The 83,678-nt window shown below is 71.8% G+C and carries 80 protein-coding genes and 1 tRNA gene (1 of these 81 only partly in view); 48 read left to right on the forward strand and 33 right to left on the reverse strand.

Going from position 1 to position 83,678, the window contains the following annotated elements; genetic code table 11:
* Positions 1-740: the 3' portion of a class II fructose-bisphosphate aldolase gene (locus ACFVR6_RS02950; RefSeq protein ID WP_386958655.1), read on the forward strand. 109 nt of this gene lie to the left of the window's left edge; the window shows 740 of its 849 coding nt (coding positions 110-849); its start codon lies off the left edge, out of view; the stop codon is at positions 738-740.
* Positions 737-1,528 carry a DeoR/GlpR family DNA-binding transcription regulator gene (locus tag ACFVR6_RS02955; RefSeq protein ID WP_386958657.1) on the forward strand — a complete coding sequence of 264 codons (792 nt, stop codon included), beginning with the start codon at positions 737-739 and terminating at the stop codon, positions 1,526-1,528. The genes ACFVR6_RS02950 and ACFVR6_RS02955 overlap by 4 nt, the downstream gene beginning before the upstream one ends.
* Here the strand turns inward: ACFVR6_RS02955 and ACFVR6_RS02960 are convergent.
* Complete coding sequence (locus ACFVR6_RS02960; protein ID WP_386958834.1) at positions 1,501-2,325, reverse strand: IclR family transcriptional regulator; 825 nt, start codon at positions 2,323-2,325, stop codon at positions 1,501-1,503. The two genes, ACFVR6_RS02955 and ACFVR6_RS02960, sit on opposite strands and share 28 nt — an antisense overlap.
* Positions 2,326-2,403: 78 nt before the next feature.
* On the opposite strand from ACFVR6_RS02960, the gene hutH reads away from it, so the two are divergent.
* From hutH to hutI, 5 genes are read left to right on the forward strand one after another with little or no spacing between them, the layout of a single operon-like run.
* Entirely contained in the window at positions 2,404-3,963 is a 1,560-nt protein-coding gene (gene hutH / locus ACFVR6_RS02965) for a histidine ammonia-lyase (protein ID WP_386958659.1), read from the forward strand.
* A gap of 29 nt (positions 3,964-3,992) precedes the next feature.
* Positions 3,993-5,654 carry a urocanate hydratase gene (gene hutU / locus ACFVR6_RS02970; RefSeq protein WP_386958661.1) on the forward strand — a complete coding sequence of 554 codons (1,662 nt, stop codon included), beginning with the start codon at positions 3,993-3,995 and terminating at the stop codon, positions 5,652-5,654.
* A complete protein-coding gene (locus ACFVR6_RS02975) occupies positions 5,654-6,877 on the forward strand; it encodes an allantoate amidohydrolase (protein ID WP_386958663.1) in 1,224 nt (407 codons plus the stop codon). The genes hutU and ACFVR6_RS02975 overlap by 1 nt, the downstream gene beginning before the upstream one ends.
* Positions 6,874-8,211 carry a formimidoylglutamate deiminase gene (locus ACFVR6_RS02980; RefSeq protein WP_386958665.1) on the forward strand — a complete coding sequence of 446 codons (1,338 nt, stop codon included), beginning with the start codon at positions 6,874-6,876 and terminating at the stop codon, positions 8,209-8,211. The genes ACFVR6_RS02975 and ACFVR6_RS02980 overlap by 4 nt, the downstream gene beginning before the upstream one ends.
* A 1-nt stretch (position 8,212) precedes the next feature.
* Positions 8,213-9,388, forward strand: a complete 1,176-nt coding sequence (hutI, locus tag ACFVR6_RS02985) for an imidazolonepropionase (protein WP_386958666.1) — start codon at positions 8,213-8,215, stop codon at positions 9,386-9,388.
* A gap of 6 nt (positions 9,389-9,394) precedes the next feature.
* Here hutI and ACFVR6_RS02990 read toward each other — a convergent pair whose 3' ends face one another.
* A complete protein-coding gene (locus ACFVR6_RS02990; protein WP_386958668.1) occupies positions 9,395-9,754 on the reverse strand; it encodes a DUF7882 family protein in 360 nt (119 codons plus the stop codon).
* Positions 9,755-9,918: 164 nt separating this feature from the next.
* Here ACFVR6_RS02990 and ACFVR6_RS02995 point away from each other — a divergent pair, with 164 nt between their 5' ends.
* Positions 9,919-10,146 (forward strand): hypothetical protein, encoded by a 228-nt coding sequence (locus tag ACFVR6_RS02995; protein WP_386958670.1) that lies wholly within the window; start codon positions 9,919-9,921, stop codon positions 10,144-10,146.
* A gap of 18 nt (positions 10,147-10,164) precedes the next feature.
* On the forward strand, positions 10,165-10,689 hold the full coding sequence (locus ACFVR6_RS03000; RefSeq protein ID WP_386958672.1) for a MarR family winged helix-turn-helix transcriptional regulator: 525 nt from the start codon (positions 10,165-10,167) through the stop codon (positions 10,687-10,689).
* A gap of 4 nt (positions 10,690-10,693) precedes the next feature.
* Here the strand turns inward: ACFVR6_RS03000 and surE are convergent, their stop codons facing one another.
* From surE to ACFVR6_RS03030, 6 genes are all read right to left on the reverse strand, one after another.
* Entirely contained in the window at positions 10,694-11,434 is a 741-nt protein-coding gene (gene surE / locus ACFVR6_RS03005) for a 5'/3'-nucleotidase SurE (protein ID WP_386958673.1), read from the reverse strand.
* Positions 11,431-12,441, reverse strand: a complete 1,011-nt coding sequence (locus ACFVR6_RS03010; protein WP_386958675.1) for a PfkB family carbohydrate kinase — start codon at positions 12,439-12,441, stop codon at positions 11,431-11,433. The genes surE and ACFVR6_RS03010 overlap by 4 nt, the downstream gene beginning before the upstream one ends.
* A gap of 79 nt (positions 12,442-12,520) precedes the next feature.
* Complete coding sequence (locus ACFVR6_RS03015) at positions 12,521-13,666, reverse strand: fatty acid desaturase family protein (protein WP_386958836.1); 1,146 nt, start codon at positions 13,664-13,666, stop codon at positions 12,521-12,523.
* Positions 13,667-13,801: 135 nt separating this feature from the next.
* Positions 13,802-14,005 carry a cold-shock protein gene (locus ACFVR6_RS03020; RefSeq protein ID WP_191718937.1) on the reverse strand — a complete coding sequence of 68 codons (204 nt, stop codon included), beginning with the start codon at positions 14,003-14,005 and terminating at the stop codon, positions 13,802-13,804.
* 482 nt (positions 14,006-14,487) lie between these two features.
* Positions 14,488-14,952, reverse strand: a complete 465-nt coding sequence (locus ACFVR6_RS03025; protein ID WP_386958677.1) for a CinA family protein — start codon at positions 14,950-14,952, stop codon at positions 14,488-14,490.
* Positions 14,949-15,143 (reverse strand): hypothetical protein, encoded by a 195-nt coding sequence (locus tag ACFVR6_RS03030; protein ID WP_386958678.1) that lies wholly within the window; start codon positions 15,141-15,143, stop codon positions 14,949-14,951. The genes ACFVR6_RS03025 and ACFVR6_RS03030 overlap by 4 nt, the downstream gene beginning before the upstream one ends.
* A gap of 150 nt (positions 15,144-15,293) precedes the next feature.
* Here ACFVR6_RS03030 and ACFVR6_RS03035 point away from each other — a divergent pair, with 150 nt between their 5' ends.
* Positions 15,294-15,740: a MarR family winged helix-turn-helix transcriptional regulator gene (locus ACFVR6_RS03035; RefSeq protein ID WP_386958680.1), complete on the forward strand. Its 447-nt coding sequence runs from the start codon at positions 15,294-15,296 to the stop codon at positions 15,738-15,740.
* On the opposite strand, the gene ACFVR6_RS03040 is transcribed toward ACFVR6_RS03035, so the two are convergent.
* The 5 genes from ACFVR6_RS03040 to ACFVR6_RS03060 form a co-directional block, all read right to left on the reverse strand.
* Entirely contained in the window at positions 15,741-16,061 is a 321-nt protein-coding gene (locus ACFVR6_RS03040; protein ID WP_386958682.1) for a DUF7882 family protein, read from the reverse strand.
* Positions 16,062-16,126: 65 nt separating this feature from the next.
* Positions 16,127-16,432: a hypothetical protein gene (locus ACFVR6_RS03045; protein ID WP_386958684.1), complete on the reverse strand. Its 306-nt coding sequence runs from the start codon at positions 16,430-16,432 to the stop codon at positions 16,127-16,129.
* A 233-nt stretch (positions 16,433-16,665) separates the two neighbouring features.
* Positions 16,666-17,391: an L-ribulose-5-phosphate 4-epimerase gene (locus ACFVR6_RS03050; RefSeq protein ID WP_386958686.1), complete on the reverse strand. Its 726-nt coding sequence runs from the start codon at positions 17,389-17,391 to the stop codon at positions 16,666-16,668.
* Between the two features lie 56 nt (positions 17,392-17,447).
* Positions 17,448-18,914 carry an HNH endonuclease signature motif containing protein gene (locus ACFVR6_RS03055; protein ID WP_386958688.1) on the reverse strand — a complete coding sequence of 489 codons (1,467 nt, stop codon included), beginning with the start codon at positions 18,912-18,914 and terminating at the stop codon, positions 17,448-17,450.
* Positions 18,915-19,111: 197 nt separating this feature from the next.
* Positions 19,112-20,104 (reverse strand): squalene cyclase, encoded by a 993-nt coding sequence (locus tag ACFVR6_RS03060; RefSeq protein ID WP_386958689.1) that lies wholly within the window; start codon positions 20,102-20,104, stop codon positions 19,112-19,114.
* A gap of 79 nt (positions 20,105-20,183) precedes the next feature.
* On the opposite strand from ACFVR6_RS03060, the gene ACFVR6_RS03065 reads away from it, so the two are divergent.
* From ACFVR6_RS03065 to ACFVR6_RS03105, 9 genes are all read left to right on the forward strand, one after another.
* Positions 20,184-21,242 carry an FUSC family protein gene (locus ACFVR6_RS03065; protein WP_386958691.1) on the forward strand — a complete coding sequence of 353 codons (1,059 nt, stop codon included), beginning with the start codon at positions 20,184-20,186 and terminating at the stop codon, positions 21,240-21,242.
* A gap of 186 nt (positions 21,243-21,428) precedes the next feature.
* Positions 21,429-22,850, forward strand: coding sequence for an NtaA/DmoA family FMN-dependent monooxygenase (locus tag ACFVR6_RS03070; RefSeq protein ID WP_386958693.1), 1,422 nt, complete (start codon positions 21,429-21,431; stop codon positions 22,848-22,850).
* Between the two features lie 37 nt (positions 22,851-22,887).
* Positions 22,888-24,552, forward strand: a complete 1,665-nt coding sequence (locus tag ACFVR6_RS03075) for a TIGR04028 family ABC transporter substrate-binding protein (RefSeq protein WP_386958694.1) — start codon at positions 22,888-22,890, stop codon at positions 24,550-24,552.
* Between the two features lie 21 nt (positions 24,553-24,573).
* Entirely contained in the window at positions 24,574-25,521 is a 948-nt protein-coding gene (locus tag ACFVR6_RS03080; protein ID WP_386958696.1) for an ABC transporter permease, read from the forward strand.
* Positions 25,518-26,450: an ABC transporter permease gene (locus tag ACFVR6_RS03085; protein WP_386958698.1), complete on the forward strand. Its 933-nt coding sequence runs from the start codon at positions 25,518-25,520 to the stop codon at positions 26,448-26,450. Before ACFVR6_RS03080 ends, ACFVR6_RS03085 begins: the two co-directional genes overlap by 4 nt.
* Positions 26,450-28,138, forward strand: coding sequence for a dipeptide ABC transporter ATP-binding protein (locus tag ACFVR6_RS03090; protein ID WP_386958699.1), 1,689 nt, complete (start codon positions 26,450-26,452; stop codon positions 28,136-28,138). Before ACFVR6_RS03085 ends, ACFVR6_RS03090 begins: the two co-directional genes overlap by 1 nt.
* The gene (locus ACFVR6_RS03095) at positions 28,135-29,169 is read left to right on the forward strand and encodes a putative FMN-dependent luciferase-like monooxygenase (RefSeq protein WP_386958700.1); all 1,035 of its coding nucleotides are present in this window, start codon (positions 28,135-28,137) and stop codon (positions 29,167-29,169) included. The genes ACFVR6_RS03090 and ACFVR6_RS03095 overlap by 4 nt, the downstream gene beginning before the upstream one ends.
* A complete protein-coding gene (locus tag ACFVR6_RS03100; RefSeq protein WP_386958701.1) occupies positions 29,166-29,777 on the forward strand; it encodes a CMD domain protein in 612 nt (203 codons plus the stop codon). Before ACFVR6_RS03095 ends, ACFVR6_RS03100 begins: the two co-directional genes overlap by 4 nt.
* The gene (locus ACFVR6_RS03105; RefSeq protein ID WP_386958703.1) at positions 29,774-30,370 is read left to right on the forward strand and encodes an alkylhydroperoxidase domain protein; all 597 of its coding nucleotides are present in this window, start codon (positions 29,774-29,776) and stop codon (positions 30,368-30,370) included. Before ACFVR6_RS03100 ends, ACFVR6_RS03105 begins: the two co-directional genes overlap by 4 nt.
* A gap of 404 nt (positions 30,371-30,774) precedes the next feature.
* On the opposite strand, the gene ACFVR6_RS03110 is transcribed toward ACFVR6_RS03105, so the two are convergent.
* The gene (locus ACFVR6_RS03110; RefSeq protein WP_386958705.1) at positions 30,775-32,976 is read right to left on the reverse strand and encodes an LLM class flavin-dependent oxidoreductase; all 2,202 of its coding nucleotides are present in this window, start codon (positions 32,974-32,976) and stop codon (positions 30,775-30,777) included.
* A gap of 177 nt (positions 32,977-33,153) precedes the next feature.
* On the opposite strand from ACFVR6_RS03110, the gene ACFVR6_RS03115 reads away from it, so the two are divergent.
* The 3 genes from ACFVR6_RS03115 to msuE are packed head-to-tail and all read left to right on the forward strand — an operon-like array spanning position 33,154 to position 35,587.
* Positions 33,154-34,002 carry a sulfurtransferase gene (locus ACFVR6_RS03115; RefSeq protein ID WP_386958707.1) on the forward strand — a complete coding sequence of 283 codons (849 nt, stop codon included), beginning with the start codon at positions 33,154-33,156 and terminating at the stop codon, positions 34,000-34,002.
* Complete coding sequence (locus ACFVR6_RS03120) at positions 33,999-35,003, forward strand: ketopantoate reductase family protein (RefSeq protein ID WP_386958709.1); 1,005 nt, start codon at positions 33,999-34,001, stop codon at positions 35,001-35,003. The genes ACFVR6_RS03115 and ACFVR6_RS03120 overlap by 4 nt, the downstream gene beginning before the upstream one ends.
* Positions 35,000-35,587 (forward strand): FMN reductase, encoded by a 588-nt coding sequence (msuE, locus tag ACFVR6_RS03125; protein ID WP_386958711.1) that lies wholly within the window; start codon positions 35,000-35,002, stop codon positions 35,585-35,587. The genes ACFVR6_RS03120 and msuE overlap by 4 nt, the downstream gene beginning before the upstream one ends.
* 31 nt (positions 35,588-35,618) lie before the next feature.
* Here msuE and ACFVR6_RS03130 read toward each other — a convergent pair whose 3' ends face one another.
* Positions 35,619-36,152 (reverse strand): ribonuclease H family protein, encoded by a 534-nt coding sequence (locus ACFVR6_RS03130; protein ID WP_386958713.1) that lies wholly within the window; start codon positions 36,150-36,152, stop codon positions 35,619-35,621.
* A gap of 168 nt (positions 36,153-36,320) precedes the next feature.
* The gene (locus tag ACFVR6_RS03135) at positions 36,321-36,947 is read right to left on the reverse strand and encodes a DnaJ family domain-containing protein (protein ID WP_386958714.1); all 627 of its coding nucleotides are present in this window, start codon (positions 36,945-36,947) and stop codon (positions 36,321-36,323) included.
* A gap of 109 nt (positions 36,948-37,056) precedes the next feature.
* Here ACFVR6_RS03135 and ACFVR6_RS03140 point away from each other — a divergent pair, with 109 nt between their 5' ends.
* Positions 37,057-37,671 carry a PadR family transcriptional regulator gene (locus ACFVR6_RS03140; RefSeq protein ID WP_386958716.1) on the forward strand — a complete coding sequence of 205 codons (615 nt, stop codon included), beginning with the start codon at positions 37,057-37,059 and terminating at the stop codon, positions 37,669-37,671.
* Here the strand turns inward: ACFVR6_RS03140 and ACFVR6_RS03145 are convergent.
* From ACFVR6_RS03145 to ACFVR6_RS03175, 7 genes are all read right to left on the reverse strand, one after another.
* Entirely contained in the window at positions 37,668-38,684 is a 1,017-nt protein-coding gene (locus ACFVR6_RS03145; RefSeq protein ID WP_386958718.1) for a LacI family DNA-binding transcriptional regulator, read from the reverse strand. The two genes, ACFVR6_RS03140 and ACFVR6_RS03145, sit on opposite strands and share 4 nt — an antisense overlap.
* Positions 38,681-40,216 (reverse strand): sugar ABC transporter ATP-binding protein, encoded by a 1,536-nt coding sequence (locus ACFVR6_RS03150; RefSeq protein ID WP_386958720.1) that lies wholly within the window; start codon positions 40,214-40,216, stop codon positions 38,681-38,683. Before ACFVR6_RS03150 ends, ACFVR6_RS03145 begins: the two co-directional genes overlap by 4 nt.
* 49 nt (positions 40,217-40,265) lie before the next feature.
* Positions 40,266-41,297, reverse strand: coding sequence for an ABC transporter permease subunit (locus ACFVR6_RS03155; RefSeq protein WP_386958722.1), 1,032 nt, complete (start codon positions 41,295-41,297; stop codon positions 40,266-40,268).
* Positions 41,294-42,325: an ABC transporter permease gene (locus ACFVR6_RS03160; RefSeq protein WP_386958724.1), complete on the reverse strand. Its 1,032-nt coding sequence runs from the start codon at positions 42,323-42,325 to the stop codon at positions 41,294-41,296. The genes ACFVR6_RS03155 and ACFVR6_RS03160 overlap by 4 nt, the downstream gene beginning before the upstream one ends.
* On the reverse strand, positions 42,322-43,884 hold the full coding sequence (locus ACFVR6_RS03165) for a sugar ABC transporter ATP-binding protein (RefSeq protein ID WP_386958726.1): 1,563 nt from the start codon (positions 43,882-43,884) through the stop codon (positions 42,322-42,324). Before ACFVR6_RS03165 ends, ACFVR6_RS03160 begins: the two co-directional genes overlap by 4 nt.
* Before the next feature lie 64 nt (positions 43,885-43,948).
* A complete protein-coding gene (locus ACFVR6_RS03170; RefSeq protein ID WP_386958728.1) occupies positions 43,949-44,935 on the reverse strand; it encodes an ABC transporter substrate-binding protein in 987 nt (328 codons plus the stop codon).
* A 336-nt stretch (positions 44,936-45,271) separates the two neighbouring features.
* A complete protein-coding gene (locus ACFVR6_RS03175; protein ID WP_386958729.1) occupies positions 45,272-45,859 on the reverse strand; it encodes a helix-turn-helix domain-containing protein in 588 nt (195 codons plus the stop codon).
* Positions 45,860-46,045: 186 nt separating this feature from the next.
* Here ACFVR6_RS03175 and ACFVR6_RS03180 point away from each other — a divergent pair, with 186 nt between their 5' ends.
* From ACFVR6_RS03180 to ACFVR6_RS03230, 11 genes are all read left to right on the forward strand, one after another.
* Positions 46,046-46,954, forward strand: coding sequence for an ABC transporter substrate-binding protein (locus ACFVR6_RS03180; RefSeq protein WP_386958731.1), 909 nt, complete (start codon positions 46,046-46,048; stop codon positions 46,952-46,954).
* Positions 46,955-46,962: 8 nt separating this feature from the next.
* The gene (locus ACFVR6_RS03185; protein ID WP_386958733.1) at positions 46,963-47,925 is read left to right on the forward strand and encodes an amino acid ABC transporter permease; all 963 of its coding nucleotides are present in this window, start codon (positions 46,963-46,965) and stop codon (positions 47,923-47,925) included.
* On the forward strand, positions 47,922-48,701 hold the full coding sequence (locus ACFVR6_RS03190) for an amino acid ABC transporter ATP-binding protein (protein WP_386958735.1): 780 nt from the start codon (positions 47,922-47,924) through the stop codon (positions 48,699-48,701). Before ACFVR6_RS03185 ends, ACFVR6_RS03190 begins: the two co-directional genes overlap by 4 nt.
* A 27-nt stretch (positions 48,702-48,728) precedes the next feature.
* Positions 48,729-50,312, forward strand: coding sequence for a thiamine pyrophosphate-binding protein (locus ACFVR6_RS03195; RefSeq protein ID WP_386958737.1), 1,584 nt, complete (start codon positions 48,729-48,731; stop codon positions 50,310-50,312).
* 39 nt (positions 50,313-50,351) lie between these two features.
* Positions 50,352-51,353, forward strand: coding sequence for a dimethylarginine dimethylaminohydrolase family protein (locus tag ACFVR6_RS03200; protein ID WP_386958739.1), 1,002 nt, complete (start codon positions 50,352-50,354; stop codon positions 51,351-51,353).
* Positions 51,350-52,603, forward strand: coding sequence for a M20 family metallo-hydrolase (locus ACFVR6_RS03205; protein WP_386958741.1), 1,254 nt, complete (start codon positions 51,350-51,352; stop codon positions 52,601-52,603). The genes ACFVR6_RS03200 and ACFVR6_RS03205 overlap by 4 nt, the downstream gene beginning before the upstream one ends.
* A complete protein-coding gene (locus tag ACFVR6_RS03210; RefSeq protein ID WP_386958742.1) occupies positions 52,600-53,529 on the forward strand; it encodes a C-terminal binding protein in 930 nt (309 codons plus the stop codon). Before ACFVR6_RS03205 ends, ACFVR6_RS03210 begins: the two co-directional genes overlap by 4 nt.
* 160 nt (positions 53,530-53,689) lie before the next feature.
* Entirely contained in the window at positions 53,690-54,694 is a 1,005-nt protein-coding gene (locus tag ACFVR6_RS03215; protein WP_386958744.1) for a LacI family DNA-binding transcriptional regulator, read from the forward strand.
* 100 nt (positions 54,695-54,794) lie between these two features.
* Positions 54,795-56,405: a xylulokinase gene (locus ACFVR6_RS03220; protein ID WP_386958746.1), complete on the forward strand. Its 1,611-nt coding sequence runs from the start codon at positions 54,795-54,797 to the stop codon at positions 56,403-56,405.
* Positions 56,406-56,436: 31 nt separating this feature from the next.
* Positions 56,437-57,939: an L-arabinose isomerase gene (gene araA / locus ACFVR6_RS03225; RefSeq protein ID WP_386958748.1), complete on the forward strand. Its 1,503-nt coding sequence runs from the start codon at positions 56,437-56,439 to the stop codon at positions 57,937-57,939.
* A 2-nt stretch (positions 57,940-57,941) separates the two neighbouring features.
* On the forward strand, positions 57,942-58,880 hold the full coding sequence (locus ACFVR6_RS03230; RefSeq protein ID WP_386958750.1) for an aldose 1-epimerase family protein: 939 nt from the start codon (positions 57,942-57,944) through the stop codon (positions 58,878-58,880).
* A 22-nt stretch (positions 58,881-58,902) separates the two neighbouring features.
* Here ACFVR6_RS03230 and ACFVR6_RS03235 read toward each other — a convergent pair whose 3' ends face one another.
* Positions 58,903-59,793: a LysR family transcriptional regulator gene (locus ACFVR6_RS03235; protein ID WP_386958839.1), complete on the reverse strand. Its 891-nt coding sequence runs from the start codon at positions 59,791-59,793 to the stop codon at positions 58,903-58,905.
* A 132-nt stretch (positions 59,794-59,925) separates the two neighbouring features.
* Here ACFVR6_RS03235 and ACFVR6_RS03240 point away from each other — a divergent pair, with 132 nt between their 5' ends.
* Genes ACFVR6_RS03240 through ACFVR6_RS03250 form a run of 3 tightly spaced genes read left to right on the forward strand, consistent with a single transcriptional unit; the run spans position 59,926 to position 65,524 of the window.
* Positions 59,926-63,420, forward strand: coding sequence for a bifunctional proline dehydrogenase/L-glutamate gamma-semialdehyde dehydrogenase (locus tag ACFVR6_RS03240; RefSeq protein ID WP_386958752.1), 3,495 nt, complete (start codon positions 59,926-59,928; stop codon positions 63,418-63,420).
* The gene (locus tag ACFVR6_RS03245) at positions 63,417-64,049 is read left to right on the forward strand and encodes an FMN-binding negative transcriptional regulator (protein ID WP_386958754.1); all 633 of its coding nucleotides are present in this window, start codon (positions 63,417-63,419) and stop codon (positions 64,047-64,049) included. The genes ACFVR6_RS03240 and ACFVR6_RS03245 overlap by 4 nt, the downstream gene beginning before the upstream one ends.
* Positions 64,050-64,054: 5 nt before the next feature.
* The gene (locus tag ACFVR6_RS03250; protein WP_386958756.1) at positions 64,055-65,524 is read left to right on the forward strand and encodes an amidohydrolase; all 1,470 of its coding nucleotides are present in this window, start codon (positions 64,055-64,057) and stop codon (positions 65,522-65,524) included.
* A 75-nt stretch (positions 65,525-65,599) separates the two neighbouring features.
* Here the strand turns inward: ACFVR6_RS03250 and ACFVR6_RS03255 are convergent, their stop codons facing one another.
* From ACFVR6_RS03255 to ACFVR6_RS03275, 5 genes are all read right to left on the reverse strand, one after another.
* A complete protein-coding gene (locus ACFVR6_RS03255) occupies positions 65,600-65,797 on the reverse strand; it encodes a hypothetical protein (RefSeq protein WP_386958757.1) in 198 nt (65 codons plus the stop codon).
* Positions 65,798-65,914: 117 nt separating this feature from the next.
* Positions 65,915-67,669, reverse strand: coding sequence for a carbohydrate-binding domain-containing protein (locus tag ACFVR6_RS03260; RefSeq protein ID WP_386958759.1), 1,755 nt, complete (start codon positions 67,667-67,669; stop codon positions 65,915-65,917).
* Positions 67,666-68,478: a polyphosphate polymerase domain-containing protein gene (locus ACFVR6_RS03265; protein WP_386958761.1), complete on the reverse strand. Its 813-nt coding sequence runs from the start codon at positions 68,476-68,478 to the stop codon at positions 67,666-67,668. The genes ACFVR6_RS03260 and ACFVR6_RS03265 overlap by 4 nt, the downstream gene beginning before the upstream one ends.
* Positions 68,475-69,083, reverse strand: a complete 609-nt coding sequence (locus ACFVR6_RS03270) for a DUF4956 domain-containing protein (RefSeq protein WP_386958763.1) — start codon at positions 69,081-69,083, stop codon at positions 68,475-68,477. The genes ACFVR6_RS03265 and ACFVR6_RS03270 overlap by 4 nt, the downstream gene beginning before the upstream one ends.
* A 66-nt stretch (positions 69,084-69,149) precedes the next feature.
* On the reverse strand, positions 69,150-70,010 hold the full coding sequence (locus ACFVR6_RS03275) for an SDR family NAD(P)-dependent oxidoreductase (RefSeq protein ID WP_386958764.1): 861 nt from the start codon (positions 70,008-70,010) through the stop codon (positions 69,150-69,152).
* Between the two features lie 73 nt (positions 70,011-70,083).
* On the opposite strand from ACFVR6_RS03275, the gene ACFVR6_RS03280 reads away from it, so the two are divergent.
* Together ACFVR6_RS03280 and ACFVR6_RS03285 are read left to right on the forward strand one after the other, a co-directional pair.
* Positions 70,084-70,674 (forward strand): asparagine synthase, encoded by a 591-nt coding sequence (locus ACFVR6_RS03280; protein WP_386958766.1) that lies wholly within the window; start codon positions 70,084-70,086, stop codon positions 70,672-70,674.
* An 82-nt stretch (positions 70,675-70,756) separates the two neighbouring features.
* Positions 70,757-70,829, forward strand: a tRNA-Arg gene (locus tag ACFVR6_RS03285).
* Between the two features lie 72 nt (positions 70,830-70,901).
* On the opposite strand, the gene ACFVR6_RS03290 is transcribed toward ACFVR6_RS03285, so the two are convergent.
* The gene (locus tag ACFVR6_RS03290) at positions 70,902-71,174 is read right to left on the reverse strand and encodes a DUF1905 domain-containing protein (RefSeq protein ID WP_386958768.1); all 273 of its coding nucleotides are present in this window, start codon (positions 71,172-71,174) and stop codon (positions 70,902-70,904) included.
* A 172-nt stretch (positions 71,175-71,346) separates the two neighbouring features.
* On the opposite strand from ACFVR6_RS03290, the gene ACFVR6_RS03295 reads away from it, so the two are divergent.
* The 7 genes from ACFVR6_RS03295 to ACFVR6_RS03325 all read left to right on the forward strand — a co-directional run bounded on the left by ACFVR6_RS03295 (position 71,347) and on the right by ACFVR6_RS03325 (position 79,035).
* On the forward strand, positions 71,347-71,787 hold the full coding sequence (locus ACFVR6_RS03295; protein ID WP_386958770.1) for an Hsp20/alpha crystallin family protein: 441 nt from the start codon (positions 71,347-71,349) through the stop codon (positions 71,785-71,787).
* Between the two features lie 65 nt (positions 71,788-71,852).
* The gene (locus ACFVR6_RS03300) at positions 71,853-73,343 is read left to right on the forward strand and encodes an L-serine ammonia-lyase, iron-sulfur-dependent, subunit alpha (protein ID WP_386958772.1); all 1,491 of its coding nucleotides are present in this window, start codon (positions 71,853-71,855) and stop codon (positions 73,341-73,343) included.
* A gap of 67 nt (positions 73,344-73,410) precedes the next feature.
* Positions 73,411-74,724, forward strand: coding sequence for an MFS transporter (locus ACFVR6_RS03305; RefSeq protein ID WP_386958774.1), 1,314 nt, complete (start codon positions 73,411-73,413; stop codon positions 74,722-74,724).
* Positions 74,721-76,544: a glycoside hydrolase family 2 protein gene (locus tag ACFVR6_RS03310; protein ID WP_386958776.1), complete on the forward strand. Its 1,824-nt coding sequence runs from the start codon at positions 74,721-74,723 to the stop codon at positions 76,542-76,544. The genes ACFVR6_RS03305 and ACFVR6_RS03310 overlap by 4 nt, the downstream gene beginning before the upstream one ends.
* The gene (locus ACFVR6_RS03315) at positions 76,541-77,542 is read left to right on the forward strand and encodes a DUF2804 domain-containing protein (protein WP_386958778.1); all 1,002 of its coding nucleotides are present in this window, start codon (positions 76,541-76,543) and stop codon (positions 77,540-77,542) included. The genes ACFVR6_RS03310 and ACFVR6_RS03315 overlap by 4 nt, the downstream gene beginning before the upstream one ends.
* Before the next feature lie 45 nt (positions 77,543-77,587).
* Positions 77,588-78,304: an ABC transporter ATP-binding protein gene (locus tag ACFVR6_RS03320; protein WP_386958780.1), complete on the forward strand. Its 717-nt coding sequence runs from the start codon at positions 77,588-77,590 to the stop codon at positions 78,302-78,304.
* Entirely contained in the window at positions 78,301-79,035 is a 735-nt protein-coding gene (locus ACFVR6_RS03325; RefSeq protein WP_386958782.1) for an ABC transporter permease, read from the forward strand. The genes ACFVR6_RS03320 and ACFVR6_RS03325 overlap by 4 nt, the downstream gene beginning before the upstream one ends.
* A 12-nt stretch (positions 79,036-79,047) precedes the next feature.
* Here the strand turns inward: ACFVR6_RS03325 and ACFVR6_RS03330 are convergent, their stop codons facing one another.
* Positions 79,048-79,476, reverse strand: coding sequence for a MarR family winged helix-turn-helix transcriptional regulator (locus tag ACFVR6_RS03330; protein ID WP_386958784.1), 429 nt, complete (start codon positions 79,474-79,476; stop codon positions 79,048-79,050).
* 34 nt (positions 79,477-79,510) lie between these two features.
* Here ACFVR6_RS03330 and ACFVR6_RS03335 point away from each other — a divergent pair, with 34 nt between their 5' ends.
* Positions 79,511-81,301 carry a DUF2207 domain-containing protein gene (locus ACFVR6_RS03335; protein WP_386958785.1) on the forward strand — a complete coding sequence of 597 codons (1,791 nt, stop codon included), beginning with the start codon at positions 79,511-79,513 and terminating at the stop codon, positions 81,299-81,301.
* 11 nt (positions 81,302-81,312) lie between these two features.
* Here the strand turns inward: ACFVR6_RS03335 and ACFVR6_RS03340 are convergent, their stop codons facing one another.
* The gene (locus tag ACFVR6_RS03340; protein WP_386958786.1) at positions 81,313-82,053 is read right to left on the reverse strand and encodes an alpha/beta fold hydrolase; all 741 of its coding nucleotides are present in this window, start codon (positions 82,051-82,053) and stop codon (positions 81,313-81,315) included.
* 73 nt (positions 82,054-82,126) lie between these two features.
* Here ACFVR6_RS03340 and ACFVR6_RS03345 point away from each other — a divergent pair, with 73 nt between their 5' ends.
* Positions 82,127-82,825, forward strand: coding sequence for a helix-turn-helix transcriptional regulator (locus ACFVR6_RS03345; protein ID WP_386958788.1), 699 nt, complete (start codon positions 82,127-82,129; stop codon positions 82,823-82,825).
* Between the two features lie 106 nt (positions 82,826-82,931).
* Here the strand turns inward: ACFVR6_RS03345 and ACFVR6_RS03350 are convergent.
* Positions 82,932-83,678, reverse strand: a 747-nt coding sequence (locus tag ACFVR6_RS03350; RefSeq protein WP_386958790.1) for an HNH endonuclease signature motif containing protein, incomplete at its 5' end; no start/stop codon positions are given.

Raw genomic sequence — 83,678 nt, forward strand, 5'->3', positions numbered from 1 at the left:
CCGCCGAGGACACCGGCCTCGCCGTCATCCTGCAGCTGTCCGAGAACTGCCTGCGCTACCACGGCGCGCTCGAGCCGCTCGCCCGCGCGACCCTCGCGATGGCCGAGGCTTCCAGCGCCCGCGTCGCCGTGCACCTCGACCACGCCGAAGACGCCGACCTGGCCCTCCGCGCCATCGACCTCGGCTTCAGCTCCGTCATGTACGACGGCGCCAAACTCGACTTCGCCGACAACGTCGCCACCACGAAGCGGGTCGTCGCCGCGGGTGATGCCGCCGGCGTGCTCGTGGAGGCGGAGCTGGGCGAGATCGGCGGCAAGGACGGCGCACACGCGCCGGGCGTGCGCACCGATCCGGCCGAGGCGGCGCAGTTCGTCGCCGAAACCGGCGTCGGGGCACTCGCGGTGGCGGTCGGCTCATCGCACGCCATGGCCGAGCGCACCGCCGTGCTCGACCTCGACCTCATCGCGCGGCTGCGCGACGCCGTGCCGGTGCCGCTCGTGCTGCACGGCTCGTCGGGTGTGCCGGACGACACGATCGTCGCCGGCATCGACGCGGGCCTGGTGAAGATCAACGTCTCCACCCATCTCAACGCCTTCTTCACCCGCGCGGTGCGCGCGCACCTGGACGACCACCCCGCGGTCGTAGACTCGCGCAAGTACATCGACGCAGGGAGGTCAGCCGTGGTGGAGGAAGCCGCCCGCCTGCTGCAGCTGTTCGCGTCGCCGCGGAGGGTCGGATGAACCGAGCCGAGCGGCTCAGCGCCGTCCTCGACCTCCTCGCCGAGACCGGGCGGGTGCAGGTCGAAGAGGTCGTCGAGCGGCTCGGCGTGTCGCCGGCCACCGCCCGGCGCGACCTCGACGCCCTCGCCGAGCAGCAGCTGCTGGCGCGCACGCGCGGCGGCGCGGTGTCGCACTCGGTCGCCTACGACCTGCCGGTGCGCTACAAGAACCAGCAGCACCGCGACGCGAAGCAGGCCATCGCCCGCGCGGCCAGTGCCCTGGTGCCGCGGGGGGCGATCGTAGGGCTCTCCGGCGGGACGACGGCCACCGCCATCGCCGACGAGCTGATGGCGCGCCCCGACGTCTCCGAACCCGCCGACGACCCCGGGCTCACGGTCGTCACCAACGCCGTGAACATCGCGATGCAGCTCGCGGTGCGCCCGCAGATCAAGACCGTCGTGGTGGGAGGGGTCCTGCACCCCCGCTCGTACGAGCTGGTCGGCCCGCACGCGGAGGAGACCCTCAGCCGCATCAACCTCGACATCGCCTTCATCGGCGCCAACGCGCTGCACCCCGACCACGGCGCCACGACCCATGACGAGCGCGAGGCCGCCGTCAATGCGGCGATGGCCCGGCGGGCTGCGACGGCCGTGCTCGTGGTGGATGCCGGCAAGCTCGACAAGCGGGTGTTCGCCGTCGTGGGGCCCGAGCGGTTGTTCCACACCGTCATCACCGATGCGGCCATCACGGCCGATCAGCGGGCGCGGCTGGCCGACCGCGGCTACGACGTCATCGTCGCCGACGACTGAGCGACGGGGCGCGCACGGGTCGCGCTCGGCGGGCGGCCGTGCAGCCGCCGCGCCAGGTCCGCGGCGCTCGCGGTCACCTGCGCCGCGATCGCGGCGACCGCGTCTGCCGGCAGCGCCGCGTCGAACGTCACCGCGATGCTCGCCGCCGGCCACCCGGTGTGATCGCGCACGGCGACGGCCACCGAGGCGAGCCCCGGGGTGATGTCTCCGTTCTCGGTGGCGTACCCCTGGGCCCGCACCTCGGTCATGAGCCGGCGGAGGTCGCCGTATCCGGACACCTCCCGATCGGTGCGCTGCGCGAACGCGGTGCGGTCGGGGAAGAGCGCCCGCAGCTGTGACTTCGGCAGTGTCGACAGCAGGGCGCGCCCGCTCGCGGTGAGGTGGCTCGGCAGTCGCACTCCCACGTCGGAGACGAGCGAGGGTCGGCGGGGGGCCCGCTCCTCGATGAGGTAGATCACGTCGCGCCCGTGCAGCACGGCGAGGTGGCCGCTCTCGCCCACGCGGTCCACGAGCGCGGCGAGCACGGGTCCGCCCAGGCGGGTCAGCGGCTCCTGGCGCGAGAACCCCGAGCTGATCTCGAACGCCGCGATGCCGATGCCGTATCGGCGCTCCTCGGGGAAGTGCAGCACGAAGCCGTACTCCTCCAGCACCCCCAGCAGCCGGTACACCGTCGACCGCGGCAGCGACAGCGCCGCGGCGATGCTCGCCGCCGTCACCGGTCCGCGCTGCGCCGCCAGGTGCCGCAGCATCGCGAGGGTGTGTCGGGCTGCGGGCGCCGCGGACGCGTCGTTCGCCATGCCCCACTGTCTCACGGGCGGGACGGTATTCGCTCGGGTGCCGATGACGGCGGCATCCGGATGCCGTGTGATGAGACCATGCCTGCCGTCACCTCCGCATCCGCGCCCGTCGTCATCGGCGTCGGCGCGGTGAGCCTCGCCGACGTCGTGGCCGTCGCGCGCCACGACGCCTCCGTCGCCATCGCAGGCGACGCCCGCGCAGCCGTCGCCGCCAGCCGGCGCACGATCGATCAGCTCGCCGACGACCCGGCGCCGCACTACGGCATCTCCACCGGCTTCGGCGCCCTCGCCACCACGTTCATCGCGGCGGACCGTCGCACGCAGCTGCAGCAGAGCCTGGTGCGCTCTCACGCCGCCGGCTCCGGGCCGGAGATCGAGCGTGAGGTGATCCGCGCGCTCATGCTGCTGCGCCTGTCGACCCTGCTCACCGGCCGCACCGGTGTGCGCCTGGTCACCGCCGAGACCTACGCCGCCGTGCTCAACGCCGGCATCACCCCGGTCGTGCGCGAGTACGGGTCGCTCGGATGCTCGGGCGACCTCGCGCCGCTGGCGCACTGCGCCCTGGCGCTCATGGGCGAGGGCACCGTGCGCGACGCGCAGGGCGCCCTGGTGCCCGCCGCCGACGCGCTCGCCGCGGCCGGCATCACGCCGGTCGTGCTGGCCGAGAAGGAGGGGCTCGCCCTCATCAACGGCACCGACGGCATGCTCGGGATGCTGGCGCTGGCCATCGACGATCTGCGCATGCTGCTGACCACCGCCGACATCACCGCCGCGATGAGCGTGGAAGCGCTGCTGGGCACCGACGCCGCCTTCGCCGACGACCTCGCGGTGCTGCGCCCGCAGCACGGCCAGCGCGCCGCGGCGGCAAACATGCGCCGCATGCTCGAGGGCTCGCCCATCGTCGCCAGCCACCGCGGACCCGAGTGCACCCGCGTGCAGGACGCCTACTCGCTGCGCTGCGCGCCGCAGGTGCACGGCGCCGCCCGCGACACCGTGGACCACGCGACGCTCGTCGCCGAGCGGGAGCTCGCCGCGGCGGTGGACAACCCCGTGGTCACCGTCGACGGCCGCGTCGAGTCCAACGGCAACTTCCACGGCGCCCCGGTCGGATACGTGCTCGACTTCCTCGCGATCGTCGTGGCCGACGTCGCGAGCATGGCCGAGCGGCGCACCGATCGCATGCTCGACCCGGCGCGCAGCCAGGGGCTGCCGGCGTTCCTCGCGCACGATGCCGGCGTCGATTCCGGACTCATGATCGCCCAGTACACCTCGGCGGGCATCGTGTCCGAGCTCAAGCGCCTCGCCGTGCCCGCGTCGGTCGACTCGATCCCCTCGTCCGCCATGCAGGAGGACCACGTCTCGATGGGCTGGGCCGCCGCGCGCAAGCTCCGCACCGCGATCGACGGCCTCACCCGGGTGCTCGCGATCGAGGCGATGACCGCAGCGCGGGCTCTGGACCTGCGCGCCCCACTCGCCCCGGCGGCCGCCACCGGTGCGGTGCTGGCGCGCCTGCGCGAGGACGTCGCCGGCCCCGGCAGCGACCGCCACCTTTCCCCCGAGATCGAGCTCGCAGTGGGGGCCGTGCGCTCCGGCGCGCTGCGCCGTGCCGCCGGTGCCGTCGCGAGCGAGCTGCAGTGACCCGCATCCCCTCTCCGGAAGGAACCGCCGTGACCGACCACCAGCCCCGCCCCGTCCGCGCCGCCCGCGGCAGCACCCTCACGGCCAAGGGGTGGCAGACCGAGGCGCCGCTGCGCATGCTCATGAACAACCTCGACCCCGAGGTCGCCGAGCGCCCCGACGACCTCGTCGTCTACGGCGGCACCGGCCGGGCCGTGCGCAGCTGGGCGGCGTTCGATGCGATCGTGCAGACGCTGGAGAACCTCGAGCTCGACGAGACCCTGCTCGTGCAGTCGGGAAAGCCCGTCGGAGTCTTCCGCACCCACGAGTGGGCGCCCCGGGTGCTCATCGCCAACTCCCACCTCGTCGGCGACTGGGCGACGTGGCCGGAGTTCCGCCGGCTCGAGGCTGCGGGCCTCACGATGTACGGCCAGATGACGGCGGGTTCCTGGATCTACATCGGCACGCAGGGCATCCTGCAGGGCACCTACGAGACCTTCGCCGCCGTCGCCGACAAGCGCTTCGGCGGCACGCTCGCCGGCACCCTCACCCTCACCGGCGGCGCGGGCGGCATGGGCGGTGCGCAGCCGCTGGCGGTCACGATGAACGACGGCGTCGTGCTGATCGTCGACGTGGACCCGGCCCGGCTGCAGCGCCGCGTCGACCACGGCTACCTCGACGAGACGACCGACGACCTCGACGAGGCCCTGCGTCGCGTGCTCGCCGCCAAGGCCGAGCGCCGCGCGCTGTCGGTGGGGCTGGTCGGCAACGCCGCGACGGTCTTCGCCGAGCTCGCCGCGCGCGCAGTGCCGGTGGACATCGTCACCGACCAGACATCCGCGCACGATCCGCTCAGCTACCTTCCCGAAGGGGTGTCGCTGGCGGAATGGCACGAGCGGGCCGCGGCCGATCCCGAGGGTTTCACCGCGGCATCCCGGGCCTCGATGGCAGCGCAGGTGCGCGCCATGGTCGCGTTCCAGGATGCCGGTGCCGAGGTGTTCGACTACGGCAACTCCATCCGAGCCGAGGCGGAGCTCGGCGGCTACGACCGGGCGTTCGCGTTCCCCGGCTTCGTGCCGGCCTACATCCGTCCGCTGTTCGCCGAGGGCAAGGGCCCGTTCCGCTGGGTCGCGCTGTCGGGAGACCCCGCCGACATCGCCGCGACCGACCGGGCGATCCTCGAGCTGTTCCCGCACGACGACAAGCTCCATCGCTGGATCACCGGTGCCGCCGAGAAGGTGCAGTTCGAGGGCCTGCCCGCCCGCATCTGCTGGCTGGGCTACAAGCAGCGCCACCTCGCGGGGCTGCGGTTCAACGAGATGGTCGCCTCGGGCGAGCTGAGCGCGCCCATCGTCATCGGCCGTGACCACCTCGACGCAGGCTCGGTCGCCTCGCCGTACCGCGAGACGGAGGCGATGAAGGACGGGTCGGATGCCATCGCCGACTGGCCGCTGCTGAACGCGTTGCTGAACACCGCCTCGGGGGCCACCTGGGTGTCGCTGCACCATGGCGGCGGGGTCGGCATCGGCCGCTCGATCCACGCGGGTCAGGTGCTGGTGGCCGACGGCACTGCACTGGCAGCCGAGAAGATCGAACGCGTGCTGATCAACGACCCCGGCACGGGCGTCATGCGTCACGTCGACGCCGGGTACGAGCGGGCCATCGAGGTCGCGCAGGAGCGAGGGCTGCGCGTCCCGATGGCGGAGCTGTGATGCCTGCCGTCGCGGTAACCCGGGGTCGGCTGACCGGGCTCCACGAGATCGTCGACGTCGGTCGCGACCGCGCCCGCGGCGGCTACTCGCGCCACGTCTGGCAGCCGGCCGAGATCGAGCTGCGCGCGTGGTTCGTCGAGCGTGCCGAGCGCCTGGGACTCGGTGTCGAGCACGACCGCAACGGCAACATCTGGGCGTGGTGGGGTGCGCCCGGCGACGACGCCGTGGTGGTGGGAAGCCACCTCGACTCCGTTCCCGGCGGAGGCGAGTACGACGGTCCGCTGGGGGTGGTCAGTGCCCTGGATGCCATCGCGCTGCTGCAGTCGACCGGCTTCACCCCCGGCCGCCCGTGCGCCGTGGTCGTCTTCGCCGAAGAGGAGGGTTCGCGGTTCGGGGTGGCCTGCCTCGGCTCACGGCTGATGACCGGGGCGATCGATCCGGAACGGGCGGGTGCGCTCGCCGACGCCGACGCCGACGGCGTGCGCTTCGCCGAGGCCGCCGAGGCGAACGGCATCGCCGCACGCCACCTCGGCCGCGACGATGCGGCGCTCGGACGCATCGGGCTGTTCCTCGAGCTGCACGTCGAGCAGGGCCGCGGTCTCATCGGGCTCGACAGCCCGGTGGCGGTGGCCTCCAGCATCCTCGCCCACGGCCGCTGGCGCATCGACATCGCCGGCGAAGCAAACCACGCCGGCGCGACCCGCATGGGCGACCGCCGGGACCCGATGGTCGCCGCGGCCCGCGGCATCGTCGCGGTGCGCGATGCCGCTGCCGCCCGCGGCGACGACCGGGCCACCGTCGGACGCATCCACGCGCTGCCCGGCGGTACGAACGTGATCCCCTCGGCCGTGACGACCTGGCTCGACGCCCGCAGCGCGCGGGACGACGACACCCGGGACCTCGTCGCGGAGATCACCGCACGCGTGGGCGCGGCAGCGGCCGCCGAAGGGTGCTCGGTCACGGTCGTCGAAGAGTCGTGGAGCGGCGCAGTGCACTTCGACCCGGTGCTGCGCGACGGGCTGGCCGCTCGTCTCGGCGGCATCCCGGCCCTGCCCACGGGAGCCGGGCACGACGCCGGCATCCTCGCCGCGCACGTGCCGACGGCGATGCTCTTCGTGCGCAACCCGAGCGGGGTCTCCCACTCGCCTGAAGAACATGCCACCCTCGACGACGCCGTCGCCGGCGTCGTCGCCCTCGAGCACGTGCTGCGAGGGCTGCTGTGATCGTCCACGCCGCCACCGCCCTCATCGACGGCGCCGCGGTGCGCGACGTGCGCATCCATTCCGACGGCACGGGGCGCATCGCACGGGTCGAGCCGGGCGCGGCTCCGCAACCCGGAGACCTGCGACTGGGCTTCGTGCTGCCCGGCGCTGCCGACGCCCACTCCCATGCCTTCCACCGCGTGCTGCGCGGTCGCACCCATGCCGGTGGGGGCGACTTCTGGCGTTGGCGGGAACGCATGTACGCCGCCGCCGCGCGGCTCGACCCCGACACCTACCGGGCCCTGGCGCGCGGTGTCTTCGCCGAGATGCTCGCCGCCGGCTACACGGCGGTCGCGGAGTTCCACTACGTGCACCACCGTCCCGACGGCACGCCGTACCTCCCCGCCCACGCCATGGAGTCGGCGCTGGCGGATGCCGCGGCCGACGCCGGCATCCGGTTGACGCTGCTGGACACGTGCTACCTCGCCGGGGGCATCGGCGCGCCGCTCAGCGCCGCGCAGCGCCGCTTCGGTGACGGCACCGCGAGGGCATGGCTCGATCGCTGGCATGCCCTGCGCGACGCCCTTCCGCCCGAGGTCGTCGTGGGGGCGGCGGTGCACTCGGTGCGTGCCGTCGCGCCCGCAGACATCGCCGCCATCGTGGCGGGGCTGCCCGCCGACGTGCCGCTGCACGTGCACCTGTCCGAGCAGCCGCAGGAGAACAGCGACTGCCTCGCCGCCTACGGCGTGACGCCCACCGGAGTGCTGGAGGGGGCCGGCGCGCTCGGCCCGCGGCTCAGCGTCGTGCACGCGACGCACCTCACCGACGACGACATCCGCCTGCTCGGCGACAGCGGGGTCACCGTCGTCATGTGCCCCACGACCGAGGCGGACCTCGGCGACGGCATCGGCCCGGCGCGGCGGCTGGCCGGCGCGGGCGCGCGGATCGCGCTGGGATCCGACCAGAACGCCGTGGTCGACCCGTTCCTCGAGGCCCGCGCGCTGGAGGCAGGCGAACGTCTCGCCTCCGGCCGCCGTGGCAGGTTCAGCCCGCGCGAGCTCGTCGCGGCGATGACCGTGCACGGCTACGACGCGCTCGGGCGCACCGGCGGCATCCGGGTGGGTGCCCACTGCGACCTCATCGAGATCGACGACGCGTCGGTGCGTACCGTCGGCGCGGAACCCGAGCAGCTCGTGCTGGCGGCGACCGCAACGGATGTGAGCCACGTCGTCGTCGGCGGGATGCTGACGACGCGCGCCGGTACGCTGTGCGGGCCGACCGGTGCACCGGGGGTGCGACCAGCCCGGCTGCTGGCTGCGGCTCTGGCGAAGTTCGACGGATCGGGGGAGGGCTGACATGGGGGCGGAGCTCATCACCGACATCGGCGAGCTGACGACGAATCTGCCCGATCGACCGCGGCTGAACCAGGCGGCGCTCATCGTCGAATCGGGGCGAATCGCCTGGCTGGGGGCGGCATCCGACGCCCCCGCCGCCGACACGGTCACCTCGGTCGGCGGCCGCGCGGTGCTGCCGGGCTGGGTGGACTCGCACACGCACATGGTGTTCGCGGGTGACCGCTCGGCGGAGTTCGAGGCGCGCATGGCGGGGCAGAAGTACGCCGCCGGCGGCATCGCCACGACCGTCGGTGCGACGCGCGCGGCATCCGACGCCGAACTCGCCGCCACCATCGCCCGGCTGCGCGACGAAGCCCGCCGCCAGGGCACCACGTTCCTGGAGACTAAGACCGGGTACGGCCTCGACGTCGCCTCCGAAGAGCGCAGCGCCCGCATCGCGGCCGCACAGGCCGACGTCGTCACGTTCCTCGGCGCTCACATCGTGCCCGCCGACCTCGACGCGCGCGCCTACCTCGACCTGGTCACCGGTCCCATGCTCCGCGCGGTGGCGCCCTGGGTGCAGTTCATCGACGTGTTCTGCGAGCGCGGCGCCTTCGATGTCGAGCAGTCGCGCGAGGTGCTCGAGGCCGGACGCAGCGCCGGGCTCGGACTGCGAGTGCACGGCAACCAGCTCGGTCACAGCGGCGGGGTCGCCCTCGCCGTCGAGCTCGGCGCTGCGAGCGTCGACCACTGCAATGCGCTGACCGACGCCGACGTCGACGCGCTCGCCGATTCGGGCACGGTCGCCACGGTGCTCCCCGCGTGCGACCTCTCCACGCGCGAGCCGCTCGCCCCGGCGCGGCGGCTGTGGGATGCCGGGGCCACTGTCGCCATCGCGACGAACTGCAACCCGGGCACGTCGTACACGACCTCGATGTCTTACTGCGTGGCCACGGCCGTGCTGCAGATGCGCCTGACGATCGAGGAGGCGATCTGGGCCGCCACCCGCGGCGGCGCGATCGCACTCGGCATGGCCGAGAGCCCTGACGCGGTCGGCCTGCTCACCGTCGGCGGTCGGGCGGATCTGCAGGTGCTCGACGCTCCCGCCGCCGCCCACCTCGCCTACCGGCCGGGGGTGCCCCTCACCGCGGCCGTCTGGGTCGGGGGAGAGCGGGTCGCCCTCACCCCGTCGTGGTGATCCGCGCTACGCCGCGACGAGGTGACGCTGCGTGGGTGTGGGGGCAGGTGCGGGCGCTGACGCCTCGCCGTCGTGCTCCCAGTCGAGCGACATGCCGCCTGCGGAGTTCGCGGCGGCGGCGAGTTCCCTGAGCAGATCGGGGTCGAGCGTCTCGGGCTCGGGATTCTCGAACACGAAGCGCAGCGGAATCGCCGGCTGCATCCACAGGGTCGTGCGGCCGAGGTCATCGCCCTCGGGGTGGCGCCACGAGATCGTGAAGCTCTCGTTGCGCCGGAGCTTGGTGGCGGTGACGACCTTGACGTGCGCCAGCAGTCGGTCGGGGATCTCGGCGGGGTTCTTGTCGGCCCCGTAGTAGAGAAGTCCCATCACTGGTTCCTTTCGCTCGGCGGCGACCCTCTTCTGCCGCGACAGGTGTGACGTTGCCTACTTCTATAGCGAATAATCACAGCGGATGTCAATCACATGAAGTATGTAATACAGCTAGTGTGTAATCACGTGGACGGAATCCCGTGCACGAAGGAGAAGACGACATGTCCGTGATGATCGACACCGCACCGTCGACCGAGGTCAGGTCCGCCGCGGCCTGGTTCGAGGTGGAGCAGGGGTTCTGGGTCGCCAACACGGGGGGTCAGTACCTCGGAGCTGTCGAGCGCGAGCGATGGGGCGGCTTCTGCGCCCTGGATGAGACCGGGGCGCGGATCGGGTGGTTCCCGTCCCTCGCCGCGGCGCGCGACGCCGTGGTTTCCGAGGACCGGTAGAACGAACGGGGGAGGCGCATGCCTCAGAACGTGGTGCTCCACGAAGGAGAGCATCTGTACGCCGAGCAGCCGGCGACGCCGTCGGGACGCGAGCTGAGCGAGGCCATCCTCCGATGGCGTCGCGCGGAACGGATCCAGGCGCAGCGCGCCCAGGAGCGGTCGGGGCTGTCGAGCCTGGACCTCACGGCGCTGCGGCTGCTCGTGCAGGGATACCGCGATGAGCGCGACCTCAGCCCGAAGGATCTGCTCGTCATGCTCACCACCTCCAGTGCCACGGTGACCAACGTGGTGGAGCGGCTCGTGAGCCGCGGACTCCTCCAGCGCGTGCAGCATCCGCGTGACCGCCGCGCCCACTACCTCGTGCCGACGCCCGAGGCTCTCACCCTCGTCGACCAGGCGCACGGCGCGCACCACGCCGCCGTGGTCGAGGTCATCGACGATTTGACGCCTGAGCAGGCCGCTGCCGCCACCGAGGTGATCGCGCGGATCACCGAACGGCTGGACGCCCTCGACCGCGCTGCGGGGGGTTCCGGGGCGCGCTGAGCGATCAGCCGACCCCGAGCGCGACGTCGGAGACGGAGTCGAGCCCGGTCACGGTGACCCAGCCCTCCGCCAGATGGGCGGCATCCGTCCCCGGCTCCGGCGTGTTCGGCAGATCCTCCACCGCGAGGCGGATGTGGTGCTCGTCGCGTTCGCTCAGCGTCGTCTGCACGATGCCGAACGGCGCCAGCGTCGACTCCCGGATGCCGCGGTGGGTGGCCGTGTTCGGTGCGTTGACGTTGATCACCGTGCCGGCGGGGCGGGCGAGGAGCTGGGGAACGAGCGCCACCGCGGCCGTGGCCGCGGCATCCCAGTGGAACTGCGTCGGCCGCATGCCGACGTCGAGGGAGATCGCCAGCGCGTGCGCGCCGTTGAGTCCCCCGGTAAGCGCGGCGCCCACCGTGCCGGAGTGGAGGATCGCCCGGCCCACGTTCGCACCGTGGTTGACGCCCGACAACACCAGCTCCGGCGGGTCGCCGAAGGCGCCGTGCGCGGCGATGAGCGCGATGAGGCCGGGCCCGCCGTGCACGGCGAACGCCGGAATCCCCTCGAGCCCGGCCAGGGTGCGCCGCTCCACGTCGATGCGCCCGTCGTGGTCCTCCGCCATGATGGAGGCGCTCGCGCCGCTGGACTGCACGGCGGGGGCCGCGATGGTCACGTCCAATCCCGCGGCCTGCGCCGCACGGGCGAGGGCGTGGAGGCCGGGCGCGGCGATGCCGTCGTCGTTGGTGATGAGCGCGCGGGTCACCGGGCCTCCTCCTCCGGCTCTGCGAGTGCGGCAAGGCCGTCGGGGCTCACTCTCCCGGTCACCGGCTGCTCCGGCAGGGCGTCGTCGGTGCCGTTGGCATCGTGCACCGCCACCGATTCCCGCAGGGCCGCGATCGCGGCGGGATCTCCGGTGCCGAGGCCGTGTCGGGTGACGTTGAGCGCTCCGGCTGCGGCCCCGAGCGTCACGGCTTCGCGGATGGATTCACCGGCGGCCAGCCCCGCCGCCACGCCGGCCGTCAGTGAGTCGCCGGCGCCGCGGGTGTCGGCGACCTGCAGGTGGGGCGTGCTGACCTCGACGAAGCCGCGCTCGTCCAGCAGGAGCAGCGGTTCGACCGCGCGCGAGACGATCACGGTGCGCGCGCCCTCCTCCTGGAGGGAGCGCATCGCCTCGCGGATCGCCCCGATCGATCGATCGCGGATCCGGCCGTCGGCGAGCAGCTCGTCATCGCTCACCTTGAGCACGTCCGCCCCTCCGGCCACGGCAGCCGCCAGGCGTGGGCCGGCCAGATCGACCAGCACCGTCGCGCCGCCCTCCCGCAGGTCGGCAGCGAGGCGCCGGTAGGTGTCCGGCGGCAGCGCGTTGTCGCCGGCCGGTCCGCTCAGGATCACGAGCTTGGACTCCAGCCCTTCCGCCAGCGTCGCGCCGTACAGCTCATCGAGCTCGTGGCGCCCGATCGGGTCGCCCTCCTCCTCGGCGATCGCGATGCGCTGTCCGCCGCGCCGGTCGTGCACGTATGCCGAGCCGTGGCCCTCGCGTTCGACGGCGACGATCGAGATGCCCTCGTCCTGGAGGAGGTGACGTAGCACCCGGCCGATCTCGCCGGTGAGCGCCGAGCACATGGTCACGCTCGTGCCGAGGCGCAGCAGCATCCGTGCCTGCCAGACCCCCTGGCCGCCGGCGTGCACGTGGATCTCGTTGCCGTCGGGATGTTCCTCGACGGTCACGGTGAGGGTGGGCGAGGGGGCGAAGATCGTGACGTCGCTCATGCCCCGACGCTACGGGGCGCAAAAGACGACGGCACCCCCTTGCGAACCGGAGGTGCCGTCGATAAGTCGGAGGTGGCTGTCACACCCGGCGGTACGTCGCCGCCATCGGGCAGTCGAACGGGTCGCGGGCGGCCAGGCCCACGCGGTTCAGGTATTCGATGACGATGCCGTACGAACGGATGAGGCTCGTCTCGGTGTAGGGCACATCGAGCGTGCGGCATGCCTCGATGACGATCTCGCGCGCCTTGGACAGGTGCGGGCGGGGCATGTTCGGGAACAGGTGGTGCTCGATCTGGTAGTTGAGCCCACCCATGAGCCAGGTCGCCCACCAACCGCCGCGGATGTTGCGCGAGGTGCGCACCTGCTTGCTGAAGAAGTCGAGCTTGGCGTCTTTCGCGATGACCGGCATGCCCTTGTGGTTCGGGGCGAACGAGGCGCCCATGTACACGCCGAAGACGGCGACCAGCACGCCGGAGAACGCGAAGGCCATGCCCAGCGGCAGGAACAGGAAGATCGGGGTGAACACGACGGCGTGACGCACGGCCAGCATCGCCAGTTCGATCCAGCGGCCCTTGACGGGCTCGCGGCTGAACAGGTGCCGCAGCGAGATGAAGTAGAGGTTCAGGCCTTCGAAAGTCAGCAAGGGGAAGAACAACCAGCCCTGACGCTTCGTGATGAACCGGCGGATGCCACGTGCCGAGGCCGCGTCCTCATCGAGGAACGAGATCGTGTCGATGTCGATGTCGGGGTCTTTGCCGACCCGGTTCGGGTTGGCGTGGTGGCGGGTGTGCTTGGTGGCCCACCACGAGTAGCTCATCCCCACGACGGCATTGCCGAGGATGCGGGCCAGCCGATCGTTGGCTGGTCCCGATGCGAGGATCTGGCGGTGTGCTGCCTCGTGGGAGAGGAAGGCGACCTGCGTGAACAGGATGCCCAGGGCCGCGGCGATCAGCAGCTGGAACCAGCTGTCGCCCAGAAGGACGAAGCCGGTGATCGCACCGGCGAAGCCGAGGAGGACGGCCGCGCCGACCAGGGCGTAGAAGCCACGGGCACGGTTGAGGAGTCCGGTTTCCTTCACCACGTGGGAGACGTCGGTGTACGCCCTGGTGATCGGAGGGAAGTCTTTGGTGGTTGCGTATGTCTGACGGATCGGACCGAGCGTGGACTCGACGGTGGTAGCGGAGATGGTGCACCCCTTTTCGATCGGGACCGTGTTGGCCTTCATTGGAGCCAACGGCGGCTGCCGATCGCTGAGGCTCACACTACGCGCACCCCTATTCCGCGAAGGGAATGCACTGAGGACTCTCGGAATGAACGACGAAGGCCGGCACGCGTGATGCGTGCCGGCCTTCGCGGAAACTCAGAGTGCGCGGATGTTCGCAGCCTGCATGCCCTTGGGGCCCTGCTCGGCGTCGTATTCGACCTTCTGCGTCTCGCGCAGTTCCTTGAAGCCGTTGCCGGCGATCGCGCTGTAGTGCGCGAACAGGTCGGCGGACCCATCGTCAGGGGCGATGAAGCCGTAGCCCTTCTCGGAGTTGAACCATTTCACGGTGCCAGTGGCCATCGTGTCTTTCCTTCTACTTTTCGGGCCGCTCGTGCGACCGATGGTGCCGAGCCGACGAATGCGGCGCGGACGGGTGAGCCGCGGGTGTTCCGCGGAAGCCGTGGTGTTGTCTTCCCGAAGCTCGGTGAGTGCGTGTTGAGCGCTCTCCACGGAAGCATACAGGCCGAGGGCCTGTCCAAGCGGGCCATGTGCTGTGAAGCCGGATTCGGCACGCGCGATGAAGCCGGCGTATTCGCCGGCGGCGGTGGCCACGAACACATCGTGATCGGCCTGACGCCAATCCAGCGGGCGCTGCGCGACGGCGTCGCAGCAGAAAACAGAAGACAAGAGAAGAACTTTCATGTGTGGCGTCACGCACAGAGGGCGGATGACGGAGCACGGGGTAACTGGCCGCTCATGCGACGGGGATCCTGTCGGTGGTGCTCTCCGGCACTGGAGTGTGTCGACGCGAAGGATCTTCCCCGAACCGGGGAGTCTCCACTCTAACACGCGAATTCATCGATCCGTTCCCGCAGCAGTGAGACGGCGGCCTCGACGGTTGCCGTCAGCACCTCGTCGGGCTCACCCGACAGGCTCAGCGCCACGTGGCCGGTGTCCTCGCGGGTGGCCCAGCCGAGGAAGACCGTGCCCGGGGGGTGGCCATCCTGCGGGTCGGGTCCGCCGACCCCTGTCGTGGACACGGCGATGTCGGCATCCATGAGGCCCCGCACGCCCACGGCGAGCTGCTCGGCGCACTCCGGCGAGCAGGGGTCGATCCCCCGCGTCACGCCCAACACGCGCTCCTTCACCTCGGTGCGGTACGCCACGACGCCGCCGGCGAACCAGTCACCCGCCGCAGACCCTTCGCCGACGCGACCGGCCAGCAGTCCGCTGGTGAGGGACTCGGCGGTGGCGATGCTCAGGCCGCACTCCTGGGCGAGGCGCGCCAGTTGCTGCACATCGCTCATCCGTCGGTGTCGTCCTCGTCCAGCACCGGGCCGCCGGGACGGACGGCCGCGTCATCGCGCACGTCGATGCGCGTGACGCCGTCGCGGTGGGTCACATCGATCCTCGGGTCGGCGTCGGACTCCACCGCGTCGGGTGCGGCGAGCAGCTGATCGCGACGTTTCTGCTCATCGGTCATGTCGTCGGCATCCATGTCCCATACGGTAGATAAGGCAGCCGCATCCCGCTCAGGGCTTTACAACTCTGCCCGGCTGCACTATCCGCATCGCCGGCCGAGTGATGCGAGCACAGACGATGGGTCGCGCGCTTCGCCGCGGCGTACCCACCCGATGGAGGGGACCGGATGCCAGAGGAATCGAACACCGACCGCGCCGCCCGCAGCGTCGAGCTGCTGCGACTGTCCGAGGCGCGGCTTTCCCGGCGGCGCCAGGCGGAGTGCGGGCCCAGCGAGAGCGCGCGGGCCGCGATGCGCTACATCCTCGAGCGCGACGATGCCGGCGCGCAGGTGACCCCCACCGAGATCGCGGAGCACCTCGGCGTCTCGACGGCGTCGGTCACCGGCATGCTCACCCGGCTGCGCAGCGGTGGACTGGTCAACTTCACGCGCAATCCCGACGACGGGCGCAGCAAGTTCGTGGTCCCGGTCGACCGCAACGCCGACCTGGACGACATCGACCCGCTGACGGCGCACGTGCGCAGGCTCGCCACGCGTCTCAGCGACACCGAGGCGAAGCACATCGCCGAGTTCCTCGACCTCGTGCGCGACGCGGTCGATCGCGAGTGCGTCTGATCAGCCGACGGCGTCGGCGAGGGCGACCGAACCCGGGGCAGGCTCGGGCACGAGGCGCAGGCCGTTGGGGCTGCTCGCCTCCTGCATGAGGGCTTCGACCCATTCGCGGTTCAGGGTGGGCTGGCGGCTGCCGTGGAACTGGAACACCAGCGGTACTGCGGGGTGGGTCCACACGGTGCAGGTCACGTGAGGCTCGGTGTGGTGGAACATGAACGGCTCGCCACGGCGGAGCTTGTTCATGAACACCACGCGCAGGTGCGCCAGAGCCCGATCTTCGATGTCGAACGATCGGTTACCACTGCCATAAACAAGTTTGCCCATTAGGTCAAGGTATCGGGTGGCGCATGCTTAACCAATCCGGCAAGGTTGCCTAACTATCCCGCGGCTCAACTCGGCGCGAAAGGGGAGCGATGCGCGATCGGGATCGGCTTGGTGCTGCGGGACTCGGCCGGAGGAGTGAGCAGTTCCAGCGCCGTCCGCACCACCTCGTCGAGCGTGGAGTGCCGGCTCGTGCCGGTGCGCACGGAGACCCAGACCGCTTCGTATGCGCCGCCCTCGACGAACTCGACGTACGCCAGCAGCGCCAGGCCGGGGTCTTTCTCGGTGCGGTCCGACAGGCGCCACGCAACGCGGCCCAGCGGCTCGACGCGAATGCGCGCGAGCGTCGTCATCTCGCCCACGATGTCACTCATGGCGTGCAGCGGGGCGGATGCCGTCGCGCGCGACCGCGGTGCTGAGCATGCGGCGCGACGTCATGCCGGGGGGAGCGTCGGGGACTCGGGACGTACGATCTCGGTCGTGTCCGTAGGGCCGACGCGGGGGACTGAGGGGTAGTGAGGGGGTGTGCATGGCGATGTTCCTCCACCTCGACAGTGACCCCGTGATGTCGAAGGAGGCAGGGGATTGACAGCGCGCCCGGCGTGGGTTAGCGGCGGTCGTCGGTGGTCTGTCCGTACACGTTCTGGTACCGGTCGTAGAGCCGGTCGATCGCGTCCTGCGGGATCGGGAGGACCTCGCCGCCCTGCCGTGCCAGGTGCACGGTGCGGGCCACGTCCTCCACCATCACCGCCGCCTTCACGGCATCCTTCGCGCTGGCCCCGATCGTGAACGGGCCATGGTTCTGCATCAACACCGCCCGCGACCGGTGCCCCGTCAACGTCTCCACGATGCCGCGGCCGATCGAATCGTCCCCGATGATCGCGAACGGACCCACCGGCACCTCCCCGCCGAACTCATCCGCCATCGCCGTGATCACACACGGAATCGCCTCACCCCGCGCCGCCCACGCCGTCGCATACGGCGAATGCGTGTGCACCACCCCACCCACCTCCGGCATGTTCCGGTACACGTACGCGTGCGCCGCGGTATCACTCGACGGCGACCGGTCACTGCCGGGCGTCCCCGCCACCACGACGCCGTCCAGGTCGCACACGATCATGTTCTCCGGACCCAGATCGTCGTACGACACCCCCGAGGGCTTGATCACGAACAGATCCGCCCCCGGCACCCGCCCCGACACGTTCCCACCGGTCCACACCACCAGGCCGTACCGCACCAGCTCCGCGTGCAACCCCGCGACCTCCGCGCGCACCCGCGCCACGGCGACCTCGACATCGGTGGGCAGGGGGCGGGGAGCATCGGCGGTGGTCATGCCGCGATGTTACCGGTAACAGTCAGCTGATGTGGTCGCCGCCGGCGCCTGTCGAGTCAGAAGGGCGCAGGTTCGTCGATGGCGGCGAGGGCCATGAATTCCAGCACCCGGCGGGGGACGTCGGTGTAGACCCGCCCGGTGGGGCTGGTCCACTCCAGGATGCCGTCGGCCTTCTGCGCCACGCTCCACGCGGTGCCGTGCTTGACCGGGTGATGTCGCCCGGGGCACAGGTTGGCGAGGTTGGCCAGGCAGGTCGGCCCACCTAGGGCGGCCTCATGGGTGTGGTCGAGGTCGCACTGCCGGGCCGGTCTTCGACACCCCGGGAACCGGCAGTGCTCATCGCGGGCGTTCAGATGCCGGCGCATCTCCAGGGTCGGGCGGTAGGTGAGGACCTGCTGCACCGCGCCCGTGCTGGGTGAGGCGAACAGGCGCTCCCACACCTCCGCGGTCGCCGCGAGCCGTCGCGCGGTATCCGCGCTGATGGGCCCGTACCCGACGAGCTCGGCCGGCCCCTCATCGACGCCGATGAGCGTGTGGGCGGGAATGAGGATCTGCACCTGCGCGACGATCGGCGCCCACTCCGGGATCGCCCCGGCGGCCTCGGCTGCGGTGGCGTGCCCGGTGAGCAGCAGATCGGTGAGCACGTCGGCGCGGATCTGGTCCATCGTGCGCCGGTCCGTCGCTAGGACGTCGCCGGTCGCTGCGGTCGCATCGGTTGCGTCGATCTCATCGGTTGGGCGGTCCGTGTCGGCACCGCCCTCGGGTTCGCTGGCGGCCGTGGCGGCCGTGGTGGCATCTGCTGCTGCTGCTGCTGCTGCTGCTGCTGCTGCGTCAGCGGCGGCTTTCGCCTCGGCGGCGGCGGCACGGTGCGCGTCGGTGATCGCGCGGGCGTGCCGGTTCAGCCGGTCTTTGATCGCGTACGCCAGCTCTGCGGGCAGCAGGGCGGTGATCTCCGCCATCCCATCATCCAGGTCCCGCACCCACACCCGCCGCGCGGCGGCGGCCTGCCGGTGTCGTTCTTCCAACGGGACCGGGTTCAGTCGCTGCGCGAGCATCAGGATGGTCGGCTTCGCCCGCCCGGGGGTCTCCTGCTCCGCCACCACGAGGGCGGCGCACTCGAACCGGGCCCGCGCGTCAGGGTCGGTGATGCGGGCGCCGGCGTCCTGGATGAGACGGGCGTGGACGCGGTCGATCCGATCCGCCCGCAACGCCTCGAAAGTCGCAGCGAAGTCGTCCACCAGCACGGTGGCGTCATGCATCCGGTCTCGCATGCCCTGATCGGAGCGCCGCAGCACCGCCGCGATCTCCGCGGCCATTCCCCGCAACGGCAGCTCCCGCTCCCGCCCCTCGGCGGACGGGATACGCGCGGTCTCCTCCGCGGCGATCGCGTCACCCTGCGAGATGAACCATGCCTCGTCGGCATCCACCTCCGCCCGACGTCGACGCACCCCCTCCAGCCCCGACACCACCTGTTCACGTGACAGCACCGGGGTTCGTGCGGGGGTGGTCGGGGAGGTGTTCATGCCCCCAATCCTGCCGATCCCCACCGACATTGATGGCCGCAGAAATCAGTCTTGGCCTGGGGTTGTGGATAACTCATCACATCTGCACCCTGGGGAGGGCTCGGCGCCGATCCTCGACCTGCTCACCGGGGCCATAACCCAGGAAGAACCGGCCACCGTCACCGTCTTGTCCCCACCCCAACCCAGTTCTTCCTGGGTTATGCGCCGCCGCCGCGGCCGGGCCCGTGTCGCGCCCGCGTCCCTCGGCCGTCCCACCAGTCGAGCACCCGGGTGCCGATCAGCGTCAGCCACTTCGACGGCTCGCCAGGCTCCACATCCACGTGGAACCACACCCGACCGGGATCCCGACCCTCCTGCAGCCACCTGCCGTCGGGCTGCCGTGCCGCACTCACGACCTCGACCGCGTCAGCGAGCCGCGGGTCCGGCGGCGCTGCGTCGAACTGCGCGGCCTGGCGGAAGTGATCCAGCGCGTTGAGGGCGTTGAACCGCCACCGGAACGGGTAGGCCAGGGTCGTCGCCCACGGCGCGACCTGCTCGCCGTCCGACAGCCGCCGCAGCAGTCGCCGCTGGAGCAGGTACTCCTGCCCGACATGGCGCACCGCCCGCAGCTCGTCGTCGCCGCCGACGGCGCGTTCGTACCAGAGCAGCCCCTTGAGCGTGTTCAGTGTCGAGTGGAACGACGACCTGGTCGACCCCTCGATCCACTCGCAGTTCCAGCCGCCGTCGGCGAGCTGATGGTCGATGAACCACTGCCGGATGCCCCGGACGTCGGCCCCGAGCCACGCGCCGTTGGCGAGTGTGTAGGCGTTGATGCAGCAGTCCACCTCGCCCGCCCAATACGGCAGGTCCTCGTACTCCCACCGGGAGTTCGCCTCAAGGCGCTCGGCGGTGTCGCCCAGCGCCACGGCATCCACTCCCCATTCCCGCAGCGCGTTGAGCGACCAGGTGGTCGCCATCCACGGCTGTCCCTCTTCGTCCTCGGTGGCATCGCGTGGGAAGAAGGCGCCGCCGGCCCACTGCCCGTCGGGATCCTGCAGAGTGAGCAGCCGCGCGCCGAACCCCGCGCGGGGCACTGTGGCGCGAGTGGCCTGCCACACCTCGGGCGGGGCGTGGATCACGTCGCGTTCCACCTGCCAGCGCAGCGCCGGATCGGAATCGAGCAGCCATGTCGTGAGGGCATCCTCGGCCATGGCCGGGACGCTACCATCGCCGGCACCCAGGGCGCCCGGCTACCGTGGAAGACCCACCCGCCCACTTCCCGGAGGATCCATGTCGCCTGCGCGCGCCGCGCTGACCGACATCGTCGCCGGGCTCTTCCGGCTGACTCCCGCACCGGCGCCGCGCTGGCCGCTCGCGCTGCAGGCCGCCGTCGCGATGGTCGCCCCGATCGTCGTGTTCACGCTGCTGGGCGCGCCTGAACTGGGGTACCGCGCCGCCGCCGGCGCCTTCGTGATCATCCATGCCAGCGCCCTGCCGCCGGTCGAGCGCGCCCGGCTGCTCCCCTTCATCGGGGGAGGGCTCCTCGCCGCCGCCGCCCTGGGGGTCGCGTGCGCGCACGTCCCCGCCCTTTCGCTCGCGGGTCTGATCGTCGTGGCGCTGCTGGCGGCGGCCGCGATGTACGGCTTCGCCCTCGGCGCGCCGGGGCCGCTGTTCTTCGTGCTGATCTATGGGCTCAGCGGCCAGATCGCCGCAGCGTTGGATGCCACGGAGTCGCTCGCCTACCTGGGCATCCTCGCGCTCGGCATCGGCTTCGCCTACCTGCTGGCGCTGACCCCGCTGCTGTGGCCGGGCATCCGCCGCGTCTCGGCGCGGCCGCTGCGGGAGCTGCTGCCGCGCCCGGTGCTCACCGGTGTCGCCGGCACCATGTTCCTGCGCGCCGCGATCGTCACCGTGGCGGGCACCGCGATCGGGGCGATCGTCGACCCGCAGCGCACGTACTGGGTCGTCGGTGCCGCCCTCGGTGTGATCGGGGTGGCAGTGGGCCGCCGGGCCGCGGTCGCGCGGGGGCTGCACCGCATGCTGGGCACCGTCGCCGGCGCCGGCGTCTTCCTCCTCATCGCGCCGTGGGGCATCGAAGGGCTGTGGCTGGCGGCGACACTCGGAGCGCTGCAGATCGTCGTCGAGCTGCTCGTCGTGCGCAACTACGGCCTCGCCCTGGTGTTCATCACCCCGCTCGTGCTGCTGCTCACGGGAGCGGCGACCGGGCAGCTGGGCACGCAGTTCGTCAGCGAACGCGTGATCGACACGCTCGTCGGCGGCGTGCTCGGCGCGGCATCCGGATGGCTCCACCGGCCCGGTCACGGCGCCGCGCCCGGCTCCGGGCGCTGACGCGCACCGCGTCACACTTCGCCACACAAGCCTCCGGACTCCCCCCGCCCGCGCCCGTCGAATCGGTGCGTCCGACACAGGCCGACACATTGCGTCGGGCGCCCGCCGGGGCCCCTCGCGCTCTCCCTACGCTGACCGAACGCCGCCGCACCGGCCGCACCGCCGTCACCGACACCAGGAGAGAGCATGTCCCGCACCCCCGACACCGCTCGGAGCCGCCCGCTCATCATCGGGGCCATGGTGCGCACCCTCGGCGCCTACCCATCGGGCTGGCGCCACCCCGACGCACACGCCGAACCCGGCCGCGACGCCGAGGTGCTGCGGCGCATCGGCCGGCTCGCCGACGAGGCGGACCTGGACTACCTCTTCTTCGGGGACTGGCTGGCCACCGGTCCGGATCTGGAGTTCCGCGACCCGTACCTGCTGGCCCGCATCGACCCGCTTTCCGCCGTCACGTACCTCGCCGGCATCACCGAACGCGTCGGCCTCATCGCCACCGTCAACACCACCTACGCCGACGCCTACACGCTCGCCCGCGCCGCGGCATCGGTCGACGTGCTCAGCTCGGGGCGCGCCGGCATCAACGTCGTCACCGGCGCCGAGCCGCGCGCCGCGGGCAATCACGGCCGCGATGCGCACGCCGACAACGAGACCCGCTACGACCGCGCCGAGGAGTTCGTGCGCACGGTGCGGGCGCTGTGGGACTCATGGGACGAGGACGCCTGGGTCGCCGACAAGTCCGGTGGCCGCCTGATCGACCCGGCGGGCCTGCACTCCGCCGACGCCGAGGGTGCGCACATCCGCGTGACCGGGCCGCTCAACACCGCCCGGCCGCCGCAGGGCCACCTGCCCATCGTGCACGCGGGCACCTCGCCCCGGTCGCGGGCGCTGGCCACGGGGCTCGCCGATCTCGCGCTCGTCGCTCCCGCCGATCTGGCCTCGGCCCAGCACGTGCGCGCCCAGCTGCGCGCCGACGCGGCCGCGGCCGGCCGGCATCCCGACGACCTGCGCGTGATCGCGCCGATCCTGCCCGTCGTCGCCGCCACGCGCGCCGAGGCGCAGGGGATCGTCGACACCCTCCTCGCCCTCGTGCCCGTCGACGAGGGGCAGGGCGCAGCGCTCCCCGCCGCCTTCCCCGACACCCGGTCGCTGGCCGCCGTCGCCCCCGTGCTCGGCGTCGAGGTGGCAGCCTCCACGCCGCTGGACGAACCCGTGCCCGCCGCGGTGGCGGCACGGTTCACGGATGCCGGCGCGCACCTCGTGCGGCTCGTCACCGAGCGCACCGGGCGACGGGTGGGGGGCGAGCGCCCCGTCACGTGGCGGCATCTGGTCGTCACCCACGCCGTCCCCGCCGCCTTCGTCGTCGGTGACGCGGTCGACGTCGCCGACCACATCGAGCGCTGGTTCACCTCCGGCGCCGTCGACGGCTTCAACGTGCTCTCGGCCTTCCAACCGGGCCAGTTCGAGGCGTTCACCGCCCTCGTCGTGCCCGAGCTGCGCCGCCGCGGGCTGCTCGCCCCGCTCTCTGAGGCCCACTCGACCCTGCGCGACCGGCTCGCGCTCGCTCCCGCCGTGCCCACCCGGCGCGCGGCCCGCTCCATCGCCTGACCCGCACCGACCACGGCGCCGAAAGAAAGCGAACGACATGTCCCGCACCCGCACCCTCTCCGCCCGCGGCGCCACGGCCGCCGCGGCTGCCGCACTCGCGCTCGTGACCCTCACCGCCTGTGCCGCACCCGGTGCCGCCGGCAACGCGGCCGCCGGCGGCGAACCGGTGCAGGGCGGCACCCTGGTGTACCTCGAGCACCAGGCGCACACGACCCTGTACCCGCCGTCGGCGGGCTTCTACCCCAACGGCGGCATCGTCAACAACGTCTTCGACCGGCTCGTGTGGCAGGACCCGGAGACCCTCGAGCTGAAGCCCTGGATCGCCACCGACTGGGAGGTGAACGCCGACGCCACCGAGTACACCTTCAACCTGCGCGACGACGTCACCTTCTCCGACGGGTCGGCGCTGGATGCCGAGGTCGTCGCGAAGAACTTCGACCTCTTCGGCCTCGGCGACCCCGAGCGCGGGCTCACCGTCTCGGAGGCGATCAACAACTACGAGAGCAGCGAGGTGGTCGACGACGACACCGTCAGCTTCCACTTCAGCGCGCCGGCGCCCGGATTCCTGCAGGCGACGTCGACGAACAACTCCGGCCTGCTCTCGGCCGAGACCCTCGATTTCACCCTCGAGCAGTTCGCCCCCGGCAACTCCGAGGCCGTCGTCGGCTCGGGTCCCTTCACGATCACCGAGGAGACGATCGGGTCGACCCTCACCCTCACCGCCCGCGACGACTACGACTGGGCGCCGCCGGACCGCGCGCACCAGGGCCGTGCCCTGCTCGACGCCGTGCAGATCACGGTGACCCCCGAGGACAGCGTGCGCGTGGGCGCGTTGCTGTCGGGCCAGGCCGACTACGTGCGCTACGTCGAGGCGCAGGACGAGAACCAGGTCGAAGCGGCGGGGTTCACCATCTACGCCCCGCAGACCAGTGGGGTCAACAACCACCTGAGCCTGCGGGTGCGCAACGAGATCCTCTCCGACATCCGCGTGCGCCAGGCCCTCATCGCCGGCATCGACCGCGCCGAAGTCGTCGACACGATCTACACCGAGAACTATCCGCTGGCCACCTCCATCCTGAGCTCGACCGCGCTCGGCTACGTCGACACCGCCGAGGCGTTCGCGTTCGACCCGGATGCCGCGGCGGATCTGCTCGACGAGGCCGGCTGGACCCTCGGGGCCGGTGGCATCCGCGAGAAGGACGGCCAGCCGCTGCACCTCGTGGTCAACGAGGCAGGCGCCCAGCCGCGCTCGTTCGAGGCGCTCACCCTCATCAGCCAGCAGCTGAAGAAGATCGGCGTGGACCTGGAGATCCTCAAGGCCGACGCCGGCACCGCCGCCGAGGCGATCCGCGACGCCGACCAGGTGCAGATCAGCCACTCGATGGTCGCCCGCGCCGACCTCGACGTCATCAAGAGCCAGTTCTACTCGCTCAACCGCAATTCGCTGCTGAACCTCGACTACGGCGACCAGAGCATCGGCGACCCGCAGCTGGAGGAACTGCTCGAGGGCGTGGCATCCGACCCCGACCCACAGGCGCGTGTGGCCGACAGCCAGGCGGTGCAGCGCTACCTCGCCGAGCAGGCCTACGTCATCCCGCTCTTCGAAGAGCCGCAGGTCTACGGCACCTCCGCCCGCGTGCACGGCGTGACGTTCGAGTCGGTCGCCCGGCCGAGCTTCTACGAAGTCTGGCTGGCGCAGTAACCGCCCGAGGAAGGAGCCCGCATGCGCTACGTCCTGCGTCGCATCTGGCAGTCGGCCGTCGTGCTGCTGGTCGCGTTCACCGCGGCATTCCTGCTGCTGCAGGCCCTGCCCGGCGACGCGATCATGATCAAGTACGAGAACCCCGAACTGGGTCTCTCGCCGCAGCAGATCGCCGAGGTGCGCGAGCGGTTCGGCGTGGACACGTCGCTGCCGGTGCAGTACGTGCACACCCTCCTCGGGTTCGGCGCGGGCGACTTCGGCTACTCGCTGCAGACGGGGACCCCGGTGCGGCAGCTGCTGGGGGAGGCCATCGGGCACACGCTCGTGCTCGGCGGTCTCGCCCTGGTGCTGGCGGTGCTGCTGGCAGCCGGCGTCGCGTTCCTGTCGACCGTGCCGCGGTTCGGCTGGATCCGCCAGCTGCTGCGGTCGGTGCCGGCGCTGGTCGTCTCGATCCCGACCTTCTGGCTCGGCATCATGCTGGTGCAGGTCTTCAGCTTCCAGCTCGGCTGGGTGTCGGTCATCGGGCCCGGCCCCATCGAGGGTCTCATCCTTCCGGTCATCACCCTCGCCGTGCCGCTGTCGGCGCCGCTCGCCCAGATCCTGGTGCGCAGCATCGACGACGTCGCCGCCCAGCCGTTCGTCACCGTCGTGCGCGCCAAGGGCGCCTCACCCACCTGGATCCTGGGGCGCAACATCGCCAAGAACGCGGTGCTGCCCACCCTGACGATGGCGGGGCTCATCCTGGGCGACCTCATCGGCGGCGCGGTGCTGACCGAAACCGTGTTCGGTCGCCCCGGCATCGGGCGCATCACCGAGCAGGCGGTCAACAACCAGGACACCCCGGTGCTGCTGGCGGTCGTCGTGCTGGCGGCTGCGTCGTTCGTCGTCGTCAACCTCGTCGTCGACCTGCTGTACCCGGTGCTCGATCCCCGACTCGCCGGCCGCGTGAAAGAAGGAGCCACCGCATGAGCACGCAGACCGTCGCGGGTGTCGGCACCGTCGATCTCATCGAGGAAGAGGCCCGCGCCCTCCCGTGGCGCCAGCCGGGCGACGGGCCGGGTGCCACAGGCCCGCGGCGCCCGGGCTGGCGTGCGCGCATCGCGCGGGTGCGGCCGAGCGTCGTGCTGTCGTGGTTCGTCGTGCTCATCGCGGTGGCCTGGGCGATCGCCCCCGGCCTGTTCACGGGGTACGACCCCATCGCCGGCGACGCCGCCGCGGCGCTGCAGGCACCCAGCGCCCTGCATCCGTTCGGCACCGACGCGACCGGTCGCGACATGTTCTCCCGCGTCGTGCACGGCGCGATCCACTCGCTCTCGGGCGCGCTCGTCGCCGTGACCGTCGGACTGGTGGCCGGGACGCTGCTCGGGGTCGTCGCGGGCACCGTCGGCGGGTTCGTCGACGACGTCATCATGCGGATCGTCGATGTGCTGCTGGCCATCCCCGGGCTGCTGCTGGCCCTCAGCTTCATCATCATCCTCGGGTTCGGCACGGTGCAGGCCGCGATCGCGGTGGGCATCGGCGCGATCGCGAGCTTCGCCCGGCTCACCCGCTCCGAGGTGCTGCGCGTGCGCTCCACCGACTACGTCGAGGCGGCGTTCGGCAGCGGCGGCCGGTTCTGGCCGGTGCTGCTGCGGCATGTGCTGCCCAACTCCCTCACCCCCGTCCTCGCGCTCGCGGCGCTGAACTTCGGCGGCGCGATCCTCGCGATCTCGGCGTTGGGGTTCCTCGGGTTCGGCGCACCGCCGCCCACCCCGGAATGGGGACTCATGATCGCCGAGGGACGCAACTACATCGCCACCGCCTGGTGGCTGACGACCCTCCCGGGCCTCGTCGTGATCATCGTCGTGCTCAGCGCCAACCGGCTGAGCGCCGTCGCCGCAGAGAGAGGACGCCGCTGATGACGCACAACGTGCTCACCGTCACCGGTCTCGAGGTCGCCTACGACCTGGGCGGGGTCTCCCACCCCGCCGTGCGGGGGGTCGACCTCGAGATCGCACCCGGCGAGGTGCTCGCCCTGGTCGGCGAATCCGGTTCGGGCAAGACCACGCTCGCCCAGGCGGCCACGGGGCTGCTCGCCGCCAACGGCCGCATCACGGCCGGGCGGGTGGCGCTGGGCGAGCTGGAGGTCACCGGCTGGAACGACCGGCAGTTCCAGGCCGTGCGCGGCACCCGCATCGGGTGGATCCCGCAGGACCCGAACAACTCGCTGAACCCGGTCGCGCGCATCGGCGACAGCGTCGCCGAGGTGCTGCGGGTGCACCGGTGGCAGGATGCCGCAGCGCGCCGGCGGCGCGTGATCGAGCTGCTCGACCGCGTCGGCATCCCCGAACCCGACCTGCGTGCGCGCCAGTACCCGCACCAGCTGTCGGGGGGCATGAAGCAGCGGGTGCTCATCGCCGGGGCCATCGCCCTGCAGCCGCAGCTGCTGATCGCCGACGAGGCGACCAGCGCCCTGGATGTCACGGTGCAGAAGACGATCCTCGACCTCATCGACGACCTCCGCCGCGAGCACGGCACCGCCGTGCTGATGGTCACCCACGACCTCGCGGTGGCCGCCGACCGCTCCCATCGCATCGTGGTGCTGCAGGACGGTCGCGTGCAGGAGGCGGGAGACACCGCCCGCGTGCTGCAGGACCCCCAGAGTGCCTACACCCGCCAGCTCATCGCCGACGCACCCTCGTTCGACGCGGTGGCCGCTCGCGTGGTGCACCGTCCCGCGGTGCCGACGGGCGAAGCCGCCGTCGCGGATGCCTCGACGGATGCCAGTGCGGATGCCGCGATCACGGTGTCGCACCTCACGCAGGAGTTCTCCCGCGGCCGCCGGCAGGAGGCGCTGCGCGCCGTCGATGACGTGTCGTTCACGGTGCCCGCGGGGACGACCCACGCGATCGTGGGCGAGTCCGGGTCGGGCAAGACGACGCTGGCGCGCATCGTGATGGGCTTCCAGCGGCCCACGGCAGGGCACGTGCGCGCCGGCGGCCATGACGTCACGGCGCTGGATCGCCACGCCCGCGCCGCCTTCCGTCGCGATGTGCAGCTGGTCTACCAGAACCCGTTCGGGTCGCTGGACCCCCGGCAGAGTATCGAGGCGATCGTCGCCGAGCCGCTCGTGAACCACCGCGTGGCCGATCGGGCCGAGCGCCACCGGCAGGTGGCCGAGATGCTCGAGCGGGTCGCCCTGCCCGCCACCGTCCTCGCGCGCCGGCCGCGGGAGCTGTCCGGGGGGCAGCGGCAGCGGGTGGCGATCGCACGGGCGCTCGTGCTGCATCCTCGGGTGGTCGTGCTCGACGAACCCGTCTCGGCACTGGACGTCACGGTGCAGGCGCAGATCCTGCGGCTGCTGGACGACCTGCAGCGCGAGCTCGGCGTCACCTACCTGTTCATCTCCCACGATCTCGCCGTCGTCCGCGGCATCTCCGACACCGTGTCGGTGCTGCGCCACGGCCGGGTGGTCGAATCCGGCACCACCGAGCAGATCTTCACCCAGCCCCACGACGAATACACCGCGCGGCTGCTCAGTGCGATCCCGGGCTCCGCCCCGCGGCTCGCCCCGGCAGCCGTGCCCACCGAAGGAGTTCCCGCATGATCGAGCGTCTGGCCCTGTTCACCCGTCTGTTGGACGACGCCGGACCCGGCGAGCGGCTGCGGCTCGCGACGCAGCAGATCCAGCACGCCGAGCGGTTCGGCATCGGCCGGGCCTGGGTCGCCCAGCACCACTTCCGCGCCGCCGAGGGCGGGCTGCCGTCGCCGTTCGTGTTCCTCGCCCACGTCGCGGCGCACACCGAGGCGATCCGCCTCGGCACCGGCGTCGTGACGCTGTCGCTGGAAGGCCCGGTGCGGGTGGCCGAGGACGCGGTCGTCGCCGATCTGCTCTCGGGCGGCCGCATCGATGTGGGGCTCGGCAGCGGCGGCACCCCGTCGTCGTTCACGCCGTTCGGGCTGGACGCGCACGACAAGGCCACCCTGTTCGACCGCAAGCTGACGCTGTTGCGGGCCGCCCTCGAGGGCGGCGACATCGGCGGCGGCGCGCGGCTGTATCCGCCGGCCGGCACGCTCGCGGACCGCGTCTGGCAGGCCACCTTCTCCGCCGGCGGTGGGACACGTGCGGGGGCCAGCGGCCACGGGCTGATGCTCTCCCGCACGCAGCCGCGCCCGGCCGATCGGCTCGGCGCCACGCTCGCCGAGGTGCAGCTGCCGATCATCGACGCCTACCTCGCGGCGCTGCCGGGCGACCGCACGCCGCGCATCACGGCATCCCGTACCGTCTTCGTCGCCGACGACCGCGACGAGGCCCGCCGGCACGCCGAGGTGGGCTTGCGCCGTGGCGCCGAGGGGCTGCGTCGCAGCGGCCAGGTGATCCCCGACGGCGACCTCGACGAGCTCATCCGCGCCACCGACACGCACGTCGGCACGCCCGACGAGGTGGCTGCCTCCCTCGCCGCCGACCCCGTGCTCGACCGTGCCGACGAGGTCGCGTTCCAGGTGCACTCGGTCGACGCGCCGCACGAGCTGGTGCTGCGCTCGATCGAACTGTTCGCGACCGAAGTCGCGCCGGCCCTCGGGTGGCCGGGCGCACCGGCATCCACCCCCGCCCGCTACGAATGGAGCAACGCGTGACCACTTCCACCCCGCCGGACGTCATCGACGTCCTCACCGGCATCGCGCCGGGTTCCCGCCTCGACGAGCTGCGGCGCCGGCGCCCCGTGACGCGCGAGCAGGCCCAGGCGGCGTACGCCGCGCTGTTCGAGCCGAGCGACGACTCGGCCGTGTCGGGCGAGTCGGCCGACGAGCGCCGGCTGATCGCCGCGTTCACGACGCGCCTCGCCGGCGACGACGCGACCGCGGCGTTCTATCGGGCGCGCGCCGAGCAGGCCGACCCCGAGCGCGCGGCGATCGTCGTGGCTGAGGCTGCGGCCGCCGCCACCGAGGGGCCGTTCGGCAGCTACCCGGAGGCGGGTCTGCAGCAGGAGAACACCGACGGCGCCCGCTACCGCGCCGCCGACGCCGTGCGCGCGCAGCTCGGCGATCGGCTCACCGCCGCGCTCGAGCACGCGCACCTGCTGGTGTTCCGCCCGCGCGAGGCAGACCGTGCCGCCCTCGCGGCGCTGACGGATGCCGGCTGGTCCACCGACGCGGTCGTGACGCTGTCGCAGCTCGTGTCGTTCCTGGCGTTCCAGCAGCGGGTCGTCATCGGCCTGCGCACGATCGAGGAGGAGGCGGCATGAGCGCCGCGACGACCACCGACCACATCGCCCCGGAGCGGTTCACGCAGGAGCAGCTCGGCTGGACGCCGTATCTGGAGCCCAAGCCGGTCGAGGACCTCGACGAGCGCGACTACGACGGCCTCGTCGACCGCGGGCGTGCCGCGAGCGACTACTTCCGGCTGCTGGTGCGCGACCCCGAGATCCTGGGAGCGCGCACGCGCGTGGACAAGGACATCTTCTACAACACCGAGGGCGGGTTGCCGCGCGCCGAGCGCGAGCTCGCCGCCGCGTCGGCGTCGCGTGTGAACGGCTGCGTCTTCTGCGCCTCGGTGCACGCGCGGTTCGCGTCGCACCACTCGAAGCGTCACGACGACGTGCAGCGGCTGCTCGACGAGGGGATCTCGGCCGACCTGGGTGAGCTGTGGAACGCGATCGTCGCGGCCGCGACGGCGCTCACGGTGACCCCGTCGCAGTTCTCCCCGGCGCACGTGAGCCGGCTGCGCGCGGTGGGGCTGGACGACCTCGCGATCGCCGACGTCGTGCACGGGGCGGCGTTCTTCAACTGGGCGAACCGGCTGATGCTCTCCCTCGGCGACCCGGTCGCCGCGGCGTAGCCGCCGCGCGGGCTGCGGGCTGCTCGGGGCCGTTCCGGGTCGGTTCGGGGCTGCTCGGGTGTCACTTCCGCACAGTCGTGCGCGGTGGCATCCGCCATTCGTGACACTCGAGCAGCGCGGACGGTGGCGCGAGGCGGCGGCGGGATGTTCGGGTGTCACTTCCGCACAGTTGCGTGCGATGGCATCCGCCATTCGTGACACTTGAAGCGCGCGGTGGGTCGCGCGAAGCGTCCGCGGGCTGTTCGGGTGTCGCTTCCGCATAGTTGGGTGCGGGTACACCCGCCATTCGTGACACTTGAGCAGCGCGGGCGCACCGCGACACCGCGACACCGCGACACCGCGACCCCGCGACCCCGCGACCCGTGCCGACGGCGCGGGCGAACCGGGGCGCGGGCGAAGCGGGGTCAGGCGACGGGGAAGTTGTCGCGGAACACGCCGTCGGGGTCGTAGCGGCCCTTCACCTCGCGCAGCCGCGCGAGCGTCGCCGGCGGGAACGCCTCCGCCACAAGTGCCGGGTCGGTGCGCGACTCGAAGCTGAGGTACAGGCCGTCGAAGTGCGTGGCGACGGCATCCCACAGCTGGTCGAACGTCGTCCCGCGCCCGATCGCCGTCACCGAGAACCCGGCGTCGCGGTGCGCGTACGCCGTCGCGTCGGCCGGCACGTCGGCCACCGCGCCGCCCACCGAGCGGATCTGGAACCAGGGGCTCGCTCCGGATGCCACGAGAGCGGCGATCGCATCGGCGGCGGCGTCGAGGTCGCCGAGCAGTCCGGAGCGGAAGCGCGGCTCGCCCTGCCCGTCGTGCACCGCGTCGGCGGCGCCGGCCATCACCCCGGCATAGGTCGACAGCTGCACCGACTGCCCGACCAGCGGGGCGAGCTGCGCGAACGGCTGCAGGCGCTCGATGATCGTGTCGGGGTCGGGGTTGTCGACGACGCCGTAGACCTGCGCGATGGGTGGCTGTCCGCCCCGGCCCGCGGCGAGGATCGCGAACAGCGTGACGTCGCGCGGGGAGGCCTGCATGGTCGCACCGAAGCCGCGGACGAACGAGGCGAGGTCCGACGCGTCGAAGGCGAGCTGCACCCAGCCGAGGTCGCCGACCGGCGACGCCTCGAACTCGAACGCCACGACGATGCCGACGTTCGCCCCCGCGCCGCGGACGGCCCAGAACAGGTCGGGGTTCTCCTCGGCGCTCGCGCGCACGACCGAGCCGTCGGCCAGCAGCACGTCGGCGGCCACCATCCGGTCGATCGTCAGACCGTGCTCGCGGGCGAGGAACCCGATGCCGCCCGCAGTGGCGAGACCGCCCACCCCGACGCCGCCGTAGTCGCCGCTGGAGATCGCCCAGCCGTGGGGCTCGAGGGCGTTCGCCACCTGCATCCACCGTGCGCCGGGCCCGATGCGCACGCGGCGGGTCTCGGTGTCGAGCACCTCGATCTGCGACAGCGCGCCGAGGTCCACGACGATGCCCCCGTCGTTGGTGCTGCGCCCGCTGATGCCGTGACCGCCGCTGCGGATGCCGAGGGGGAGCTCCGGATGCCGCCGGGCGAAGGCGACGGCATCCGCCACCTCCCCTGTCGTGCGGGGCCGCAGCACGATGCCCGGCGCGCCGCCGCGCATGTAGGTGGAGCGCACGGTGCGGTAGGCGAAGTCACCGGGTTCGACCGCGGTCTCGCGGAGCGAGGCGGGCACGTCGTCGTAGGCGATGCCGTCCCGGCGCTGCGCGATCGCGCGTGCGCTGCGACCGGGGGCGGCGAGACCGGTGCGCGCGCGTTCGGCGGCGACGGCCTCGCGGACGGCCGGGATGATCTCGGCGGCGAAGCGCTCGAGCAGGCGCGGGTCGTCGCCGGCCACGATGAACGCCGACATGCCCTCGGCGAGGGCGAGGTCGATGAGCTGCTGGGCGCTCTCCCCGCCGGAGATGTTGAGCAGGCGCCGGATCTCCGCCGGGGCGCGACCGGCGGCGGATGCCGCGTCGTCGATGCGGGTGTTGCCTGCAGCCAGGTCGCCGGGCTGCAGGTACGACAGCGACGGCAGCCAGCCGTCGGCCTTGCGGCCGGTCAGGCGCAGCATGCGGGGCTTGTAGGCGCCGAGCCAGATGGGCACGTCGTGGGCGGGCGCGGGACCGCGCTTCGCGCCGTGGACGGGGTAGTGATCGCCGCCGTGCACGCCGCCGCGCTCGCCGACGGCCCAGAGTTCCCGGATGAGGTCGATGGCCTCGCTGAGTGCCTCCACCGACTCGCCGGGGGTCAGTCGCGGCACACCCATCGCCGCGATGGCATCCCAGAACGCGCCGGCGCCGAGCCCGAGGTTGAATCGCCCGCCGGAGAGGAGGTCCAGCGACGCCGCGGCGCGCGCCAGCACCGGCGCCGGCCGCATCGGCAGGCTCGTGACGTTGGGGGCGATCTGGATGCTCGTCGTCGCCGCCGCGGCGTAGGACATGAGGGTCCAGGTGTCGAGGAACCTCGGCTGATAGGGGTGGTCCTGGAAGGTGGCCAGGTCGTAGCCGAGCTGTTCGCTCAGCTGGGTCAGCTGCACGACCTGCTGCGGGTTGGCCGCGGCGGGGGTGAGGAAGGTGCCGAAGAGCAGGTCATGTCCGTAGTCCACGTCCGTCGCAACGCCCCCGTGGCGGGATTGCTTCCCGCGCCCCACCGACACGGGGCGTCACATGTCGAAAGGTGTCGACACACACGCCGCCGCGGCGTGACGACGCGGCGGCGATTTCCTAGCCTGGGCTCACCGCCCCTTGCCGGCGCCCGCCGCCGCGACCGACCCGGGAGAACCATGTCCCTCCTCATCACCCCCGACGCCCTCGCCGACCTCCTCGACGCCGATGCCCCCGTGCGGGTGCTCGACGTGCGCTGGCGGCTCGACCGTCCCGACGGGCGTCCCGAGTACCTCGCCGGGCACATCCCCGGCGCCGTCTATGTCGACCTCGACCGCGAGCTGGCCTCGCGCGGGGAGCCGACCGATGGCCGGCATCCGCTGCCTTCGACCGCGCAGCTGGGGGAGGCCGCGCGCCGCTGGGGGATCGACGACGGCGACACAGTCGTGATCTACGACGACCTCGCGTCGTTCGCCGCGGCCCGCGCCTGGTGGCTGCTCACCGATGCCGGCGTCGCCGATGTGCGCATCCTCGACGGGGCGCTGCGTGGCTGGGTCTCGTCGGGGCGCGCACTCGAGGAGGGCAACGTCGTGCCGGAGCCGGGGAGTGTCACGCTCGGGCGTGGCATCCTGCCCCGCCTGTCGATCGAGGATGCCGCGCGGCTGCCCGAGCACGGGGTGCTGCTGGATGTGCGCGCCGAAGAGCGCTACCGCGGCGACAACGAGCCCATCGACCCGCGCGCCGGTCACGTGCCGGGAGCGGTCAACGCGCCCACGACCGGCAACGTCGACTCCGACGGCCGATTCCTCGCACCCGACGCGCTGCGGGAGCGGTTCACGCAGCTCGGGGTCACCGACGACCGCCCGGTGGGCGTGTACTGCGGCTCCGGCATCACCGCGTCGCACACCGCGCTCGCGCTGACCCTCGCCGGGTTCGCCCCGCAGCTGTACCCGGGCTCCTGGAGCCAGTGGTCGAACCACCCCGACCGCCCGGCGGCGCTCGGGTCGCAGCCGGGCGGGCGCCCATGAGCCGGTACGTGGTCGTCGGCGCGGGGGGCGTCGGCGCGCTGCTGGCCGCGCAGTGGACGCTCGCCCAGGTTCCCGTCGTGCTCGTCGCAGGTGAGGTCGAGCGCGAGGTGATCGCCCGCGACGGGCTGCGGGTGCGCCGACCGCACGGCGACGAAGTCGTCGCCGTCGATGTCGTGGCCTCCGTCGAGGCTGCGCGGCCGACGGCGGCCGACACCGTCGTGCTGGCGGTGAAGACCCAGGATGCCGAGCGCACCGTCGCCGCGATCGCGTGGGTGCCGCTGGCCGACGGCCGCGGCGTCGTCGCCGACCTCCCCATCCTCACGGTGCAGAACGGTCTCGCCGCCGAGCGCCTGGCGCTGCGGCGCTTCCCGACCGTCGTGGGCGTGTCCGTCGGGGCGCCCGTGAACCACCACCAGCCCGGAGTGGTGGTCGCCGCCGCGCACCCCATCGTGGGCGCGGCGTGGCTGGGCGGGTACCCCCGGTCGCTGCCGGCCGAGGAGGAGCGGCACCGGCTGGCGCTGGCGGCCGCGGGGTTCGCGGCATCCGTCGAGCCCGACATCGCCGCCGCCAAGCGCCGCAAGCTCATCGCGAACCTCGGCACGGTCGTCGAGGTGTTCCAGGCCACGCGCGAAGAAGCGGAGGATGCCGAGGCCGCGCTCGCCGACGAGGCGAGGGCCGTGTTCGCGGCGGCCGGGCTGGCCGTCGCGCCGCCGCCGCGCGACGGTGCGCGCCTGCAGGTAGGTGAGGTCGACGGGCACGACCCCGACCGCGGCGCCACCTGGCAGAGCTTCGCCCGCGGGGCATCCAGCGAGGTCGACTACCTCAGCGGCGAAGTGGCACTCACTGCGCGCCTGGCCGGAGTCCCGGCGCCGCTGAACACCGCGGTCGCCCGTGCGCTCGGGGCGCTGGCCGAGCGTCGCGGTGGCCCGGGCGAGATCCCGCTGCCGCAGGAGTTCGCATTCGAGCTCGTGGGCGGCGCAGCCGGGCGGGCGCGGCGATGAGCGCGGGGGAGTCGTCGCCGCTGCGCGTGGTGGGTGTGTCGGGGTCGCTGCACGCCCCGAGCAAGACCACGGTGCTCGTCGAGGAGATCGTCGCGGCCGTCGCCGCGCGGGTGCCGGTGTCTTCGCGCATCATCGACGTCGCCGACCTCGGCGGGTCGTTCGCCGGCGCCCTCACCCGGGCCGAGCTGGGTGCCCCGGCGCAGCAGGCGCTGGCGGACATCGAGAGCGCCGACCTGCTGGTGGTGGCGAGCCCGGTCTACCGCGCGTCGTTCACGGGCCTGTTCAAGCATCTGTTCGACTTCGTCGAGCAGTACGCGCTGGTGGGGACCCCGGTGCTCGTGGCCGCCACCGGCGGCGGCGACCGGCACGCCCTCATCCTCGAACACCAGCTGCGTCCGCTGTTCGGGTTCTTCCAGGCGCTGACGCTCCCGGTGGGGGTCTACGCGAGCGCCGGCGACTTCGACGGCTACGCGCTGGGGTCGGCGGCGGTGCGGGCGCGCATCGAGCAGGCCGTGGACCGCGGGCTGCCGCTCATCCGCAAGGCGGTGGAGCAGGAAGTGTCGCTGTACGTGTCGAACTGGTGAGGGGCGGCGGCCGGCAGCGGCATCCGCTCGGTCAGCGCTTCTTCGCCGGGGCTTCGGCGACGTCGAGCTTCGGGTGCCCGCCGAGCGATGACCACGCGCTCTCGGTTCCCTTCGCGGCGTGCTCGGCGGCGCGCACGGCGCGCTCGTCGGCCCACTCGTTGAGCACGTGGCCGCGGTGGCCGCGCACGTGCTCGATCACGACGTCGGGAAGGCCCGCCGCCTTGCGCGCGTCGCGGGCGGCGATCAGCTGCTCCAGCAGGTCGCGGTTCTTGGTGGGGGCGCCGGTGGAGGTCTTCCAGCCGCGGCGTCGGTGGGCGTCCATCCACGACTGGTAGGTGTCGATGGCGTACTTCGAGTCGGCCTGGATGTGCAGGTGCGCCACATCCGGGTGGTCGGTGATCGCCTTCAGCAGGCCCATGAGTTCACCGACGTTGTTCGTGCCCTGCGGGATGGCCCCCGCCGCCCAGTTCCCGTCGGCGGCGACCCATGCCCACCCGGTCGGTCCGGGGTTGCCTTTGCAGGCGCCGTCGGTGGCCACGATGTAGGGGGAATCCGGGGAAGTCACGGCCGCAAGGTTACCTTCCCGGGTGATGGGCGCCGCGCCGCGGGCGCCCAGCGCGGCCGGGTTCGGTCGTCGCATTCTTCCCGCAGCAGGCCCGTGACCGGGCCTTTCGTGACGACCGAAGTGGCTGTGGGTGGGCGAAGCGGCGGGGCACACCGGCGGGGGTGGCGGTCAGCGCCCGCGGCGCCACCAGGGGCGGCGTGCGCGCGCCGCGGCATCCGCTTCGGCCGCGGTGGATGCCGCAGCCTGCCGCTGGGCGCGGCGCGCGTGCCACGCGGCCACCTCTTCGTCCGCGTCGCGAAGCGGCGTCACCACCGGTGGCCCGCCCTGCAGCTGCCGACGCGCCTCGATGACACGGCGGTTGAAGTCCTCGATGTACTCGCGCACCTCATGCTCGCGGGCGACGGCGTCGACGCGCTCCTCGAACTCGGCGTGCTCTGTGCGCAGCATCAGCGACGGCGGACCCAGCCCGGTGAGTTTCTCGGTCTGGATCTTGCGGCGGATCCACCAGTCGGGGTCGTGCTGCGTTCCGAGGCCCTCGATCGGCTTGCCCGCGCCGGGCAGGTCATCGAACTCGCCGCGCCGGATGGCCTGCTGGATCGCCGTCTCGACGTACGCCGCACGGTCGGTCGCCATGGAGCTCCCCGGACTCGAGCGCACGTGCTCTTCCTCGGCGGCGGCATCCGCGGTGGCCTGCGGGGTCTCGTCGGTCACATCCGCACCGGCCTCGCCGTCGAGTTCGCGCTGCATCCTGTCGACGCGGTAGCGCGCCGCGTGCAACCGGGGATCCTCCGTCATCTTCACCTCCAGCCCTTCCACGCTAACGCGATCCGCCGTAGACATCCCAATACCGCGTATGTATATACTCAGAAATCACATACGCGGTATGCATTGATGGGAGACACGGATGTCGGTACGACAGAGCCTGCTGGCGATCCTGGATCAGGGGCCGTGCTACGGCTACCAGCTGCGGGCGGAGTTCGACCGTCGCACCGGGTCCACCTGGCCGCTGAACGTCGGGCAGATCTACAACACCCTCGACCGCCTCGAGCGCGACGGTCTCGTCGAGAAGGGCGACGTCGACGAGCAGGGGCACGTGTACTGGCAGATCACGGATGCCGGTCGCACCGAGGTGCGCGCCTGGCTCGCCGCCCCGGTCGAACGAGGCCAGGGCACCCGCGACGAGCTCGCGATCAAGCTCGCCGTCGCAGCGACCCTGCCTGGCGTGGACGTCGCCGAGGTGATCCAGACGCAGCGCCGTGCGTCGCTCGCCCAGCTGCAGGAGCTGCAGCGCGCGAAGTACGCCGGGGCGGACCCGGATGGGCCGGAGGAGCTGGCCTGGTCCCTCGTCGTGGATGCCATGATCTTCACCGCCGAAGCGGAGGTGCGCTGGCTCGACCACACCGAGCAGCGGCTCGCGATGCATCCGCGCCACGCGATGGCACTGGAGCTGTCGACCGACAAGCCCAAGCGGGGGCGCCCCGCCAAGGCGCAGCAAGCGCCCGCACCCGCCGTCGCTTAGACAGCCGCCCGCCGGGTCGACTCCCGCACGACCAGATGGGTCGGCAGCGGGGTGGACTCGGTGACGGCATCGGGCTCCTCGACCGCCAGCAGCACCTTCTGCATGATGAGCTCGCCGAGGGCGGCGAAATCCTGGCGCACCGTCGTGAGGGGCGGCAGCAGGAAGGCCGCCTCCGGCACGTCGTCGAACCCCATGACGCTGACGTCGTCGGGAACGCGCAGCCCGCGCTCGCGCAGCGCGGAGAGCACCCCGATCGCCATGTGGTCGTTGCCGACGAACACGGCGTCGCCGGGCGCGAGGTCCAGCGCCAGCCCGCGCCGGTGGCCGCTCGCCGCCGACCAGTCGCCGTGCTCGGGCTCGACGGCCTCCAGCCGACGGGCGGCCAGCTCGTCCCGCCACCCGCGCAGCCGCTCCAGCGCGTCGGGGTTCCGGGGCGGCCCCGCCAGGTGCAGGATGCGCTCGTGCCCCTGCTCGGCGAGGTGGCGCACAGCGGCCCTCGCGCCGCGGTACTGGTCGATCGAGACGAAGTTCGGATGCCGGCGCTGCGTCGCAGCCGCCGCGACGAGTGGCACGCTGACATCGAGGCCCTGCACCACCTCGAGCACGGCGACGTCGTTGACGATCAGCACGATGGCATCCACCCGCTGGCGCATCAGGCCTTCGACGACGGTGCGGATGCCGGCGGGGTCGGGATCCAGCGACGAGACGGCATCCACCGAGTACCGCTCGCCCCGCGCGGCGACGTTGAAGTGGGTCGCGATCGAGGTGGGGCCGAAGTCGGACACCCCCGGCGTGACGAGTCCGATCGTGCGGGTGCGGCGGGTGACGAGCGCGCGGGCGGCGGGCGACGGGCTGTAGCGCAGCTGGGCGATCGCCTGCTCGACGCGCGCGCGGGTCGCGGGACGCACGTTGGGCAGGTCGTTGAGCACCCGCGAGACGGTCTGGTGCGACACCCCCGCCAGGCGGGCGACGTCGAAGATGTTGGCGGCCCTGGCGCCCTTGTCGTCGCTCATGCGGGGCCCTCCGGTGCGTCGTCGTCGGGCTGCGCGACGAGGGCGAGCAGCGAGTCGGCGGTGAGGTCCTCCGAGGGGACGATCTGGACGACCCGCCCGTCGCGCAGGATCGCGACGCGGTCGGCGACGCGCAGCACCTCTTCGAGCTCGGCCGAGATGAAGGCGACCGACAGGCCGTTGTCGGCGAGTTCGCCGACGAGGTTCTGGATGTCGACCTTTGCGCCCACGTCGATGCCGCGGGTGGGCTCGTCGAGCACGATCACGCGCGGCGAGAGCGCGAGCAGCCGCGCCAGCAGCACCTTCTGCTGGTTGCCGCCCGAGAGGGTGCCGGCGGGCCGGTCAGGGTCGGCGGGACGGATGCCGAGCGCTTCGATCCAGCTGACGGCGAGCTCGCGGCGACGGGCGTCGGGCATGCGGTGCAGGATGCCGCGCTGGGCTTGGAGGGCGAGGGTGATGTTGTCCTGCACGCTCAGCTCGCTGATGATGCCCTCGGTGCGCCGGTTCTCCGAGGAGTAGACGACGCCGAGCGAGATGGCCTGGCGGGGGCTGTGCAGGGTGGTCGGCCGCCCCGCGATGCGCAGGATGCCGGCATCCACCCGGTCCACGCCCGTCAGGGCCCTCGCGAGCTCGGTGCGCCCGGATCCCAGCAGGCCGGCCAGGCCCAGCACCTCGCCCTCCGCCAGGGCGACGTCGGGGTCGCCCGGCTGCGGTCGAGGCGTCGCGTCGTGGGCCTGCAGGTAGGCGGGGGCCGCGTCGTCGGGCGCGATGTCGGGCCGCGAGCGCACCCCGAGGTCGGCGATGGAGCGGCCGAGCATCTTCTGCACCAGGTCGATGCGCAGCAGCTCGTCGGGGACGTATTCGCCCACGAGGCGCCCGCCGCGCAGCACCGTGATGCGGTCGCAGATCTCGTACACCTGGTCGAGGAAGTGGGAGACGAACAGCACCGCCACCCCGCGGGCGGTGAGCTCGCGGATGACGCGGAAGAGCTCGGCGACCTCGTCGAGATCGAGGCTGGAGGTCGGTTCATCCAGCACCAGCACGCGCACCTCGGTGGAGATGGCCCGCGCGATGGCCACGAGCTGCTGCACGGCGGGGGCGTGGCTGCCCAGCAGCGTGCTCGGGTCGATGTCCAGTCCCAGGTCGGTCAGCACCGCGCGGGCACGGCGGCGCATCGCGGGCCAGTCCAGTGCCCCGAAGCGGCGGGGCTCGCGGCCCAGGCAGATGTTCTCCGCGACCGTGAGGTTCGGCAGCAGATCGATCTCCTGGTAGACCGTGCTGATGCCGGCGGCCAGCGCATCGTGCGGCGAGGAGAACCTCCGCGCGCGGCCGTCGACGCGCACCTCGCCGGCATCCAGACGCAGCGCGCCCGTGAGCGCCTTGATGAGGGTCGACTTGCCGGCGCCGTTCTCACCCATCAGCGAGTGCACTTCGCCGGGGAACATCCGGAAGTCGACATCGTCCAGCGCCGTCTCGACACCGAAGCGCACCGTGGCGCCCGCGATCTCGACGACCGGAGGGACGACGTTGTGCATGGAGTCCATCATGCCGGGACCAGGCCCCCCGACCGGTCCCGGCATGCGGTCAACGGCGCTGAGCCGCAGACCGGGCGACGATGATTCGCTGGACGACGACGAACACCAGCAGCAGTGCGCCGATCGAGATGCGGGTCCAGGACTGCTCCGCTCCGAGGAAGGAGATGACCGTCTTGATCGTGCCGTAGACGAAGACGCCGATCATCGAGCCGACCACGAACCCGCTTCCGCCGGTGAGCAGTGTGCCGCCGATGACGACTGCGGCGATCGTGTCGAGTTCGGTGCCGATGCCGTTGAGCGGGTAGGACGCCCCCGTGTACGCGGTGAAGACGACCCCCGCGAGCCCCGCGCACACCCCGCTGACGACGTACGCGAGGATCTTCGTGCGCACCACCGGCAGGCCCATGAGGTGGGCGGACTGCTCGCTGCCGCCGATCGCGTAGATCGTGCGGCCGAAGCGGGTGAAGTGCAGCACGAGCGCTCCGACGAGGACGACGAGCAGGGCCAGGATGCCGGTGGGCGTGATGTACCAGCTGCCGGGCGCGACCTGCAGGCGCGTGGACTGCAGCCAGAGGATCGCCGGGTCCTCCACCTTGATCGACGACAGGCTCACCATGAACGCGAGCCCGCGGGCGGCGAACATCGCCGCCAGCGAGGCGATGAACGGCTGCACGTCGAAGTAGTGCACGAGCACGCCGACCGCGAGCCCCATCCCGGCGCCGATCGCGAGCATCACCGGGATGACGACGGCGGTGGGGAGCCCGTCGCGCAGCAGGCTCGCCCCCAGCATCCCGGTGAAGGCCATCACCGCGCCCACCGACAGGTCGATGCCGCCGGTGAGGATGACGAAGGTCATGCCGACCGCGAGGATCAGCAGGTAGGCGTTGTCCAGGAGGAGCGAGGACAGCACGCGGGGGGTGAAGAAGTTGCCGAAGTACAGCTGCGCGCCCACGAGCAGCAGCAGCAGGATCGTCACGGCGGCCAGCACCGGGATCCAGGTCACGCGGCGGCTGGTGAAGCGGCGTACCGAGCCGACGGCGGAAGCCGCGCGGGTCTCGCCCGCCACGGTGAGACCGGTCATCGGACCACCTCCGGGGTCTTCGGGGCCCGCGACGACGTCGCCAGGCGCGAGATGCCGCCGCGCAGCCGCGGCGACTGGATGAGCACGACGATGACCACGATGATCGCCAGGAACAGGGGACTGACCGCCGGTGGCACCCCGAGGAACGTGATGGTGGACTTCAGGGTCTGGATGGTGAAGACCCCGACGACGGTGCCGGCGATGGAGAACTTGCCCCCCATCAGGGAGGTTCCGCCCAGCACGACGGCGAGGATGGCATCCAACTCGATGTACAGGCCCGCGGCGTTGGCGTCGGCGGCGGAGATGTTCGAGCTGTAGAGGATGCCGGCCAGCCCCGCGAGCAGTCCGCTGGCGGCATACGCGCCCCACACGATGCCGCGGGAGCGCACCCCGGCCAGGCGGCTGGCCTCGGGGTTGATGCCGACCGACTCGGTGAGCACCCCGAGCGCCGTGCGCCGCTCGACCACCGCGACGATCGCGATCGCGACGAGCGAGACGTACAGCGCCAGCGGCAGACCGAAGACGTAGCCCTGCGCCAGGAAGCGGTAGGGCTCGCTGTTGATCGTCGTGATGAAGCCGCCGGTGATGAGCAGCGCCACGCCGCGCCCGGCGAGCATGAGCACGAGGGTGGCGATGATGGGCTGGATGCCGACGACGGCGACGAGGAACCCGTTCCACAGCCCCAGCACGAGGGCGACGGCGATGCCCGCGAGGATCGCCACGAGCACGGTGCCGAGGTCGTCGGGGGAGGGCGAGCCGGCGATGATCGTCAGGGCCACCGCGCCCGAGACCGCCATGATCGCTCCGACCGACAGATCGATGCCGCGGGTGGCGATGACGATCGTCATCCCCAGTGCCACGAGCATGAGGGGCGCGCTGTTGCGCAGGATGTCCAGGAGCGGGCCGTAGAGCTGCCCATCGCGCACGGTGACGCTGATGAACGACGGTCGCGCGATGGTGTTGACGACGATGAGGGTCAGCAGGGCCGCGATGGGCCAGAAGAGCCGCTGCCGGACGAGTCTTCTCATGCGACGTTCTCCACGTGGTCGGAGGTCTCCGGGGATTCCTGGGCGATGACCTCGACGAGGTCGCTGACATCGATGTCGTGCGAAGTGAGTTCGCCGATCTTACGGCGATCGCGCATCACGACGATGCGCTGCGCGAGGCGCACCACCTCTTCGAGCTCGGAGGAGATGAACACCACGGCCAGTCCCTGCTCGGCGAGCTCGGCGACTTTGCGCTGGATGTCCGCCTTCGCGCCCACGTCGATGCCGCGGGTGGGCTCATCGAGGATGATCAGCTGCGGCGCCGTGGCGAGGCTGCGTGCCAGGAGCACCTTCTGCTGGTTGCCGCCGGAGAGGTTGCGGATGAGCGCCTGCGGATCGGCAGGCCGCACGCCGAGGGCGCGGATGTACTCGTCGACGATGGCATCCTGCTCGGCCTTGCGCATCTTGCGCAGCGCGCCGCGCTTGGCCTGGATGCCGAGGATGATGTTCTCCGCCACGGTGAGGTCGCTGATGGTCCCCTCGGCGCGGCGGTCCTCCGAGGAGAACGCGATGCGCCGGTCGATGGCCTGCCGGGGCGAGCCGATGCGGGCGCTGGCGCCGCGCACCGTCGTGGTGCCGGAGTCGGGGCGGTCGGCGCCGAACAGCAGGCGCACGAGCTCGGTGCGTCCCGAGCCGAGCAGGCCCGCCAGTCCCACGACCTCGCCGTCGAACACCTCGATGTCGGTCGGGTCGAGCACACCGCGCCGCCCGATGCCACGGCTGCGCAGCACCGGCTCGCCGGTGCGGTCGATGGTGCGCTCGGCGCTGCGGGAGAGCGCGTCGAGCTCGTCGAGCTCACGGCCGATCATGAGGGAGATGAGCTCGCCCCGCGGCAGCTCGGCGGCGGGGTACTCGCCCACCAGCCGGCCGTTGCGCAGCACCGTGAGGCGATCGGAGATCTCGTACACCTGGTCGAGGAAGTGCGTGACGAACAGGATCGCGACGCCGCGGTCGCGGAGGTCGCGGATGACGGCGAACAGCTGCTCGACCTCGGTGCGGTCCAGGCTCGAGGTCGGTTCGTCGAGCACCAGCACTGCGGCATCCGTCACCATCGCCCGGGCGATCGCGACGAGCTGCTGGACGGCGATGGAGTGGCTGCCCAGCAGCGAGCGGGTGTCGATGTGCACGCCGAGGCTCGCCAGGTGGCGGGCTGCGTCGCGGTGCAGCGCCGCCCAGTCGATGCGGCCGAAGCGGCGGGGCTCGTGGCCGAGCACGACGTTCTCGCCGACCGACAGGTTGGGGCAGAGGTTGACCTCCTGATAGACCGTCGACACACCGGCCGCCTGGGCGTCGGCGGCGGAGCGGAACTCGCGCGGCACCCCTCGCACGCCGATGGTCCCCGCGGTGATCGGGTAGACGCCGGTCAGCGCCTTGATGAGGGTGGACTTTCCCGCGCCGTTCTCGCCCATGAGCGTGTGCACCTCGCCGGCGCGCAGGGTCAGGTCGACGTCGTCGAGGGCCTTCACGCCGGGGAACTCCACGGTGATGCCGCGCAGCTCCACGGGATGGGTGACGGCGGTGGTGGTGCCGTGCGAAGTCATGCCGATCTCCTCCAGGAGAGGCTCGGGGGCCGGCGGACCGGCCCCCGAGCGGGTGGGTCAGCGATCAGTAAGGACGCGAGTCCAGCACTTCGGCTGCCTGCTCCTGCGTGAAGCTCTGGTCCTCGACGATGGTGCGCTTGTCGACATCGTCGCCGGCGAGCACCGCCTTCACGAGGTCGGCAGCCTTCTCGCCGAGGAGCGGGTTGCACTCCACGATGAAGTTGAACTCGCCGTTGGCCAGCGCCGTCATGCCGTCCTTGACGGCGTCGATCGTGACGATCTGGATATCGGTTCCCGGGGTGAGGCCGGCTGCCTTGATGGCATCCAGGGCGCCCAGGCCCATGTCGTCGTTGTGCGCGAAGAGCACGTTGATGTCGGAGCCGTACTTCTGGAGGAAGCCCTCCATGACCTTCTTGCCGCCGTCGCGGGTGAAGTCGCCCGTCTGCGAGTCGAGCACGGTGATGTCGGTGCCCTCGGTGGCGCTGGCGAAGCCGGTGGCGCGGTCGAGCGCCGCCGACGATCCGGTCGTGCCCTCGAGGATGACGAGGTTCGCAGCCTGGCCGTCGAAGTTGTCGGCGACCCACTGGCCTGCCGTCTCGCCCTCCTTCTCGAAGTCCAGGCCCACCCACGAGGCGTAGAGGTCGTCGCTCGCGCTCACGGTGCGGTCTTCGAGGATGACGGGGATGCCGGCATCCTGAGCCTCTTTGAGCACGTCGTCCCAGCCGTCGACGGTGATCGGCGCGATGACGATCGCGTCGACGCCCTGGTTGATGTAGCTGCGGACCTGCTGGATCTGCGCTTCCTGCTTGTTGTCGGCGGCGTTGAAGATGAGGTCGAAGCCGTTCTCCTCGGAGAAGGCCTCCTTCATCGACTCGGTGTTCGCTGCGCGCCAGCCGGACTCGGACCCGGTCTGCGCGAAGCCGACCGTGATGAGTTCGTCGCCGCCGCCTGAGGCGTCGCCGCCTGCCGTGTCTGCGCCGCCGGCACAGCCGGTCGCCGCCAATGCGAGCGTGCCCAGCAGCGCGACGCCGGCGAGGATCTTCTTGTTCATCCCACAACCTCCTCGTTCGGGACCGGCAACCCTGCCGGTATCGGGTGCGAGCTTCAGTGCTCGTTGCGTGAATGTTAGCCCTCACAATTGGCTCGGCGCGAGGGTGTGAGCGATAACAGTTCGGTAACAGGCCGTTATCCGCAGGCATCGCCCGTGTGAGAAAAGCGAGCGTTGCGCCGATTCCCGTGAGCGATCACATTTTCGCTGACAATGCGCGTGGAGAGGTTGCCCATCACGTGACAGCCCTGCAGTGGGGGGCGACGGATCGAAATCGCCGAACATCGTAACTTCCGTGTAACACACCCCAGAAACACAGAAGTTTCGTATCAGGCAACCCTAGGCATCGGACCCGCTCCATGGCGCCGGGGAGAGGATCCACAGGAACTCGGCCGGGCCGGTGCCGTCGTTGCGCCACGTGTGGGCGTCTTTGCCGCGGAACGTCAGGGTGTCGTGCGGGTGGAGCACGATCTCCTCATCCGCGAAGACGAGGGTGACCGAGCCGCTCAGGATGAGCACCGTCTCGGTCTCGCAGTTCATTGAGTAGAGGTCGCGTCCGCCGGATGCGCCGGGGTCTGCGCGCGACCACAGCAGCTGCGTGCGGGGCTCGCTGCGGGGCGTGAGCAGCCACTCGGCGACCCCGCTGCCGCCCATGTTGATCGCCGGTGCCGTGGCGAGGGAGATCACCTCGCGCTCCGGCGTGGTGAAGAGGCTTCCGATCTCGAGCGACAGCACCTCGCACAGTGCGACCAGCGTCGCCACGCTCGGGGAGGCGGCATCCCGCTCCAGTCGGCTGACGAAGCCTTTGGTCACACCGGCGGCCTCGGCGACCTGCGCGATGGTGAACCCGCGCTGCTGCCGCGCGTGGCGCAGGCGCGGACCGATCTGCGGCGGGCCGGTCGTGGGGGTAGGAACCACTGGTCGCATGGGATCTCCTCGATCGGTGCTCAACGTACGTGGAACGCGGGAGGTGCCTCGTCGTCAACTTCCGGGCCTCGCCGCACCCGTCGGCAGTGACCGGGCAGGGAAACCTCTGTGAAACAAGCGTTGCCTAATGTTCAACACGTTACTTCCTCGACGGAACCCGAACCACCGAGCACAAGGAGATTCCCCATGCCTCAGCGCACCCTCGGCCGCATGGCCTTCGCCATCAGCGGCCTCGCCCTCAGCGCCGTCCTCGTCGCCGGCTGCGCCGGCACCTCCGATGCCCCGGCATCGGAGTCCGCCGCGGGTGCGAACGCCGAGAACGAGTTCTTCCAGGCTCTTCCCGCCGCCGTGCAGGAGGCCGGCTCGGTCAGCGTCGGCACGGAGGCGTACTACCCGCCCTACGAGTACATCGACACCGACGGCTCCACGATCGTCGGCCTCGACATCGACCTTCTCGATGCCGTCACCGAGCGCCTCGGTATCGACTACAAGCTCGAGAACGTCGCCTTCGACACGTTGCTGCCGTCGCTAGACGCGGAGCGCTACGACGTCGTGGTCGCGGGGATCACCGACACCGTGGAACGCCAGGCGAACTACGACTTCGTCGACTACTTCGCCGCAGACCAGGCGATCATCGTCACGGCGGGCAACGAGGCGGGCATCTCGTCGATGGCGGACCTCTGCGGCCTGACGGTCTCCGTGCTCGTCGACTCCACGCAGCAGAGCCTGCTGGAGGAGCAGAACGCCGCGGCGTGCGCGAGCGATCCGATCGACATCCTCACACAGCAGAGCGACACCGAGGCGCTCATGCAGGTGCAGTCCGGCCGCGCCGCGGCGCTGCTCACCCAGGAGGCGGTCGGCATGTACAACGCATCGCAGATCGGCGGCGGTACGGCCTTCGAGGTCGCCAACGAGGGATCGATCGAGCCGATGCCGCTCGGCTATGTCTTCGCCAAGGGCAACGACGAGCTCCGCGACGCGTTCCAGAAGGCGCTGCAGTCCCTCGTCGACGACGGTACGTACGACGAGATCCTGAGCTCCTACTCGCTCATCAACGCTGCGCTCGACGAGATCACCGTCAACGGCGCCGAGTGACCCGACCCATGACCGCGACACACATCTCCGATACGGCGCGACGCACGGTCGTGCCCGTCCGGCACTACGGGCAGTGGGCCGCCGCCATCGTCGTGATCGCCCTCGCGGGTGCACTCGTCTGGCAGGTCGCCACCCGCAGCGTCGTCCGGTGGGAGCTCATCTTCTCCCGCGTCGGGGCGGCGGCGATCCTCGAAGGTATGACGATGACGGTGCTGCTCACCGTCGTCAGCATGACTCTGGGCGCGGCGCTCGGAGTCGTGATCGCGGTCATGCGGGTCTCCGGCAACCGGCTTCTGGCCTCGGCCGCCTGGCTGTTCGTCTGGATCTTCCGCGGCACCCCGCTGCTCGTGCAGATCCTGATCTGGTTCAACCTCGCCCTGTTCATCCCCACGATCGGGTTCGGCGCCGCGGAGATCAGCCTCAACGTGCTCATCTCCCCGTTCACCGCCGCGATCCTCGCGCTCGCACTGAACGAGGCCGCCTACGTGTCGGAGATCGTCCGCGGCGGACTGCTCTCGGTCGACCGGGGCCAGTACGAGGCGGCGGATGCCCTCGGCATGGGGCGCGGCCAGGCGCTGCGCCGCATCATCCTGCCCCAGGCCATGCGGTCGATCCTCCCTCCCATGGGAAACGAGCTCGTGACCCTCCTGAAGGAGACGTCCCTCGTCTCGGTGATCGGCGCCGGCGAGCTGCTCTACCGCGCCCGCCAGATCGGGGCTGCGGACTACAGCGTCATCGAGATGCTCCTGGTGGCGAGCATCTGGTACCTGATCCTCACGACGATCGCGGGCATCCTGCAGAGCTGGCTGGAGCGGCGGTTCTCCCAGAGCCTGCAGAACCGCCAGCCCGGCTGGACGGCGCGCATGTTCGGATTCCGCCGCGAGCCGGCCGGCGAACCGGCGCTGCTGACCGGACCGGCTGCCGTCATCGAGACCACAGACAGCGTTCGCGCGGAGGGAGCATCCCGATGATCGGCACACAGAACCGGCCCCTGGTCGTCGTCGACGGCGTGCGCAAGGCGTTCGGCCCCCACGAAGTGCTCACGGATGTCAGTCTCGAGGTCCAGGCCGGCGAAGTCGTCGGCATCCTGGGTCCGTCGGGATCGGGCAAGTCGACCCTGCTGCGCTGCATCAATCACCTCGAGGAGATCGACCGCGGCGAGATCCGCGTCGACGGCATCCTCGTCGGGTATCGCGAGCACCGCGGGCGCCTCCACGAGTTGCGCCCCCGAGAGGTCGCCGAGCGGCGCCGGGAGATCGGGATGGTGTTCCAGCGGTTCAACCTCTTCGGGCACATGACCGCACTGGAGAACGTCGCCGAGGCGCCCATCCGGGTGCTGGGGCGGTCGAAGGCCGAGGTGCGCGCGGAGGCCCTCGCGCTTCTTGACCGCGTCGGGCTGGCGGACAAGGCGGGTCACTATCCCGCACAGCTCTCCGGTGGCCAGCAGCAGCGCGTCGCGATCGCGCGCGCCCTGGCGATGCGACCCAAGGTCATGCTGTTCGACGAACCCACCAGCGCGCTGGACCCCGAGCTCGTCGGCGACGTGCTGGGCGTCATGCGCTCCCTGGCGCAGGACGGCATGACGATGATCGTCGTCACGCACGAGATCGCCTTCGCCCGCGACGTCTGCGACCGGGTGGTGTTCATGGCCGACGGCGTCGTCGTCGAGCAAGGACCGCCCGCGCAGGTGATCGACGACCCCCAGCACCAGCGGACCCGCACCTTCCTGCGCCGCGTGCTCGGCTGACCCCACACGATCCAAGGAGACACCACGATGAGACTCGGCGAGGCCGTCGCCCACCAGCTGGCGCTGCGCGGCGTGGACACCGTGTTCGGCATCCCCGGCGTGCACACGATCGAGATGTACCGGGGGCTTCCGGCCGCAGGCATCGCGACGCACCCGGCCCGTCACGAGCAGGGCGCGGGCTTCATGGCCGACGCCTATGCGCGGCAGACCGGCGAGGTCGGCGTCGCGCTCCTCGTGACCGGGCCGGGCCTGCTGAACGCCCTCACGCCGCTGGCGCAGGCCTGGCACGACTCGGTGCCCGTCCTCTTCCTTGCGGCAGACACCGCCACCGCCGATCTCGGCCGGGGACGGGGGCCGCTTCACGACGTGCGCGATCAAGTGCTCGCCGCATCGGGCGTCACCGCCCACGCGTGGCGGCTGACGGATGCCGCGGACCTGCCGGCGCTGCTCGACGCGGCCTGGCATGCGCTGCGGGGACCGCGACCGCGCCCCGTCGTCATCTCGCTTCCCATCGATCTGCTCTCCGCCGAGGTGTCCGACGCGCTCGCCGCCGCGCCGCCGGCACCGCTGCCGGCGCGGGTCGCGCCCGAGCAGGACGTCGTGGAGCGCGCGGCCGTCACGCTGCGCGCCGCAGCGTCACCCGTCATCCTCGCCGGGGGAGGGGCCCGTGGGGCGACGGCACAGGTGCGTCGCCTCGCCGAACTGCTGGATGCCCCGGTCATCACGACGGGGAACGGCGCCGGCGTGCTGCCCGGCGACCACGCCCTGTCCGTGGGGCCGCTGCTGCCGATGGCGGGTGGCCACGCACTCCTGCGGGACGCCGACGTCGTGCTCGCGGTCGGCACCGAGTTCTCCGCCGCCGACATGCTCTACAGCGGCCGCACCGCCGAAGTCACCGGCATCCTCGTGCGTGTCGACACCGATCCCGCGAACCTCCACGCGCCGCGCGTCGCCGACGTCGCCCTGTGCGCCGACGCGGCACTCGCCCTCGACGCCCTCGCGGATGCCCTCCCTGGGCGCTCCACTGCGGGCGGCGCGGGGACGGCGCGCGCGGCGGCGGCGGTCGCCTCGAGCGACTGGACCGATCAGTCCCTCGCGCACCTCCCGTGGGTGGCGGCGATCGGACGCGCCGTGCCGCGCGATGCCGTGCAGGTGCTGGACTCCACCCAGTTGGCGTACACGCTGCATCAGGTCGTCACCCCCGACGAGCCGACCGCACGCATCGCCCCCTATGGACTCGGCACGCTGGGCCCCGCCCTGCCCATGGGCATCGGCGCCGCCATCGCGGAACCAGACCGCCCCGTGCTCGTCATCGCCGGAGACGGCGGTGTGCTCTTCACCCTGACCGAGCTCGCCGGCGCTGTGGAACTCGGGAGGCAGTTCACCCTGCTGATTTGGGACAACCGCGGGTACGGCGAGATCCGGGACTCGTTCGACCGAGCGGGTGCCCAGCGCATCGACACCGAGGTGACCGCGTTCGACCACGTGCTGATCGCGCGGGGCTTCGGGGCCGACGCCGTGGGCGTGGACACCCCCGAGGAGCTCGAGCGGGAGCTGTCCGACGCCATGCGGCGTGAGGCCGCGACGGTCATCGTCGCCCGAGGATTCTGACCGCACGACGGTCGACCAGACAGAGGAGTAAGGACGCAGATGAGCGAGTTCGATTCGACCATGGAGGTCTCCGACGGGCGGTTCCACCGCCTCATGGGTCCCGAGGGCGCCCCCGGGTTCCTCGACCACGCGGAGCTGGAGGGCACCTGGGGCCGTCGCTGGGGCGCCGCCGACGAGGTGGGCCGCCTGCGAGCCGTGCTCATGCGGCGGCCCGCCGCGTGCCTGGCGGAGCTCACCGGCGACATGTACGACGCTTCGGTCGACGCACTCGTCGAGCCGAACGGCCGCGGGTACTGGACCGGCCGGGACGCGCCCGACATGGACCGCGTCCGCGCCGAGCACGACGGCTTCGCCCAGCTCCTGCGCGACAACGGGATCGAGGTCGTGTACGCCCCCGATCTGCCGACCTTCCCCAAGGCCGTCTACACCCGCGATCCGCTCGTCACCATTGCGGGCGGGGCCATCATCGCCCGAACGGCCGCGCGCATGCGCCGCGGTGAGGAGCAGACGATCACGCAGGCCGTCGCGAACGCAGGCATGCCCATCCTCGGCACCATCGCCGGGGAGGGAATCGTGGAAGGCGGGACGTTCGTGAAGGTCCGCCCCGACCAGGCGTTCCTCGGTACCTCGGTCCGCACCACCCCGGAGGGATACCGCCAACTCGCAGCCCTCCTGGACATCCACGGCATCACGCTGCACCGGGTGTCGCTTCCCGGATACCTCATCCATCTCGACATGTGCTCGTCGATGGTCGACCACGACCTCGCCCTCGTGAACCCGCGTCTGGCGCCCTACGACTACATGGCCGCCCTGGAGGCCCTCGGCATCGAGCTGGTCGAGGTGCACCCGACGGAGGAATGGGCCAGCAACCTGCTCGTGCTCGACCGTCGCCGCGTCGTCATGCCCGATCATCTGCCGCGCACCGCCGAGCGGCTCGCCGCGAAGGGTGTCGAGGTGCTGACCGTGCCGTATCGCGAGATCTTGAAGAACGGCGGCGGGCTGCACTGCTCGACCATGGAACTGCAGCGGGACTGGGCATGAGCGGGCTCGACGGGTGGGCCTTCCTCGCCGACTTCGCCCGGATGTCGACCTTCGGCGCCACGGCCGGCGGCGGCGTCGACCGGCAGGCCGGAACGGATGCCGATGGCGAGGTGCGCGCCTGGTTCGCCGAGCTGCTGCGCACCCACGGCTTCGTGGTTCACCAGGATGCCATCGGCAACCTCTTCGGGCAGGTCGAGCTCGTCCCCGGTGCACCGTACGTGCTGTTCGGTTCGCACCTGGACAGCCAGCCGCTCGCCGGCCGGTACGACGGCGCGTACGGCGTGCTCGCCGCCGCCCACGCGGCGGTGCGCGTCCTCGCCGCGCACCGCGCTGCGGGTACGCTCCCGCGCTACAACATCGCCGTCGTGGACTGGTTCAACGAAGAGGGATGCCGATTCAAGCCGAGCATGATGGGTTCGGCTGTGGCCACAGGCAAGCTCCCGCTGGAGGTCGCCCTCGACACGACGGACCCCGCCGGGACCACGGTGCGCGGGGCGCTGGAGCGGCTGGGTGCCGCGGGTGCCGACTCCCTCCCCGAGATCGCCGCCTACGGCGAGATCCACATCGAGCAGGGCCCGTCGATGCAGGAAACGGGCGTGACGATCGGGGCCGTCGCGGAGACGTGGTGCGCCTACAAGTACGAGGTCGTCGTCCACGGTGAACAGGGGCATACCGGATCGATGCGGATGGCCGACCGCCGCGATGCTCTCCTCGGGGCCGCGCACGTCATCACGGCGGTGAACGACCTCATCCGCTCCTTCCCGGAGGAAACACTGCACACAACGGTCTCCGAGATGTATCTGGAGCCCAACTCACCGGTGACCATCGCCCGCGAAGTGCGCATGCTCATCGACCTGCGGGCAGAGACCACCGACGAACTCGAGCGTGCCTTCGACCTGCTGCAGCAGCGGATCGCCGCCATCGAGGAGCAGACCCGCACGCGTGTCGAGTTCCTCTCCAGCTCGGTGTGGAGCTCCGGCCCCTTCATCGACGCAGGCGTGCGTCTCGTGGAGGAGGCGGCCGCGGACCTGGGGCTCACCCACACGCGGGTCAAGACGCTCGCCGGCCACGACGCCACCAATGTCAAGGACATCGTGCCCACGGTGCTCGTTTTCATCCCGAGCGTGGACGGCATCTCGCACAACGAGAAGGAGTTCTCCACCGACGCGGACATGCTGGCGGGACTGGACGTCTTCGAGAGGGTCGTCAGGGGCCTGGCCGATGGCGCCCTCGACGTGGTCGGCTCATGACGGCGCGCCCGGTCGCGGTGATCACCGACGTCACCGATCTGTCTCCGGAGCCCGCGCGGCGCATCCTGGTGGATGCCGGTTTCGACGTCGAGGTGCTGCGCTGGGACGTCACGCACGAAGTGCCGGAGCGGGCGCGGGCCGCGGTGGCGGCGCTCGCCGGCTACGCGCACCTCGGGGCGGACTTCTTCGCGGCATTCCCGAATCTGAGATGGATCGGCACGGCCTCCACGGGCAGTGACATGGTGGATGCGGTTTCCGCCGCCGCGCACGGTGTGACGGTGAGACCGCTCGCCGGGGCGTCCACCGAAGAGGTCGCCACGCACGCCCTCGCCCTGACGCTCGCCACCGAGCGCGACCTGCGCGACGCGCAGGATGTCGTGGCGAGGGGACAGTGGACCGACGCGTTCGAGCGCCTGCCACGCCGTCTGAGCGAGCTGACGTTAGGACTCTGCGGGCTCGGACGTATCGGTGCCCGGTTCGCCGAGATGGCCAGTCCGCTGTTCGGCCGCGTCATCGGGTACGACCCGTCGGCCCTCGCGCCGGGTGTGGAGCCCGTGGGCTTCGACGAGCTGCTGGCGCAGAGCGATGTGCTGTCCCTCCACCTGCCGCTCCTGCCCGAGACCCGCGGCCTGATCGGGGCGTCGGAGATCGGGCGGATGCGCCCCGGAGCCACGCTCATCAACGTGTCCAGGGGCGAGCTGGTCGACCTCTCCGCCCTGGCTGCGGCGCTCGACGACGGCACGCTGCGCGGTGCCGGGCTCGACGTGCTCGACGCGGAGCCGCCGCGTGCCGACCACCCGCTGCGCGCACACCCGCGCGCCGTCGTCACTCCGCACATGGGGTTCCTCTCGGCGACCTCGCTGCGCAGCTACGAGTGCGAGCCGGCCGAGGCGCTGGTGGCGTGGTGGTCCGGCCACAACGTGTGACTCCCCGCTCCCGCCCCGCCGCAGCGCGGCTCGTGTGTCACGAATGGCGGATGCCACGGGCCGGGACTGTGCGTAAGTGACACCCGAGCAGCTCGGGCACGCCCCCGCGGGCGCGGCGGCGCGCGCGGCGGTGCGTGCGGCCCGCGCTAGCCTGAGCGGCATGTCCGAGCCTGCCGTGACCCGCGCCAAAGTGGGCGTGCGCGACGTCGCCGCGCTCGCCGGGGTGTCGTCGCAGACGGTGTCGCGGGTGCTCAACGACCACCCGCACATCCGCGACGAGACCCGCCGGCGGGTGCTGGAGGCGATGGCGACGCTGGGGTATCGCGTCAACAACGCCGCTCGCTCGCTCGGCACCGCCACGACCCGCACGCTCGGCGTCATCGCCTCGGATGCCACGCTCTACGGCCCCGCCGTCGGCATCGCCGCGCTCGAGACGGCCGCGCGCACCGCCGGCCGCTGGATCGCCACCGCCTATGCGGATGCCGCCGACGCGGCATCCGTCTCCGCCGCCGCCGAGCACCTGCTCTCGCAGGGTGTCGACGGCATCGTCGTGGTCGCTCCGCACGCTCGTACCCTCGAGACCCTCGCCGGGTTGGAGCTGCCCGTCGCCGAGTTGCACGGCGGGCCGGGGGCTGCGCGGCAGGGCGAGGGCGCCGGCTCGGCCGTGCATCACCTCGTGGACCTCGGCCACACGCGCATCGCGCACCTGACCGGCCCCGCCGAGTGGCGCGAGGCGGCCGCGCGCGACGCCGGGGTGCGTGCCGCGCTCGCCGCGGCCGGCCTCGAACCGGGGCCGCGCTGGGAGGGCGACTGGTCGGCGGATGCCGGCGCCCACCGCGCCGCTGAGATCGCCGCCGCCGTGCGCGCGCCCGGCGGCCCGACGGCGGTCGTCGTCGCGAACGACCAGATGGCCCTGGGTCTCATGGCCGGGCTCGCCGACCTCGGGCTCGCGGTGCCGGGCGACGTGAGCGTCGCCGGGTTCGACGACAACCCGGATGCCGCGTACTACCGGCCGGCCCTGACCACCGTGCGCCTGGACATCGAGGGCGAGGCGAGGCGCTGCATCGGCGAGGTGCTGGGGCTGGAGGCGGCCGACGCGCCTGCGCTCACGCCGGCACCGCCGACGCTTGTGGCACGCGCCTCGACCGGCCCGCCTCGCTCGTGACCCGGCCCGTGTCGGCAACCGCCTCGCTCGCCCGGAATCGACACATGACACCGCGGGCTGTTACCGGTAACATCAACCCGAGCACCCCAATGGAGGATCCGTGACCACCACGCCCGACGACGCCCGCGTCGCCGACATCGCAGAGGCCATCCGCGCCGGGCGCACGTCGCTCGGCATCGAGCTCGGTTCCACCCGCATCAAGGCGTGCCTCGTCGATGCCGACGAGCCGGCCCACGTGCTCGCCGTCGGCAGCCACGCCTGGGAGAACAGGTTCGAGGGGCGCCGGTGGACCTACTCCCTCGACGACGTCTGGTCGGGGCTGCAGTCCGCCTACGCCGACCTCGTCGCCGATGTGCAGACGCGCTACGGCGTCACCCCCGATACGTTCGGCGCGCTGGGGGTGTCGGCGATGATGCACGGCTACCTCGCGATGGATGCCGCGGGCGAGCTGCTCGTGCCGTTCCGCACCTGGCGCAACACCCACACGGACGCTGCCGTGACCGCGCTCAGCGAGCTGTTCGAGGTGAACATCCCGCACCGCTGGTCGATCGCCCACCTGTACCAGGCGGTGCTCGACGCCGAGCCGCACGTACCCCGGGTCGACTTCTTCACGACGCTCGCCGGCTACGTGCACTGGCGCCTCACGGGGCACCGCGTGCTCGGCATCGGCGACGCGTCGGGCATGTTCCCGATCGATTCCGCGACCCACGACTACGACGCCGAGCTGCTCGCGCGCTTCGCCGGCCTCGGCACGGGCCTGGACCTCCCCGCGCTCCTGCCCGAGGTGCTCGTGGCCGGCGCTCCGGCCGGCGAGCTGACCTCCGAGGGTGCCGCGCTGCTGGATCCCACGGGCACCCTCCGCCCCGGCATCCCGCTCTGCCCGCCCGAGGGCGACGCCGGCACCGGCATGGTCGCCACGAACGCCGTCGCGCCCCGCACCGGCAACGTCAGCGCCGGCACCAGCATCTTCGCGATGGTCGTGCTCGAGCGCCCGCTCGCCGCGGCCCACCACGAACTCGACCTCGTGACCACACCCGCCGGCGACGCGGTCGCCATGGTGCACTGCAACAACGGCGCGAGCGAACTGGCCGCGTGGGTGGCGATGTTCTCGCGCTTCGCCGAAGCCGCGGGGCAGCCGATCGACACGGATGCCGTGTACGAGACGCTCTTCCGCGAGGCGCTCGCCGGCGACGCGGATGCCGGGGGCCTGCTCGCCTACAACCACCTCGCCGGTGAGCCGATCGCCGGCCTCACCGAGGGTCGGCCGCTGTTCGTGCGCACCCCCGAAAGCTCCTTCACCCTCGCCAACGCGATGCGCGCGCAGCTGTACGGCGTCTTCGGCACCCTGGCGCTGGGCATGCGGGTGCTCGACGACGAAGGGGTGGCGCTGGATCGCATGTTCGCCCACGGGGGCATGTTCCGCACCGCCGGCGTCGCCCAGCGCTTCCTCGCCGGTGCACTCGGCGCCCCCGTCGCCGTCGGCGAGACCGCCGCCGAGGGCGGGGCCTGGGGCATCGCCGTGCTGGCGTCGTACCTGGCATCCGCCCGCGAAGGCACCGACCTGTCCACCTACCTCGACCGCGCGGTGTTCGCCGGCGCCGACATCACCGTGGTCGACCCCGACCCGGCCGACGTCGCCGGCTTCGCGACCTACCTCGACCGCTACCGTGCCGGTCTGGCGGTCGAAGCCGCCGCCGTCGCCGCCCTCTGAACCGCAAGAACCTCAACGAAGGATTCCCCCCATGGCCCTTTCCCCCTCCCTCGACGGCTACGAGGTCTGGTTCGTCACCGGCAGTCAGAACCTCTACGGCGAAGAGACCCTCCGCCAGGTCGCCGACCAGTCGCAGGCGGTCGTCGCCGGCATGTCGGGCCTGCCGGTGCGGGTCGTCTGGAAGCCCGTGCTCAAGGATGCCGACAGCATCCGCCGTCTCGCCCTCGAGGTGAACGGCCGCGACGACGTCATCGGCGTCATGGCGTGGATGCACACCTTCAGCCCCGCCAAGATGTGGATCGGGGGCCTGGACGCACTGCAGAAGCCGCTGCTGCACCTGCACACGCAGGCCAACGTGGAGCTGCCCTGGAACGAGATCGACTTCGATTTCATGAACCTCAACCAGGCCGCCCACGGCGACCGTGAGTTCGGGTACATCCAGACGCGGCTGAACGTCGCGCGCAAGACCGTCGTCGGGCACGTGTCCAACCCGGCCGTCCTTGAGCAGATCGAGCAGTGGCAGCGAGCCGCGGCGGGCTGGCAGGCCGCGCGCACCCTCAAGCTCGCCCGCTTCGGCGACAACATGCGCTACGTCGCCGTCACCGAGGGCGACAAGACCGAGGCCGAGCTGCGCTTCGGCGTGCAGGTGAACACGTGGGGTGTGAACGAGCTGGCGGATGCCGTGGCGGCCGCGACCGACGCGCAGATCGACGCGCTCGTGGCCGAGTACCTCGACACCTACGACGTGGCCGACGAGCTGCGCCCCGGCGCCGAGCGCCACCAGTCGCTGCGCGACGGCGCCGCGATCGAGGTCGGGCTGCGGACGTTCCTCGAGGCGGGCGGCTTCGGCGCGTTCACCACGTCGTTCGAGGACCTCGGCGCGCTGAAGCAGCTGCCCGGTCTCGCCGTGCAGCGCCTCATGGCCGAGGGCTACGGCTTCGGCGCCGAGGGCGACTGGAAGACGGCCATCCTGGTGCGGGTCGCCAACGTGATGGGCGCGGGCCTCCCCGGGGGGGCGAGCCTCATGGAGGACTACACCTACGACCTCGTGGAAGGCGACGAGAAGATCCTCGGTGCGCACATGCTCGAGGTGTCGCCGTCGCTGACGACCGCGAAGCCGCGGCTCGAGGTGCACCCGCTCGGCATCGGCGGCAAGGACGACCCGGTGCGCCTGGTCTTCACCGCCGACCCCGGCCCCGCCGTCGTGGTCGCGATGAGTGACATGCGCGATCGGTTCCGCCTCGTGGCCAACGTCGTCGAGAACGTCGAGGCGCCCGACCTGCCGAACCTCCCGGTGGGCCGGGCGGTGTGGAAGCCCGCCCCCGACTTCGCCACGAGCGCCGGCTGCTGGCTGGCGGCGGGAGCCGCCCACCACACCGTCATGTCCACCGCGGTGGGTATCGAGGTGTTCCAGGACTTCGCCGAAATGGCGGGCACGGAGCTGCTCGTCATCGACGAGGACACCACGGTGCGCGGGTTCCAGAAGGAACTGCGCTGGAACGCGGCCTACTACCGCCTGGCACAGGGGATCTGATCATGGCGCACATTCCGGCATCCGGCATTCAGCATGTCCTGCGTCACGGCCCCTTCGAGGCGGTCGTGGCGAGCGTCGGCGCGTCGCTGCGCTCGCTCACCCACGACGGCCGGCACCTCGTGGTGCCCTTCGCCGCTGACGAGGTGCGCCCCGCCTACCGCGGTGCGACCCTCGCGCCGTGGCCGAACCGGGTCGTCGACGGCCGGTACTCCTTCGGCGGTATCGAGCACCAGCTGCCGCTGACCGAACCCGGCCGCGGTCACGCGCTGCACGGCCTGGCGGCCTGGCTGGATTACGACGCCGTCGACAAGGGGTCGGATCACGTCACCCTCGCCGCGGTCATCGAGCCGCAGACCGGCTACCCGTGGCGGGTGCGGGTGACGACGACCTTCGCGCTCGGCGACGACGGTCTCACCCAGACGGTGCGCGGCGAGAACCTCTCGGCGCACTCCGTGCCGTTCGGCACCGGACCGCATCCCTACCTCGTGGCGCGGGAGGGCACGGTCGACGGCTGGACCCTCGAGCTCCCGGCATCCGAGGTGCTGCAGGTCACCCCCGACCGGCTCATCCCGACCACGCTCGGCCCGGTGGATGCCGAGTTCGACTTCCGCACCGCACGGGCGATCGGCGCGACCGAGATCGACCACGCCTTCACGGCGCTCGCCGCCGATGCCGACGGTGTCTCCACCGTGCGGGTGACCGATGCTGCCGGCCGTGGTGTCGGCATGGCGTGGGATGCCGCGTGCCCCTGGGTGCAGGTGCACACCGCCGACCTGCCCGGTGGCGCCGCCCAGCCCGGCCACCGCGGTGGCCTCGCCGTCGAGCCGATGACGTGCGCGCCGGATGCCTTCAACGCACCGCGCTACGACTTCGACCCGGGTCTCATCGTCATCGAGCCGGGGGCCGTCGCCGAGGCGAGCTGGCGCATCTTCGCGATCTGAGTCGCGCCGCGGAGCGCCGGCCTCAGCGGGGCCGGTGCGCCGCCAGCGCGTCGGCGAGAGCCGTGCGCACCGTGTCGATCGTCGTGCTGTCGCGGGACGACGCACGGGTCGCGGCGAAGATCTCCCGCACCGGGGTGCCGGGGAGGTCGAGCAGTCGCACCGTGTCGCGCTCGCCGGTCCACACCAGGTCGGGGAGCATCGCCACGGCGTGCCCCGCAGCCACCATCCGCACGTGGGCGACGAGGTCGGTCGCGTCGAACCGCACGTCGGGCTCGAATCCCGCAGCGCGGCACTGCTGCACCGCCCACTGCCGCACCGCGGTGCCGCGCGGCTCGAAGATCCAGGCGCGGTCGGCGAGGTCGGTCAGCGAATCGGCCGTATCGTCGCGGGGCAGGGCGAGGCGGATCGGATCCACCCCCAGCACGACCCGGTCGACCCCGTCGCGCAGTTCGCGGGTGTGCCCGGGGTACTGCTCGGCCACGACCAGATCGAACGCGCGGGCGGTCAGCTCGAACAGCCCCTCCTCGGGCGGCAGTTCCACCGCCTCGAGCCGCACCTGCGGGGCGCGCTCGGCGAGCAGGGTGAGGGCCGCGGGGACCAGCGCCTGCGCGGCGGTGGACATCACCGCGATGCGCACCCGGGTCTGCGCGCCGCGGGACGACGACAGCTCGGCGCGCGCCGCCTCGTCGAGCTCGAGCGCGCGCGCGGCGTGCGCCGCCAGAAGGCGACCCTGCGCCGTGAGTCGCACGCGGCGACCGTCGGGCTCCAGCAGCGCGGTGCCCGCCTCCCGTTCCAGCAGCGCCAGCTGCTGCGACACCGTCGAAGGGCTGTAGGCGAGCGCCGCAGCGACTTCGGCGATCGTGCCGCGCTGTGCTAGTTCGTGCAGCAGCCGCAGCCTGCGGAGCTCCAGCATGGGGTCCCTCACCATTCATCGGTTTTATCGAATGATAGTCCTCATGAATGTGTGCTTTTCACGTGGCATCCCGCACCCGCACACTGAAACCTCACGGGTGCCGCTGTCGTGCCCGCCGAGCGAAGAGGCCCCATGACGCTGATCGACCCCACTCCGTCCGAGTCCGCAGACCGCGACGCGGTCGCTGACCGCAATGCCGCCGAACTCGGCGCGCTCGCCGACGACGCCGTCACGCTGGTGCGCCGCTGGCTCGACGAGAGCAGCAGCGTGCCGGTGGACACCGCCGCGAAGCGCCTCGCCGGTGTGCTGCGCGACGAGAACGGCCTGGCGTTCACGGTCGGCTTCGTCGACGGCGTCGTGCGTCCCGAGGACACCAAGGTCGCCGCCCAGAACCTCCGCGCCCTCGTGCCGCTCACCCCCCGATTCCTGCCCGCACCGTTGCGAGGCCTCATCGCCCTCGGCGGCGCGATGGCGCCGCTCCTGCCCGGCATCGTCGTCCCCATCGCCCGCCGGGTGCTGCGCGGCATGGTGCGCCACCTCATCGTGGATGCCACCGACGCGCGGCTCGGCCGCGCCATCCGCCGCATCCGCTCGGCGGAGGGTGTGCGCCTGAACGTGAACCTTCTGGGTGAGGCGATCCTCGGGCAGGACGAGGCCGCCCGGCGCCTCGAGGGCACGCGGCGACTGCTGTCGCGCGACGACGTGGACTACGTCTCGATCAAGGTGTCCTCCACCGTCGCCCCGCACAGCCCGTGGGCGTTCGACGACGCCGTCGCACACGCCGCCGACGCGCTCGTGCCGCTGTTCCACCTCGCCGCGAACGCGCGCACGGGGGCGAAGTTCATCAACCTCGACATGGAGGAGTACAAGGACCTCGACCTCACCCTCGCGGTGTTCAACTCGATCCTGGACCGCCCCGAGTTCCGGTCCCTCGAAGCCGGGATCGTGCTGCAGGCGTACCTGCCCGACGCCCTCGGCGCCATGATGCGGCTGCAGGAGTGGGCGGCGGCCCGCGTCGCCGACGGCGGCGCGCCCATCAAGGTGCGCGTGGTCAAGGGTGCGAACCTGCCCATGGAGCGGGTCGATGCCGAGGTGCACGACTGGCCGTTGGCCACGTGGGAGAGCAAGCAGGCCTCGGATGCCTCGTACAAGGCGGTCCTGGAATATGCGCTCCGCCCCGAGCACATCGGTGCGGTGCGCATCGGCGTCGCCGGTCACAACCTGTTCGACATCGCGCTGGCGTGGCTGCTCGCCGAACGCCGTGGCGTGACGGCGGGCGTCGAGTTCGAGATGCTGCTGGGGATGGCCTCGGCGCAGGCCACGGTCGTCCGCCGCACCGTCGGCTCGCTGCTGCTCTACACGCCCGTCGTGCACCCCGCCGAGTTCGACGTCGCGATCGCCTACCTCATCCGCCGTCTGGAGGAGGGCGCGTCCAGCGACAACTTCATGTCGGCCGTGTTCGACCTCGGCGCCGACCCGGTGCTATTCGAGCGCGAGCGCAGCCGGTTCTTCGCGTCGCTTGCCACCATGCCCACCGAGGTCCCCGCCCCGCGGCGAACGCAGAACCGCGCCGTGGAGCCCGCGCCGGCCCCGCGCGGGTCGTTCGAGAACACCCCCGACACCGACCCCAGCCTCGCCGCCAACCGGGTCTGGGCCGACGGCATCCGCGCGCGCATGCAGGCATCCACTCTGGGCGAGCGCACGGTACGCGAGAACACGCTCGGCGACCAGGCGGCGCTGGATGCCGTGATCGCGCGCGCCGTCGCCGCCGGCTCCGCCTGGCAGGCCCTCGGCGCCGAGGGGCGCGCGGAGATCCTGCACCGTGCCGGCGACGTGCTCGAGCGCCGGCGCGCCGAGCTGCTGGAAGTCATGGGCTCCGAGTGCGGCAAGGTCATCGAGCAGGGCGACCCGGAGGTCTCCGAGGCGATCGACTTCGCCCACTACTACGCCGAGAGCGCCCTGCACGTCGCCGCGATCGACGGCGCCCGCCCGGCGCCCGTCGGACTCACCGTCGTCACACCGCCGTGGAACTTCCCCGTCGCCATCCCCGCCGGCTCCACCCTCGCCGCCCTCGCCGCCGGCTCGCCCGTCATCATCAAGCCCGCCCGTCAGGCGCGGCGCTCGGGTGCCGTGATGATCGAGGCGCTGTGGGAGGCGGGGGTCCCCCGCGACGTGCTGCAGTACGTGCAGCTGGAGGGCCGCGAACTCGGCACCGCACTGGTGAGCGACCCGGCCGTCGAGCGGGTGATCCTCACCGGCGGCTACGAGACGGCCGAACTGTTCCGCAGCTTCCGCCCCGACCTGCCGCTGCTGGCCGAGACGAGCGGCAAGAACGCCATCATCGTCACGCCCAGTGCCGACCTCGACCTCGCCGCGAAGGACGTCGCGTATTCGGCGTTCGGCCACGCGGGCCAGAAGTGCTCCGCCGCGTCACTCGTGATCCTCGTCGGCACGGTGGCCTCGTCCGAGCGCTTCCGCCGCCAGCTCGTCGACGCCGTCGGGGCGTACCAGGTCGGCGCGCCGTGGGAGGGGGCCACCCGCATCGGCCCGCTCATCGGCCCGGCCGACGGCAAGCTGCTGCACGCGCTCACGACCCTCGAGCCGGGGGAGCGCTGGGTGCTGCCTCCGGTCAAGCTCGACGACGCCGGCGCCCTCTGGCGTCCCGGCATCCGCGAGGGCGTCGTGGCCGGGTCGCCCTTCCACCTGACCGAGTACTTCGGGCCGGTGCTGGGCGTCATGACCGCCGCGACCCTCGACGAGGCGATCGGGATGGTCAACGCGATCGAGTACGGCCTGACCTCGGGCCTGCACTCGCTCGACGAGCGTGAGATCGCCTCGTGGCTGGCCACCGTCGAAGCGGGCAACCTCTACGTCAACCGCGGCACGACCGGCGCCATCGTGCAGCGCCAGCCGTTCGGCGGCTGGAAGAAAGCCGCCGTCGGCGCCGGCACGAAGGCGGGCGGACCCAACTACCTCGTCGGGCTCTCCGGGTGGACCGACGCCCCCGTGAACGCCCCCGCGCCGAGCGACGCGCTCTCGACCGGCGCCGTGCGTGCCGCCGGCATCGATGAGGACGAACTGACCTGGCTGCGCGGCGCCTTGGCGACGGATGCCGCCGCCTGGCAGGACGAATTCGGGAGGGTCCGCGACGCCACGGGGCTCGACAGCGAGCAGAACGCGCTGCGCTATCAGGCGGTGCCGGTGACCGTGCGGTTCGAAGGCGCCCGCGACGTCGAGCTCGTCCGCGTGGTCGCCGCGGGCCTGCGCGCCCGGGCGCGGGTGACGGTGAGCGCCGCAGCGCAGCTGTCGACTCCCGTGCGCACGTGGCTCATCGCTCAGGGCGTCGCGGTCGCCGTCGAGGGCGAAACGGCGTGGACCGCCCGCGTCGGCCGCCTCGCGGAGCAGGGCGGCCGGGTCCGCCTCATCGGCGGCGACGCCGCCGACCTCGCCGCGCGCACCGGCGGTTCGCCCGCCGTGGCGCTGTACACCGGTGCGGTCGTCGCCGCGGGCCGCGTGGAGATGCTCCCGTTCCTGCGCGAGCAGGCCGTGTCGATCTCGGCGCACCGCTTCGGCACGCCCCGCCGCTACGAGATCCCCGTGCTCGCCCCGGTCGGCGGTGTCGCATGAGGCTCGCCCCCGACTACGCCGTCGATGACGTCGCGGCCGTGCGCGCCCTCGTGCGGGAGAACCCCTGGGCCACCCTCGTCAGCTTCGTGCCGGGCAAGGGGATCGTGGCATCCCACTATCCGGTGCTGCTGGAGGAGGACGCCGAGGGGATCGTGCTCGTCAGCCACGTGGGGCGCCCCGACGAGCGGCTGCACGAACTGGGTGCGCACGAGTGCATGGTCATCGTCTCGGGGCCGCAGGGCTACGTCTCGCCCGGCTGGTACGACACCTCACCCGCTGTGCCGACCTGGAATTTCGCCGTCGCCCACCTCCACGGCACGCCGGAGCTGCTCGGCGACGCCGAGAACCTGCGCGTGCTCGAACGTCTCGTGGATCACTTCGAGCGTGTGCTTCCGGAGCCCTTCCTCATGAACCGCAGCCTCGAGAACGCCGACTACGCCGCGCGCATCGTGCACGGCACGGTGGGATTCCGGCTGCGGGTGACGCGGTTCGAAGCGAAGGAGAAGATGAGCCAGGACAAGCCCGCCGCGGTGGTCGAGCGCGTCATCGAGGCGCTCGGGCGCCCCGGCCCGTATGCCAATCCGGCGTTGGCCGCGCGCATGGCGCAGGTCCACGCTCTGCCATCATGAGCCCCATGACCCCCACCCGCCTCACCCTGCGCAACGCCCGTCGGTACGGCGGCGAGCCGATGGACATCACCATCGATGACGGCCTCATCACGGCGATCGCCCCCGCCGGCTCCGCACTGCCTACCGGCGAGGTCGTCGACGTCGCCGGCCGATACGTGGGACCTGGCCTCTGGGACGCGCACGTGCATTTCACGCAGTGGGTCATCCGCCGCCGCCGCGTGGATCTGACCGCCACCGAAAGCGCGGCCGACGTGCTGGCGGCCGTGCGCGTCGCCCGGCGCGACGGGGCAGCGCTCAGCGACGGGATGCTCATCGGCTACGGCTTCCGTGACGGCCTGTGGCCGCAGCCGGCCTCGCTCGCCGCCCTCGAGGCGATCGAGTCCGATGTCCCCGTCGTGCTCATCAGCGGCGACCTGCACTGCGCGTGGATGAACACCCGCGCCGCCGCCCGGCTGGGCCTCGCCCTCGACGCGTCCGGCGTCGTGAGCGAGGCGCCGTGGATCGCGGCGATGCAGGGCATCCAGGAGACCTCGACGCTGCCGGCGCAGGCGTTCGCCGAGGTCGCCGATGCGGCGGCGCGGCGGGGCGTGGTCGGCATCGTCGAGTACGAGAACACCGACAACGTCGGGGAGTGGTCGCAGCGCGTCGCGTGCGGGGTGACCAGCCTGCGGGTGGATGCCGCGGTGTGGCCCGATCGTCTCGAGCAGGCGATTTCGGCGGGCCTTCGCACCGGCGATCGGGTGGAGCCGACCGGCCTGGTCACGATGGGGCGGCTCAAGGTCATCGTCGACGGGTCGCTGAACACCCGCACCGCGTGGTGCTGGGACCCGTACCCCGGGGTCGACCCCGGCAGCGCCCACGCGTGCGGCATCGAGAGCGTCCCGGTGGCCGAACTCCGCCGTCTGCTCGCCCGCGGGCACGCCGCCGGCATCGGTGCGGCCGTGCACGCGATCGGTGACCGGGCCAACACCGAGGTGATCGACGCGTTCGAGCAGCTGGGCATGTCCGGCATCATCGAGCACGCCCAACTCGTGCGCGACGACGACCTCGCCCGGTTCGCCCGACTGGGACTGGTTGCCAGCGTGCAGCCCGAGCACGCCATGGACGACCGCGATGTGGCCGATCGGTACTGGGCTGGGCGCACCGGCCGTGCCTTCGCGTTCGGCTCGCTGCACCGCTCGGGCGCCGCGCTGCGCCTCGGGTCCGATGCCCCCGTGTCGCCACTTGACCCGTGGCATGCCATCGCGTCGGCCACGTCGCGCAGCCGCGGCGACCGCGAGCCGTGGCATCCGGAGCAGCGCCTGCCGTTGCCGGCGGCGCTGGACGCCAGCAGCCGCACGCGCCTCGCGGTGGGAGAGCCCGCCGATCTCGTGATCGTCGACCGTGACCCGTACGCCTCCGACCGCGACGGGCTTCGCACCATGCCGGTGGCGGGCACGTTGCTGGGCGGCCGCTTCACCTGGCGTGAGTTCTAGCGGCCGGCGCGGTCCCCCGCCCCGCTCACGACGACGGGCCCCGCAGTCGCCTGCGGGGCCCGTCGCTTCGCGGGGTCATTCGTCGCGGAGCTTCTCCTTGACTTCGTTGCGGGTCTGCACGGAGTCGCGCTCCGCCTCGGCCTTCTTCACATCGGCCTCGGCCTTGTGCTCGTCGACCTTGTCCTTGACCTTGTCGACCGTGTCTTCGAACGCATCCTTGGCCTTGCGGGCTGCGGTCTCGGCAGCATCCTTCGCGTCATCGATGAATCCCATGATTCGCTCCTTTCGTGGAGGCGGCCCGGGTTCGATCCGGCCGTCTAGCGTGCCTTAGACGTTAACCGCGTGGCCGCCACCGGTCATGGGGTTGAACCGGGCCGACTCTGGTGATATTCACCGTGGCGGCACGGGGGTGCCGGGGCCGCCGCCCATGCCCGGTCCGCCCATGCCGGCCGAGCTCTGCTCCCCGGCGACGGCGGTGGCGACCGTGTCGCCGTCGGCGACGAGCGAGTAGGTCTCGCCGTTGACGAGCCCGGCGGTCGAGAACACCAGGCTCTGCGCCTGCTTGGTCGCCGTCACCGTGCCGAGCTTCTGGCCCGAGGCGGAGACGACGGTCAGGGTGGTGCCGGCGGGGATGCGGCTGCGGACGGTGAACTGCACGCTCGCCTGTGCGGAGTCGGCGCGGGGCGCCTGCGCCATGCCCGCGGTGCCGAGCGCGTAGAGGGTGCCGCCCGAGATCGTCACCCCGCCGTCGGCGTCGATCGCGCCGTTGCCGTCGTTGGTGGGCCCCTGCACGACGACCGTGCCGCCGCCCATCTCGACCGCACGATTGGCGTCGAGCCCGTCGCCTCCCGCGTCGACCGTCAGGTCGCCGCCGGTGATGACGAGGGTGAGCGCGGCGGTGCCGGCGTCGGGCTCGGAGACGTTGACGGCATCGTCGCTGGCGGTCAGTGCGATGGTGCCGCCCTCGATCGTGATCTGTCCGGCCTCGAGGCCCTCGACCGACGAGGCCACGGCGACCTCTCCCTCGGAGACGACCAGCTGCAGCTCGGCGTGGGCGCCGTCGTCACCGCTGGAGAGCTCCACGTCGGCCCCGGAGAAGTGCACGTACGCGTCGGTGTTCACGGCGTCGTCGGCCGCGTCGATGCGGGTCGTCCCCGCCTCAAGCACGGCGATGGTGCCCGCCACGATGCCCTTCGCCCCCGAATCGGGGTCGGAGGTCGCCCCGCCGCCGGCGGTGATGTCCACGGTGCCGCCGGTCTGCACGACGTCGGTGAACGCATCGACGCCGTCGCCGCCGACGGTGAGGGCGAGCGTGCCGCCCTCGATCGCGATGAAGCCGCGGTCGGCGTCCTCCTCGTTGTCGGCCTTCAGCCCGTCGCCGCCCGCATCGACGGCGATGTCGCCGTCGCGGACGATGAGGTAGTCCTTGCCGCGGATGCCGTCATCCGCCGCATCGACGTTGATCGTGCCCGACTGGATCACGAGTCCGTCGCGCGACGCGATGGCGTCGTTGCCGTTGCCGGTGACCGACAGCGCCCCGGTGCCGGTGATGGTGAGGTCGGCGGCGCTGGCCAGCGCCGCGTCGGCCTCATCGTCCTCGGCATAGCTCGCGGCGTCGCTCAGGGTGTTCGTCGAGCCCTCGGCCAGCACGACGACCGCCTCGTCGGCGGCGACGATGTCGATCGCAGCACCGGCGGTGTGGGCGATGTTCACACCGTCGAGCACGAGGGTCACGGTGCCTTCGCGAGCGCTGTCGACCACGACCTGACCCTCCAGGTCACCGCTGAGCAGGTACGTGCCGGCGGCGGAGATCGTCACGGTGGACCCGGCGATGTCGACATCGGCGGACGCCGACGACGCGGTCGACCCGTCGAGGTCGATCGCCGCGGCATCCGCTTGGGACCACTCGGCGTCAGCGGGGTCGTCGTGCGCTTCCTGGTTGCCGGCGAGCACATCGGCGGCGGTGGAGAAGCCGTCGAGTGCCGTGTCGACGGCGGGCTCAGCCTCGGAGGTCGCCTCGGGCGTCGTGGCCGGCGCGGCGCTCTGCGTGCCGGCCGCGCAGCCGGCGAGGGTGAGCGCGAGGGCCGTGGGCGCTGCCACCAGCCACAGCCGGCGGCGGGAAGTGGGCTCGGGCAGGGGAGTCATGCGTTTCCTTTCAGAGCGCGGAAGTGGCGCACCAGGGTGCGGTGCCATTTGTTGTGGGGAAGGCCCGGTCGCAGTGCCGCGAGGCCCGTGCCGTACTTCGAGACCGTCGCGGGACGGTGCCCGCAGCGCCAAAGCGCGCGGTCGAGTGCGCCGGCGCGGCATCCGGACTTCGTCTCGACGATGACGGTGTCGGGGAGCGTGAGGATGCCGCGGCCTGCGGGGGCGTGCAGATCCCGCCACCGCAGGTCGACGTCGATCGTGCCGCGGGAGGCGTCCTCCTGTTCGCCGTCGCCGGGGACCAGGAGCGTCGCCCGGCGGTACCCGGTGGTGAGCACGGGTTCAAGGCGCTGCGCGATCGGCTCGGTGCCCGGGATGCCGGCGTCGGAGAGCATGGCCGCGGCGTAGCCGACGGCGGCGTCGTCCAGACCCGCGTGCACCTCGTCGACGGCGACCGGCACTCGTTCCTTCACGGTGGTCGAGCGTCCGCCGCGGGTCTTGACCTCGAGGAACGATCCACCGGAGTCGACGTAGGTGCGCGTCCGCACCTTGAACCGGCGGCGCCTGCCGTGGGCCGCGCCCAGGAAGCTATCCAGCGCCGGAGTGTCGAAATAGCGCGATGCGTAGCGCAGCAGCCGCTCGCCGCCGACCTCGAGCACCTCGGTCCCGGCCGGCAGCTGGGCGAGCACGGCGGGCAGGGCAGTTCGCGGCAGGATGTATTTGCGGTCGACACGCGTCTGCAGCTCGGCGGCGGCGTTCAGGTCCTCGAGACCGAGCGGGCGGAGGGCCTCGAGGGCCGCGAGCGCCGTCATCGCGCCATCGCCTCGCGCTGCTCGCGCCGCGCGGTGTCCTGCCGCTCGATCGCGCGACGCTCGCGCGGCAGCGCGAAGCGCACATCGACGGTGGTCGTGTCCGAGACGAGGTCGACGCAGCGGATGGTGATGCCGTGCACGGGGCAGCCCAGCAGCTGCCCGACGGCGGCGGTCGCGGCGCGCTCGTCGGTGTAGGCGCGGTCGAGCACCATCGTCTGTTCGCGCGAGCGGCGCAGCATCGCCGGGCTGTCGACGACGGCGAGCACCGTGACGATGAGGGCGACGAGCCCCACGCTCAGCCAGCTGATCGTGGGGGAGAGCCCGCACACCAGCCCGATCGCGAGGGCGGCGAAGTAGTAGGCGATCTCGCTCTGGTCGATCTCACTCGAGCGCAGGCGGATGATCGACAGGACACCGAAGAGGCCGAGGCCCACCCCCGCGCCGATCGTCGTCGAGCCCAGCACCATCGACACCGCGACCACGCCGACGTTGATGCCGACGAATGCGATCGCGAGATCCCGGCGCCGGTGACGCGGGAAGTACACCGCATAGGCGAGCACGAAGATGGCGATGAGATCCAGTGCGATGGCAGCGACGATGTGCATGGGGGCCTTCCGATTCGGGTTGCCTCCATTCAGCGACGCGCAGTTTTGCGGATGCTATGACGGGGTTCAGTCGCCGCTTCGAGTCGGCTTCGCGATGGGCGTCGTGGTGTCGACGGCCTCCCGCAGCGGCCGCCGCATCGCGGCCCAGTAGTGCACGGGGGTGACGCGGGTCAGCACGTCCACGAGCCGCGCTTGGCGGCCGATCATCGTGCGCGCGCGGCGGTGCCGGGTCGCCGCGACGATGCGCGCCGCGGCATCCCGGGGCTCGGTGCGGTACATGGCCGCCTGTGCGGCTGCGGCCCGGTCGGCCACGGCGGGGTCGAGGGCGGCGGCGTAGCGCCCGCGCAGCACGATGCCGGTCTTGACACCTGCGGGGTAGACGGCGCCGACCGTCACGGTGGAGCCCGCCAGTTCGTGGCGCAGCGCCTCGGTGAAACCGCGCACCGCGTATTTGCTCATCGCGTAGGGGATGCGACCGGCGGGCGCGGCCAGCGCATAGATCGACACCAGATGGGTGATGTGAGCGGCGGGCGCCCGGCGCAGCGCCGGCAGCAGCGCCTGGGTGATGTTGACGGTGCCCCAGAGATTCACATCCATGAGCCAGCGCATCTCGGCCATCGTGAGCTGGTCGATCGATCCGAGCATCGACGACCCCGCGCACGTGATGAGCGATTGGACGTGCGGGTGGGATGCCGTGACGGCACCGGCCACCACGGCGACGGCGTCGTCGTCGGTGAGGTCGACGACGTGGGTCGTGTGGCCGGAGCCGGTGAGGGTCGCCGCGACCGCGGCGAGGCCGTCGGCATCCCGGTCGATGAGGGCGACGCGGGCGCCGGCGGATGCCAGCTGTCGCGCGACCTCGGCGCCCATCCCGGCGGCTGCGCCCGTGATGACGCTCGTCGCGCCGCGGACCTGAAGTGGCGGCATCCTGGCTCCTTCGTTGGAATCCTGAATCGATTCTGGCGCACCCCTCGCCCTAGGATCGATATAAGGGGGTGCCGTGGCGCAGCGACGAAAAGTCAAGCACGACGACATCGTCGCCGAGGGGCTCTACATCGCATCGGCGGCGACGCGGCTCGCGTTGAAGAACCGCATCCTCGTCGACATCCTCACCGGCGGTGAGGACTACTCCGAGGCCCGGTTCGTCCCGCACGCACGGGACACGCTGCTGCACCTCGCCGAGGAGGCGGAGGCCGACGCCGAGCGCACCGAGCGGGAGCGCAAGACGGCCAAGGGGCGCCACACCGACTCGGATGGCACCCACGACTACCGCAGCCGTGACGTGCGCAACCTGCGCAAGCGCGCCCGCCAGTCCCGGCACATCGCCAAGGAGCTGCGGGAGCGGGCCGAGGATCCGCTGGAGCTCGCGAAGCTCGTGGAGGACGCCCGCGACGCCGCCTGGTCGGAAGTGGCCAAGAACATCGACCGCACGCTGAGCATCGAAGCCGCCCGCCCCGACCTCGAGCCCGACTACGACCGGATGCGCCGCGCGCGCATGCAGGCGCTGCGCATGGTCGACATCCCGAAACTGCGCGCGCATCGCCGCGCGGTCGAACGCGCCGTCGCCGAACGGGGCGACGCGCCCGGGTGACCGCGCGCAGGCCGCTCGATTCGCGCGTCGTGCCGACGTCGGGTAGGCTTATCGACGGCCCGCACGAGAGTGCACAGGCCATGCGCCCGTAGCTCAATGGATAGAGCATCTGACTACGGATCAGAAGGTTGGGAGTTCGAGTCTCTTCGGGCGCACACTGTGTTGAGACAGTTTCGAAAGGCCCCGGTTCGCCGGGGCCTTTCGTGTTTCCCGGGGGCCCGAGCGGGCTACCGCTTCGCGATCACGACCCGAACCTGGTCGCCGATGTCCTTGCCCAGCGCTTTGCGCACCTTGGCGCTCAGCGACACCATGTGCCCGCCGGTGCCCGTGACCATGGCGCCGACGTTCTCGAGTTCCACGTCGTCGACGGTCGCATCGACGCGCACCGTCTTCTTCGTGCCGAGAAACGCAGCGGAGTCGGGGATCTCGACGCAGCTCCACGTCTCGCCCTTGACGTCGACTCCGATCCGGCCGTCGAACACGATCTGGTCTGCGCTCATGCGCACACCCTATCTGCGCGCCATGGCGATCCGCGGTGGCTGGCAACCCGGTGTGACCCCTTGGCACTCTCGTGCGAGAGTGCTAATCTGGACGCAGTTGAGTCGATGTGACTCAACTTTGAAGACCTGACATGGATGCCGGGGCTCCCGGCACCGCTCGAGAGGAGACGACATGGCGAACTACGACCCGCTCCGTGACCTAGAGCGTTTTGCAACGAACCTGATGGACCCCGTCCGCCGCGGACCGCGGCAGATGCCGATGGACCTCTACCGTGAAGGCGACCACTACGTGCTTGCCGCCGACCTGCCGGGCGTCGACCCGGGCTCGGTCGACATCGACGTCGACGGCCAGCTGCTGACGATCCGTGCCGAGCGCACCCTCAACGTCGGCGAAGGCGTGAAGTGGATCACCCGCGAGCGCGAGGCCGGCAGCTTCCTGCGCCAGCTGAGCCTCGGCCAGGGCCTGGACACCGAGCACATCGCCGCGACCTACCGCAACGGCGTGCTGAGCGTGCGCATCCCGGTGAGCGAGAAGGCGAAGCCCCGCAAGGTCGAGGTGACCACCGAGGACTCGGGCCCCACGCTCGAGGTCAACGAGTCGTCGCAGGCGTAACCACACGCCGACACCGCACGCAGCCCCGGACCCGCGTCCGGGGCTGCGGCGCGTAGGCTCGAAGGGTGAGCGCATACGTCTCGGCGTTCGAGCTGTTCTCCATCGGAGTAGGACCCTCGAGCTCCCACACGGTCGGCCCCATGCGCGCGGGTCGTGACTTCGCCGCGCGCCTGCGCGAGACCGGAGCGCTTCCGCGCGTCGCCCGCCTCGACTGCGCCCTCTACGGCTCGCTCGGGGCGACCGGCATCGGCCACGGCACGCCCGACGCCGTGGTGGCGGGCCTTCAGGGGCACGTGCCCGAGTCGGTCGATCCCGAGACGGTACGCCATACCTGGACCGACTGGCCCGAGGGTCGCGCCCTCATACTCGACGGCACGCACCCCATCGCGTTCGCGAAGGAGCACGTCACCTTCGCGCCCCGTACGCGGCTGCCCGGCCACCCCAACGCCATGACGCTGACGGCGACGGATGCCGCGGGCATCACCGTGGCTGAGGAGACCTACTACTCCATCGGCGGCGGCTTCATCCGCCGCGAGGGCGAAGCGCCGCAGGTGGCGACCACGCCCTTCCCGCTGCAGTACGACAGCGCCGACGAACTGCTCGCGCTGTGCGATGAACGCGGCATCACGATCGCCGAAGCGGCGCGGCTGAACGAACAGGCGCTGCGCAGCGAGGCCGAGGTCGCCGCCGGCCTCGACGCCATCTGGGATGCCATGAGCGCGTGCGTCGAGGCGGGCCTGAGCGCCGACGGCGTGCTGCCGGGCATGCTCAAGGTCAAGCGGCGAGCGGGCCTCATCCGTCAGCAGCTCGAAGCAGTCGAAGCCGAGGGACACCGCGAGCTGCCGGGGGAGTGGCTGGGCGCGTTCGCCCTCGCCGTCAACGAGGAGAATGCCGCCGGCGGGCGCGTCGTCACGGCGCCGACCAACGGCGCCGCCGGCATCCTCCCCGCCATCGGCATGTTCTGGTGGCGGTTCCTGGCCGACGTGGGCCTGGGCGACGGCAACGCCGTGACCCCCTACGGCGAGCTCGTCGGCAGTGCCCTGCTGGGCTTCCACCCGCCGACGGGCGAGCCCACCGACCCGATCGACGACGCCGCACGCACCGAGGCGAACCGCCGCCGCGGCATCCGCCGGTTCCTGCTCACCGCGACCGCGCTCGGGTCGCTGTTCAAGGCGAACGCGTCGATCTCGGGCGCCGAGGGCGGATGCCAGGCCGAGGTGGGGTCTGCATGCGCCATGGCCGCCGCAGGGCTCACCGCCGTCATGGGCGGCACGAACCGGCAGATCGAGAACGCCGCCGAGATCGCGATGGAGCACCACCTCGGGCTCACGTGCGATCCGGTGGGCGGGCTCGTGCAGATCCCGTGCATCGAGCGCAACGCCATCGCCGCCTCCACCGCCGTCACCGCTGCGCGCCTGGCCATGCGCGGCGACGGCTCGCACTACGTCTCGCTGGACACCGTGGTCGAGACGATGCGCCAGACCGGCATCGACATGTCGACCAAGTACAAGGAGACCAGCGAAGGCGGGCTCGCCGTCAACGTCATCGAGTGCTGACCTCGGCGCGGTGGCGTCACGCGTAGGATCGAGGCACCCGAATTCCGGTCCGTCAGCAAGGATGCCGATGTCCGTTCCCACCTCCGTGCCCGCCCGCGTGCGGCTGCCCCGTGTCCCCGCCCGCACCTGGTGGGTGGTCGTGCTCGTCGGTTTCGTCGGGCAACTGGCCTGGACCGTCGAGAACATGTACCTCAACGTGTTCGTGTACGACACGATCACGACCGATCCGACCGTCATCGCGGTGCTGGTCGCGGCATCCGCCGTCGCCGCGACGCTGTCGACCATGCTCGTGGGCGCCTGGTCGGATCGCGTGAAGCGCCGGCGCCCGTTCATCGCGGTCGGCTACGTGCTCTGGGGGTTGACGACCGCGACGTTCGGGTTCGTGCAGCCGTCGGCGGGTGCCGCCGCCGCCCAGGTGGTGGGCACGGCCGTCGTCGCGATCGTGCTGCTGGACTGCGTCATGTCGGTCTTCGGCTCCGGCGCCAACGACGCCGCGTTCAACGCGTGGGTGACCGATGCCACGACCCCCGCCGACCGTGGCCGTGTCGACGGCGTGCTGGCGGTGCTGCCGCTCATGTCGATGCTGCTGGTGTTCGGCCTGCTCGACGGGCTCACCCAGGCGGGCGAGTGGAAGCTGTTCTTCGGCATCATCGGACTGGCCACAGCCGCCGTCGGCGTGGTGGCGTGGTTCCTGGTGCGCGACGCCCCCGGCATCCGCACCCCCTCCGACGGCTATCTGCGCGCGCTCGTGCACGGCCTGCGGCCCGCCACCGTGCGCGCGCACCCGCGGCTGTACACGCTGCTGGTGGCGTGGGCGATCATCGGAACGAGTTCCCAGGTGTTCTTCCCCTACCTGATCATCTACATCCAGCGGTACCTGCAGATCGATGGCTACGCGATCATCCTCGGCAGCGTCCTGACGCTCGCCGCCGTCATCAGCGTCGTCGGCGGACGCGTGGTCGACCGCATCGGCAAGACCCGCGCGATCCTGCCGGCGGTGGGCTTCATGATCGTGGGGCTCGTGGGCATGTTCGTCGTGCGCGACATGCTGAGTGTCATCGCGTTCGGCACGATCATGATGGGCGGGTTCATGCTGTCGACCGCGTCGTTGTCGGCGAGCGTGCGCGATGCCACCCCTGCCGACCGCGTCGGCATGGTGCAGGGCCTGCGCATGATCTTCATCGTGCTGATCCCGATGGTGATCGGCCCCTTCATCGGGTCGGCGGTGATCATCGGCGCGAACGAGACGTACGTCGATCTGGGGATCGTCAAGCAGGTGCCCACTCCGTGGATCTTCCCCGCGGCCGCCGTCGTGGCGCTGTTCGTCGTGATCCCCGTGCTGGCGCTGCGGCGCCTGCCGCAGGAGGTGGATGCCGCGTGAGCGGGACCCTGCTGACCCCGTGGGGCGAGCGCCTCGACCGCGACGCGCCGCTGCCGGAGTATCCGCGGCCGCAGCTGGTGCGCGACGGCTGGGCCAACCTCAACGGGCCGTGGTCGTACGCGATCACCCCGTTCTCCGCCGCCGACCCGCTCACCGTCGCCGATCCGGTCGCTGCGCCCGCGGCGTGGGACGGCGAGATCGTGGTGCCGTTCTCTCCCGAGATGCCGTTGTCGGGCGTCGGGCGCACCCTCGGCGCGCAGGAGACGCTCTGGTACCGGCGTGCGTTCGCGCTGCCGCGGGAGCTTGCCGACGGTGAGCGCGTGCTGCTGCACTTCGGGGCCGTCGACCAGTCGTGCCGCGTCGCGGTGGACGGCGTGGAGGTCGGCGGGCACACCGGCGGGTACCTGCCCTTCGCCCTCGATGTGACTGCCGTGCTCGCCGCCGGCGGGGAGCACGAGGTCACCGTCGCCGTGCGCGATGTGACGGATGCCGCGTGGCTCGCGCGCGGCAAGCAGTCCAGCCGCCGCGGCGGCATCTGGTACACGCCGCAGTCGGGCATCTGGCAGACGGTGTGGCTCGAGATCGTCCCGCGCATCGCGGTGGACTCGCTCGTGCTCACCCCGCACCTGACCGACGGCGTCGTCGAGGTCACGGTCGAAAGCGCCCACGGCGCCGGCACCGAGGCGGTCGTGACGATCTCGGCCGAAGGCGAAGAAATCGCCACGGCGACCGTGCCGGTGGGGCAGCCCACGCGCGTCGCGCTGCCGGTGCCGGTGCGGCTCTGGTCGCCCGAGGACCCGTTCCTCTACGACGTGGCGGTGACCCTCGGCGAGGACCGGGTGGGCAGCTACGTCGGCATGCGCTCCTTCGGCATCGGGGTCGACGATCACGGATTCCCGCGGCTGCTGCTCAACGGCCAGCCGCACCTGCCGGTGGGGCTGCTCGACCAGGGGTACTGGCCCGACGGCGGGTACACCGCCCCCAGCGACGCCGCCCTCGAGTACGACATCCGCCTGGCCAAGCGCCTGGGCTACACGATGCTGCGCAAGCACATCAAGGTGGAGCCGCTGCGCTGGTACCACCACTGCGACAGGCTCGGCATGCTCGTCTGGCAGGACGCGGTCAACGGCGGCGGGCGCTACCGGCCCGCCGTGATCACCGCCCCGGTGTTCGGTGCTCCGCAGCTCGACGACACGCGGCACGCCCGGTTCGGCCGGTCGGATGCCGCGGGGCGCGCGCAGTTCGAGCGGGAACTGGTCGAGATGGTCGAGCACCTGCGCAGCGTCGTGTCGCTGTCGCTGTGGGTGCCGTTCAACGAGGGCTGGGGGCAGTTCGACGCCGCCCGCATCGCCGCGCTCGTGCGCGACCTCGACCCCACCCGGCCGATCGACCACGCCAGCGGCTGGCACGATCAGGGGGCGGGTGACCTGCGCAGCCTGCACGTGTACTTCCGCCCCGTGCGGGTGCCCCGCGGCGACGACCCCCGCGTGCTGGCGGTCACCGAGTACGGCGGCTACAGCCTTGCCGTCCCGAGCCACACCTCGACCGGAAAGGTGTTCGGCTACCGCCGCTACCGCACCCGGGCGGGCCTGCAGCGCGCGCTGGAGCGCCTGCACGATCGCGAGATCGCGCCGGCCATCGAGCGCGGCCTGGCGGCCACCGTGTACACGCAGCTCAGCGACGTCGAGGACGAGGTCAACGGCATGGTCACCTACGACCGCCGCTATGTGAAGGTCGACGAGCACGCCGTGCGCGCGATGAACGACAGACTGCGCCAGGCGGCATCCACCCGTGCCGCGGTGCGAGAGGAGCACGCGTGACCCTGCCCGAACTGACCCGACCCGTCTCGCTCACCGCCGGGGACGGCCGTGTGCTCAACCCCGCCGCTGTCGGGTGGGCGCGTCAGCCGCTGGTGGACGCCTCGCGCGTGCAGGAGCATTCGTGGGGCCGCAACAAGCGGTGGGAGTACTGGAACGTCACGACCCCGACGCACATCCTCGCGCTCACGGTGTCATCGATCGACTACGCCGCCGTGCACGAGGTGTGGGTGCTGGACCGCGCGACCGAGCGCACCTGGCACGCCGAGGCGACGGTGCTGCCGGCCCGCGGCGTGACCCTCGCGCCCCGCCTCGAGCAGGGATCGTCCCGCGCGCGGGCGAAGGGCCTCGAGATCGACATCGACGAGGTGCCCGGCGGCACGCGGCTGCGGGCGCGCATCGCCGATGTCTCCTTCGACGTCATCGCCGACCTCGCGCCTGAGCACGAGCGTCTCGCCGTGGTCGTGCCGTGGACGGCGCGGCGGTTCCAGTACACGGTGAAGGACGTCGCGCGCCCCGCGCACGGCACCATGACGGTCGAGGGGGTCACCTCCGACGTGCCGGCGGGGCAGTCGTGGGCGGTGCTCGACCACGGCCGCGGGCGCTGGCGGTACGACGTGGAGTGGAACTGGGGCGCCGGGTCGGGGGTCGCGGGCGGCCGCACGCTCGGCATCCAGGTCGGCGGACGCTGGACCGACGGCACCGGGTCGACCGAGAACGCGATGCTGATCGGCGACCGGCTGCACAAGATCCACGACGAGCTGCGGTGGGAGTACGACCTGGCGCAGTGGCGACGGCCGTGGCGCATCACCGGGGGTGGGCTGGATGCCACCTTCGAGCCGTTCTACCTGAAGACCGGGCGCACCAACCTCGTCGTGCTGGCCTCGAGCACCCACCAGTGCTTCGGGCACTGGTCGGGCACGTTCACCACCGAGGACGGCGAGACGGTCCCGTTCGGGGAGATCCTGGGATGGGCCGAAGAGGTGCACAACCGCTGGTGAGGCGCGCCTCTCGCATGTGCGCGTCGGCAGGGGCACGATGAGCGTGTGACCGCCGCGGTGAAGGTGCAGGGCCTGGTCGTCAGGCGCGGCCGCACGACGGTGTTCGACGGTCTCGACGTCGAGATTCCCCGCGGGCGCATCACCGGGCTCCTCGGACCGAGCGGCGGGGGCAAGACGACGCTCATGCGCGCGATCGTCGGCGTGCAGATCGTCGCGGGAGGAACGGTGACCGTGCTCGGCGAGCCGGCCGGTGCGCCGGCCCTGCGCCACCGGGTCGCCTACGCGACGCAGGGCGCGTCGGTGTACGACGACCTCACGGTGGAGCAGAACCTGCGTTATGCCGCGCGGCTGCTCGGGGTGCCGGCATCCGATGTGCCGAGGGTCATGGCCGACGTAGACCTCACCTCCCAGCGCGCGCAGCTGGCCGGGGCGCTGTCGGGTGGGCAGCGCAGCCGGGTCTCGCTCGGCGTGGCGATGCTCGGCGCCCCTGACCTGCTCGTGCTCGACGAGCCCACCGTCGGGCTGGACCCGGTGCTGCGCCAGAGCCTGTGGGAGATCTTCCGCCGGCTGGCCGACGCCGGCGCGGCCCTCGTGGTGTCGAGCCACGTGATGGACGAGGCGATGCGCTGCGACGATGTCGTGCTGATCCACGACGGTCGGATGCTGGCGCACACCACCCCGCAGGGGCTGCTGGAGACCACCGGTGCACGCGACGCTGACGCCGCGTTCTTGGCGCTCATCGACCGGGGGAGCGCGGCATGAACCCGGTGCGCACGCTGGCGACCGCGGGGCGGGTGCTGCGTCAGCTGAGCCACGACCCTCGCTCGATCGCGCTGATGCTGGTCGCTCCGAGCCTACTGGTGGGCCTGTTCGCCTGGCTCTTCAGCGAGCGGGAGGGGGTGTTCGACACCTTCGGCGGGCCCATTCTGGCGCTGTTCCCGTTCATCGTGATGTTCCTCATCACGTCGGTCACGACACTGCGGGAGCGCCGATCAGGCACGCTGGAGCGGCTCATGACGACGCCGTTGGGCAAGGCCGACTTCATCGTCGGTTACGCGCTGGCGTTCGGGCTGATGGCGACGCTGCAGGCGGTGGTGACGGTGTGGTTCGCGGTCGTGGTGTGCGGGCTGCAGGTCGCGGGCCCGCTCTGGCAGCTGGGGCTCGTCGCGGTGATCGATGCGATCCTCGGCACCGCGATGGGGCTGCTGGCGAGCGCGTTCGCACGCACCGAGTTTCAGGCGGTGCAGTTCATGCCGCTGCTGGTGTTTCCGCAGATCATCCTGGGCGGACTGTTCATGCCGCGCGATGAGATGCCCGACGTGCTCTATGCCGTCAGCACCGTGCTGCCCCTGAGCTACGCGGTCGATGCCATCAACGCCGTGACGGCGGGCGACGCGGGCAGTGACCTGTGGCGGCCGATGGTGATCGTCGTCGCGTTCGCGCTCGGTTTCCTCGTGCTCGCGCCCTTGACGCTGCGCCGCCGCACGCGCTGACCGGGGCGCGGCTCAGCGGTCGCGGAGCTTGAGGGCCAGGTCGCGCAGCTGCTGCAGCTCGTCGTCGTCGAGCGACGACATGCGGGCGGCGATCGACTGACCGTGCCGCGCGGCCAGGCGGCGGAAGACGGCTGCGCCCTCCGGTGTCGCGCGCACCACGGCACCGCGCCCGTCCTCGGGGTCGGCGCACTTGGTGAGCAGTCCGCGCGAGACCATCCGGTCGACCAGGCGCGAGACGCTGGGCTGGCTGATGAGCATGTTGGCCGTGACCTCGCGCAGCCGCGCCGTGAGGTCGTCGGAGCGGGTGACCGTGAGCAGCACGTCGTACTCGGCCTGCGACAGCTCGGCATCCCGGAAATCGACGTTGATCTCCTCGAAGACCTCGTGCTGCGCCCGGAACAGCGCCTCCCACGCGTCGATGGCGAGGCGGCGGTCGGTCATGGGGACCACTGTAACCCCGCATAGGCTGGGCGCCATGGTGCGAATCGTCAGTCGGATCGGTGTCGTGATCGCAGCGTTCGCGGTGATGCTCGTGGCATCCGTCGCCGTCGCGCTTCCTGCGGCGGCGGACGTGGACGACTTCGAGTTCTCGAGCCTCGACGCCGACTACACCCTCACCCGCGCCGAGGACGGGACGAGTCGGCTGCGCGTGGTCGAGACCTTCGTCGCCGTCTTCCCCGATATCGACCAGAACCGGGGGATGCGCCGGACGATCCCTTCGTCGTACAACGGGCAGCCGCTGAACCCCTCGCTCGTGTCGATCGCCGACGAGAACGGCGCCGAGCGGCCCGCCGAGACCGACTCCGACGACGGGGTGTTCGAGATGGTCTCCCGCGCCGACGACTTCGTGCACGGTGCGCAGACCTATGTGTTCACGTACGACCTCGAGAACGTGACCTGGACGTTCGACGACGGCGGCCAGGAGTTCTACTGGGACGTCAACGGCGTGGACTGGCCGCAGACGTTCGGGCGCGTGACCGCGACGCTGCACGTGGATGCCGCGCTGGCCTCCTCGCTCACCGGGCGGCAGGCGTGCTACGTCGGCGGGCAGGGTTCGACCGAGCAATGCCAGATCGCGGTCGCGCCGGAGGATGGTGGCACCGCGGTCACCGCCGCGGCCGACGGCGTGGGCCCATACGAGACGGTGACGATCGCGGTCGGGTTCGAGCCCGACACGTTCACACTGTTCGACTCCTCGTACCTCGCCTCGGGGTGGGGCTGGGCGCAGAGCGTGGCGACGGTGGGCATGCTCGGCGCGGTGGGCGCGGCGTTCTGGTCGCGCCGGCGGTGGCTGCGGGATGACCCCGGTCGGCCGACGATCATCGCCGAGTACACCCCACCGCGCGATGTCGACGCGCTCGAGAGCGCCGTGCTCCTGGGGAAGACGTCGAAGGCGATTCCCGCGGAGGTGCTCGAGCAGGCGATCGTCGGCTCGATCCGCATCCTCGAGGGCGCGCCGAAGACGTTCGGCAAATCGAAGCTGCAGGTCGAGCTGGTGGATCGTTCGCGTGCCGACGGCGACGGGCGGATGCTGCTGGATGGGCTGTTCGGCCCCGATGCGGTCCCCGGCGCCACGTTCGAATTCGGCAAGCAGGACACCCGGTTGTCGACCGTGGCATCCAAGATCCTCAAGGCCGCCGACAAGGAACTCGATCGTCACGGGCTGCGCCGGCCGGTGCCGGCCGGCGTGCGGGCGTGGCCCATCGTGGCGGTGGTGCTGACCTCGGCGCTCGTCTTCCTCTTCGGGGTGCTGGCACTGGATGCCGCCGTCATGCCGCTCGTGCCGATTTTGCTGTTCGTCCTCGCTGTCGGGGCGCTCGTGGTCGGGATCGGGGTGGTGACCCACCGTCCGCTCACGTCGGCGGGCGCGGAGGTGCGCGATCACCTCGCCGGGTTGAAGGTGTTCATCGACTGGGCCGAGGCCGACCGCATCCGCATGCTGCAGTCGCCGATGGGCGCCGAGCGGCGGCCGGTCGACGTCAACGACCCGCGCCAGATGATCCATCTGTACGAGGCGCTGCTGCCCTATGCCGTCGTGTTCGGCCAGGAGAAGAAGTGGGCCGATGAACTGATGGTCTACTACGACCGGGCCGACATCGCGCCCGGCTGGTACTACGGCGCGGGAGCGTTCAACGCGGCGACCTTCTCGTCGAGCATCGCCTCGCTGTCGACGGCGGCGATGTCGTCGTCGTCGACCTCCGGTGGCTCGTCGGGTGGCGGCTCGGCCGGCGGTGGCGGTGGCGGCGGCGGTGGCGGCGGGGTCTGACCCGCGCGCACTCACTCGGTTCGCGCAGCGGCTGCCCGGATGAGCTCGGCGAGGTCGCCGGGACGGCTCCACATAGGCCAGTGGCCCGTCGGGAGGTCGACGACGTCGACGTGCGCGAGGTTCGCGACCTCGGCGAACATCGGGTGGCCCGCCGCGGCGAGCTCCCGCACCTGGGCGCTGGGGATCGAGCAGCACACGAGGGTGGTCGGGACGGTGCGGCGAGCCTGGTTCGTGAGGACGACGGGCTGACGGAGCACAGGGCCGGGCTCAGGCACCGCGCGGGCTCGGAAACGGTCGAGGGTCTCTTCGCTCAGGCCGTCGAGGCTCGCCTGCTGCCCCATGACGTCGAACGGCGGCAGCGGCAGCTCGGTGACCTCCTCCGGGAAGTCGGGCGCGAAGATGCTGCCGTCAGTGACCGGGCCGGAGTCGACCCACACGACCCGGTGGATCAGCTCGGGATGCCGGTCGAGCACGAGGCTGACGGGAAGGTTCGCGCCGCTGTGGGCCACGATGGTGGCGGGCTGCTCCGGGGAGACCCCGCGCCGAGTGAAGAGGTCGACGATGGCGGCGACCTGGTCGTCGAGAGTCTTCGACGCACGATCGGGATCGCCTGCGTCCAGTCCCGGAAGGGTCATCGCGATGGCGGGGGAGCCTGCGGTGTCCAGGTGTTCGAGGACCTCATCCCACGCCCATGCCCCCAGCCAGTGGCCGGCGATGAGGATGATGGTCTGGGTGTTCGTCGTGCGTGTCATGTCCCCAGCTTGGTGGGTGCCGCGGACAGGTGTGTGTCACCATTTGTGTCATGAATACGGCGAGGGCTGAACAGTGAAGCGCGCAGAGCGACTTCACGCCCTGTCGGAGATGCTGCGGCGCAGCGGCTCCCGGGGGTGCTCCGCCGAGCGGCTGGCGCAAGAGTTCGGCGTGTCCGTGCGCACCGTCAAGCGGGACCTCGATGCGCTCGAGAACAGCGGCGCGCCGGTGTGGTCGCGCCCGGGGCCGGGCGGTGGTTACGGTCTGGCCGGGGGAGCGTCGCTGCCTCCGGTCACCCTCTCGCCCGCACAGGCGGTGGCGCTCATGGCCGCGGTGTCTGCGGCATCCGATGCGCCCTATGCGGACCTCGCCGCAGCCGGGGTTCAGAAGATCCTGGACGTGCTCGACCCCCGAACCCGGGCACGGGCCGACGAGCTGGCGGGCCGGGTGTGGGTCAACGCGACGCCCGCTTCGTCGCGCGCGATCAGGTCGGCGCTGGAGGAGGCGATGGCCGAGCAGCGCGTGGTCCGCATCCGCTACACATCGGGCACCGGTGCCACGACCACCCGCGACGTCGAACCGGTGCTGTTCGCCTCGACGAACGGCCAGTGGTACCTGGTCGGGTGGTGCCGCCTGCGCGACGCGATGCGATGGTTCACCGTGTCGCGCATCGAGCGGGCCAGCGTGACGGCAGCGGTGTGCAGCGGCCATGCCGTCGCCGAGGTCGGCGAGCCGCCCGCCAACGCCAGGCCGGTGCACGCGCGAGGCGCGTGAGTCGGTCGATTCCGCAGTGCGGGGGTGGGCTGCTGGTGGGCGCGGCGCCCGTGCGCGCGTCGGCCCGCCGTCCGGGTGGGTGCCGGTCGGCGGGTGGGCGTGGTGGTTAGAAGGGTGGTGGCGCCCCGCTGCCGGCGGTGGCGGTGGCGGTGGTGGTCGCGGGGGTGGTGGCGGGGGTGGTGGTGAATTCGAGGGCGCCGTGGGGGATGTCGAGGTAGCGCCGGCCGGTGGGGCTGGTCCATTCGAGGGTGCCGTCGGGGTGTTGGGTGACGGTCCACGCGGTGTGGTGTTTCAGGGTGTGGTGGCGTTTGCAGAGGTGGGCGAGGTTGCACAGGTGGGTGGGTCCGCCGTGGGCGTGGTCGATGGTGTGGTCGATGTCGCACCTGTAGGCCGCGGCCCGGCAGCCGGGGAACCGGCAGTGCTCATCGCGGCCGCGGAGGAACCGGCGTTGCTCCGCCGTCGGCCGGTAGCTGTCGGTGCCGAGGAGGGTCCCGGTGGTGGGGTGGTGGAACAGTCGGTCCCAGCTGGTCGCGATGGACGCGTAGTGGCGGGCGGTGCCCGGGTCGAGTGGTCCGTGGCCGTGGAAGGTGGCGGGGGTGTCGCTGCCGGTGAGGGTGGCGGCGGGGACAGTGACCTGGATGTGCGCGATGATCGCGTCGGTCTCACACGTCGTGGTGTCGGAGTCGGCGGCGGTGGCGTGGCCGGTGAGGAGGAGGTCGGCGAACACGTCCGCCCGCCGCTGATCCATCGTCCGGGTGTCCACCGCGACCGGCGGGGTGTCCGCGGTGTCGGGCCCACCTACGGTTTCCGGTACTGCTGTTGTCGCGGCGCCGCCGGCATCCGCATCCCCCGC

Source organism: Microbacterium sp. NPDC058021, assembly GCF_042885955.1.
Taxonomy (GTDB): domain Bacteria; phylum Actinomycetota; class Actinomycetes; order Actinomycetales; family Microbacteriaceae; genus Microbacterium.

Excerpts from the sequence above, each read along its gene's own strand:
- ACFVR6_RS02955 (WP_386958657.1), top strand. The coding sequence starts at position 737 with ATGAACCGAGCCGAGCGGCTCAGCGCCGTCCTCGACCTCCTCGCCGAG.
- ACFVR6_RS02960 (WP_386958834.1), bottom strand. The coding sequence starts at position 2,325 with ATGGCGAACGACGCGTCCGCGGCGCCCGCAGCCCGACACACCCTCGCG.
- hutH (WP_386958659.1), top strand. The coding sequence starts at position 2,404 with ATGCCTGCCGTCACCTCCGCATCCGCGCCCGTCGTCATCGGCGTCGGC.
- ACFVR6_RS02975 (WP_386958663.1), top strand. The coding sequence starts at position 5,654 with ATGCCTGCCGTCGCGGTAACCCGGGGTCGGCTGACCGGGCTCCACGAG.
- hutI (WP_386958666.1), top strand. The coding sequence starts at position 8,213 with ATGGGGGCGGAGCTCATCACCGACATCGGCGAGCTGACGACGAATCTG.
- ACFVR6_RS02990 (WP_386958668.1), bottom strand. The coding sequence starts at position 9,754 with ATGGGACTTCTCTACTACGGGGCCGACAAGAACCCCGCCGAGATCCCC.
- ACFVR6_RS02995 (WP_386958670.1), top strand. The coding sequence starts at position 9,919 with ATGTCCGTGATGATCGACACCGCACCGTCGACCGAGGTCAGGTCCGCC.
- ACFVR6_RS03000 (WP_386958672.1), top strand. The coding sequence starts at position 10,165 with ATGCCTCAGAACGTGGTGCTCCACGAAGGAGAGCATCTGTACGCCGAG.
- ACFVR6_RS03010 (WP_386958675.1), bottom strand. The coding sequence starts at position 12,441 with ATGAGCGACGTCACGATCTTCGCCCCCTCGCCCACCCTCACCGTGACC.
- ACFVR6_RS03015 (WP_386958836.1), bottom strand. The coding sequence starts at position 13,666 with ATGAAGGCCAACACGGTCCCGATCGAAAAGGGGTGCACCATCTCCGCT.
- ACFVR6_RS03020 (WP_191718937.1), bottom strand. The coding sequence starts at position 14,005 with ATGGCCACTGGCACCGTGAAATGGTTCAACTCCGAGAAGGGCTACGGC.
- ACFVR6_RS03025 (WP_386958677.1), bottom strand. The coding sequence starts at position 14,952 with ATGAGCGATGTGCAGCAACTGGCGCGCCTCGCCCAGGAGTGCGGCCTG.
- ACFVR6_RS03030 (WP_386958678.1), bottom strand. The coding sequence starts at position 15,143 with ATGGATGCCGACGACATGACCGATGAGCAGAAACGTCGCGATCAGCTG.
- ACFVR6_RS03035 (WP_386958680.1), top strand. The coding sequence starts at position 15,294 with ATGCCAGAGGAATCGAACACCGACCGCGCCGCCCGCAGCGTCGAGCTG.
- ACFVR6_RS03040 (WP_386958682.1), bottom strand. The coding sequence starts at position 16,061 with ATGGGCAAACTTGTTTATGGCAGTGGTAACCGATCGTTCGACATCGAA.
- ACFVR6_RS03045 (WP_386958684.1), bottom strand. The coding sequence starts at position 16,432 with ATGAGTGACATCGTGGGCGAGATGACGACGCTCGCGCGCATTCGCGTC.
- ACFVR6_RS03050 (WP_386958686.1), bottom strand. The coding sequence starts at position 17,391 with ATGACCACCGCCGATGCTCCCCGCCCCCTGCCCACCGATGTCGAGGTC.
- ACFVR6_RS03055 (WP_386958688.1), bottom strand. The coding sequence starts at position 18,914 with ATGAACACCTCCCCGACCACCCCCGCACGAACCCCGGTGCTGTCACGT.
- ACFVR6_RS03060 (WP_386958689.1), bottom strand. The coding sequence starts at position 20,104 with ATGGCCGAGGATGCCCTCACGACATGGCTGCTCGATTCCGATCCGGCG.
- ACFVR6_RS03065 (WP_386958691.1), top strand. The coding sequence starts at position 20,184 with ATGTCGCCTGCGCGCGCCGCGCTGACCGACATCGTCGCCGGGCTCTTC.
- ACFVR6_RS03070 (WP_386958693.1), top strand. The coding sequence starts at position 21,429 with ATGTCCCGCACCCCCGACACCGCTCGGAGCCGCCCGCTCATCATCGGG.
- ACFVR6_RS03075 (WP_386958694.1), top strand. The coding sequence starts at position 22,888 with ATGTCCCGCACCCGCACCCTCTCCGCCCGCGGCGCCACGGCCGCCGCG.
- ACFVR6_RS03080 (WP_386958696.1), top strand. The coding sequence starts at position 24,574 with ATGCGCTACGTCCTGCGTCGCATCTGGCAGTCGGCCGTCGTGCTGCTG.
- ACFVR6_RS03085 (WP_386958698.1), top strand. The coding sequence starts at position 25,518 with ATGAGCACGCAGACCGTCGCGGGTGTCGGCACCGTCGATCTCATCGAG.
- ACFVR6_RS03090 (WP_386958699.1), top strand. The coding sequence starts at position 26,450 with ATGACGCACAACGTGCTCACCGTCACCGGTCTCGAGGTCGCCTACGAC.
- ACFVR6_RS03095 (WP_386958700.1), top strand. The coding sequence starts at position 28,135 with ATGATCGAGCGTCTGGCCCTGTTCACCCGTCTGTTGGACGACGCCGGA.
- ACFVR6_RS03105 (WP_386958703.1), top strand. The coding sequence starts at position 29,774 with ATGAGCGCCGCGACGACCACCGACCACATCGCCCCGGAGCGGTTCACG.
- ACFVR6_RS03115 (WP_386958707.1), top strand. The coding sequence starts at position 33,154 with ATGTCCCTCCTCATCACCCCCGACGCCCTCGCCGACCTCCTCGACGCC.
- ACFVR6_RS03120 (WP_386958709.1), top strand. The coding sequence starts at position 33,999 with ATGAGCCGGTACGTGGTCGTCGGCGCGGGGGGCGTCGGCGCGCTGCTG.
- msuE (WP_386958711.1), top strand. The coding sequence starts at position 35,000 with ATGAGCGCGGGGGAGTCGTCGCCGCTGCGCGTGGTGGGTGTGTCGGGG.
- ACFVR6_RS03135 (WP_386958714.1), bottom strand. The coding sequence starts at position 36,947 with ATGACGGAGGATCCCCGGTTGCACGCGGCGCGCTACCGCGTCGACAGG.
- ACFVR6_RS03140 (WP_386958716.1), top strand. The coding sequence starts at position 37,057 with ATGTCGGTACGACAGAGCCTGCTGGCGATCCTGGATCAGGGGCCGTGC.
- ACFVR6_RS03145 (WP_386958718.1), bottom strand. The coding sequence starts at position 38,684 with ATGAGCGACGACAAGGGCGCCAGGGCCGCCAACATCTTCGACGTCGCC.
- ACFVR6_RS03150 (WP_386958720.1), bottom strand. The coding sequence starts at position 40,216 with ATGCACAACGTCGTCCCTCCGGTCGTCGAGATCGCGGGCGCCACGGTG.
- ACFVR6_RS03155 (WP_386958722.1), bottom strand. The coding sequence starts at position 41,297 with ATGACCGGTCTCACCGTGGCGGGCGAGACCCGCGCGGCTTCCGCCGTC.
- ACFVR6_RS03160 (WP_386958724.1), bottom strand. The coding sequence starts at position 42,325 with ATGAGAAGACTCGTCCGGCAGCGGCTCTTCTGGCCCATCGCGGCCCTG.
- ACFVR6_RS03165 (WP_386958726.1), bottom strand. The coding sequence starts at position 43,884 with ATGACTTCGCACGGCACCACCACCGCCGTCACCCATCCCGTGGAGCTG.
- ACFVR6_RS03170 (WP_386958728.1), bottom strand. The coding sequence starts at position 44,935 with ATGAACAAGAAGATCCTCGCCGGCGTCGCGCTGCTGGGCACGCTCGCA.
- ACFVR6_RS03175 (WP_386958729.1), bottom strand. The coding sequence starts at position 45,859 with ATGCGACCAGTGGTTCCTACCCCCACGACCGGCCCGCCGCAGATCGGT.
- ACFVR6_RS03180 (WP_386958731.1), top strand. The coding sequence starts at position 46,046 with ATGCCTCAGCGCACCCTCGGCCGCATGGCCTTCGCCATCAGCGGCCTC.
- ACFVR6_RS03185 (WP_386958733.1), top strand. The coding sequence starts at position 46,963 with ATGACCGCGACACACATCTCCGATACGGCGCGACGCACGGTCGTGCCC.
- ACFVR6_RS03190 (WP_386958735.1), top strand. The coding sequence starts at position 47,922 with ATGATCGGCACACAGAACCGGCCCCTGGTCGTCGTCGACGGCGTGCGC.
- ACFVR6_RS03195 (WP_386958737.1), top strand. The coding sequence starts at position 48,729 with ATGAGACTCGGCGAGGCCGTCGCCCACCAGCTGGCGCTGCGCGGCGTG.
- ACFVR6_RS03200 (WP_386958739.1), top strand. The coding sequence starts at position 50,352 with ATGAGCGAGTTCGATTCGACCATGGAGGTCTCCGACGGGCGGTTCCAC.
- ACFVR6_RS03205 (WP_386958741.1), top strand. The coding sequence starts at position 51,350 with ATGAGCGGGCTCGACGGGTGGGCCTTCCTCGCCGACTTCGCCCGGATG.
- ACFVR6_RS03210 (WP_386958742.1), top strand. The coding sequence starts at position 52,600 with ATGACGGCGCGCCCGGTCGCGGTGATCACCGACGTCACCGATCTGTCT.
- ACFVR6_RS03215 (WP_386958744.1), top strand. The coding sequence starts at position 53,690 with ATGTCCGAGCCTGCCGTGACCCGCGCCAAAGTGGGCGTGCGCGACGTC.
- araA (WP_386958748.1), top strand. The coding sequence starts at position 56,437 with ATGGCCCTTTCCCCCTCCCTCGACGGCTACGAGGTCTGGTTCGTCACC.
- ACFVR6_RS03230 (WP_386958750.1), top strand. The coding sequence starts at position 57,942 with ATGGCGCACATTCCGGCATCCGGCATTCAGCATGTCCTGCGTCACGGC.
- ACFVR6_RS03235 (WP_386958839.1), bottom strand. The coding sequence starts at position 59,793 with ATGCTGGAGCTCCGCAGGCTGCGGCTGCTGCACGAACTAGCACAGCGC.
- ACFVR6_RS03240 (WP_386958752.1), top strand. The coding sequence starts at position 59,926 with ATGACGCTGATCGACCCCACTCCGTCCGAGTCCGCAGACCGCGACGCG.
- ACFVR6_RS03245 (WP_386958754.1), top strand. The coding sequence starts at position 63,417 with ATGAGGCTCGCCCCCGACTACGCCGTCGATGACGTCGCGGCCGTGCGC.
- ACFVR6_RS03250 (WP_386958756.1), top strand. The coding sequence starts at position 64,055 with ATGACCCCCACCCGCCTCACCCTGCGCAACGCCCGTCGGTACGGCGGC.
- ACFVR6_RS03255 (WP_386958757.1), bottom strand. The coding sequence starts at position 65,797 with ATGGGATTCATCGATGACGCGAAGGATGCTGCCGAGACCGCAGCCCGC.
- ACFVR6_RS03260 (WP_386958759.1), bottom strand. The coding sequence starts at position 67,669 with ATGACTCCCCTGCCCGAGCCCACTTCCCGCCGCCGGCTGTGGCTGGTG.
- ACFVR6_RS03265 (WP_386958761.1), bottom strand. The coding sequence starts at position 68,478 with ATGACGGCGCTCGCGGCCCTCGAGGCCCTCCGCCCGCTCGGTCTCGAG.
- ACFVR6_RS03270 (WP_386958763.1), bottom strand. The coding sequence starts at position 69,083 with ATGCACATCGTCGCTGCCATCGCACTGGATCTCATCGCCATCTTCGTG.
- ACFVR6_RS03275 (WP_386958764.1), bottom strand. The coding sequence starts at position 70,010 with ATGCCGCCACTTCAGGTCCGCGGCGCGACGAGCGTCATCACGGGCGCA.
- ACFVR6_RS03290 (WP_386958768.1), bottom strand. The coding sequence starts at position 71,174 with ATGAGCGCAGACCAGATCGTGTTCGACGGCCGGATCGGAGTCGACGTC.
- ACFVR6_RS03295 (WP_386958770.1), top strand. The coding sequence starts at position 71,347 with ATGGCGAACTACGACCCGCTCCGTGACCTAGAGCGTTTTGCAACGAAC.
- ACFVR6_RS03305 (WP_386958774.1), top strand. The coding sequence starts at position 73,411 with ATGTCCGTTCCCACCTCCGTGCCCGCCCGCGTGCGGCTGCCCCGTGTC.
- ACFVR6_RS03325 (WP_386958782.1), top strand. The coding sequence starts at position 78,301 with ATGAACCCGGTGCGCACGCTGGCGACCGCGGGGCGGGTGCTGCGTCAG.
- ACFVR6_RS03330 (WP_386958784.1), bottom strand. The coding sequence starts at position 79,476 with ATGACCGACCGCCGCCTCGCCATCGACGCGTGGGAGGCGCTGTTCCGG.
- ACFVR6_RS03335 (WP_386958785.1), top strand. The coding sequence starts at position 79,511 with ATGGTGCGAATCGTCAGTCGGATCGGTGTCGTGATCGCAGCGTTCGCG.
- ACFVR6_RS03340 (WP_386958786.1), bottom strand. The coding sequence starts at position 82,053 with ATGACACGCACGACGAACACCCAGACCATCATCCTCATCGCCGGCCAC.